This is a genomic window from Actinoplanes sp. NPDC021490 (genome assembly GCF_055562135.1).
This window is the reverse complement of sequence record NZ_JBVHFW010000027.1, coordinates 22495-136097: the sequence shown is the minus strand read 5'-3', so window position 1 is coordinate 136097 and position 113603 is coordinate 22495. Positions and strand designations below refer to the sequence as shown.

The 113603-nt window shown below is 69.3% G+C and carries 105 protein-coding genes and 1 pseudogene (1 of these 106 running past the window's edge); 46 read left to right on the top strand and 60 right to left on the bottom strand.

The window, feature by feature from the left end; genetic code table 11:
* Positions 1–331, bottom strand: partial view of an MMPL family transporter gene (locus ACZ3I4_RS45990; RefSeq protein WP_465388491.1) — the beginning only. 1745 nt of this gene lie to the left of the window's left edge; the window shows 331 of its 2076 coding nt (coding positions 1–331); it begins with the start codon at positions 329–331; the stop codon falls past the left edge of the window.
* A 927-nt stretch (positions 332–1258) separates the two neighbouring features.
* Positions 1259–2242 (bottom strand): aldo/keto reductase, encoded by a 984-nt coding sequence (locus ACZ3I4_RS45985; RefSeq protein WP_465388490.1) that lies wholly within the window; start codon positions 2240–2242, stop codon positions 1259–1261.
* 281 nt (positions 2243–2523) lie between these two features.
* Here ACZ3I4_RS45985 and ACZ3I4_RS45980 point away from each other — a divergent pair, with 281 nt between their 5' ends.
* From ACZ3I4_RS45980 to ACZ3I4_RS45970, 3 genes are read left to right on the top strand one after another with little or no spacing between them, the layout of a single operon-like run.
* On the top strand, positions 2524–3390 hold the full coding sequence (locus tag ACZ3I4_RS45980; protein ID WP_465388489.1) for an endo alpha-1,4 polygalactosaminidase: 867 nt from the start codon (positions 2524–2526) through the stop codon (positions 3388–3390).
* Positions 3387–3890, top strand: coding sequence for a SigE family RNA polymerase sigma factor (locus tag ACZ3I4_RS45975; RefSeq protein ID WP_465388488.1), 504 nt, complete (start codon positions 3387–3389; stop codon positions 3888–3890). Before ACZ3I4_RS45980 ends, ACZ3I4_RS45975 begins: the two co-directional genes overlap by 4 nt.
* A complete protein-coding gene (locus ACZ3I4_RS45970; RefSeq protein ID WP_465388487.1) occupies positions 3883–4836 on the top strand; it encodes a hypothetical protein in 954 nt (317 codons plus the stop codon). The genes ACZ3I4_RS45975 and ACZ3I4_RS45970 overlap by 8 nt, the downstream gene beginning before the upstream one ends.
* Positions 4837–4848: 12 nt before the next feature.
* Here the strand turns inward: ACZ3I4_RS45970 and ACZ3I4_RS45965 are convergent, their stop codons facing one another.
* The 6 genes from ACZ3I4_RS45965 to ACZ3I4_RS45940 are packed head-to-tail and all read right to left on the bottom strand — an operon-like array spanning position 4849 to position 10968.
* Positions 4849–5865: a LacI family DNA-binding transcriptional regulator gene (locus ACZ3I4_RS45965; protein ID WP_465388511.1), complete on the bottom strand. Its 1017-nt coding sequence runs from the start codon at positions 5863–5865 to the stop codon at positions 4849–4851.
* A gap of 15 nt (positions 5866–5880) precedes the next feature.
* Complete coding sequence (locus ACZ3I4_RS45960) at positions 5881–6834, bottom strand: ribokinase (RefSeq protein WP_465388486.1); 954 nt, start codon at positions 6832–6834, stop codon at positions 5881–5883.
* The gene (locus ACZ3I4_RS45955) at positions 6831–7730 is read right to left on the bottom strand and encodes a carbohydrate ABC transporter permease (RefSeq protein ID WP_465388485.1); all 900 of its coding nucleotides are present in this window, start codon (positions 7728–7730) and stop codon (positions 6831–6833) included. Before ACZ3I4_RS45955 ends, ACZ3I4_RS45960 begins: the two co-directional genes overlap by 4 nt.
* Positions 7727–8650 carry a carbohydrate ABC transporter permease gene (locus ACZ3I4_RS45950; RefSeq protein ID WP_465388484.1) on the bottom strand — a complete coding sequence of 308 codons (924 nt, stop codon included), beginning with the start codon at positions 8648–8650 and terminating at the stop codon, positions 7727–7729. Before ACZ3I4_RS45950 ends, ACZ3I4_RS45955 begins: the two co-directional genes overlap by 4 nt.
* Positions 8650–9993: an ABC transporter substrate-binding protein gene (locus ACZ3I4_RS45945; protein WP_465388483.1), complete on the bottom strand. Its 1344-nt coding sequence runs from the start codon at positions 9991–9993 to the stop codon at positions 8650–8652. Before ACZ3I4_RS45945 ends, ACZ3I4_RS45950 begins: the two co-directional genes overlap by 1 nt.
* Before the next feature lie 21 nt (positions 9994–10014).
* Complete coding sequence (locus ACZ3I4_RS45940; protein WP_465388482.1) at positions 10015–10968, bottom strand: nucleoside hydrolase; 954 nt, start codon at positions 10966–10968, stop codon at positions 10015–10017.
* A 233-nt stretch (positions 10969–11201) separates the two neighbouring features.
* Here ACZ3I4_RS45940 and ACZ3I4_RS45935 point away from each other — a divergent pair, with 233 nt between their 5' ends.
* Positions 11202–14612 carry an AMP-binding protein gene (locus ACZ3I4_RS45935; protein ID WP_465388481.1) on the top strand — a complete coding sequence of 1137 codons (3411 nt, stop codon included), beginning with the start codon at positions 11202–11204 and terminating at the stop codon, positions 14610–14612.
* Between the two features lie 89 nt (positions 14613–14701).
* Here the strand turns inward: ACZ3I4_RS45935 and ACZ3I4_RS45930 are convergent, their stop codons facing one another.
* The 3 genes from ACZ3I4_RS45930 to ACZ3I4_RS45920 form a co-directional block, all read right to left on the bottom strand.
* On the bottom strand, positions 14702–15439 hold the full coding sequence (locus ACZ3I4_RS45930; protein WP_465388480.1) for a DUF72 domain-containing protein: 738 nt from the start codon (positions 15437–15439) through the stop codon (positions 14702–14704).
* 103 nt (positions 15440–15542) lie between these two features.
* Positions 15543–17021, bottom strand: a complete 1479-nt coding sequence (locus ACZ3I4_RS45925) for a GGDEF domain-containing protein (protein WP_465388479.1) — start codon at positions 17019–17021, stop codon at positions 15543–15545.
* A 192-nt stretch (positions 17022–17213) separates the two neighbouring features.
* The gene (locus tag ACZ3I4_RS45920; protein ID WP_465388478.1) at positions 17214–18050 is read right to left on the bottom strand and encodes an SDR family oxidoreductase; all 837 of its coding nucleotides are present in this window, start codon (positions 18048–18050) and stop codon (positions 17214–17216) included.
* A gap of 78 nt (positions 18051–18128) precedes the next feature.
* Between ACZ3I4_RS45920 and ACZ3I4_RS45915 the strand changes: the two genes are divergently transcribed.
* Positions 18129–18923, top strand: coding sequence for a MerR family transcriptional regulator (locus ACZ3I4_RS45915; RefSeq protein WP_465388477.1), 795 nt, complete (start codon positions 18129–18131; stop codon positions 18921–18923).
* A 72-nt stretch (positions 18924–18995) separates the two neighbouring features.
* On the opposite strand, the gene ACZ3I4_RS45910 is transcribed toward ACZ3I4_RS45915, so the two are convergent.
* On the bottom strand, positions 18996–19514 hold the full coding sequence (locus ACZ3I4_RS45910; protein WP_465388476.1) for an SRPBCC family protein: 519 nt from the start codon (positions 19512–19514) through the stop codon (positions 18996–18998).
* Between the two features lie 181 nt (positions 19515–19695).
* Here ACZ3I4_RS45910 and ACZ3I4_RS45905 point away from each other — a divergent pair, with 181 nt between their 5' ends.
* Positions 19696–20124, top strand: a complete 429-nt coding sequence (locus ACZ3I4_RS45905; RefSeq protein ID WP_465388475.1) for a nuclear transport factor 2 family protein — start codon at positions 19696–19698, stop codon at positions 20122–20124.
* A gap of 23 nt (positions 20125–20147) precedes the next feature.
* On the opposite strand, the gene ACZ3I4_RS45900 is transcribed toward ACZ3I4_RS45905, so the two are convergent.
* Entirely contained in the window at positions 20148–21080 is a 933-nt protein-coding gene (locus tag ACZ3I4_RS45900) for an NADP-dependent oxidoreductase (protein WP_465388474.1), read from the bottom strand.
* Positions 21081–21251: 171 nt separating this feature from the next.
* On the opposite strand from ACZ3I4_RS45900, the gene ACZ3I4_RS45895 reads away from it, so the two are divergent.
* Positions 21252–22181, top strand: a complete 930-nt coding sequence (locus tag ACZ3I4_RS45895) for a cupin domain-containing protein (protein ID WP_465388473.1) — start codon at positions 21252–21254, stop codon at positions 22179–22181.
* On the opposite strand, the gene ACZ3I4_RS45890 is transcribed toward ACZ3I4_RS45895, so the two are convergent.
* Positions 22162–22917, bottom strand: a complete 756-nt coding sequence (locus tag ACZ3I4_RS45890) for a class I SAM-dependent methyltransferase (RefSeq protein ID WP_465388472.1) — start codon at positions 22915–22917, stop codon at positions 22162–22164. The two genes, ACZ3I4_RS45895 and ACZ3I4_RS45890, sit on opposite strands and share 20 nt — an antisense overlap.
* A 359-nt stretch (positions 22918–23276) precedes the next feature.
* On the opposite strand from ACZ3I4_RS45890, the gene ACZ3I4_RS45885 reads away from it, so the two are divergent.
* The 7 genes from ACZ3I4_RS45885 to ACZ3I4_RS45855 all read left to right on the top strand — a co-directional run bounded on the left by ACZ3I4_RS45885 (position 23277) and on the right by ACZ3I4_RS45855 (position 29599).
* Complete coding sequence (locus tag ACZ3I4_RS45885) at positions 23277–24116, top strand: helix-turn-helix transcriptional regulator (RefSeq protein ID WP_465388471.1); 840 nt, start codon at positions 23277–23279, stop codon at positions 24114–24116.
* Positions 24117–24191: 75 nt separating this feature from the next.
* A complete protein-coding gene (locus ACZ3I4_RS45880; protein WP_465388470.1) occupies positions 24192–24944 on the top strand; it encodes an SDR family oxidoreductase in 753 nt (250 codons plus the stop codon).
* Between the two features lie 52 nt (positions 24945–24996).
* Entirely contained in the window at positions 24997–26100 is a 1104-nt protein-coding gene (locus ACZ3I4_RS45875; RefSeq protein WP_465388469.1) for a PQQ-dependent sugar dehydrogenase, read from the top strand.
* Positions 26101–26114: 14 nt separating this feature from the next.
* Entirely contained in the window at positions 26115–26999 is an 885-nt protein-coding gene (locus ACZ3I4_RS45870) for an SDR family NAD(P)-dependent oxidoreductase (protein ID WP_465388468.1), read from the top strand.
* A 142-nt stretch (positions 27000–27141) separates the two neighbouring features.
* Positions 27142–27810 (top strand): AAA family ATPase, encoded by a 669-nt coding sequence (locus tag ACZ3I4_RS45865; protein ID WP_465388467.1) that lies wholly within the window; start codon positions 27142–27144, stop codon positions 27808–27810.
* Between the two features lie 380 nt (positions 27811–28190).
* A complete protein-coding gene (locus tag ACZ3I4_RS45860; protein ID WP_465388466.1) occupies positions 28191–29099 on the top strand; it encodes an alpha/beta fold hydrolase in 909 nt (302 codons plus the stop codon).
* A 110-nt stretch (positions 29100–29209) separates the two neighbouring features.
* Complete coding sequence (locus tag ACZ3I4_RS45855; RefSeq protein WP_465388465.1) at positions 29210–29599, top strand: response regulator transcription factor; 390 nt, start codon at positions 29210–29212, stop codon at positions 29597–29599.
* Here ACZ3I4_RS45855 and ACZ3I4_RS45850 read toward each other — a convergent pair.
* The 10 genes from ACZ3I4_RS45850 to ACZ3I4_RS45805 form a co-directional block, all read right to left on the bottom strand.
* Complete coding sequence (locus ACZ3I4_RS45850) at positions 29553–30410, bottom strand: helix-turn-helix transcriptional regulator (protein ID WP_465388464.1); 858 nt, start codon at positions 30408–30410, stop codon at positions 29553–29555. The two genes, ACZ3I4_RS45855 and ACZ3I4_RS45850, sit on opposite strands and share 47 nt — an antisense overlap.
* Positions 30411–30462: 52 nt before the next feature.
* On the bottom strand, positions 30463–31524 hold the full coding sequence (locus tag ACZ3I4_RS45845; protein ID WP_465388463.1) for a zinc-dependent alcohol dehydrogenase family protein: 1062 nt from the start codon (positions 31522–31524) through the stop codon (positions 30463–30465).
* A gap of 241 nt (positions 31525–31765) precedes the next feature.
* Positions 31766–35323 (bottom strand): tetratricopeptide repeat protein, encoded by a 3558-nt coding sequence (locus tag ACZ3I4_RS45840; protein WP_465388462.1) that lies wholly within the window; start codon positions 35321–35323, stop codon positions 31766–31768.
* Positions 35324–35653: 330 nt separating this feature from the next.
* Positions 35654–36130, bottom strand: coding sequence for a MauE/DoxX family redox-associated membrane protein (locus ACZ3I4_RS45835; RefSeq protein ID WP_465388461.1), 477 nt, complete (start codon positions 36128–36130; stop codon positions 35654–35656).
* A gap of 2 nt (positions 36131–36132) precedes the next feature.
* Positions 36133–36435, bottom strand: coding sequence for a S24/S26 family peptidase (locus ACZ3I4_RS45830; protein ID WP_465388460.1), 303 nt, complete (start codon positions 36433–36435; stop codon positions 36133–36135).
* The gene (locus ACZ3I4_RS45825; RefSeq protein WP_465388459.1) at positions 36432–38213 is read right to left on the bottom strand and encodes an ABC transporter ATP-binding protein; all 1782 of its coding nucleotides are present in this window, start codon (positions 38211–38213) and stop codon (positions 36432–36434) included. The genes ACZ3I4_RS45830 and ACZ3I4_RS45825 overlap by 4 nt, the downstream gene beginning before the upstream one ends.
* The gene (locus ACZ3I4_RS45820) at positions 38210–38701 is read right to left on the bottom strand and encodes a hypothetical protein (RefSeq protein ID WP_465388458.1); all 492 of its coding nucleotides are present in this window, start codon (positions 38699–38701) and stop codon (positions 38210–38212) included. Before ACZ3I4_RS45820 ends, ACZ3I4_RS45825 begins: the two co-directional genes overlap by 4 nt.
* 63 nt (positions 38702–38764) lie before the next feature.
* Positions 38765–39001 (bottom strand): hypothetical protein, encoded by a 237-nt coding sequence (locus ACZ3I4_RS45815; protein ID WP_465388457.1) that lies wholly within the window; start codon positions 38999–39001, stop codon positions 38765–38767.
* Between the two features lie 60 nt (positions 39002–39061).
* Positions 39062–42022: an AfsR/SARP family transcriptional regulator gene (locus ACZ3I4_RS45810; protein WP_465388456.1), complete on the bottom strand. Its 2961-nt coding sequence runs from the start codon at positions 42020–42022 to the stop codon at positions 39062–39064.
* 54 nt (positions 42023–42076) lie between these two features.
* On the bottom strand, positions 42077–42682 hold the full coding sequence (locus tag ACZ3I4_RS45805) for a TetR/AcrR family transcriptional regulator (protein ID WP_465388455.1): 606 nt from the start codon (positions 42680–42682) through the stop codon (positions 42077–42079).
* A 124-nt stretch (positions 42683–42806) separates the two neighbouring features.
* Between ACZ3I4_RS45805 and ACZ3I4_RS45800 the strand changes: the two genes are divergently transcribed.
* Together ACZ3I4_RS45800 and ACZ3I4_RS45795 are read left to right on the top strand one after the other, a co-directional pair.
* Positions 42807–43493 carry an SDR family NAD(P)-dependent oxidoreductase gene (locus ACZ3I4_RS45800; RefSeq protein WP_465388510.1) on the top strand — a complete coding sequence of 229 codons (687 nt, stop codon included), beginning with the start codon at positions 42807–42809 and terminating at the stop codon, positions 43491–43493.
* 270 nt (positions 43494–43763) lie between these two features.
* Positions 43764–44972, top strand: coding sequence for a pectate lyase (locus ACZ3I4_RS45795; RefSeq protein WP_465388454.1), 1209 nt, complete (start codon positions 43764–43766; stop codon positions 44970–44972).
* Between the two features lie 116 nt (positions 44973–45088).
* Here ACZ3I4_RS45795 and ACZ3I4_RS45790 read toward each other — a convergent pair whose 3' ends face one another.
* The 4 genes from ACZ3I4_RS45790 to ACZ3I4_RS45775 all read right to left on the bottom strand — a co-directional run bounded on the left by ACZ3I4_RS45790 (position 45089) and on the right by ACZ3I4_RS45775 (position 49622).
* On the bottom strand, positions 45089–46459 hold the full coding sequence (locus ACZ3I4_RS45790; protein WP_465388453.1) for a GH1 family beta-glucosidase: 1371 nt from the start codon (positions 46457–46459) through the stop codon (positions 45089–45091).
* Positions 46456–47352 carry a carbohydrate ABC transporter permease gene (locus ACZ3I4_RS45785; protein ID WP_465388452.1) on the bottom strand — a complete coding sequence of 299 codons (897 nt, stop codon included), beginning with the start codon at positions 47350–47352 and terminating at the stop codon, positions 46456–46458. The genes ACZ3I4_RS45790 and ACZ3I4_RS45785 overlap by 4 nt, the downstream gene beginning before the upstream one ends.
* Before the next feature lie 2 nt (positions 47353–47354).
* A complete protein-coding gene (locus ACZ3I4_RS45780; RefSeq protein ID WP_465388451.1) occupies positions 47355–48287 on the bottom strand; it encodes a carbohydrate ABC transporter permease in 933 nt (310 codons plus the stop codon).
* A 63-nt stretch (positions 48288–48350) separates the two neighbouring features.
* Positions 48351–49622, bottom strand: coding sequence for an ABC transporter substrate-binding protein (locus tag ACZ3I4_RS45775; RefSeq protein ID WP_465388450.1), 1272 nt, complete (start codon positions 49620–49622; stop codon positions 48351–48353).
* A 276-nt stretch (positions 49623–49898) separates the two neighbouring features.
* Between ACZ3I4_RS45775 and ACZ3I4_RS45770 the strand changes: the two genes are divergently transcribed.
* Complete coding sequence (locus ACZ3I4_RS45770) at positions 49899–50912, top strand: LacI family DNA-binding transcriptional regulator (protein WP_465388449.1); 1014 nt, start codon at positions 49899–49901, stop codon at positions 50910–50912.
* Positions 50913–50945: 33 nt separating this feature from the next.
* Here the strand turns inward: ACZ3I4_RS45770 and ACZ3I4_RS45765 are convergent, their stop codons facing one another.
* A complete protein-coding gene (locus ACZ3I4_RS45765; protein WP_465388448.1) occupies positions 50946–53183 on the bottom strand; it encodes an Hsp70 family protein in 2238 nt (745 codons plus the stop codon).
* 97 nt (positions 53184–53280) lie between these two features.
* Between ACZ3I4_RS45765 and ACZ3I4_RS45760 the strand changes: the two genes are divergently transcribed.
* From ACZ3I4_RS45760 to ACZ3I4_RS45745, 4 genes are read left to right on the top strand one after another with little or no spacing between them, the layout of a single operon-like run.
* Positions 53281–53829: a sensor histidine kinase gene (locus ACZ3I4_RS45760; RefSeq protein WP_465388447.1), complete on the top strand. Its 549-nt coding sequence runs from the start codon at positions 53281–53283 to the stop codon at positions 53827–53829.
* Complete coding sequence (locus ACZ3I4_RS45755) at positions 53820–54485, top strand: LuxR C-terminal-related transcriptional regulator (protein ID WP_465388446.1); 666 nt, start codon at positions 53820–53822, stop codon at positions 54483–54485. The genes ACZ3I4_RS45760 and ACZ3I4_RS45755 overlap by 10 nt, the downstream gene beginning before the upstream one ends.
* Entirely contained in the window at positions 54475–55656 is a 1182-nt protein-coding gene (locus ACZ3I4_RS45750) for a sensor histidine kinase (RefSeq protein ID WP_465388445.1), read from the top strand. Before ACZ3I4_RS45755 ends, ACZ3I4_RS45750 begins: the two co-directional genes overlap by 11 nt.
* Before the next feature lie 5 nt (positions 55657–55661).
* Positions 55662–57452, top strand: a complete 1791-nt coding sequence (locus tag ACZ3I4_RS45745) for a sensor histidine kinase (RefSeq protein ID WP_465388444.1) — start codon at positions 55662–55664, stop codon at positions 57450–57452.
* Here ACZ3I4_RS45745 and ACZ3I4_RS45740 read toward each other — a convergent pair.
* The 3 genes from ACZ3I4_RS45740 to ACZ3I4_RS45730 form a co-directional block, all read right to left on the bottom strand.
* Positions 57376–58431: a hypothetical protein gene (locus ACZ3I4_RS45740; protein ID WP_465388443.1), complete on the bottom strand. Its 1056-nt coding sequence runs from the start codon at positions 58429–58431 to the stop codon at positions 57376–57378. The genes ACZ3I4_RS45745 and ACZ3I4_RS45740 overlap by 77 nt on opposite strands.
* A gap of 12 nt (positions 58432–58443) precedes the next feature.
* Complete coding sequence (locus tag ACZ3I4_RS45735; protein WP_465388442.1) at positions 58444–58749, bottom strand: hypothetical protein; 306 nt, start codon at positions 58747–58749, stop codon at positions 58444–58446.
* A gap of 239 nt (positions 58750–58988) precedes the next feature.
* A complete protein-coding gene (locus ACZ3I4_RS45730) occupies positions 58989–59882 on the bottom strand; it encodes a hypothetical protein (protein WP_465388441.1) in 894 nt (297 codons plus the stop codon).
* 522 nt (positions 59883–60404) lie between these two features.
* On the opposite strand from ACZ3I4_RS45730, the gene ACZ3I4_RS45725 reads away from it, so the two are divergent.
* Positions 60405–61115 carry a SemiSWEET transporter gene (locus ACZ3I4_RS45725; protein WP_465388440.1) on the top strand — a complete coding sequence of 237 codons (711 nt, stop codon included), beginning with the start codon at positions 60405–60407 and terminating at the stop codon, positions 61113–61115.
* 37 nt (positions 61116–61152) lie between these two features.
* Here ACZ3I4_RS45725 and ACZ3I4_RS45720 read toward each other — a convergent pair whose 3' ends face one another.
* Positions 61153–61668 carry a hypothetical protein gene (locus ACZ3I4_RS45720; RefSeq protein ID WP_465388439.1) on the bottom strand — a complete coding sequence of 172 codons (516 nt, stop codon included), beginning with the start codon at positions 61666–61668 and terminating at the stop codon, positions 61153–61155.
* Between the two features lie 126 nt (positions 61669–61794).
* The gene (locus ACZ3I4_RS45715) at positions 61795–62580 is read right to left on the bottom strand and encodes a helix-turn-helix transcriptional regulator (RefSeq protein ID WP_465388438.1); all 786 of its coding nucleotides are present in this window, start codon (positions 62578–62580) and stop codon (positions 61795–61797) included.
* A 63-nt stretch (positions 62581–62643) separates the two neighbouring features.
* On the opposite strand from ACZ3I4_RS45715, the gene ACZ3I4_RS45710 reads away from it, so the two are divergent.
* The gene (locus ACZ3I4_RS45710) at positions 62644–63453 is read left to right on the top strand and encodes an SDR family NAD(P)-dependent oxidoreductase (RefSeq protein WP_465388437.1); all 810 of its coding nucleotides are present in this window, start codon (positions 62644–62646) and stop codon (positions 63451–63453) included.
* A complete protein-coding gene (locus ACZ3I4_RS45705; protein ID WP_465388436.1) occupies positions 63450–64121 on the top strand; it encodes an SDR family NAD(P)-dependent oxidoreductase in 672 nt (223 codons plus the stop codon). The genes ACZ3I4_RS45710 and ACZ3I4_RS45705 overlap by 4 nt, the downstream gene beginning before the upstream one ends.
* Positions 64122–64251: 130 nt before the next feature.
* Here the strand turns inward: ACZ3I4_RS45705 and ACZ3I4_RS45700 are convergent, their stop codons facing one another.
* Positions 64252–65133, bottom strand: coding sequence for a hypothetical protein (locus ACZ3I4_RS45700; RefSeq protein ID WP_465388435.1), 882 nt, complete (start codon positions 65131–65133; stop codon positions 64252–64254).
* A 362-nt stretch (positions 65134–65495) separates the two neighbouring features.
* On the opposite strand from ACZ3I4_RS45700, the gene ACZ3I4_RS45695 reads away from it, so the two are divergent.
* Positions 65496–66047, top strand: coding sequence for an RNA polymerase sigma factor (locus ACZ3I4_RS45695; RefSeq protein ID WP_465388434.1), 552 nt, complete (start codon positions 65496–65498; stop codon positions 66045–66047).
* The gene (locus ACZ3I4_RS45690; RefSeq protein ID WP_465388433.1) at positions 66044–66820 is read left to right on the top strand and encodes a hypothetical protein; all 777 of its coding nucleotides are present in this window, start codon (positions 66044–66046) and stop codon (positions 66818–66820) included. The genes ACZ3I4_RS45695 and ACZ3I4_RS45690 overlap by 4 nt, the downstream gene beginning before the upstream one ends.
* A 173-nt stretch (positions 66821–66993) precedes the next feature.
* Here ACZ3I4_RS45690 and ACZ3I4_RS45685 read toward each other — a convergent pair whose 3' ends face one another.
* From ACZ3I4_RS45685 to ACZ3I4_RS45675, 3 genes are all read right to left on the bottom strand, one after another.
* Positions 66994–67839 carry an alpha/beta hydrolase family protein gene (locus ACZ3I4_RS45685; RefSeq protein ID WP_465388509.1) on the bottom strand — a complete coding sequence of 282 codons (846 nt, stop codon included), beginning with the start codon at positions 67837–67839 and terminating at the stop codon, positions 66994–66996.
* Positions 67745–68380, bottom strand: coding sequence for a YybH family protein (locus tag ACZ3I4_RS45680; RefSeq protein WP_465388432.1), 636 nt, complete (start codon positions 68378–68380; stop codon positions 67745–67747). The genes ACZ3I4_RS45685 and ACZ3I4_RS45680 overlap by 95 nt, the downstream gene beginning before the upstream one ends.
* Before the next feature lie 70 nt (positions 68381–68450).
* Positions 68451–68807 (bottom strand): MmyB family transcriptional regulator, encoded by a 357-nt coding sequence (locus ACZ3I4_RS45675; RefSeq protein WP_465388431.1) that lies wholly within the window; start codon positions 68805–68807, stop codon positions 68451–68453.
* A 476-nt stretch (positions 68808–69283) separates the two neighbouring features.
* Between ACZ3I4_RS45675 and ACZ3I4_RS45670 the strand changes: the two genes are divergently transcribed.
* Positions 69284–70447 (top strand): amidohydrolase family protein, encoded by a 1164-nt coding sequence (locus ACZ3I4_RS45670; protein ID WP_465388430.1) that lies wholly within the window; start codon positions 69284–69286, stop codon positions 70445–70447.
* Positions 70448–70588: 141 nt separating this feature from the next.
* Here the strand turns inward: ACZ3I4_RS45670 and ACZ3I4_RS45665 are convergent, their stop codons facing one another.
* Both ACZ3I4_RS45665 and ACZ3I4_RS45660 read right to left on the bottom strand, forming a co-directional pair.
* A complete protein-coding gene (locus ACZ3I4_RS45665; RefSeq protein ID WP_465388429.1) occupies positions 70589–71677 on the bottom strand; it encodes a cellulose-binding domain-containing protein in 1089 nt (362 codons plus the stop codon).
* A 283-nt stretch (positions 71678–71960) separates the two neighbouring features.
* Positions 71961–73421 (bottom strand): hypothetical protein, encoded by a 1461-nt coding sequence (locus ACZ3I4_RS45660; protein ID WP_465388428.1) that lies wholly within the window; start codon positions 73419–73421, stop codon positions 71961–71963.
* A gap of 471 nt (positions 73422–73892) precedes the next feature.
* Here ACZ3I4_RS45660 and ACZ3I4_RS45655 point away from each other — a divergent pair, with 471 nt between their 5' ends.
* On the top strand, positions 73893–74069 hold the full coding sequence (locus tag ACZ3I4_RS45655; RefSeq protein WP_465388427.1) for a hypothetical protein: 177 nt from the start codon (positions 73893–73895) through the stop codon (positions 74067–74069).
* Between the two features lie 552 nt (positions 74070–74621).
* On the opposite strand, the gene ACZ3I4_RS45650 is transcribed toward ACZ3I4_RS45655, so the two are convergent.
* Positions 74622–74792: a hypothetical protein gene (locus ACZ3I4_RS45650; RefSeq protein ID WP_465388426.1), complete on the bottom strand. Its 171-nt coding sequence runs from the start codon at positions 74790–74792 to the stop codon at positions 74622–74624.
* Between ACZ3I4_RS45650 and ACZ3I4_RS45645 the strand changes: the two genes are divergently transcribed.
* Complete coding sequence (locus tag ACZ3I4_RS45645; RefSeq protein ID WP_465388508.1) at positions 74727–75383, top strand: RAD55 family ATPase; 657 nt, start codon at positions 74727–74729, stop codon at positions 75381–75383. The genes ACZ3I4_RS45650 and ACZ3I4_RS45645 overlap by 66 nt on opposite strands.
* Positions 75384–75666: 283 nt before the next feature.
* Here ACZ3I4_RS45645 and ACZ3I4_RS45640 read toward each other — a convergent pair whose 3' ends face one another.
* The 3 genes from ACZ3I4_RS45640 to ACZ3I4_RS45630 form a co-directional block, all read right to left on the bottom strand.
* A complete protein-coding gene (locus ACZ3I4_RS45640) occupies positions 75667–76482 on the bottom strand; it encodes a hypothetical protein (protein WP_465388425.1) in 816 nt (271 codons plus the stop codon).
* Between the two features lie 205 nt (positions 76483–76687).
* Positions 76688–77413, bottom strand: a complete 726-nt coding sequence (locus tag ACZ3I4_RS45635; RefSeq protein WP_465388424.1) for a response regulator — start codon at positions 77411–77413, stop codon at positions 76688–76690.
* A gap of 30 nt (positions 77414–77443) precedes the next feature.
* The gene (locus ACZ3I4_RS45630; protein ID WP_465388423.1) at positions 77444–78631 is read right to left on the bottom strand and encodes a histidine kinase; all 1188 of its coding nucleotides are present in this window, start codon (positions 78629–78631) and stop codon (positions 77444–77446) included.
* A 226-nt stretch (positions 78632–78857) separates the two neighbouring features.
* Between ACZ3I4_RS45630 and ACZ3I4_RS45625 the strand changes: the two genes are divergently transcribed.
* The 4 genes from ACZ3I4_RS45625 to ACZ3I4_RS45610 all read left to right on the top strand — a co-directional run bounded on the left by ACZ3I4_RS45625 (position 78858) and on the right by ACZ3I4_RS45610 (position 84131).
* Positions 78858–79631 (top strand): DUF4097 family beta strand repeat-containing protein, encoded by a 774-nt coding sequence (locus ACZ3I4_RS45625; RefSeq protein WP_465388422.1) that lies wholly within the window; start codon positions 78858–78860, stop codon positions 79629–79631.
* A complete protein-coding gene (locus tag ACZ3I4_RS45620; protein WP_465388421.1) occupies positions 79628–80533 on the top strand; it encodes an ABC transporter ATP-binding protein in 906 nt (301 codons plus the stop codon). The genes ACZ3I4_RS45625 and ACZ3I4_RS45620 overlap by 4 nt, the downstream gene beginning before the upstream one ends.
* Complete coding sequence (locus ACZ3I4_RS45615) at positions 80530–82197, top strand: hypothetical protein (protein ID WP_465388420.1); 1668 nt, start codon at positions 80530–80532, stop codon at positions 82195–82197. Before ACZ3I4_RS45620 ends, ACZ3I4_RS45615 begins: the two co-directional genes overlap by 4 nt.
* A 293-nt stretch (positions 82198–82490) precedes the next feature.
* On the top strand, positions 82491–84131 hold the full coding sequence (locus ACZ3I4_RS45610) for a protein kinase domain-containing protein (protein WP_465388419.1): 1641 nt from the start codon (positions 82491–82493) through the stop codon (positions 84129–84131).
* Positions 84132–84377: 246 nt separating this feature from the next.
* Here the strand turns inward: ACZ3I4_RS45610 and ACZ3I4_RS45605 are convergent, their stop codons facing one another.
* Positions 84378–84986, bottom strand: coding sequence for a TetR/AcrR family transcriptional regulator (locus ACZ3I4_RS45605; protein WP_465388418.1), 609 nt, complete (start codon positions 84984–84986; stop codon positions 84378–84380).
* Between the two features lie 80 nt (positions 84987–85066).
* On the opposite strand from ACZ3I4_RS45605, the gene ACZ3I4_RS45600 reads away from it, so the two are divergent.
* Positions 85067–85918, top strand: coding sequence for an oxidoreductase (locus tag ACZ3I4_RS45600; RefSeq protein ID WP_465388417.1), 852 nt, complete (start codon positions 85067–85069; stop codon positions 85916–85918).
* A 214-nt stretch (positions 85919–86132) separates the two neighbouring features.
* On the opposite strand, the gene ACZ3I4_RS45595 is transcribed toward ACZ3I4_RS45600, so the two are convergent.
* From ACZ3I4_RS45595 to ACZ3I4_RS45585, 3 genes are read right to left on the bottom strand one after another with little or no spacing between them, the layout of a single operon-like run.
* A complete protein-coding gene (locus ACZ3I4_RS45595; RefSeq protein WP_465388507.1) occupies positions 86133–86303 on the bottom strand; it encodes a S26 family signal peptidase in 171 nt (56 codons plus the stop codon).
* A gap of 44 nt (positions 86304–86347) precedes the next feature.
* Complete coding sequence (locus tag ACZ3I4_RS45590; RefSeq protein WP_465388416.1) at positions 86348–86626, bottom strand: S24/S26 family peptidase; 279 nt, start codon at positions 86624–86626, stop codon at positions 86348–86350.
* Positions 86623–86856, bottom strand: coding sequence for a hypothetical protein (locus ACZ3I4_RS45585; protein WP_465388512.1), 234 nt, complete (start codon positions 86854–86856; stop codon positions 86623–86625). The genes ACZ3I4_RS45590 and ACZ3I4_RS45585 overlap by 4 nt, the downstream gene beginning before the upstream one ends.
* On the opposite strand from ACZ3I4_RS45585, the gene ACZ3I4_RS45580 reads away from it, so the two are divergent.
* Positions 86771–87079, top strand: coding sequence for a diguanylate cyclase domain-containing protein (locus tag ACZ3I4_RS45580; protein ID WP_465388415.1), 309 nt, complete (start codon positions 86771–86773; stop codon positions 87077–87079). The genes ACZ3I4_RS45585 and ACZ3I4_RS45580 overlap by 86 nt on opposite strands.
* A 150-nt stretch (positions 87080–87229) precedes the next feature.
* Here the strand turns inward: ACZ3I4_RS45580 and ACZ3I4_RS45575 are convergent.
* The 3 genes and pseudogenes from ACZ3I4_RS45575 to ACZ3I4_RS45565 form a co-directional block, all read right to left on the bottom strand.
* Positions 87230–87492 (bottom strand): annotated as a pseudogene (locus ACZ3I4_RS45575) (methyl-accepting chemotaxis protein); the annotation flags it as partial.
* Between the two features lie 124 nt (positions 87493–87616).
* Positions 87617–88615: a hypothetical protein gene (locus tag ACZ3I4_RS45570; protein WP_465388414.1), complete on the bottom strand. Its 999-nt coding sequence runs from the start codon at positions 88613–88615 to the stop codon at positions 87617–87619.
* Positions 88612–89223, bottom strand: coding sequence for a SigE family RNA polymerase sigma factor (locus ACZ3I4_RS45565; RefSeq protein ID WP_465388413.1), 612 nt, complete (start codon positions 89221–89223; stop codon positions 88612–88614). The genes ACZ3I4_RS45570 and ACZ3I4_RS45565 overlap by 4 nt, the downstream gene beginning before the upstream one ends.
* A 400-nt stretch (positions 89224–89623) precedes the next feature.
* Here ACZ3I4_RS45565 and ACZ3I4_RS45560 point away from each other — a divergent pair, with 400 nt between their 5' ends.
* A complete protein-coding gene (locus ACZ3I4_RS45560; protein WP_465388412.1) occupies positions 89624–90070 on the top strand; it encodes a DUF4262 domain-containing protein in 447 nt (148 codons plus the stop codon).
* A 151-nt stretch (positions 90071–90221) separates the two neighbouring features.
* Here the strand turns inward: ACZ3I4_RS45560 and ACZ3I4_RS45555 are convergent, their stop codons facing one another.
* Positions 90222–90602: an esterase-like activity of phytase family protein gene (locus ACZ3I4_RS45555; protein ID WP_465388411.1), complete on the bottom strand. Its 381-nt coding sequence runs from the start codon at positions 90600–90602 to the stop codon at positions 90222–90224.
* Positions 90603–90810: 208 nt separating this feature from the next.
* A complete protein-coding gene (locus ACZ3I4_RS45550; RefSeq protein WP_465388410.1) occupies positions 90811–91749 on the bottom strand; it encodes a polysaccharide deacetylase family protein in 939 nt (312 codons plus the stop codon).
* 453 nt (positions 91750–92202) lie between these two features.
* Here ACZ3I4_RS45550 and ACZ3I4_RS45545 point away from each other — a divergent pair, with 453 nt between their 5' ends.
* From ACZ3I4_RS45545 to ACZ3I4_RS45530, 4 genes are all read left to right on the top strand, one after another.
* The gene (locus ACZ3I4_RS45545) at positions 92203–94221 is read left to right on the top strand and encodes a fibronectin type III domain-containing protein (protein ID WP_465388409.1); all 2019 of its coding nucleotides are present in this window, start codon (positions 92203–92205) and stop codon (positions 94219–94221) included.
* A 20-nt stretch (positions 94222–94241) separates the two neighbouring features.
* On the top strand, positions 94242–94772 hold the full coding sequence (locus ACZ3I4_RS45540; protein ID WP_465388408.1) for a hypothetical protein: 531 nt from the start codon (positions 94242–94244) through the stop codon (positions 94770–94772).
* Between the two features lie 334 nt (positions 94773–95106).
* Positions 95107–96765 carry a serine/threonine-protein kinase gene (locus ACZ3I4_RS45535; RefSeq protein WP_465388506.1) on the top strand — a complete coding sequence of 553 codons (1659 nt, stop codon included), beginning with the start codon at positions 95107–95109 and terminating at the stop codon, positions 96763–96765.
* Positions 96766–96818: 53 nt separating this feature from the next.
* On the top strand, positions 96819–97595 hold the full coding sequence (locus tag ACZ3I4_RS45530; protein WP_465388407.1) for a hypothetical protein: 777 nt from the start codon (positions 96819–96821) through the stop codon (positions 97593–97595).
* Positions 97596–97785: 190 nt separating this feature from the next.
* On the opposite strand, the gene ACZ3I4_RS45525 is transcribed toward ACZ3I4_RS45530, so the two are convergent.
* Positions 97786–98691, bottom strand: coding sequence for a hypothetical protein (locus ACZ3I4_RS45525; protein WP_465388406.1), 906 nt, complete (start codon positions 98689–98691; stop codon positions 97786–97788).
* Between the two features lie 647 nt (positions 98692–99338).
* On the opposite strand from ACZ3I4_RS45525, the gene ACZ3I4_RS45520 reads away from it, so the two are divergent.
* Positions 99339–99608, top strand: coding sequence for a hypothetical protein (locus ACZ3I4_RS45520; protein WP_465388405.1), 270 nt, complete (start codon positions 99339–99341; stop codon positions 99606–99608).
* Positions 99609–99810: 202 nt separating this feature from the next.
* Here the strand turns inward: ACZ3I4_RS45520 and ACZ3I4_RS45515 are convergent, their stop codons facing one another.
* Positions 99811–100209 carry a hypothetical protein gene (locus tag ACZ3I4_RS45515; RefSeq protein WP_465388404.1) on the bottom strand — a complete coding sequence of 133 codons (399 nt, stop codon included), beginning with the start codon at positions 100207–100209 and terminating at the stop codon, positions 99811–99813.
* Positions 100206–100397 (bottom strand): hypothetical protein, encoded by a 192-nt coding sequence (locus ACZ3I4_RS45510; protein ID WP_465388403.1) that lies wholly within the window; start codon positions 100395–100397, stop codon positions 100206–100208. Before ACZ3I4_RS45510 ends, ACZ3I4_RS45515 begins: the two co-directional genes overlap by 4 nt.
* Before the next feature lie 805 nt (positions 100398–101202).
* On the opposite strand from ACZ3I4_RS45510, the gene ACZ3I4_RS45505 reads away from it, so the two are divergent.
* A complete protein-coding gene (locus ACZ3I4_RS45505) occupies positions 101203–102060 on the top strand; it encodes an IS5 family transposase (protein ID WP_465388402.1) in 858 nt (285 codons plus the stop codon).
* 118 nt (positions 102061–102178) lie between these two features.
* Here the strand turns inward: ACZ3I4_RS45505 and ACZ3I4_RS45500 are convergent, their stop codons facing one another.
* A complete protein-coding gene (locus ACZ3I4_RS45500) occupies positions 102179–104680 on the bottom strand; it encodes a calcium-binding protein (protein WP_465388401.1) in 2502 nt (833 codons plus the stop codon).
* Between the two features lie 588 nt (positions 104681–105268).
* On the opposite strand from ACZ3I4_RS45500, the gene ACZ3I4_RS45495 reads away from it, so the two are divergent.
* Positions 105269–105406 (top strand): hypothetical protein, encoded by a 138-nt coding sequence (locus ACZ3I4_RS45495; protein WP_465388400.1) that lies wholly within the window; start codon positions 105269–105271, stop codon positions 105404–105406.
* Positions 105407–105476: 70 nt separating this feature from the next.
* Here ACZ3I4_RS45495 and ACZ3I4_RS45490 read toward each other — a convergent pair whose 3' ends face one another.
* Positions 105477–109844 carry an nSTAND1 domain-containing NTPase gene (locus ACZ3I4_RS45490; RefSeq protein WP_465388399.1) on the bottom strand — a complete coding sequence of 1456 codons (4368 nt, stop codon included), beginning with the start codon at positions 109842–109844 and terminating at the stop codon, positions 105477–105479.
* A gap of 488 nt (positions 109845–110332) precedes the next feature.
* On the opposite strand from ACZ3I4_RS45490, the gene ACZ3I4_RS45485 reads away from it, so the two are divergent.
* Positions 110333–110578, top strand: a complete 246-nt coding sequence (locus tag ACZ3I4_RS45485; RefSeq protein ID WP_465388398.1) for a hypothetical protein — start codon at positions 110333–110335, stop codon at positions 110576–110578.
* Between the two features lie 275 nt (positions 110579–110853).
* Here ACZ3I4_RS45485 and ACZ3I4_RS45480 read toward each other — a convergent pair whose 3' ends face one another.
* Positions 110854–111369 (bottom strand): hypothetical protein, encoded by a 516-nt coding sequence (locus ACZ3I4_RS45480; protein ID WP_465388397.1) that lies wholly within the window; start codon positions 111367–111369, stop codon positions 110854–110856.
* Positions 111370–111515: 146 nt separating this feature from the next.
* Positions 111516–111749: a hypothetical protein gene (locus ACZ3I4_RS45475; protein ID WP_465388396.1), complete on the bottom strand. Its 234-nt coding sequence runs from the start codon at positions 111747–111749 to the stop codon at positions 111516–111518.
* 193 nt (positions 111750–111942) lie between these two features.
* On the opposite strand from ACZ3I4_RS45475, the gene ACZ3I4_RS45470 reads away from it, so the two are divergent.
* Positions 111943–112566 carry a carbonic anhydrase gene (locus tag ACZ3I4_RS45470; RefSeq protein WP_465388395.1) on the top strand — a complete coding sequence of 208 codons (624 nt, stop codon included), beginning with the start codon at positions 111943–111945 and terminating at the stop codon, positions 112564–112566.
* Complete coding sequence (locus tag ACZ3I4_RS45465) at positions 112563–113366, top strand: hypothetical protein (protein ID WP_465388394.1); 804 nt, start codon at positions 112563–112565, stop codon at positions 113364–113366. Before ACZ3I4_RS45470 ends, ACZ3I4_RS45465 begins: the two co-directional genes overlap by 4 nt.
* The last annotated feature ends 237 nt before the right edge of the window (positions 113367–113603 follow it).

Sequence of the window (113603 nt, the reverse complement as noted above, 5' to 3'; positions counted from 1 at the left end):
TCATCGCCTTGCCGTCGGTGGAGGGCCTCGTCGCTGGGCCGTCGTCGTCCTCGCCGTCCGGGGTCACCGCCTTCGGCGGGTACCGCTTGGCAAGGGTGTTGTAGTGCCGCTCGACCGTCGCGCGGTCGGCGTCGGTCATGCCGCCGGCGCGCTGGTACACGAAGACGAACGTGTTGTCCTCCCCTCCGGGGAGACTGTCCTCGATCGCCGCCACTCTGGTGGACTCGGCATTGGCCGGCAGGGTGTCCACGGCTTTATCGGTGGTGACCGAGCTCAGCTTTCCGCTCAACGGCACCATGACCGCCGCCAGTGCCACCCACAAGGCAATCACCAGCCACGGCACCCACCGCCCTGCCCACCGACCGACCGGCGCTTCCCCGTGCGGTGCTGCGTTGACTGCCATCACTGGCCTCCTACATACGGTTCACATCGCTTATCTGACGCCGACTTCCTAGCGAGCGAATCTGAGACGATCATTAATACGGTGCTCAGACCGGTCGGCCGGACAGGCGCTCAGAGCACGCCTCAACGTGGTGGCGTGCAGCCGCGCCGTCGTCCGGCTCCCCTACGGCTTCGGCGAAGTCGGGCCGCTAGGCTCCGCGCATGCAGCATGCCGACGTTCCCCCGCAAAACGCACAGCGATCGGGGCGCTACTGCTGGTCTTGGCCGCAGCCGGCTGCGATTCCACTGTGGAGTCAACCTCCACTGCCGCGGCGTCGAGCCCTGACACCGCCGCCACCACGACCGCTTCCCGCGCTGCTTCCTCCCCCAGTCCCCGTGGCGCCGGGCCTTCCGCATCTTCCTCCCCCACCGTGGACCGGTCACGGAAGGCGAAGGCGGCACAGAAACCCGAGGCGACACGGAAGCCCAAGCCGCCGCGGGAGACGAGCGGGGGCGGCACCAAATACCCGGGGTGCGCCGACGGCGACTGCAAAGTGTCCTTCTCCGGTTCGGTCAAATTCGCGCTCGCCCGGTGGACGGTCTCGGCCTCCATGGAGAAAGGCGGTGTCAGGGTGCGACTGACCGACCCCCATGGCCGGGGTGGCGGTGGCGGCTTCCTGGCCGGGCCCGGGTGCGCTGTGGAGATACACGCCGACGGCGGCGGGCGAGTCGGATGCGACCAGCCCGGAGGCGAGCCCGAATCGGGAGGCTACCTCGTGGAGCTGCTGAAACTGGACGGGGGCGCCGCGGTCATCCGAGCGGCCCTGGGCTGACTTCGAGGCAGGCCGGTCTCCGCGGGGAGACCGGCCGGCTCGGTTCAGCGCTCGATCATCCGCATCTGCTCTTCGGTGTGGTGGCCGCCCTCGGCCACCGGCAGGGCGGTCAGCGTCGCGATCTGCTCGGGCGTCAGCGTGACGGCGTCCGCGGCGACGTTCTCCTCCACCCGGCTGACCCGCTTGGTGCCGGGAATCGGCACGACGTCGTCGCCCTGGGCCAGCAGCCAGGCCAGAGCCACCTGGGCCGGCGTGGCTCCGGCCTGGTCGGCGACCGCCTGCACCTGGTCGGCGAGCCGCAGGTTGCGCTGGAAGTTCTCGCCGGTGAAGCGCGGGTGGGTCTTGCGGAAGTCGCTGTCGTCCAGCTTCTCGACGTCGGCGGGGGTGCGCAGGGCGCCGGTGAGGAAGCCGCGGCCCAGCGGGGAGTACGCGACCAGACCGATGCCCAGCTCGCGCAGCACCGGCAGGATCTCCTCCTGGTCGCGGGTCCACAGGGAGTATTCCGACTGCAGCGCGGTCACCGGATGCACGGCATGCGCCCGGCGGATGGTGTCGGTCCAGGCCTCGGACAGGCCGACGTACCGGATCTTGCCGTCGGTGACGAGCTGCGCGAGGGCGCCCATGGTGTCCTCAATCGGCGTGTCCGGGTCGACGCGGTGCTGGTAGTAGAGGTCGATGTGGTCGGTGCCGAGCCGCTTGAGCGAGCCCTCCGCCGCCGTACGGATGCTGTCGGGGCTGCTGTCCGGTTTTCCCGCGCCACGTCCGGTGTGGGAGATGAGCCCGAACTTGGTGGCCAGCACCACCTCTTCCCGGCGGCCCTTCAGGGCGCGGCCGACCAGCTCCTCGTTGACGTACGGGCCGTAGACCTCGGCGGTGTCGATCAGGGTGACGCCGAGGTCGATGGCCCGGTGGATGGTGCGGATGGATTCGGCGTCGTCGCTGCCGGCGCCGCTGTAACCGTGCGACATCCCCATCGCGCCGAGGCCGATCCGGCCGGCCTCGAGTGCGCCGAGCTTCGCGGTACGCATGGTGTTGCCTCCGTGTCGTCGTACGTCAGAGAACCCCCGATGTTCCGGGCGGGACAGCGGGGCCGGGTGACTCAGGCCTCCGGCACGGCCGCCCCGTCCACCGAAGGACGTACCCAGCCTGGTACCAGCAAACATCGGCGTTCGCGGCGATGACGGAAGCGGCCTTACTGATGCGGTAAGACCGGGCCGGCGAAAATTTTGGGTGATCGGTGCAGCGGCTGGCTGGGTCCATCGCGTTGTTCGGGCAGAGTCACCCCCGCTCGCCCCCGAGGAGTTCACGCATGGCACAGAAAAAACGCAGTCGCACCAAGGTCCTGGTCGTGGTGGCCGCCGCGGTGGCGGTGGTCGCGGCCGGCATCGGGGTCGCGCACGCCGGCACCCGGCCGGGCCGGCCCGCGCCGGCGACGCCCAAGGCCGCCACGTGGGCGCCGCCGCCGGCCAACGCCGGGTTCGACTACCAGATCGGCCAGGCCTATCAGCCACCCACGGGCGTCAAGGTGGTCAGCCGTGACTACACCGCCGCCATCGCATCGGACCTCTACAACATCTGCTATGTCAACGCGTTCCAGACACAGGCCGACGCCGCGACGAAGCGCTGGTGGGAGACCAACCATCCGAACGTTCTGCTGCGCGACAGCACGGGCAAGCCGGTCGAGGACCCCGACTGGGACGAATACCTGCTCGACTTCTCGACGGCGGCCAAGCGGGCCGAACTGACCCAGGTCGTCGGCGGCTGGATCACCACGTGCGCGGCCAAGGGTTTCAAGGGCGTCGAGCCCGACAACCTGGACTCCTTCAGCCGCTCCGGTGGCCGCCTGAAGAAAGCTGATGCGCTGGCCTACGCCGCCTCGCTGTCGGCGTTCGCGCACGGCAAGGGCCTGGCCGTCGGCCAGAAGAACACGGCCGAGCTGACTGCCGCCCAATCCCGTACGGCTGGTTTCGACTTCGCCGTGGCCGAGGAGTGCGGTCAGTGGGACGAATGTGACGCCTACACCGGCACGTACGGCAACAATGTGGTGGTGATCGAATACACCCAGAGCGGGTTCACCAAGGCCTGCTCGCAGTTCGGCAGCCGCCTGTCGATCGTGCTGCGCGACGTCGACGTCACCGCTCCCGGCTCCGGCACGTACAAGTTCAAGTCCTGTTGACCGAGCCGGACAGCTTCGACGAATTCGTACAGGCCCGCGGCTGGGCACTGTTGCGTTTCGCGTACGTGCTGTCCGGCGACTCGCACCTCGCCGAGGACCTCGTGCAGGAGGTCCTGGCGAGGCTGCACCGGCGCTGGACCCGGATCGCCGCCATGCACAACGCGGAGGCGTACGTCCGCAAGGCGATCTTGAGGCAGTTCCTGTCCTGGCGGAGGCGCCGGTCGTCGCGCGAGACGATCGTGGCCGAGCTGCCCGAGCCGGCGACCGGTGACGAGCCGCAGACCCGGGTGGTGGCCCGCGACCACATGTGGCAGCTGCTCGCCGGCCTGCCCCGCGCGCAGCGGGCCGTGCTCGTCCTGCGCTTCTACTGCGACCTGCCCGACGCCGAGATCGCCGCCCTTCTCAACTGCGGCGAGTCCACCGTACGGTCGCAGTCCGCTCGTGCCCTGGCCAAAATGCGGACCGTGATAACCGAGAAGGGACTGGTCGGTGATGGATGACCTCGAACAGCGGCTGGCTCGCAGCCTGCACGACGCGGCCGCCGACGCCCCACCCGACTCGGATTTGCTCGACGAGGTGCACCGGCGTTCCGGCCGCCACCGCCGGCGCCGGCTCGCTGTGCAGCTCGCCGGGCTGGCCGTGGTGCTGACCGTCGCCGTACCGGTGGTGACCGTGCTCGGCAGCCGCTCGGGGCCGAGCACTCCCCCACCGGCCGCGATGCCCGTCACAGAGCCGGTGCAGCTGGTCCCGGGCTTTGCGAACCCGACCTTCCCGTACGCCCTTACGCCGGCCGACGGCATGCGCGCGCCCGTGGTGACGCTGAGGTCCGGACGGCTCTCCGCGCTCTACGAGGCCATCGACGTGCGCCGGGACTCCGACACCACCGTCACGCTGTCCACGGCGAAACCGTCGTTCACCACGGCCGCCGAGGAGACCACCGTCCAGGTCCGCGGGCGCGCGGGACGGCTACGCACCACCGACGTGCAACCGGCCAAGCAATATGCCCTGTACTGGCAGGAGAAGCCGGGGCAATGGCTGCAACTGGCCACCGACGACACCTACAGCAAGAGCCAGGTGGTCGCGCTGGCCGATTCTCTGACCGGCGGGGCAATCCCCGTGCAGCCCCCGTTCGCCCTCGAGTACTCGCCCGCCAGCCTGACTGCGGACACGATCGACGCCTCGACGATGAGCTTCCGCTCGCCCGAAGGCGGGCTGTTCACCGTCGTTCTGCGCAAGAAATACCAGCTCACCGCGCCGAACACGCGGGTGGCGACCTACGACGCGCGGCTCACCCGGGATGCCGACGGCGCCCGGCTCGAGATCGCCGTCACCGACTGGGACGCTGTCCTGCAGATCGCCGTCAGCCCCGCCCTGTCCATCTCCGACGAGAACCTGCTGCGGTTCGCCGCCGGTGTCCGCATCCAAAACCGCTCGGATCCGAAGTAGGCCCGAAGGTTCTCACGGGGAGCAGCCGCAGGTGTGGCCCACCACCAGGTTGCCGGTCAGCCGGACGCGGGCGGGCGGGGTGCCGGGGTGGCGGATGTCCTCGAGCAGGTGCGTGCAGGCGATGCGGGCCAGGTATTCGGTGTCCTGCCGCATCGTGGTCAGCGGCGGGATCGTGAAGCGGGCCGCCCGGGTCCCGCCCATCGACACCAGCGCCACATCGTCGGGCACCCTCAGTCCCAGCTCCCAGCAGGCGTGCAGCGCACCGAACGCCTGGACGTCGGACGCCACGAACAGCGCGGTCGGCCTGCGGCCGTAGACGGCCCAGGGCCGGCCATGTTCGCTCAGCAGCAGGCCGGCCGCCTGGTAGCCGCCCTCCTCCCCCGCGTCCGCGAGCGCGACCAGACCGTCCGAGGCGGGCCGGCCGGTACGGCGTTGCTGGCCGCGCCACCCGGCCAGACGTAGCCCGTCGGTGCTGACGTAGGGCGGGCCGACGATGCAGCCGATCAGGTGGTGCCCGTGCACCTGGAGGTGGTCGACCGCGCGGGCGGCGTCGCTCTCGTCGTCCGTGCTGACGGTGGACAGGGAGCTTTCGGGGCGTTCCTCGAGCACCAGCACCGACTGGTCGACGCCGGCGAGCACCGCACCCGACAGCGACACGCCGGATGTGATGATCAAGCCGTCGGTCTGGCGGTCGACGAACGTCTGGAGCAGGCGTTCCTCACTGGAGCGGTAGCCGTACGTGCTGGCGGTGAGGGTGAGGTAACCCTGCTCGGTGAGCGTCCGCTCGACCTCCTCGGCCAGCGACCCGTAGAACGGGTTGCTCCGGTTGGGTGTGAGCAACCCGATCGTCTGTGTGCTGCCTCCGCGCAGCGCACTCGCGATCGCGTTGGGCCGGTAGCCCAGCTGGTCGATCGCCGCCAGGACCCGTTCCCGGGTGCGGGCGGCGACCGGCCGGGGACCGTTGTTGAGGACGTAGCTGACCACGGCCGGGGAGACGCCGGCGGCGCGCGCCACATCCGAGCGTGTCACTGCCAAGTGGTGCTCCTAAGGGTGGATCTCGGCGGGCTCGAGTCCGAGATCCGCCGGCGAAGGATACGACGACTGGGCACCCGGGCTCTGCACCGCGAACGTCCCGGCGCGAACGCCCACGGTCACCGCGTCCCTCAGGTCGGCGCCGGAGGTGAGCCGGACCGCCAGCGCTCCGACGAAGGCGTCGCCGGCGCCCGTGGTGTCGACGACGGCTGTCGGCTTGGGCGCCGGGACGTGTCCGCTCTCCTGCGCGTCGGCCCAGCAGGCGCCCTCGGCGCCGACCGTGACGACCACTGAGCGGGTACGGGCCCGCAGTTCGGTGACCGCCCGCAGGGCCGCCTCGGCGCCGCGGACCTCCCAGCCCAGCAGGCCGCTGGCCTCGGCCTCGTTGAGCACCAGCGGATCGCAGTGGGCCAGCAGTTCCTCGGCCACCGGCTGGTAGGGCGCGAGGTTGAGGATCACCCGGGCTCCGGCCTCGGCCGCCGCGGTGATGGCGGCGGTGATGATCTCGGGCAGCACCTCGGCCTGCACGACCATGGTGCCGGCGCCGGTCTCGGCGGTGATCCGGCCGACCGTACGGTGGACCCGCTCGTTGGTCAGCGCGAAGTTGGTGCCGGGCACCACGGTGATCGAGTTTTCGCCCGAGTCGTACACGAGGACCAGGGCCAGACCCGTACGCCCCCGGCTGATGATTTCCACATTGGTGGTGTCGACGCCCTCGGAGCGTAGTTCCCGGATGAGTTGGGCGCCGTCGGCGTCGTCACCGACCGAGGCCACGAAGCTGACGTCGCCGCGCAGCCGGGCCATGGCCACGGCCTGGTTGGCGCCCTTGCCGCCGGGCTGGTTGAGCAGACCGGTGGCCAGCACGGTCTCACCCGGCCCCGGCGGTTCGGCCACCCGGACGATGTAGTCCTGGTTGGCGGATCCGACGACGATGATGCCCGCCGTACCGGGAAGGTAGGTACTCACTTCTCTCCACTTCCGATCGAGAGACGGCCGAAGAAGCGCTGGAGCACGAACATGCTGATCGCCGGCACGAGGGTGAGCACGATGGTGCCGGCGAAGTTCTGCCCGTAGTCGGCCGCGTGTTCGCCGAAGGTACCGGCCAGCGCGACCGGGGCGAGTTGCAGGTCGCTGTCGCTGACGATCAGCAGCGGCCACAGGAAAGCGGTCCACTGACCCAGGAAGATCAGCAGCGCCGAGTTCGTGAGCGCTGGTCCGCTCAGACGTGCGTACAGGGAAAAGAGGATTCTCGGCTCGGAGGCGCCGTCGAGCATCGCCGCTTCCCGGTAGGACTGGGGGATGCCCAGGAAATACTGCCGGAGGTTGAAGATGGCCAGACCGTTGGCGACACCGGGCAGGATCAGCCCGATCATCGTGTTGCCCAGTCCCCAGTCGGTGAACTGCTGCGCCAGCGGGATGGCGATGGCCTCGAACGGCACCATGAAGCTGATCACGATGACCGCGAAGATCAGGTTGCGGCCGGGGAACTCGTAGACGGCGAGGGCGTAGGCGGCCATCGCCGACATGGCCAGACCGATCGCGACCGACGCGATGCAGACGATGAACGAGTTGAGCAGCGCCCGGGCGAATCCCGAGTCGATCAGCAGGTGCACGTAGTTCTCGAGAGTGACCTCGGACGGGATGACCAGGTGCCAGCTCAGCGGGGACATCGTCGTGAGGATCTCGGCGTTCGGGCGGAACGAGCCGATGAGGATCCAGATCGCCGGGAGCACGAAACCCACGCCGACGACGACGGCCACGGCGGTCAGCACGACGGTGGAGGTCTTCACCCGGCGCTGGGCCCGTCCCGGCGGGGCGACCGGCTCGGTGCGACCGGGGCGGGCGAGTTCGGTGGTCGTCATCGCGGCGTCCTCTCCTCGCGCAGCAGCCGGAACTGCAGGAGCACGAAGAAGATCATGATGGTGGTGAGGATGACGACCTCGGCCGCTCCGAGGTTGCGGCTGCCGTAGCCGTACGTCGTCCGGTAGGCGTCGAACATCAGCAGCGTCGTGCTGTTCTGCGGGCCGCCCTGGGTCAGCAGCTGCACTGGCACGAACAGCACGAAGTTGGCGACGGTGTCGGCGACCAGCACGAACAGCAGCGGGCGCTTGAGCATCGGGATCGTGATGCTGAAGAACGTCCGGATCGCGCCGGCCCGGTCGATCTTCGCCGCGTCGTACAGCTCCTCCGGGATGGCTTGCAGACCGGAGATGAGGAACAGCATCCAGTAGCCGATGCCGATCCAGCTGGCCAGCATGATGATGCTGGCCAGGGCCTGGTCGGGTGAGGTGAGGAACGGCTGCGGGTTGCCGCCGACCGCGCTGATCAGCGCGTTGACCGGCCCGTCGGGATTCAGGGCGGCGCCCCAGGCGATGGAGGAGCCGACGATCGGCACGGTGATCGGGATGAAGACCAGCGTGCGCCACACCCCGACCGCGGGGATCCTCTGCACGAACAGCACCGCGAGCAGCAGAGCCAGCACGATCTGGACCGGGTTGATGATGGCGTTGAAGATCAGCGTACGGATGATCGTGTCGACGAAGTTGGGGTCGGAGAACAGCGACTCGTAGTTGCCCAGGCCGTGGAACGTGGCCGGGATGATGCCGCCGGGAAACGCCTTGTAGAGGCTCTGGACGACGGCGCCGACGGTCGGGACGACCCGCAGCACGACGAGGGCCGCGATCGCGGGCGACAGGAAGATCGCCGCCCAGATCAGTTCCTGCCGGCGGCCGGCCCGCCGCCGCTTGGCGGCGGGCTCGGACGTGACGGTGGACGAAGCCATTACTGATACTTCTTCCAGGCGGTGGTCAGCTGGGCCGAGGCGCTGTCCAGCGCTGTCTTCGCGTCGGCGCCGTTGCGGATGTCGGCGAAGGCCTGGTTGAGGATCGTCTCGAACTCGATGTAGCCGATGGTCGGGATCCGGTTGACCGCGGTGTTCGAGGTCTCGAAGTCGATGATCTTCGCGGCGTCCTTGCCCGCCGGGGAGGCGAACACCGACTTCTCGAAGTAGATCTTCTTGCCCTCCGGCGACGCGGCCAGCTCGGGGTCGGAGCGGTACTTGATGTAGCCGCCGCCCTCGTCGACCGCCATCCACTTCATGAAGACCGCGGCGGCCTCCTTCTGCTTGCTGAACGGGTTCATGGCGAGCGACCACGAGCCGGTCGGTGTGGCCGGCTTGCCGCCCTCGAAGACCGGTTGCGGCGCGACGCCCCAGTCCACCTTCGACGATCCGAGCTGCGGGATCAGCCAGGGGCCTTCCACGATGTACGCGGCCCGGCCCGCCACAAACGCGGGATCGGTCTCCTCGGATTTCATGCCCTTGGGTGCGACGCCCTGCTTGAACAGATCCCCGTACCAGGTGAAGGCCTTGACCCACTGCTCGGAGGTGAAGTCCGGGGTGAGGTTCTTGTCGCCGGTGGCGCCGGGCGATCCGCCGAGCTGGACCGGCAGCGGCTCCAGCTGGTAGTAGCGGTCGAACTGGCCGAACAGGAAACCGTGCTGGGCGCCGGCCGACTTCGCCTTGGCGGCGTCCTTGGTGAGCTGTTCCCACGTCATCCGCTGGGCCGGGTCGGCCGAGGGCTCGGACAGGCCGGCCTTCTTCAGCAGGTCCTTGTTGTAGTAGAGCAGCTGCGTGGAGTTCGCGATCGGCAGTCCCCACAGCTTGTCCTGGAACATCCCCGAGTCGTACGCGGTGGGGTCGAACGAACCCTTGAAACCCGCGAACGCCTTGGTCAGGTCCTCGGCCTCACCCCGCGCGGCGAGCGCGGAGATGCGCGGCTGGTCGGCCCAATAGACGTCGGGGTCGCCGCCCTTGTTGGCGATCCGCGCGTCCAGGGTGCTGTTCAGGCTGTCGAACGGCACCGACTGGTAGTCGACCTTGATCGTGGGGTGGGCCTTCTCGAAGGCGTCGATGACCTCCTGCATGTGGGCGGTCTTGAGGTCGAGAATGCTGAGCACCTTGATGGTGGCGGCCGGGTCGCTGCTCGGCAGCGACCAGCCCCCACCGGCGCTGCCGGTGTCGCTGTCGCCGCCGCCGGAGCAGCCGGTGAGGATTAGGGCCGAGGCGGCGGCCGAGGCCAGTCCGGCGAGCACCCGCCGCCGGCTGAGGGTGGCTATGAGAGACATATCTGGGGTGTCCCTTCTCGGTCAGAGACCGGTGATGAGTCCGAGGAAGTGTTCGGTGAAGGCATCGGCGTCGACGGAGACCGCGACGCGGGCGTTCGCGGCCGGCGGTTCGGCGCCCTCGCGACGGTCAGTGATCATCACGCCCCGGGCCTCGCCCTCACCGGTGATCACCGAGACCGTCACCTCACGGAACTCGCACAGGTCGGGCCGGGTGAGGACGGCGACGGCCAGCGGATCGTGCATGGCGCACGAGTCGGCCTCGAGGGGGTTGCCGGGGTAAAGCGCGTGGATGTGGTCGATCCAGGCGAGGGTGAACTCGCCGGCGAACGGGGCGAACGCCGTGCCCGCATCGATCATCCGCTGGGCGTGCTCGCGGTTGAGGCGGGCCTGCAGGGTGACGTCGAGACCCACCCACCGCTGCGGCGCGCCCGAGCGCAGCACGGCCTGCGCCGCCTCGGGGTCGACCCAGACGTTGAACTCTCCGGGCATGTCGCGGTTGGACATGGTGCCGAAGAACATTCCGCCCATGATGACGATTTCCTTGACCGCTTCGGCGATGCGCGGTTCGAGCAGCAGAGCGGCGGCCACGTTGGTCAGCGGGCCGATGGCGACCAAGGTGATCTCCCCCGGGTGGGCCATGATGTGCTCGGCGATCGCGACGGCCGCGTAGCCACCGGTGGGCGGCTGGGCCGAGTCACGCAACGCCAGCACGTTGTCGGCGGGCGTGCGTTTGATGTGAGGCCGGGTGTATGCGGCCGAGGCGCCGCGCACGATGGGGACGTCCTTGATGCCCAGCCGGTTCGCCAGCTCCCCCGTGAGGATCGTGGCGCTCTCGACGTCGGTGTTGCCGTTCACGGTGGTGATCAGATCGAGCTCGATGCCGGGATCGGCGTATGCGAGAGCCAGGGCGAACCCGTCGTCGATGTCAGACCCGGGAGCGCCCATGGCGAGGTCGGTGTCGAGGATGATGCGCATCGCTGCAAACCCCATTCAACTCGTGTTGATCGCAGTAAACACGAGTTGAATGTGACCGACAAGACATCCCCGAGATGTTTTCGAAACATCCGTAACGTGCCGGAAACAAGCCGACTGCGCCCCACGGCCCGATTTAGGTTGATCACAACGCGCAGTCCACAGCGGGACCGGCCCACTTCACGACGACGGGTGTAACGTCCGAACGAGTCGCTCCCCATCCATCGGAGTCCCGGATGTCCGCGAGCCTGCTGACCACCATGGCCGACCGCCTTGACGCCGCACCCGGGGCGCCCCTCTACACGTTTCTCGATCGCCACGGCAAGGAGATCGACACGGCCGACCGCCAGGAAATCGTGCGGCGGGCGGCCGGCACCGCCGACTTCCTGCAGGCGGCCGGGGTCGAGCCCGGCGACCGCGTGCTGCTCATCTTCCCGCCCGATGGTCTGGAGTTCGTCGCGAGCTTCTTCGGGTGCATGCTCCTCGGCGCGATCGCGGTCCCGGTGGCCAGCCCCGACCCGCGGCATCTCGATCGGGAGCTGCCCAAGCTCCGGCACATCGCCGAGGACAGTGGCGCACGCGTCGCCCTCACCCATGCGAAGTACCGGGCGCTGGCCACGCTGGCGTCGGTACGCGACGGCGTGGCGAGCCGCTGGCGTGGCCGTGAGACGTCGAGCTGGCCCGAACTCACCTGGCTGTTGTCCAATCGCGTCAGACGCGCCGATCCGGAGGCGGCCGCGGCCCGGCTGACCAGCGCGGCCGCCCGGTCCGGCCCGGACGACGTCGTGTACCTGCAGTACACCTCCGGCTCGACGTCGGCGCCCAGGGGCGTCGTCGTACGGCACCGGAATCTGACTCACAATCTCGAGCTGATCGCGCGCAACACCCGGGTCGACAGCGAGTCGGTGCTCGTCGGCTGGGTGCCGTTGTTCCACGACATGGGGCTGGCCGGCGGGATCCTCAACGCCATGTACACCGGGGCACGCTGCATCGCCTTCTCCTCGATGACCTTCCTGGCCGCCCCGCGTCTCTGGCTCGAGGCGATCGATCGCTACCGCGGCACGCACATCGCCGCGCCGAACTTCGGCTACGACTACGTGTTGCGCGGTCTGCGCGACGGCGACTCGTTCGACCTCTCGTCGGTCCGCTCCACCCTGCAGGGCGGTGAGCCGATGCTCGTCGCCACGATGGACCGCTTCGAAGCCGCGCTCAGCCGGATGGGCTTCAACCCGGCGTCGTTCGTCAACGTGTACGGCATGGCCGAGGCGGTGCTGTTCGTCTGCGGCCGGGCCGGCCGGAAGCCGACGCTTCTCCACGGGGATCGGGCCCTGCTGGATCGCGACGGCGTGATCGTCGCGCCGGCCCCGGGCGCGCCCGCGGTGACGCTCGTGGGCAGCGGCGTGCCGGACGAGGAATGGGGTGTTTCGGTGATCGCCGTCGACCCGGTGACCTGGCGGCCGCGGCCACCGTACGCCGTCGGTGAGCTGTGGATCTCCAGTCCCAGCGTGTCGAGCGGTTACTGGGGACGGACCGAGGAGGAGAACGCGGCCGTCTTCGCCGCGCGCCCGGCGACCGGGAACGACCCGGACGACGGGCGACGTTTCCTGCGTACCGGTGATCTCGGGGTGATCGGCGACGACGGCGAGGTGTTCCTCTGCGGCCGTCTGAAGGACCTCATCATCGTCGGAGGCCGCAACATTCATCCGCAGGATCTGGAAGCGGCGGTCGTGGCGGCCGATCCCATTTTGCGGCCGGGCAACGCGGTCGCCTTCGGGGTGCGGGTCGACGGCGTCGAGCGGGTCGTGGTGGCGGCCGAGCTGCGCAAGAAGGTCCTGCGCAACGGATCGCCGATCCCGCTGGACCGCGCGGCCTCGGCGATCCGGGCCGCGGTGACCTCGCACTGCGGGGTGCAGTGTCACGAGGTCCTGCTGATGAGGCCGGACAGCCTTCCCAAGACGACCAGCGGAAAGCTGCGGCGCACCCAGTCCAAGCACCAGTGGACGGCCGGCTCGCTGCGTTCGTCGGCGATCTCAGGACGACGCCGGCTGACGCGGAAGACGTTGCCGCGGGCGGGCCCGGCCGGCGAGCCGGAGTACGTGCTCCGGCTGCTGCAGACCGAAGTCGCGGAGGTGCTGCACCTGACCGACCCGAACGACGTATCGGTGGATCGGCCACTCGTCGACGTCGGCCTCGACTCGCTCGGGCTGATCGATCTGGCCCAGCGCGTCGAGGACCGGACCGGAGCGCGCATCCCACCGGCGATCTTGGGCAACGACTCCACCCTGCGGGCGATGGCGATCTCGCTGGTACGGCACTTCGAGTCGGCGCCCCCCGAGCTGGGCGAGGCTCCGGAAACCGGTGACGTCCCGTTCAGCGCCGCGCAGCGGCACGCCCTGGAGCTGGGGCAATGGGACGGGTCGACCCGCACGGTCATGCTCGGCGTCCATCGGCGGCTCACCCCGGACCGTCTCCGTCGAGCCGCGTCCCCGCTGGTCGCCCGGCACGAGGCGCTGCGCCTGCGGTTCCGTCGCGACGACGGCCGATTCGCGCAGCGCTACGGTGACATCGAGGGCAGTCTCGCCGTCGAGTCGGTGACGCTGGACCGGCCCGACGCGCTCCCGCCGCTCCTCAGCGAGCAGCATCGCCGACTCAGCGTCGAGCACGGCCCGCTGATGCGTCTGCTTCTGATCGAGACCGGCTCCCGGCAACGCCTGTTCATCGCGGTCAGCCACCTCGTCATGGACAGGGTCACGCTGCGCATCCTGCTGGATGACCTGGACCAGCTCTGCCGGCTGGACGAACAGGGCGACGCCCTGCAACTGGCCCGGACCTCGGCGCGCTTCGAGGTGTTCTCCGGCTGGATGAACGACTTCGCCCGCCGGGACGCGAAGGCGGATCTGATGTTCTGGCGTACTCAGCTCGCAGTGCCGCCACCGGCCACCTACGACCCGCTGGCGCATCCCGGCGTGCAGCCGGAAGACCTGGCCACCGCCCGCCACAGCCTGCCTCCCGAACAGACACGCGCGCTCCGCAACGTACGGAGGAACGGGCCGGGCGCAGGCCGCGCACCGCTCGCCACCGTCCTGCTCACGGCGCTGGTGCGGACGGCTCAGCGCCAGTGGAGCTGCGGGCGTCTCGTGGTCGAGCTCGCCGGTTCGGGGAGACAGACAGCGGTGCACGGCCTCGATCTCTCGCGGACGGTCGGCGATCTGCACTGCACCTTCCCGCTCGCCTTCGAGGACAGCCGGTCCCAGAGCCCGGCCGAGACGCTGACCGCGGTGGGCGAACGGCTGGCCGGCGTCCCGTCCGCGGGTCTGTCCTTCGAAGGTCTCAAGTATCTGAGCGACGACCCGGGCCTGCGACAGAGCATCGGCCAGGCCCCGGCTCCGACGCTACGGTTCAACTTCCAGGGCGAGATGCCGACGCGGAGCCGCAGCGGCCTGTTCTCCCTGAGCGCGGCCGCCATCGGTGACGTGTGGGATCCCGGGGCCGCCGTGCGGCAACCACCGCTCTACGTCGAATGCGCGGTCGTCGGCGGCACGACCCGCATCGTCTGGGAATACTCGCCCCGGCGGCTGTGGTGGACCGGAGCCGAGATCGATCAGTGGATGGCCCGGTTCCGGAACGAGCTGCACAACCTGGTTTGACAGGACACGGGCTTCCCGGTCCGTCAGACGTCCTTGTCGTCGGAAGCAATCGGCGAAGGCCGGATCAGATATTGCCGGTCATTCGAGGCCTACGCCGACCGGGCGGCGCGCACCTCCGGGTGCACCAGCTGATCGAACCGCCAGGCGTCGGTGGCGCGTGGCAGGTTGTTGAACATCACATAGGCGGGGCCGGCCTCGATGATCGCCGCCAGATGGGTCAGCTCATCGTCTGTGTACACGTGGCGGGCGCCGGTGATGCCGTGCAGCCGGTAGTAGGCCATCGGTGTCAGGCTGGGCCGCACGAACGGGTCGGCGGCATGGGTCAGGTCAAGTTCGTCGCACAGATCTCTGACCAGCTCGTCCGGCCAGGGGCCGCGCGGCTCCCACAACAGCCGGACGCCGGCGGGCCGGCGTGCCTTGGAGAGAAACTCGCGCATTCGCTCGACAGCGGGCTCGGTGGGGCCGAAGCTCGCCGGGCACTGCAGCAGGATCGCGGTCGATTCCAGGATCGCGGCGCACTTCAGCGTGGTCTCCCAGGCACGTTCGACGATGGGCGTCCACCGGAATCCGCCGACCTCGGTGCGTTCGACGTCGGTCAGCGGCGTGCGTAGCCGCCGGTACGTGGCACTTCTCGACTCGTGCGTGATCAACTGCCACGCCTTGACGGTGAACTCGAACGCCGGCGGCACGCCGGCGCGCCAGCGCCGCAACGTCGCCTCGCGGGGCGGTTCGTAGAACGTCTGCTGCACCTCCAGCACCCCGAAGCGCTGCGCATAGGAGGACAACGCCATGCCGGCTCCGCACAGGCCCACCTTGATCGACGTCATGGCCGCTGAATACCCGTCCGATCCGGGGGAAATCACGTCGTTCGCCGCGCACTGGACCCGGGACTCATCCGGCCGGGCCTTTACCCGAGCCAAGCGATCGCGTTCATGCCGCGAAAGGCGATGCGACGGTGGGATCGGTGAGGTCATCAGCGGGCCGCCCAACCGCCGTCCAGTCCTTCCCTGGACTATGTGAAGCTGCTGGAACGAGGGCGGATTCGAACCCTTCGGCCCGGGGTGTCTCGGCGCCGCCTCGGGCACTCCGGTGGACTTGCATCACAGGCGTTGCGGACGGCAGATTGCCCAGGGTGGCCCGGCGTTCCCGTTTGATCTGGAACATCGCGCTATCGGCGTGGGACATCAGATCGGCACCGTGCACGCAGCCGGCGCCGTTGGCCACGCCGATGCTGATCCCGACGTGCAGCTCCGCGCCGTCGTTGAGGATGGGCTCCGATGCCGTCCGGCGCAGCCGCTCGGCCAATTCGCCGGCACTGGCGGGGTTTCGGTCCTGGCACAGCACCGCGAATTCGTCGCCACCGAGGCGGGCGGCCAAGTCCTCGTCGCCGATCTCGTTCCGGATCCGTCTGGCCATTTCGACCAGCACGGCGTCACCCGCGGCGTGCCCGTACTCGTCGTTGACCGCCTTGAAGCCGTCGAGGTCGAGGTAGAGCAGGGCCAGGTCTTCGTTCGGGCGGAACTGCCGGGCCAGGCGTTCGTTGAGTACCCGGCGGTTGACCAGACCGGTCAGGCTGTCGTGGTCGGCGAGGTAGGTCAGGCGTTCCTGGGTCCGGCCTTGTTCCTGCACCGCGTGGGTGAAGCGGGCCAGGCAGAAACCGACAGTCACCGCAGTCGCAGTGAGCATCAGCAGCCGCTCCACTACCGGTCCGTTCTCCCGGCCGACTGCCAGGATCGGTCCGGTCAGCATGGCCAGCCCCAGGAATATCAGCCGAGCCGGGTGAATGCGCGGCTTGTCGACCAGCACCGGCTGGAGCAGCTCATCCCGGTCCCGGCGCAGTGCCGAAGCTACGACGAGCGCGTTCGCGATGAGCAACGCGCCGCTGAACCGGTCCCCGTTGGCGCCGGGCAGCACGTCCGAGAGCGCGGTGAGCAGGGTGTCCAGAACGAGGGAAAGCCCATTGCCGGCGATCAGCAGCAGGCTCGGCACGCCGTTGCGGCCGGGCGAGAGCGCGAGGTAGACGACGGCGGCGAACAGAATCAGATCACCGGTCGGGTAGAGCGCTCCCACAATCAACGGCAGTGTCGGGCCGCCGCTGTGCAGTTCCGGCTCGATGAAGAACTGCCAGGCGGCGAGTCCGGCCGCGATGGTCAGGGTCAAGCCGTCCTGCAGTGCCGCGCGGCTCTGCTTGGGTGCGCGCCGGCCCACCATGTCGATGATCGCCGCACCCATCAACGGATAGCCGGCCAGCCAGAAGACATCCTGCAGCCCGACCGTGGGGGAACGGCCGGACAACTGCAGAATCGCCGCCGTCAGGTCGCCGGCCAGCCATGCGGTGACGGCACAGGCGATGAGCGTCCATGGCCGGCGCGGCCCGGAGCGCCGGGCCGCCACCCACGCCGCGACCACGATGCCGGCGAAGCAGCTGAGATAAGCCGCCTGGCCCCAGACCGAGTCCGGGGTCAGCGCGGTGATCGCTGCTCCAGCCATCAAAAGGGTGATGCCGACCGAATTCCGCACTTCCAAGCTGTCGGTCGCTGCGACCCCGAGTTAAGGACTAGCTGATCTGAATGCCGAGCATGCGGGCGAGGATCGCTGGGCTCAGACGGTTGGGACTGTTCCGCCATCGATCACGTACTCGGCGCCCACGATGGCCGAGGCGCGGTCCGAGACCAGGAAGCCGACCAGGTCGGCGATCTCCTCGGTGTTGGCGAACCGTCCCAGGGGTACGCCTCCCAGGGAGTCATAAATGCTCTGCTTGGCTTGTTCGCGGCTGATCCCGTTGCCCTCGGCGATCCGGTCCACGAACCTTTCGTACGCCTCCGTCTCGATCCCGCCGGGGCTGATCGCGTTGACGCGGACGCCGCGCGGGGCGAGCTCGTTGGCGAGCCCCTTGCTGTAGGTGCGCAACGCGGCTTTCGCTGCCGCGTAGGCCAGGGACGCGTCGTACTGAGGAAGTTCACGCTGAATCGAGGTGAAGTGCAGCACGACCGCCGACCCGGACTCGATCATCGCCGGGAGGAGAGCCCGATCGAGCCGCACCGCTCCGAGGAGGTTCAGGTTCAGCTCGATCATCCACTGCTCGTCGGTGATGACCGCGAACCCGCCGGACGGCGTCGAGGCACCTCCGACGACGTGCACCAGGATGTCCAGTGCGCCGCCGGTCTCGGCGATCCGGTCGGCCACCGCCTTCGCGCCCTCGATCGTCGCGGTGTCGGCCTCGATGAACCGGTCGGGGTGCTCGTACCCCTCGGGCATCGTCCGGGCCGTCACGTAGACGTCGGCGCCCATCTCCCGCAGTCTCTCGACGACGGCCTTGCCCGAGCCCTTCGATCCGCCCGTGACCAGTGCACGGCGTCCATCGAGACGATCGCGATCTGAAGTAGTGGCCGCCGTCGCCGCGCGCGGATCGGGCCGGAGGTCGCTGTGGTGTGTCATGACCCCACCGTGTGGCCTCGCCGTACAGCAGGGTCAAGCGCTGGACTCTCCCCCTGGGGGAGCCTCCATACTGCGGGGGTGCTGACGATCGGGGAGTTCTCGCGCCTGACCCGCCTGAGCGTGCGGACCCTGCGGCGATATCACGAGGGCGCCCTGCTGGAGCCCGCCGTAGTGGACGAGTCCTCCGGCTACCGCTACTACGCCGTCGAGCAGATCCCGACCGCCCAGGTCATCCACCGGCTGCGCGAACTCGACGTCCCGTTGGGTGACGTGCAGCGGATCCTGCGGTCCCCGGACCCCGGTGTCCGCGCGACCTTGGTCGCCGACCACCTCCAACGCCTGGAGGCCGAGCTCGACCGCACCCGGGCCGCGGTCGCGTCGCTGCGCCGCCTGCTCCGGCCCGACCCCGCGCCGATCGAGGTGGAGCTCCGCGCCGAGCCCGCCTGCACGGTCGCGGCGGTGGCCGCCGTGGTCGACGAGGGCGAGGTCGACGCCTGGTTCGCGGGCGCCATGGCCGAGTTGGAGGTGGCTGTCGGCGACGCGGTGACCGGTCCCCCGGGTGGCACCTACGACAACTCCCTGTTCGAGCAGGGCCGCGGTCACGTGCTGGTCTACCTGCCGACGGCCGCTCCGCCTCGTACCGGGCGGGTGCACCCCGCGACCCTGCCCGCCGCGGAACTGGCAGTGGCCACCCACGTCGGCGAGCACGACGGCGTCGAGGTCACCTACGGCGAGCTCGGGACCTGGGTGGTGAAGAACGCGATGTCGGTGGCGGGACCCGTACGGGAGGTCTATCTCGTCGGGCCTCGGGACGTAAGCGATCCGGCGGCGTGGCGCACCGAGATCGGGTGGCCGGTGTTCCGAGTGACCTGAGTGGGCCGGCGGACAGGCTGGTCAGGTCCGTACGGCCGACAGCAGTTGAATCGTGGTGGGTCTTGTGAGCCTTCAGGCCACCGGCGTTTTTGCGGCCGCTTCGCTCCACTGGACCATCCGGTCGAGTGCGACGACCATGTAGCGGCGCCAGAGCGGGGCGAACGGGCCGGCGACGATCCAGCGCCGTCCCGGTAGCGGCTTGAACTCATAGGTCCATCGGATCAGCGTGCCGTCGCCGTCCGGGTTGAAGTTCCATTCCCCCCGTACGCCGGCGGCCAGCCGGGAGAGGACGTTGGTGAACCCGGTCAGCTGGTACGCGAAACTCATGCCGTCGACGCACTCGGTCAGCTGCTCGTCCGCCTGCGGTCCGTCCTCGAACTGCGGGTTGCGGGTAGGGCCGGCGTGGTCCCACGACTCGGCCTGATTGGCGACCGACCTGACTCCGGGGAAAGGCCAGACGCCGTTGAACACGGTCGGCAGGTCGATGGGCATGATCAGGCGGAAGGCGTCGGCCGGGGCCAGTGAGCTGCGCTGCTGGATGGTGATCGGGACGGTGTTGTCGGCGGCGCTGATGAGCAGGTTGATCGTCATGCCACTAGCGTGCGGCAGGACCGGAGACGGTGGCAGGCACAAACGATCCCTGGATACCGGGGCTGGTTGGCCGGCCGGTCCATCCGGGGATCAGTTAGGCCTGGATCGCGTCGGCGGGCCCGGACCAGACTCGGTCTCACCGATCGACGAAGGGACATTCGGTCCCGGACATGGAGCTGTCATGAGCAACAGTCAACTCGCGCCTCTCGACCTGGCCAAGACGTTCTTCGAGGCGCTGGAGAAGCAGGACATCTCGTTGATTGAAGGCCACCTGGCCGACGACGTCGTGGAAATCATTCCGTTCTCGAACACCGGCACGCCCGACCCGTTTTACGTGTTCACCGGCAAAGCGGAGGTACTCACCTACCTCAACACCATCGTGACAAGATTCTCGCGCGTGGTCCTCAACAACAAGCGGTATGCGGTCGACGCCGAGGCCGGCACGGTGTTCGTCCAGGCCGAGGGAGACCTCGTGCAGGCCGGCACCGACACCAAGTACCAGAACGTCTATGTCTTCAAATTCGAGATCCGCGACGGCCGCATCGTCCACATCGACGAATACGCCAACCCGGTCACCTACTCCCTGTTCGCCGGACTCCCCCTCGGCTGACTCCGGAAGCTGACCGGCAGAGCTCACGGGACCAGCACAATGCGTCCGCGGAGACCGCCGGCGGCGAGCCTCTCCTGCGCCTCGGCCACCTGGTCGAGCGGGTACGTGTGGGCCACGCGCAGCGAGATCACACCCGACGCCGCGTAGGCGGCCAGCTTGGCCAACCGGTCCGGATCGGTGTGCCAGGCCATGTTCGTCATCGTCACCTCGCGGCGCTGCATCGGCGCGGTGTTGAGCAGCGAGACGAAGGCGCCGCCGTGGGTAACGGCGTCGGCGGCCCCGGCCGCGAGGTTCGCCGCGTCGATCGCGCCGCCGACGCCGCCCGGCACCAGCCGGCGTACTGTGGGAACGAGGTCCTCGTCGCGGGTGACGAAGACCTCGGCACCCGCCTCGCGCAGCAGCAACTCGTCCTCGGCCTTCGCCTGAGCGACAACACGCAGGCCGCGCACCTTGGCGAGTTCGACGGCGTACAGCCCTACGCCTCCCGCGGCTCCGGTGACGAGCAGCCACTGGCCCCGATGCAGGCCCAGCGTGTCGAGGGCCTGATCGGCGGTTGTCGCGTTCAGCCCCAGGGTGGCGAGCTGAACAAGGTCGACGCCTGCAGGGGCGACCGCCAGCTCCCATGCCTCGAGAACGACATACTCCGCCTGGGTGCTCAGCGAACGATCCAACCGCTCCTGGGTACCGACGACGGCGTCACCTACGCGGAACTTGGTGACTCCGTTACCCACGGCGGCGACCGTGCCGGCGACGTCGGCACCGAGCCCGAACTGCTCGCGGGCGGCGGTCGCACCGTATTCGACGTTGATCCCGGTCCGGACAATGATGTCAGCGTTGTTGACGGAGGCGCCGGCCACCTTGACCAGCACCTCACCCGGACCGGGGACGGGGACCGGGACGTCGATCACCTCGAGAACCTCAGGCCCGCCGAACTTCCTGACCACTGCTGCACGCATTTTGTACCTTCCTGACCAAGGCTCGCTGCTCACACCCGCACTCGAGGCGTGTGTCAACAGTCTTCGATCAGAGGCCGGCGAGATAGGTACAGACTTACCTGGTTCTGTCAGGGCCAGTCACCGCTTAACCGCACGTACGCCGCCCGCATCGGCCGGCGGTAGCGTTACCGTATGGACGTTCTCGGCGAGGCACTGGCGAACGTCCGGATCGGGCGCGCGGAGGCGTGCTTGTTGCGGGCGTCGGGATCGTGGGGATGGCGGCATCCGGCTTTCGGCGGCAGCGGATTCCACCTGGTCCTGAACGGCGACGCCTGGCTCATCACCGCGGACGGACCACCCCGGCAGCTCGCACCCGGAGACGTCGTTCTCACGCCGTCGGGCGGCGAGCACGGCTTGAGCCACGCACCGTCCGCGCTACGGAGCCTGCCCCTGGCCGTCGCGAAGGAGGATCTGCCGGAGCCGGCCCGGCCCGATGTCGAGATCCTCTGCGGCGCGTACTGGCTGGATCACAGTCCGGTGCCGCACTACCTGCAGAGATTGCCGGACGTGATCGCGGTCTCCCCCGACCACGACCGCAACCCGCACCTGCGTCCGCTGCTGGATCTGGTGCGAGCAAACCTCGCCGACACCGGACCGGGCACCGGAGTCACCCGGCCGGCCCTGCTCGACCTGGTACTGACCCACCTGCTCAAACAATGGCTTGCGGACAACCGCGGGGCGGAGCTGGCGGAGACCACCGATCCGGCCATCGCCGAGGTGCTCGACCGGATCCACGCAGCCCCGCACCACCCATGGACCGTGCCCGACCTCAGCGCCATAGCCGGGCTGTCGAAAACGGCCTTCGTCAACCGCTTCACCGCCGTGGCCGGCCGGCCGCCGAAGCGGTACCTCACCGAGTGGCGGCTGTCCTTCGCCGCCCGCCTGCTGCGCGACACCGACGCCCCGCTCGCGGCGATCGCGCGCCGGGTCGGTTATGCCACCGAGTTCGCGCTGAGTCACGCCTTCCGTCGCCAGTACGGAGTTCCTCCGGGCCGCTTCCGCGTGGCCGGCGATCCGGACAACCCGCCGGATGCGGTGCTCCTCAGCGCCGGGCGGTCATGACGCGCGCGGTTGCCGGCAGGCGATACCCGCCGGACGCGGTCCGGTGCTCGGCCATCGTGTCCGCCATCACCTGGCGTGCCGCGGCGCGCTGGTGCTCGTCGAGCGAGGCGAACAAAGGCTTGAGCGGGCCGAAGCCCGTGTCGAACTCCCACCACGCCTCGAAGTCCGGATACTCCGTGTCCCACTCGAACCATGCGGCCTCGATGTCCCGGAAGCCCGCGTCCGTGAGGTAACCCTCGAACGCGCCGGGCCGCGCCGACTCGCTGAAGATGACGTCCATGTCCGGGACCGCGCCCTCGGGAAGGACTCGGCGCAGCACCGCGAGCCCGATCCGCGTGTAGGGGCTGCCGGCCAGGTCACTCCAGGTGCCGATGCTCAGCGATCCGCCCGGCCGCAGAACCCGGGCGGCCTCCCCCGCTGCCACGTCGAACGGAGCCGTTCCGGGCAGGAACATTCCCATCCGGGAGATCACCGCGTCGACGCTGCCGTCTGCGAAGTCGAGCCCGGCCATCGACATGGCCCGGAAATCGACGAGTAAGTTCTGCTCGGCCCCAGAGTCCCGCCCGGCGTCCAGCACCGTGGGGTCGATGTCGATCGCGGTGATCCGCAGATCGGGACGGCGGCGGGCCAGCGCGAGGCTCAGCTCGCCGGTGCCGCAGGCCAGCTGGACGACATGAGCCCCCTTCGGCAGACCGTCCAACGGAAAGAGCAGCCGATCGGCCAATCCAGTCAGCATCCTCATGACGTTGACGGAAGCGTCGTTCTCCGCAGAAACCATTAACAAAACTCCCAAGAAATGCACGAGCCAATCGGTACGACGTGTCCATACAACTGGCGACAGACCACAGGAGCCATGCTCCGGCGACCGGCGTCCATACGATTACGCCCACGAGTGGGCGAAAGGAAGATGCTCACGTCGCTTCTCGACCCGACCGGCGCCTCGCCCCTGTCCTGAGACCGCCCATGCTGTACGCCGCCACGATGATCCGGATCCAGGCGGTAGCCACGGTATGGGAACCCTAGGCTAAACGTGGCCTTCATATCCCGGTTCCTTCCGGCGATGCTGGATTCACACCGGCAAGAGGGGAGGTCGACATGGATGACAAAGCGCTCGGCGAGTTCCTTCGCCACCGGCGGGAGCGTTTACGGCCCGAGGACGTCGGTCTGCCCGCTGGTGGCCGGCGCCGCACGCCCGGGCTGCGCCGGGAAGAAGTGGCGAGTCTGGCGGCGCTGTCGCCGGACTACTATTCCCGGCTCGAGCAGGGCCGGGTACGCACCCCGTCGCCGGCGGCGCTGGCCAGTCTCGCCCGGGCCATCCGGCTCACCGGCGACGAGCAGGACTACCTGTTCCGCCTGGCCGGGCAGCAGCCGCCGGAGCCGCGCTCACCCCTGGCGCACGTCGACCCGGCGATGATGTACCTGCTGGATGTGCTCGAGCGCACCCCGGCCCAGGTGACCGACGATCTGCTGACGGTCGTCGCCCAGAACCGCGCCGCGGAGAACCTGCTGGGCGTCTGGACCGGGTTGCCCGGCTATCAGTCCAACGTCACGTGGCGCTGGTTCGCCGACCCGGCCTCACGCGACAGCAACGATCCGGCCGAGCACGAGCGCATCGGCCAGGCCTATGCGGCCGACCTGCGGGCCGGTGTCGCTCAGCGCCCGGCGGGTGACCGGTTCGCTCAGGGGCTGGTGGCCGACCTGCTCGAGCGCAGCGCCGAGTTCGGTGAGCTGTGGTCGCAGCAGCAGGTGGCGGCGCTCACCTCGGCACCCAAACTCATCCGGCACCCCGCGGTCGGCCAACTCGACCTGCAATGCGACGTCGTGCTGAGCCCGGCCACCGGTCATCGCCTCATCATCTTCAGGCCACGCCCCGGTTCCAACGCTCAGGAACAGATCGCGTTCCTCGACGTACTCGGGAATCAGAAGTTCGCCTGACCGCCACTTTTCCTTTCACCACCGCAGAAACGCGGGCACCTCCGCGTGCCCAAAATCGCCAACCGAAGGAATCCCATGAACATCACCGGAAACACTGTCTTCATCCCCGGCGCGACCTCCGGCATCGGCCTCGGCCTCGCCCTGCGGCTGCAGGCCAAGGGCAACACCGTCATCGTCGGCGGCCGGCGCACCGAACTACTGCGGCAGATCGCCGCGGAGCACCCCGGCCTCGGCACGGTCACCGTCGACACCACCGACCCGGCGTCGATCGCTGCCGCCCGCGACGAGCTCGCCACCCGCTACCCGGCGCTGGACACCCTGATCACCATGGCCGGCATCATGGAGCCCGAGGACCTGCGCGACCCGGCGTCGCTGGACGTCGCCGAACGCACCGTCGAGGTCAACCTGCTCGGCCCGATCCGGCTGATCCACGCGTTTCTGCCCGGCTTGCTCGCCCAGCCGTCCGCGACCGTCATGACCGTCAGCTCGGGCCTGGCCTACGTGCCGCTGCCGGCTACGCCGACCTACAACGCCACCAAGGCCGCGATCCACTCGTTCACCGAAAGCCTGCGGGTCCAGTTGCACAAGAGCGACGTGCAGGTGATCGAGCTGGTCCCGCCGGCGACCCGGACCACGCTGATGAACCAGCAGAACTCCGAGGTGGCGATGCCTCTGGAGGACTTCCTCGACGAGGTGATGAGCCTGCTCGAGGCCGACCCGAAGGCCGAGCAGATCCTGGTCGAGCGGGTCAAGTGGCAGCGCAACGCCGTGGCCGAGGACCGCTACGCCGACGTCCTGGGCGTGCTCAGCGGCCGCTACCGCTCCTGACCACCGGCGGCCGACGGGCCACACCCGAACGCCTCTGACCCGAAAGGCCACCATGCGACATTCGCCCCGCCGACCGCTGCTCGGCGCGAGCCTCGCCGCGGCGCTGAGCCTGACCGCCTGCTCGTCGGAGTCCTCGGCGGAGGACCCGGCCACCCAGGTCGTCCCGGGCGCCACGGCCACCCTCGGCAATCCTGCCGAGATCACCACCGGCCTGAGCGTCCCGTGGGGTCTGACCTTCCTGCCCGACGGTTCCGCGCTGGTTTCCGAGCGTGACTCGGCCCTGATCAAACGAGTACCGGCCGGTGGCGGCCCCGCACAGACCGTCGGCAAGGTTCCCGGCGTCGTCCCGAAGGCCGAGGGCGGTCTGATGGGCATCGTCGCCTCACCCAGCTTCGCCACCGACCGCACCCTCTACGCTTCGGTCACCGGCGCGGACGAGAACTCGATCGTCGCGCTGCACATCGCCGAGGACTACCGGTCGCTGCGCCGGGAACGGGTGCTGCTCGACGGCCTCCAGACCGCCGAACGTCACCACGGTGGCCGCCTCGCGATCGGCCCGGACGGCATGCTGTGGATCGGCACCGGAGACGCGTTCGAACCGTCGAACGCCGCCGACGACACCTCCCTCAACGGCAAAATCTTGCGCATCCGTACGGACGGCACCGTCCCCGACGGCAACAGTCCGATCTACTCCTCCGGACATCGCAACGTCCAAGGCATCGCCTTCGGCCCGGACGGCACCGCGTACGCCTCCGAACTGGGCCATCGCACCTGGGACGAGGTCAACGTGCTGCGACCCGGAGCGGACTACGGCTGGCCCGAGACCGAAGGCGTCGAAGGCAGCACCGGAACGGCGCCGATCTGGACCGTGCACCCGGATGACGCCTCCCCGTCGGGCATGGCCCACGCCGGCGGCTCCCTCTGGATCGGCGCCCTCGGCGGCCAACGACTGTGGCAACTGCCCGTCGACAACGGCCGTGCCACCGGTGGGGCGGTCGAGCACTACCGCGGCAGGTACGGCCGCATCCGCACCGTTGAAGTCGCCCCCGATGGCGCGCTGTGGCTGATCACCTCCAACACCGACGCCTCCACCTGGGGCGGCGTCGACCCGAAACCCGGCGACGACCGCATCCTGCGCGTCGAAGTCACCCAGTAGAACAGGACTCCCCGATGTCCGTCATCCTCATCACCGGCGCCTCCACCGGCATCGGCAACCTCACCGCCCGACGACTGGCCGACGCGGGTCACACCGTCTATGCCAGCATGCGCGACCCCGGCGGCCGCAACACCGGACCGGCCGCCCAGATGCGCGCATACGCCCGCGACACCGGCACCAACCTGCACGTCATCGCCCTCGACGTCACCTCACAGGCGTCCGCCGACGCCGCCGTGCAAACCGTGATGGACCGGCACGACGGACTCGATGTCGTGATCAACAACGCCGGTCACCTGTATGTGGGCTACGTCGAAGCCTTTACCGACGACGACATCACCCACCTCATCGACGTCAACGCCGTGGGCGCCCACCGGGTCAACCGCGCCGTACTGCCCCACTTCCGTCAGCGCCGGGCCGGGGTACTCATGTACGTCGGCAGCACCATCCCGGTGACCACGCCACCGTTCATGGGCCCGTACGTGGCGTCCAAGGCCGCGATGGACGCCCTCGCCGTGGTCACCGCCTACGAGGCCAACGCGTTCGGCATCGAGACGGTGATCGTCATGCCCGGCGCTATCACTGACGGCACCGACCACTTCCCGAACGCCAGCAGCGCCGGCGACACGCGGGTGGCAGCCGCCTACCGCGCCCTCGACCCCATGGTCGCGGACACCGAACGCGCCACCAACGCGCTGTTCACCCCACCGCTGAAAGGCGCGGCCGGCGTAGCCGAGGAGATCGTCCGCGTGCTCGACCTGCCCTTCGGCGAAAAGCCGTTCCGTACCGTCATTGATGACGCTCACGCCGGGGTCGAACAGGTCAACGCCGCCGCATATCGGGCCCGCGCGGAGTTCGTCCGCCGCATGGGCTTCGCCGCACTGCTGACCCCGTCCCGCTGACGTTGTTCCCCTGCCCCGGATCCCGGCCGGACTCTGCTGGAGCCCGTCTTCGAGGTGGCCCTGTCAGGGCCAGGCCAGCCGGACCCGGAGGTGCTTTCCTGTTCAGGAAAGGACGAAGGAGCGCGGTTGCCGAGCACTGGAGGTGCGTTTGCCCGATCACGAAGAGGGCGGCGGTCTGGTCAGCGACGTCGACTCATATTTGCGGCGGCTGGCCGCCGTGGTCGAGTCCGCCACCACTGCATCGGGTGCGGTCGGCATCGCGCCCGCCCTGGCCGAAGCGCAACGCGTCGCCGCATGGGGCCTGCGGTCGGCGGTGCGCCTGGGACGTGAGCGGGGTCTGAGCTGGCGGCAGCTCGCTGAGTTGCTCGACATCCCGGCCTCGACACTGCACCGCCAGTATCTCAGCGGCGCAGCCATCCTGACGGCCTCGGACTCCCCACCGGAACCGTTCGACCCGCCATCGGCCGCGGGTCAGCCTCCGGCGCCTTTCGACCTGTTCGTCGGCCGCGAACGCGAGCTCACCGACCTGGAGGTCCTGCTGCGCCGGAACCGGCTGCTCAGCGTCGTGGGCCCGGTCGGCGTGGGCAAGACGAGATTGGCCGCCGAGCTGGCTCAGCGGGTCAAGCCGTCCTTCCCCGGCGGTGTCACCTGGGTGGAATTGGCGTCGGTCAGCAAGCCGTGGCATGTCGCGTCCGCGGTCGGCGCCGCGGACCGCTACGCCGACGCCGGAGCGGCCCTGCTGGTGCTCGACAACTGCGAGCACCTTCTCCACGGCGTGGCCGACGTCGTCTCGCCACTGCTGTGGTTCTGAGCGCGAGTGAGGGGGTCCCGTTTGGTCGCGTGTTTTGGTCCCGCTTCACGTGCACCGGTTTCTGTGTGCGCGTCTTTAGGACCCACCCTGGCCAGCGTGCTCAACGGGAGGGTACTGGCGTGAGGGCAACCGGGACGTCGGGCCGTTCAGCAACAGCAAGGCTTTGCTCTTGAGCTGGTCGACGATCTTCCAGCAGTGGTGCAACTGTCGAACGTCGTGCTGGCCGTAGTGGGCTTGTGCTGGGTAGATGTCGTTGATCGGCCATGGTCGCGCGGGGCCCGCAGGCGCTCTCAGCCTCTCTCTATTATCTCATGAGCTTGATCTTCGGCTACAGCTGGTAGCGGGTCGTCGCTGATCCGGTAACCGCTACGGTGCCCGGCATGCTTACTGGTGACGAGAAGTTTGTTGGTTCTGGGCGGGTGCGGCTGTGGACGCAGCGTTTCGGCCGGCCTGCTGACCCCACTGTTCTGCTGGTCATGGGCACGTCTACTCAGGGCATCGGCTGGCCCAATGAGTTGGTGGAGGCGCTGGTGACCAGCGGTAGGCAGGTGATCCGGTTCGATCACCGCGACACGGGCCGTTCCGATTGCGTCGATTTCGCCGCGTATCCGTATGCGCTCGCCGACATGGCAGCCGACACGGTCGCCGTTCTGAACGGTTACGACGTGACCACCGCGCATCTCGTGGGGATATCCCTGGGCGGGGCGATCGGGCAGTGGCTTGCCGTGCACCAGGCAGCTCGGGTACAGGCGCTGACCTTGATGGCGTCGTCTCCGATGGGCAACAATCCCGGACCGGCGTGGGCACGAGCCATGGCGGGAAAGCCGGTTTTGGCCGGCGAGCTCCCGCCCCCGAATGCACGGTTCCTCGACCACGTGATGGCCTCGGCGAAGGCACCCCGGACGACGCCGGCGAAGCGCATGGAAGCCGACGTGCAGACCTGGCGAGTGCTCAACGGCGATGTCTTGCACTTCGATGAGCCCGCCGCACGGCGGTTCGTCGAGCAGTGTTACGCCCGGGCCAACAATATTGCTGCTGCCTCGAATCACGATCTCGCCGGGCGGCGATGGGACGACGACCGGCGGGCCTCCTTGTCCGCCGTCACCGCGCCGACCTTGGTCCTGCACGGCAGTGATGACCCGCTGTTCCCCCCGGCTCACGGCGAAGCGCTCGCGGCGCAGATCCCGGCGGCGCAGTTGGAGATCGTGCCTGGCATGGGCCACCATCCGTTTTTCTCGCCCGGACTCACCGAGCGGATCGCCGACGCGATCATCCGCCACACGAACTGACCTCGAGCCGGCCGGGCCCAGGTCGTCGCCGAGCACAAGCGGCAGCCGGCACGGCGCAACAGGCCATCGGCCCCGCAGCGGCCAGAACCGCGTCAGCCGAAGGCTCGTCGATGACCGTCACGCAGCTCATCGCACTGGCCCTCAACGGCGACACCCTGCTCGGCAACGACCCGACCGGTGTTCTGACCCGCCGGGAGCTTGCCGTCGCCCGGCTCGTCGCCGGCGGCCTCACGAACGGTCAGATCGCGAAGGAGCTCCACCTCAGCCCCCGCACAGTGGCCAGCCACCTCGCGAACATCCGCACCAAACTGGGAGTCCAGAACCGGGTCGAAGTCGCCTTGTGGGCCACCCGAACCAGCCCATCCCGCGCCGCAAGCCCGGCTGATCCGAGCACAGTCCAGGTCTGGGTAAATCGCACACAAGCGTCCCCGCTTGAGGAGACTGTGCCGGCCGTCAATGTGCTGCGGCCGGACCCTGCTGGGCCTGCGCAACCCAGCTGAGGAGCATTTGCAGCGCGTCCGCCGTTGCTGTGCTGGGACGCGGGAGATACACCAGCAGCGAGCGATCGGGCCGGGCCGGCACGGTGAGCACCTGGTAGTCGAATTCCAGCGGGCCGGCGACATGATGGTTCAGATGGACGACGCCGATCCGCTTCTCCAGTACGTCGCCTCTGGCCCAGAGCTGGCGGAACTCGTTGCTGCGGATGGCGAGCTCGCCGATGAGCGACGTCAGCCGCGCGTCGTCCGGCCATCGACCGGCCAGAAGCTGGAGGTGTGCGACGATTTCGGCGGCTGCGGCTTGCCAGTCCCCGTAGCGCGTCTTGGCGTCCGGGGTGAGAAACAGCTGCCGGGCCGAGTTGGGCGGTTGAGCCATGCCCGAGACCTCGAACACCGCCTCGGCGGCCGCATTGGCCGCCAGGATGTCCATGCGGGTGTCCACGAGCAATGCCGGCACGTCGACCATCGTGTCCAGGAGCCTGGCCAACGGCTCGTCCGTGGCAGTCACCGATCGTCGAGCGTGAGGCGACGAGGTCGCATCCGACGGCCGGACGAGGTTACGCAGGTGCTCGGTCTCCACGTCCGACAACGAGAGCGCACGCGCGACCGCGCAGAGCACCTGGTCGGAGACGCCTGCTGTGCGGCCCTGCTCGAGCCGCACGTAGTAGTCGGGACTGACTCCCGCCAGCAGGGCTACCTCTTCTCGCCGGAGCCCGGGCACGCGGCGGCGCGTGCCACCGACCGGCAACCCGACCTGATCAGGTGTGATCCGGTCGCGACGCGTACGCAGGAACGCCCCGATGTTGGTCTCCACACGCCAACATTAGGCGCGGCTGCGAGGGTGAAGGTGGCCCTGCTGGAACCAGTTAACTGGAGGCCGCTCGCGCCGATTCCATCTCGATGACGACCTTTCCGAAGGACTCCTTGGCGGAATGCCGTACGTAGGCAGCCGGCGCGTCGAAGAAGTCCACCACCTCATCGATCACCGGACGCACGCGCAACCGGTCAACGGTGGCCACCAGGTCGTCCTGGGCGGCGGAACTGCCCACCGCGACACCGCGGATGCTCGCGGCTTTGACCATCAACCCGAGCAGGTCCGGAGAAGTGCCGGCAAAGTCGAACAGGCCCACGTACGCGACATCACCGCCGAACGCGACAGCGGCGATGGACTGATCCATCGAGCGGCCACCGGCCGAGTTCACCACGATCCGCGCACCACCAGTGGCCGCGAAGACGTGCTCGCCCCAGGACTCCACCTCGGTGTAGTCGACAACACCGGCGATCCCCAGCGCGGCCAGCCGGTCCTGCTTGCTCGGGTCGCTGGTCGTCGCCCACACCTGAGCGCCGGCGGCCCGGGCGAGCTGGGCGGCGAACAGGGACACACCACCAGTGCCGAGAACCAGCACCGTGTCGTCGGCTCCGAGCGGCCGGACGCTGTATGGCCGATTCCCTCGCAGCGCCGTCCACGCCGTCAGACCCGCGCACGGCAGAGTCGCCGCCTCCGTCAAGCTCAAGCTGCCCGGAGCGGCGGTGACGCGGTCCGCCTGCAGGATCGCGTACTCCGCGAGCATGCCGTTCTCGTCACCTGAGCCCAGGCCGAGCCCCATGTCGGCGCCCGGCGCCCCGTCCGCCCATCCCCTGAGGTAGACACTGATGACCCGGTCGCCCGTCTTCCAGGACTCGACGCCTGCTCCAACCGCGTCGACGACCCCCGCGCCGTCGCTGAGCGGAACCAGCTCGGGTGCCGCAGCCACGCCGTATTGCCCGTCGAGGACAAGGAGATCCCGGTAGTTGATCGCTGCCGCATGAACCTTGACGCGGACCTCTCCCGGGCCGGGCTGCGGGATGGGTACCACCTGCAGCGTCAGCTCCTGTCCCCCGCCCGCCGTCGGCGTGAGCGCCCACCTGTTCATCGTGTCGGACTGCATCCGGGCACTCTCCCGTTCCGTGTGGTCAACGTCCGATGCCGGTCGTCGGCGCAGGCTTCCCCTGCCGCTCGAATGACGTTGCCGCACGCCGCCTGTTGCTGGGAGTGCCCGCTGTTACCTGGGTGTGGCAGAACCACCTTGAACGTCGGCGGTCCGGCGAGGCTTGCGCAAGCCTCGACTCGCCGACCACCGTTTGTGCGCCAGAGCCGCTTTCTTGACAGACCCAGCTCGGGGACTACTGCTAAGGCAGTCTTTTCAGACCGTCGAAGAACGCGGCGATGTTCAATGTGCCGCCGGTTCGGGAGTCGAGAGCGACCGCGTTACGCCGGACCGATGGGAAACCGGCCGGGAGGTGGCCGAAGTCTGCCCAGGCGAGGGCGGTCACCACGAAATCGCCAAGCCACCTAACAAGATCGTTCGAGGTTTCTCGCGGAGGGAGACCCCTGGCGAGAGTGCTTAGTCCCTGCCGGGTCTGTACGAATGTCCCGGTCATCATGGCGATCTTCATGGCTTCCAGCGGGACCAGCATCAGCGAGCTGTGGCCAACCGGGTCCACGGTGCCGCACAGCTTGATGATCTCCGCGGCGATTTCCCACAGTTCGCCGATTTTGCCGAGCTCGGCACAGATCCCGACAGCGGCAAGCTTCACCAGCTCGTACGGATTCCAGTACTCACCGCTCGCGTAGATGGCGGCCGCTGCGTCGCAATGCTCAAGCGCCTCTGCCACGGCGCCGGCTTCGACCAGAATCCCCGCAAGATCGCGATGGAAATCGGCCTGTTTCATCGGTTCGTCGAGCAGACGGGACTGATCGAGGCCCATGGTGGCGTAATGCCGCGCCAAGTCGAGATCACCGAGTGCAGCGTGGATGACCCCCAAGTGGCCGATCACGGTCATTTCGCGACGCTCGTCGTTGGCGCGGCGGGCCAGTCCCAGCGCCTCGGTGGCCGTGTCGATCGCCGCCCGGTGCTCGCCGGCAGCATGCAGTACGAGACTCTCGTCCAGCTTGAAGATCGATTGCTGGACTACGTTCTGCAGTTCGACGGCCCGCGCGAAACCATCCCGGGCGTACCGCAGCGCTCTGGTGTAGTCGCCCTGTCGCCGGTGGAGCTGCCCGAGCAGCCCGTCGATCTCCATCTGCCCTTGAACGCTCTGCGCTGTCACGAAGGCTTCCCGGGCCGACAACGCCAGTTGGAGGCATCTCGCGATGTCGTCGCCCGCCTTCGCCAACTCCGCCGAACGCTGAAGGAAAACACCCCGGCCGAAGACCGTCGCATAGCGGAGGCCGCGATCATAGAAAGCAAGAGCACCGCCGATGGTGCCGACTTTCTCAGTGATCCCTCCAGCGTGCCCGTACAGCAGGGTCCGCCGTTCGTCCTTGCCGGCATCCGGCAGGTCGATGCGGTCGAGCGTGGCCTCGACGGCGGGCAGAATGTCACCAAGCCGGTCCGGGTAAGCCCGCAACGGAGCCCGATGCGCGTCCAACACACGAAGCTCGTCGAGCAGGGCATCGAGATAGTCGACGGTGTCCTGGAGCGCGGTGGCGGCCACCAGGTCCAGATTCGCACGCGCGTTGCGGTACAAGAGCAGCGCCAATTGCTCACCGGTGTCGGGCTTCAGGGCGGCTCTCAACAGGACCCGGCCGGCGAACAAGACTTCCCGGCCGATGGTCGTCCGCCGGCCAGGCTGGTGCTCGAGCCGGCCGTTGGCGGTACCGGCATACACGTACGCCCGGGTTATCTGCTCAGGAAGACCGGTATCGACCAGAGCATCGGCCACCCTTTCTCCGCCTGTCGTGATTCGGTCGATAACCCTGCGACCGTAGTTGGCGGCCAGCCTCGCGGGAATGTTCCACAACGTGCCGAGGTACCCGCGCGCTCCCGTCAGCATGAACTCACGACCAACACCCGTCCACGACTGGCACGAGTTATTGAAGATGATCGGCCGATGCGGGAACCGCAGGAACTGAGTTATGAAGGTCCTATCCATCGGGATATCGCCCAGCAGGATCGCATCGTCGGATCCGTGGGTGTTGAAGAAGACGAACTCCGCGGGCAGCTCGTGAGCCAGCCGCATCAGATTCTGCGGACTCGCGTCGTCGCCGTCGAGAAGCACCGGTTGGGTGAGATGGGTGTCGACCGCACGCATGACGTCCGGAGTTTCCGAGTCATGGAAATAGCCGGGATCAAGGACCAGCCCGAAGGCCGTTGCCGCCCGGCGCATCGCACTGGCGTAAAGCTCACCTAGAACGACCAGGGCCGGTTCACCCACCACATGCCCGATCGGCTTTGTTGACCAACCGCGGCTTGCGCGCCGCACGAACGTGTACGGCAGCCCGCTCGTGAAGACCGTGACCCGCCGGTCGCCGACCTCCTCGAGCACCCGCTCCGGCACTTGGGCGGTGACAGCCCGCTCCACCGCGCCGAGGGAGGCCTGCCACGCCGCCGCTCCGGGAATGACGTTCTCCCGGTGGGCGTCGACCGCTCGCTGCACCTCGGTGAGATCAGGCTCAGGAATCACCACAAGGCGCGCACGGCGATGGTGGGCGTAGCACACGGCAAGAAGGTCACCCGCCACACCACGGTCCTCGATGAGCACCGCTTCGTCCGTTGCGGGCACGGCGCCGGGCGGCGCGGGCGGCGATCCCGGCTCGGGCCGCAACGGTCTGCCGGTGTCCAGCGCGACGGACAGTGCGACCAGCAAGTCTTCGGGACGGTTCGGATCCACTGCTATGAACGGCGGAGCAGGACTCAGGAGTCGCCGGACCTGGTCGGCGAAAATGCCGGGGTCCGGCCCGGGCAGAAGAAAGAGCCGCTCCTGACTTTCTACCATCTCTGTCTTCCCGGATTCGCCGTGGCCCTGGACCGCCCGGAACGATTCCCAATGGTCATGCAAGCTGGGATCGACAGTCTGGAGGTCGCCGGGCGCGGGCTCGAAGAGGAAAATCACCCGCGTGATCCGGACGGCCGACAGGATCTGATCGACCTGCGCGTTGTGCAACATCCATGACCGATATGGCGTCAACTCCTCCCGCAGTCGCCGGGTTCGGGCAGACAAGTCCAGCGCTTGGGCACGGAACTCGACATCGTCTGCGGTCGAGATCTCGCGGCGGGCCAGAGGCGTGCCGTTGAGGGCCTGCGACTGCTTGTGAGCGTCCTCGTACCGGCGATGGCACTGGATGTACTCGACGGCACTCATCGGCGGTTCGGGAACAGCGATTACCGGCGTGAACCGAGCAGCCGGCAGGCAGGAGAGGACAACGGCAGCCTCAAGCCGCTGATCGGGTCGGCAGACGATCACCGTGTCGCCGAACGCAAACCTCGGAACGCTCGTCACGGCGATTGCGATCTCACACTCGCCCGTCGGAAGGTTCAGGGCGACCCCAACCCCGCCGATCTGCGGCGACAGATCACCGCAATCGATAGTCACGGCGGTGTCCTCGTCGAGCCGGGAGGTGACCACACGCCCATCGACCGTTGCCGACGTCGTGAAAGCGAGACCCCACCGAGCCGGCGCCGCCAACCGGAACCTCAGCCGCAGCTGACCCACGACCTCGTCCCCCGTGGAGGTCTGCGTGAGTTCGATCCCTCGCTCACCGCAGCCGAGTCGCTGCTCCATCCGCAGCGTCGAGCTGTCCATGGCCGGATAGGGCGCGTCGGTCACCTCGACGGACGAGTCCAGCCACTCGCCGAGCAGGATCTCTTCCTTGAGGTGCACGTCAAGCCGGGCACATGTCAACAACCCGTCCTGGTATCCAAATTCGACATTGTTCGGGAAGCCGAACCACACCATGTCGCTCACGCGACACACCCGCCAAGCACCGGGTGTAATCCGAGGCTGTCGGAGGTAAGCAACGCCTCCGCGTACTGTTGGCGGGCCTCGGTCCACATCTCGTTCCGGTGATGGAGCTGTCGCGCATCCGCGTGGCGGCGGGCGCGTTTCAGAGTGCCGTCGGCCATGCCACCATCTTGGGAGCGGTCGCGCCGCCGCGGCATGATGCGATCGGCCCAACTGTTCCGGGAGCAGTCGGACGGAGTTCCGGAATGCCTGCAGCTCGACCCGGTTGAGCTGGGCAGTTGAGGCGGGCCACTGCACCGCCGTACACCCGCGGCCGGGTGTTGCCATGGCAGATCAGGCGAACAGGAAACGCAGGTCGTCGAGCATGACGATCAGCCCGCCGGCGACCAGCCCGGCGACGGCCGCCAGGACGCCGGCGGCCGGGCTGACCGGGCCGGGCGTGGCCAGCGTGCCCAGCGCCGCCACGGCGATCAGGAAGGCGTTGCGCCAGATGTGGTGCCGGCCCAGCGGCGCCGAGGACCGTCCGAAGCAACGGCAGGGCTTGGCTTGGCCGCGGCGCAATGCCCGGGCGACGGCTACCGCGAAGGCCAGCAGCAGCAGGATGGCGAGGGGGAAGCCGGCCGCCGGCCGGACCGCCACCAGGCCGGCGACGCCGATCTCGCCGGCCAGGACCAGCGCCGCGAGCGGCGCGGCAGGCCGGAATCCCAGGTCGCCGACCGAGGTCACGAAGGCCGGGTAATCGGTGGCTTTGCCGAGCACCGCGGCCACGAAGACCAGGCCGATCAGGAACTGGCAGGCTACGACGGTCACGCTCATCTTCTGCGCCTCACTACTCCGAGAATTGCCGTGCCGGGCACCGCGCCGAAGTGCCGCGAGTCCTGGCTGCGGGGGTTGTCGCCGCGTACCGTGACCGAGCCGTCCGGGGCTACCGCCGCCGCCCGTTTCACCATCCAGGTCACGTCGGCCCGCGGCACCACCTCGCGGGCGCGGAAGACGACGAGGTCGCCGGGGGCAGGCCGTTGTCCCACCCGTACGAGCAGCTTGTCGCCGTCCCGCAGGGTGGGTGTCATGCTCTCGCCCCGGACGAGGATCAGGCGCCACCATCGGCGGATCACGGCGTCGCCAACTGGTAGCCGCTGGCCTGCAGAGTGAACAGGCGAGAGTAGTCGCCGCCGGTCGTCATCAGCTCGTCGTGGCTGCCGGCCTCGGCGACCCGCCCGGCGGCCAGCACCAGGATCCGGTCGGCGTCGCGCAGGGTGCTGAGCCGGTGCGAGATCAGCAGTCCCGTGCGACCCTGGCGGACTCGCGCGAGGGAGGCGTTCACCCGGCTCTCCGCCTCGGCGTCCAGTCCCGAGCTGGGCTCGTCCAGGATCAGCAGGTCGGCGTCGGCGCGCATCAGGGACCGGGCCAGGGCCACCCGCTGCCACTGCCCGCCGGAGAGCGTCACACCGGTCTCGCCTTGCTCGTCGGTGAAGCTGCGGCTGAGCATCGTGCGGTAGCCGTTCGGCAGGCCGGCCAGCCGGTCGTGCACCTCCGCCTCGGTCGCCGCCTGCTGGACCGCCTCCGGCGAGTAGGGCAGCCGCCCGATCCCCACGTTCTCCTCGGCGGTCAGGTCGTAGCACATGAAATCCTGGAAGACCGCGCCCAGCCGGGCCCGCAGCGTCGCCACGTCGAACTCGCGCAGGTCGACGCCGTCCCAGGTGATTCGGCCGCGCTGCGGGTCGTAGAACCGGCAGAGCAGTTTGACCAGCGTGCTCTTCCCGGCGCCGTTGACGCCGACCAACCCGGTGGCGCGGCCCGCCGGGATGGTGAGGTCGAGGCCGCGCAGCGCCCACGGACCTTCCTCGTCGTAGCGGAACCACACGTCCTCGAAGCGGATCTCCGCGCGCAGCGGCGGCGCCACGAGCGTGCCGTCGGCCAGGTCGGCGGGGCCGTGCACGATGGCGGCGTAGTGCCGGAACAGCCGCAGGGAGCCGCCCACCTCGCCGAGCTGGGCGGCTATGCCGGACAGGCCGCTCTGCACGGCGCTGACCGCGGCCAGGAAGATGGTCAGGTCGCCGAGGGTGAGGCTGCCGCGAAGCACCGCGGCGACCACGGTCACGGTGCCGATCAGGGCCACGGCTGCGCTGGCCAGCGCCCAACCCGCCGATACGAGGGCGGCGTGCCGCTGCGCGCCCAGCTCGATCCGGCCGGCCCGGCGCAGCGCGCCGGTGAGCCGGCCGTGGAAGAACCCGCCCAGCTGGTACAGCCGCACCTCGCGGACCGCCCGCAGGTCGGTCAGCAGCCCTTGGTAGAGGAACCGGATCCGGTAGAGGTTGTTGGCCTCTTCGGTCGCGCGGGCGGAGCGCCGGGCCAGGGCGAGCTGGATGGCGAATTCCGGCCCGGCCACGGCCAGGACCAGCAGGCCGGCCGGTGGCCACAGGGTAAGCAGGACCCCGGCGAAACTGGCGATGGTGACCAGGCTCTGCGCGCTGCCGACGGCGAACATGACGACCGTGTACGGCGCCTGCTCGGCCGCCTGCTGCGCCAGCATGAGCCGGTCGCGGAAGGCCGGCTGCTCGAACGGGGCCAGCCCCAGGAAGGCGTTGACCCGAGCGTAGAGAGACACGTTTGCGGCAATGCCGACGGCGTTCTGCACCACAGTGGTCAGGTAGGAGACCAGACGATTGGCCGCCGTGGCCAGCGCGACCAGGGTGGCCGCGAGGACGGCGTATCGGATGGCCTGGCCGGTCTGCGCGCCGGGGCCCCGCCCGATCTCGTCGAGCAGCAGCTTGGTGCACCAGGCCGCGCCGACGGGTAGGGCCGCACTGCCCAGCATGAGAGCGATCAGGCAGCTCAAGGCGGTCGGATGCGCCCCGGCGCCCAGCCGCAGCGCGGCGCGCAGCGTCGTCACCGCCGGACCCGTACCCGGGCCGGAAGCTCGTGCCCCACCCGGGTGACCACCCCGTCCTCCAGGGACAGCACGGCCGGGAATCCCGTCACCTCGAACGCGGACTGCGCCAGGCCCTCGCCGACCGAGATGACCTGGTATCCGGGCAGCCGGGCCGCGATCGGGGCCAGCTCGTCGGGCTCGCCGACCACGCAGACCAGCCCGTCGCGGGCGTAGTCGTCCGCGCTGGACTCCAGCACGCCGAGCAGCTTCTGGCAGGGCGGGCAGGTCGGCGTGATCATGATGACCGTGCGCCGGCCGCGGGCCAGGTCGCCGGCCTGTGGCAGCGGCCCGACGGTGAAGCCGACCGCCGGCAGGATGCCCGGCGCGGTGGCCTCGACCGGCCCGGCCGCGACGTCGCGCAGCCGCCGGATCACGGCCAGGGTCAGGGCAAGATTGAGAATCGTGATCGCGCCGATCAGCGTCAGCGCACCCGCGGTGATGCCGGACATGGCGTCCTCTCCAAGGTAGGGAGGGGGCCGCGCCGGGCGGCGCGGCCCCGCGAGAGCGCTGGATCAGCAGGCGCCGGACTTCTTGGTGTAACAGACCGGGTCGGACGTCCTGGCCGAGCAGGTTCCGCTGCAGCTGTACGAGCTCCGCCGGTAGTACCAGAAGTAGTTGCCGCCGGAGCAGTAGCCGTTGGAAATGGCGCAACAGGACTGGCCGTGCTCCGGCACGCAGGCGCCGGCCTCCTCCTTGCCGAGCAGGGCGCCGAGCATCACGTCGCCGAACCGGGTCATCACCTTGGTCATGCCAAACCTCCGTGTCGGGGAACAACTTGCCCCGTCACTGTGCCGCCGGCCGCTGCGGATCTACTGCGGATCGGCTGCGGCCGCGTCCCGGTCCCAGGTACGCAGCAGTTCGCGCAGCTCGACCGCATCCTCGGCGGCGAACTGGTCGAAGATGGCCAGTGCCTCCCGGCCCAGCGCGACCGCAGCCGCGTGCTCGCCCAGGGCGGCCCGGGCCTGGGCCAGCAGGGCCAGCGACCGGGCCAGCGTGAACGGCTTCTGACAGGCTCGCAGGATGGCCACCGAGGACTCCAGCTCGACCGCCGCCCGGCCGGCCTCGCCCTCGCCGAGCAGCAGGTTGCCGAGCAGCCGCTGGGAGACACCCTGGCCCCAGACGTAGCGCATGTCCCGGAACGCGGCCGACACCCGGGCCAGCAACGCGCGGGCCGCCTCGGTGTCCCCGGTGGCGACGTGCACGGAGGCCAGCGCCTGTTCGGCGACCGTCATGGAGAGTTTGTCGCCGAGGCCGCGGTGCACGGCGACAGCCAGGCGCAAGTGGTGGGCGGCGAGCGGCCAGTTGCCGTCCTGGCGGTGCACGACTCCGGTGGTCTCGTGCACCAGGGCCTGACCCCAGCTGTCGCCGCAGCGCTCGAGGAACTCGTCGGCAGCCCGCAGAAGCCAGTGGTTGAAGGGGGTGTGCCGCTGGAACTGCCCGAAGTGCTGGCCCGCGACGAGCAGGCTGTAGCCGATGACCGGCTCGGCGACCTGCCGCCCGGCGCAGCGGCCGAAGGCGAGCCCCAGCGCCGCCTCGGCCCGGCGCATGTCGCCCAGATGCCGGCTGCACAGGGCGTACGTGAGCGCAGCCATGACCTGATGGTCCGGCAGCAGGCCGCGACCGTCCCGGTAGGCCGCGCGCAGCAGCGGCATCGCCTCGGCGATCCGGTCCGTCATCCGCGCGGCCGCCGCCAGCCCCAGCTGCACCGACACCCTGGTCGGTACGGTCAGGCCCGACGGCTCGGCCAGGATCGCCCGCAGCGTGTCCGCCCATTCGGGCAGGTGGCTCTCCCGCATCAGGGCGAAGCCGCCCATCGCGTAGGCCAGCCGGCCCGCCAGGTCGGCCTGCCCGAGCGCCAGCAGATCGGACGCGGCGGCGGTGAGGTTTTCCCGCTCGTCCTCGAACCAGGCCAGCGCGGCCGGCACCGTCAGGTCCGAGGTGACCGTACGCGTTGCGGGGAAGTGCCGGCAGGGCAGCGCCGCGCCGGCGCGCTCGGCCTGCCGGAGCAGACGCTCGTACCAGCGCACCAGCTCGTCGTCGTCCGGCTCGGCCCGTTCGCGCGCGTGCAGCCGCACCAGGTCGTGCATCCGGACCCGGCCGTCGCCGTACGCGGTCAGCATCTGCGCCCGGCAGAGCTGGTCCAGCAGGTGCTCGTCGTCCGGGTCGGCGGTGCTGAAGCTGCGTAACGACGTACGGCTCAGCACCCCGAGCAGCCGGGCCGCGGCCGGCCGCAGCCGTTCGAAACCGACCGTGAAGCTGCTCCGTACGTCCAGCTCGCCCATCGACAGCTCGTCGAGGCGGCGCCGCTCGACCCGCAGCCGGTCGCGCAGGTGGGCGATGGTCATCGTTTCCCGTTCGGCCAGCCGTACGCCCGCGATCCGCAGCGCCAGCGGCAGGCCGCCACAAAGCTCGACCACCTGCGCGGCCGCCCGGTTCTCGCGCCCGACACGCTCCGCGCTGGCCAGGTTGGCCAGCAAGGCCAGGCCGTCTGCCAGCGGCAGCACGTCGAGCGGCAGGGCGGTGGCCCCGGGCAGGGCGCTCAACCCGGCTGTGGTCGTGATGAGCGTCGTGTTGGGGCCGGGCGGCAGCAGCGGCCGCACCTGCGTGACGCTCGCGGCGCTGTCCAGCAGCACCAGGGTCCGCCGATCGGCGAGGACCGAGCGGTACAGCGCGGCCCGCTCGTCCAACTCCGCCGGGATGGCCTGGCTGGTCACCCCGAGGGCGCGCAGGAACGCGGCCAGAACGGCGGCCGGATCGGCTGGGCTCGTGGTGTTGCCGCGCAGGTCGGCGAAGAGGCTGCCGGCCGGGAACCGGTTACGGTGCTCGTGCGCCGCACGCAGCGCGAGGGTGGTCTTGCCCGTGCCGGCCAGCCCGGCCACGACGATCACCTGCGCGGCGCCGGCCACCTCCGGCGTGTACGCCAGCAGGGAACGCAGATGGTCCAGCTCCTTGTCGCGGCCGACGAAGTCGCCGATCACGGCCGGCAGCTGTTGCGGGCGGTACAGCCGGGCCGGCTGCGGCTCCGGCGCCCGGTCCTCGGCCAGAATCCGGTCGTGCAGGTGGCGCAGCTCCGGGCCGGGGTCGAGCCCGTGCTCGTCGGCCAGCAGGCGGGCGCCGGCCCGGTACACCGCCAGCGCCTCGGCCTCGCGGCCACCGCGCTGCAGGGCGACCATGAGCTGGCCCCGCAGGCGCTGCCGCAGCGGCCGGTCCTTGACGCTCTTCATCAGCTCGGGGACCAGCTCGCGGTGCAGGCCGAGGGAGAGCTGCGCCTCGAAACGTTCCTCCAGCGCGTGTTCCCGCAGCTCGTGCAGGCGGTCACGCTCGAAGTCGACCAGGGAGGCACGCACGTCCACGAAGGCGTCGTCGCGCCACCGGGCCAGGGCCTGGGTCAGCAGGTCGACGGCGAGCCGGGGGTTGGCCTCGGCGGTCTGCCGGCTGGCCAGCCGGACCTCGTCGGCGAATTCCCGGGAGTCGAGCACCGGCGCCGCCCCGAGCAGATATCCGGGCGGACGGGTGGTGATCAGGGCGTGCCCGGCGAGCTTGCGCAGCGACGCCACCAGCGCCTGGACCCGGTTGCGGGCCCCGGTCGGCGGGCGGCCGTCCCACAGCCCGTCGGCCAGCCGGTCCACGGCGACGATTCGTCCACTGTGCCCGGCCAGGACGGCCAGCAGCGTGCGCTCAAGCGGTGGCAGAGCCACCGCGGACCCGTCGACGATCAGCTCCACCGGACCGAGCACGCTGATCCGGACCGGCTCTCGGGTAGGTTGCACCGCGCAAAGCTAACGCGACCGGACAAGGACGCGAGGTCGCGCCGGGATCAGGGCCTACCGGGGCCAGCCATGTAGTGCCATGTCGGCCACCAGCTGGAGTTCGTCACGGCTGGATCCGCCGGCGGCCTGGACAGCGATCCCGTTGGCCACGGTCATGAGATATCGGGCGAGCAGGGCGGGATCGGCGCCGGCCGGCAGGTCACCGTCGTCGAGGGCGCGCTGGAATCGGTCCCGCAGGTGGGCGACGCCCTCCTGACGCCAGGCGGCGAGGGTGTCGCGGGCCGGGCGGCCGGCCTCGCCTGCGGCCAGTGAGCCCTGTACGCCCAGGCATCCGGCGGGGCAGTCGGGGCGCGTGGTGGAACGGACCGCACCGCCGAGGTAGGCCGTAGCCACTTCTCTGGCGGTCGCCTGCGTCAGAGCCCGGGCGAAGTAGGACGCCGGGCCCTCGGTGTAGCGCTCCAGCGCCTTGCGGAACAGGTCCTGCTTGTTGCCGAAGGCCCGGTACATGCTCGTGCGGTTGATGCCCATCGCGCCGGTCAGGTCGTCCAGGCTGGAGCCCTCGTAGCCCTGGGCCCAGAAGACCACCATCGCCCGTTCGAGAGCCTCGTCGGCGTCGAACCCTCGTGGTCTACCGATCGGTGTCGTTCGTTCACTGCCCACGAGCTCAGCCTATCTCTTCGGTACCGCTCGGTTCCGAAGTGCTATGGTGGCATTCGGCACCGATCGGTGCCGAAGTCTTTGGAGGTAGACGCATGGGGCAAGTAGTTCTCGTCACCGGAGGAACATCGGGCATCGGCCTGAGCCTCGCCGAGGCGTTGCTGGAAGAGGAGCCTCCGTGGTCGTGTGCGGCCGATCACAAGCAGCCCTCGATCGCTTCACCCAGGCTCACCCGCAGGCCCTGGCCGTCCAGGCCGATGTGACAGACGCGGAAGCGAGAGCCGCCATGCTCGATGCGATCGCCGAACGGTTCGGGCGGCTGGATGTGTTGATCAACAATGCCGGCACGTTCGTCGAGCGGGATTTCACCGCGGTCGACAACGCCACCGCGGCCCTCGACCAGGAGATCGACCTGAATCTGGCGGCACCCATCCACCTGACCGGCGAGGTGTTGCAGCGCTGGCCCGCCCTGGCCGCGATCGTCTTCGTCACCTCCGGCTTCGCTCTGGTCTCGCCGACCCGCGCACCGACCTACGGCGCCGTCAAAGCCGGGTTGCACGGCTTCGCCGACGGCCTGCGCCGACAGCTCGCACCGCAGGGCACCCATGTGCTCGAGGTCCTTCCACCGACCACGGAAACACCGATGACCGCCGCCGCCACGGGTCCGAAACTGCAACCCGCCGAGGTCGCAGCAGTCACGCTCAAAGCACTCCGGCAACGCCGGCCGATGGCACTGCCGGGCCAGACCAAACTGATGCCGGCGATGCTCCGGATTGCCCCGGGCGCCCTCGGACGCATGGTCGCAAGACTCTGACCGCCGAGAACCGGCCACGCGGCTGCCTGATCATTGGACCCACCGACACGTCGTCGACCCTTGCGGAACCCGAAAAGGATCGGGGCGGCAGAGCCCGCTCCCCCGCCGGCCGCTCGCGTCAGACGGACAAATCATGACGCCGGATCGGCACGCTGCAAATCCTGCAACTCCTTGTGTACGCATCGATGGTTATCTAATGTCCCCAGGTAAGCGCTTTCCTGAGTTAGGAGGCGGTGGGGGGCAGACCTCGATGATGAAAGTGAGACAGCGATGAAACGATCAATCGCCGGACGATGGATAGCCGGGGCGGCGACCGCGGTCGCGAGCGCCGCGATCATGATGGCGCTTCCGTCGGCCCAGGCAATGGCCGCCGACAACCTGAGCATCGGTGCCGGCGCTGACGGTTCCAGCAAGGCCGGCGGCACGAGCTATGGCAACGTCAAGGACGGCAGCCTCAGCACCTATTGGGCGCCCAACGGCTCAACGGGCTACGTGTCGGTCAAGTGGGGCAGCGCCACGACGGTGTCCTCGGCGGCCATCCGATATGCCTCCGGCGGCGGTTCGATCAGTGCCTGGCGAGTGCTCAATGGCGACAACGGCGCCGTCCTGACCAGTGGCAGCGGAGCCCCCGGCACCATCTCCTTCGCCTCGACCTCGCTGAAGAAGCTCACCTTCGACATCACCGCCGCATCCGGCGCACCGCGGATCGCCGAGTTCGAGACCTACGGCAGTGGCGGCTCGAACCCGACCACCGGCCCGACCACCGGCCCCACGACGACCCCGCCGACCAGCAACCCGGGCACTCCGACTGGTTCGTGGCCGTCCTCGACGGGCTCGGTGAGCATCTCCGGCACGGTCAACGTGACGGGCACCTTCGACGGCGGCATGAAGACGTACTGCTGCATCGGTGACGGCTCGCAGAACGAGTCCCAGGATCCGATGTTCAAGATCGCGAACGGTGGCACGCTGCAAAACGTCATCATCGGCTCGCCCGCCGGTGACGGTGTGCACTGCGAGGGCACCTGCACCATCCGGAACGTGTGGTGGAACGACATCGGCGAGGACGCCGCGACGTTCAAGGGCACCGGAAACGGCACCAGCTACGTCATCGGCGGCGGCGCCCGGTCCGGCAGCGACAAGACCTTCCAGCACAACGGCAACGGCACCGTGAGCATCTCGGGCTTCTACCTGAGCGGCTCCGGAAAGCTGTACCGCGGCTGCGGTAACTGCACCACCTCGTACGAGCGCCACGTCAAGATCGACAACGTGCTGCTGAACGACATCGACATGGTCGCCGGCATCAACAGCAACTGGGGCGACACCGCCACCATGACCCGCGTCACGATCAGCAACAGCTCCAGCGTCGTCGTCTGCGGCAAGTACAAGGGCGTCGCCAAGGGCAGCGAGCCGAGCTACCTCGGCGAGGGCTGGAACGACGCCAATTGCAAGGTCAACCGGAGTGACGTCACCATCCGTTAACTCGGCGAAAACCCGCAGCGGGGTGCTCACCGATGGGTGAGCACCCCGCCGGCGTAGAACAACTACTACGCAAGGCCGGCGGGTGACCGAGTGCTCGGCGCCCGCCGACCGCGTCGTCACACGGTGGTGGCCTGCTGCTGGGCCAGCTGGTCGCGCAGCCAGTGGTAGCTGGCCCGCGGTGTGCGGTTTCCGGTCGGATAGTCCACATGGGCCAGGCCGAAGCGTGGACCGTAGCCCCGGGCCCACTCGAAGTTGTCGATGAGCGACCAGTAGAAGTAGCCGCGAAGGTCCACGCCGGCCTCGGCGGCGGCGGCCACGTGCGTGGCGATGAATCGGATGCGGTCCGGGTCCGCGCCGGGATCCTCGCGCACCTCGGCGACACCGTTCTCGGTGACGTAGATCGGGGGCAGGCCCGGGAAGCGGCCGGCGAGACCGGTCAGCGTGTCAGTCAGGCCGCGCGGCTCGATCGGCCAGCCCAGGTCGGTGACCGGCACGCCCTCGCGCGCCACGGAGCGTACGCCGATGTCGCAGGCGGTGCGCAGCGCCGGATCGGTCTGCTCGTACGGCGCGGCGGCGGCGTGGATCCGGTAGTAGTAGTTCACGCCGAGGAAGTCCAGCGGGGCGCCGATGAGCTCGAGATCGCCGGTGCGCCGGAACGACAGGTCGCTCACCCCGGCGTACAGCCGGTCGAACCCGTCCGGGTAGGCGCCGCCCAGCACCGGATCGGTGAACTGCCGGTTGACCAGCAGGTCCATCCGCCGCGCGGCTTCCCGGTCCGCCTCGGTGTTCGTGGCCGGCACGGCCGGGGACAGGTTGAGCGTGATGCCCACCCGGGCGCCCGGGCAGGCGGCCCGGACCGCCGCGACCGCCAACCCGTGCCCGACCAGCAGGTGATGGGCGGCCGCGAGCGCGCCGTGGCCCTCGGCGGCGCCCGGGGCGTGCCGGCCCTCGGCATAGCCGACGATCGACGAGCAGTACGGCTCGTTCAGCGTGATCCAGTCGCCCACCCGGTCGCCGAGCCGCCCGGCGGCCACGGAGGCGTACTCGGCGAAGCGCTCCGCCGTGTCCCGCACGCGCCAGCCGCCCCGGTCCTCGAGCGCCTGCGGCAGGTCCCAGTGGTAGAGCGTGACGAACGGCCGGATGCCGCGCTCGCACAGGGCGTCGACGAGCCGGTCGTAGTAGTCCAGCCCCGGCTTGTTCACCTCGCTCTCGCCCGACGGCACGATCCGCGGCCAGGCGATCGAGAATCGGTAGGCGCCCGCGCCCAGGCCGTCGAGCAGGTCCACGTCGTCGCGCCAGCGGTGGTAGCTGTCGCAGGCCACCGCCCCCGAGGTGCCGTCGGCGACAGCGCCCGGCCGCCGGCTGAACGTGTCCCAGATCGAGTCGCCACGGCCGTCTTCGGCCACCGCCCCCTCGATCTGGTAAGCCGCGGTGGCGGCGCCCCAGAGGAAACCGGCCGGCATCCGCGGCAGTTCCGAGTCCGTCATCCTTTGATCGCTCCTTGCATGATGCCGCCGACGATCTGCCGGCCGAGAACCATGAAGATCACCAGGATCGGCACGGTGGCCAGCAGCGTGCCGGTGAGGGTGAGGGTGTAGTCGGTGGTGTAGCCGCTGGCCAGCGAGGAGAGCGCGACCTGGACCGTGGCGTTGTTCTGCAGCACGACCAGCGGCCAGAAGAAGTCGTTCCACGCCTGCATGAAGGTGAACAGGCCGAGCACCGCGGCCGCGGGACGCGCCGCGGGCAGGACGACGTGCCAGAACAGGCCGAACGTGCTGCAGCCGTCGATCCGGCCGGCCTCCAGCAGTTCGTCGGGCACCGCGCGCCCGAGGTACTGGGTCATGAAGAAGACGCCGAACGCGGTGACCAGGCCGGGGACGATCACGGCGGCGAGCCGGTCGGTCCAGCCGAACTCGGCCATCAGCAGGTAGAGCGGGATGATGCCGAGCTGCTGCGGCACCACCGACGTGCCGATGGCGACGACGAGCAGCACCTTGCGGCCGCGGAAGCGCAGCTTGGCGAACGCGAAACCGGCCAGCGTCGAGAAGAACACCACGGAGAGGGTGACCGAGCCGCTGACGATGAACGAGTTGAGCAGCGCCTTGCCGAAGTCGGTGGAGTCGAAGACCCGCGCGATGTTGTCGAACAGGTGCCCGCCCGGAATCAGGACCGGCGGCACCTGGGCGACGGCGTCGCTGGTCTGCGAGGACACGACCAGCGACCAGTAGAGCGGGAACACCGATCCGGCTACGACCGCGAGCAGGGCGCCGTAGGTCCAGACTGAGCCTCTGCGCGGATAGCCGAACCCGCGGCGGCGAGGCCGGCGTTGCGGCGCCGGTGTCTCGGCGCGGGTGGACGGTGGGTCGGCGAGAACGGTCACGGCTACTCCTCGTCGTTGGCTATGCGCCGGGTGAGCAGGTAGTTGGCGATCGCGAAGATGGCGATGACCAGGCAGAGCGTCCAGGCGATGGCGGAGGCGTAGCCGAACCGGAATTCGCGGAATCCCTGCTCGTACATGAACAGCGCGGCGGTCTGGAACTGCCGGTCGGAGCCGCCCGTGGGCGTCGAGCTGCCGGCGAACAACAGCGGCTCGGCCATGATCTGCAGGCCGCCGATCGTCGAGATCACCGCGGTGAAGATGATCGTCGGACGCAGCATGGGCACGGTGATCCGCCAGAACTGCTGTGCCGAGGACGCGCCGTCGAGCTCCGCGGCCTCGTACAGGTCATGCGGGATCGCCTGCATCGAGGCGAGATAGATGAGCGCGTTGTAGCCGGTCCAGCGCCAGGCCACGATGATCGAGATGGCCAGGTGGGAGCTCCACGTGTCCGCCTGCCAGTCGACCGGTCCGATACCCACGACCCCGAGCAGCCAGTTGACCATGCCGAAGTCGCGGCCGAACATCTGGGTGAAGACGATCGTCACCGCCACGATGGACGTGATGTTCGGCAGCAGCACGCCCATGCGCAGGCTCGTACGGGCCCGCAGCTTGTGATTGAGCAGGTGCGCGATCCAGAGTGCGGCCAGCAGCTGCGGCACCGTGGACAGCACCCAAATACTGAGCGTGTTGCCGAGCGCGTTCCAGAAGTACGGATCCTGCAGCAGCTCGCGGTAGTTCGCCAAGCCGACCCATTCGTGCGAGCCGGCATCGAGAAGGTTCCAGTCGTTGAACGAGACGTACCCGGTGTAGATCAGCGGGAAGAGCCCGAACGCGCCGAAGAGCAGGAAGAACGGAAGGACGTACAGGTAGGGCGAGCCCTTGGTGTCGAGCCGGTTCAGTTTGACCCGGCGGGTGGTCAGCGCAGGGATGGCCATCGTCGATCCTTCGTCGCCGGAGCGGCCGGCGGTCGCGATGACCGCCGGCCGTGCGGGGGTGGGCTATTTGGCGAGACGCTCGACGTCGCTGACCGTCTGCTGCCAGGACTGGTCGGAGCTCTGCTTGCCCTGCTCGATCCGGACCAGACCGTCGCGGATCGTGGTCTGGATGTCACCGGTGCGCGGGCCCTGGTACTGCGGCTTCAGTTCCTTCGCGGCGGTGGTGAAGATCTTTCCGACCGGCGCGTCGTTGAAGAACGGGTCCTTGTACTGCCCGATCTCGGGCTTGTCGTACAGCGCCGGAATGGAGGGCAGCAGCCCCTTGGAGGTGAAGACCTTGGCCTGCTGCTCGGGCGCGGTGAGCCAGGCGGCGAGCTTCTTCGCCTCCTCGACGTGCTTGCCCTGCTTGGGCACGGTCAGGTACGAGCCGCCCCAGTTGCCACCGCCGCCGGGTACGGCCGCCACGTCCCACTTGCCGGCCGCGTTCTTGGACTGGTCTTTGATCTTGGCCATCATCCAGGCGGGACAGGCGATGGTCGCGAACTGGCCCTTGGCGAAGCCGTTGTTCCACTCCGGGGAGCTCTCGAGCAGCTTGGCCGACAGGTTGCTCTGCACCGCCCGGACGACCAGGTCCCAGGCCTTGCGCACCTCGGGGTTGCTGGCGACGACGACGGTGTTGTCCTCGCTGTAGAAGCCCACCGGGGCCTGCCCGATGACGGCGTTGTACAGCGCGCCCGCGCCGTCGAAGAACGCGGTGCCGGCCGGCGCCTTCGCCGCGTACTTCTGCCCCTGCTCGATGTACTTGTCCCAGCCGCCCGCCCACGATGCGGAGACCTTGTCGCGGTCGGTGGGCAGGCCGGCCTTCTCGAACAGGTCGCGCCGGTAACAGATGGCCAGGCCGCCGACGTCGGTGCCGTACCCGATCTGCTGGCCGTCCTTGGTCAGCGATGCCTGCCACTTCCAGGGCAGGTACTCCGCCTGGCGCTCGGTGCCGAGGTCGGTGAACTGCTTGCCGACCTCGCGCATCTGCGCGATGAAGCCGGTGTCGACAGCCTCGATGTCGCCGGCGCCCGTCGCCGTGGCCAGGTGCGTGGCGAGATTGCGGTGGTGATCGTTGTAGGCGGCCGTGCTTTCCTTGATCTTGACGTTGGGGTTGGCCTTCTCGTACTCCTGGTACAGCTCCTCGTAGCCGAAGTTGCCGAACAGGTTGACGTTCAGCGTGACGTCGCCGCCGGCGCTGCCCCCACCGTCGTCGCCGCCGGAACCGCACGCGGTCAGCATCACCGCGGCGATCGTCGCTGCGGTCAGGGCCCGCACGGATCGAGACAAGAGCATGGCAGTTCTCCCCTTTTCGCCTGATGTAATCGGTTACATGAAACCGGTTACATCGCGTGGAACTGAAGTTTCGAACGAGCTGAGTCGATGGAGAGGCCGGCATGGATGCGGCCGGAGAATCGCTTCGAAGGGGTGGGTGTAGCCCCTTGAGCCAAGAGTTTGCATCGATCGGTGCCACTTCCGTCAAGTCACGAAAAGGTAACGTGATCCACTGTGTTGACCCGTGCGACTCGGCGCTGTTACGTTTTTGAAACCGGTTACATTAGGGTGATCGCCGTGTCCAGCATCAGAGAATTGGCACATCGGTGCGGCGTCTCCGTCGCCACCGTGTCCCGCGTCTTCAACTCTCCGGAGGTGGTCAGCCAGCAGACGCGCCAGCTCGTTCTCGGCATGGCCGCCGAGATCGGGTACCTGCCGAACGAGTCGGCCCGCACCCTCGCGACCAAGAAGTCGCACATGGTCGGCCTCGTGTGGGACACCGACCACCGCCGTCCCGGCTGGCGGCATCCGTTCCTGCAGGACATCCTGGTCGCGCTGAAAAGCGCGCTCAGTGCGCACGGCCTGCACCTGCTCATGCTCGCTCCCGACCCGGGCGCCGGCCCGGACGACCCGCGGCGTTTCCTGCGCGCCGTCCAGCGCCACAACGTCGACGGCGTGGTCATCATCGACAACGGCAGCCGGGACCCCGCGGTGCTGGCCCTGGTCGACGCCGAAGTGCCCTGTGTCGCCCTCGACCTGCTCTTCACCGGGCCGACCTGCACCTACATCACCTCCGACAACGCCGGGGGCGGCCGGCTGGCCGCGGCACACCTGATCGAACGCGGTCACCGGCACATCGCCACCATCACCGGCCCGGCCGGTAACTGGCCGGCCGCGCAACGCCTGGCCGGCTTCCGGGAGGCGCTCGCCGAGGCAGGAATGCCCCTGGCCGATGACGACGTCGTGGCCGGCGACTTCTATCTGGACAGCGGGCACGCCGCCATGACGGAGCTGCTGGCCCGCGACCCCCGCCCGACCGCCGTATTCGCCGCCGGCGACGAGATGGCGGTCGGCGCGATCAAGGCTATCCATGAGGCCGGCCTGCGGGTTCCCGACGACGTCGCCGTCATCGGCTTCGACGACATCGAGGTGGCGGCGCTGATTCCGCCCGGCCTGACCACCGTCACGCAGGACAAGACCGGCTTCGGCACAGCGGCCGCGGAGTCCCTCATGGCCATGCTCGCCGGCACGGCGACTCCACCGGAACCGACGACGCTGCCCACCACGCTGATCCTGCGCGGCTCGACCTGAGCGATCGGGTGCGCCGGGGTGGAGCCGCCGCGGTCATCGGGTCAGGTTGAGCACTGTCAGGGTCTTGGCCTTGCTGTTGCTGACGTAGCCGCGGGAACCGTCGGGCAGGACGGCGATCGACGTGGGGGCGTCACTGGTCGGCAGGGTTGCGGTGACCTGCAACGTGTCGGCCCGGATCACCGACACGTTGTCGCTGTGACTGTTGACCACGTAGGCGTAGCGCCCGTCCGCTGACCAGCGAACGGCCAGCGGCTGGGCGCCGACCTTGATGGTCCGGCGCACCGCGTGCCCGGTCGTGTCGATGACACAGACCGTGCCGTCGTCCCAGTTGACGTTCATCAGCAGTGGGCGGTGCGGGTTCTGCTCGACGGCGTGCGGCGAGCGGCCGACGCCGATGTTGGTGATTACCTGCCGGGTCGCGGTGTCGACGACGCTGATCGAGTTCGACTCGTGGTCGGCGACGTAGGCCCGGGCGCCGTTGACGGAGAACGACACGTAGTGCGGCTCGGGCGGGACGGTGATCTCGGCGACCGGGATCAGCCGCCTGTTGTCGACAACGGTGACCGTGTGACCGTCGTGGTTGGGCACGTACAGCCAGTTTCCGTCGGGCGTGACCGCGGCCAGGTAGGGCCGCGTCCGTACGGGAAAGGTCTTCTTGATGGTGTTGTCGTCGGTGTCGACGACGCTGACCGCGTGCACCTGGCCGCCGCGGTGGTCCCACAGGCTCACATAGGCGTATCGGCCGTCGGGAGAGAAGGACACGAAGCGGGCGGGCCCGGGCGTGGGGATCTCACTGGTCACCGTGCCGGTGGCCACGTCGAGCACGGAGACCGTCTGCTCGCCGGAGGCGATGTAGAGCCGGCGCCCGTCCGGTGCGGCGGCGACGTAGTCGGGCGTGTGCGTCAGCGTGACCGGGCGGCCGATCGAGGGCACCGCGACCGCGGAGGCGACAGCGACAGCGGCACTGGCGGTGGGGGCGGCTGTGGACGGCCCGGGGACGGGCGCGCCGGCGTTGGTCGGCCCGCCATTGTGGCGTCCGGCCAGGTGGACGCCCGCGCCGGCGAGCAACAGCACGGCGGCGACGATCGCCAGGAGGGCCGCGATCCGCCGGCCCCGGCGCGGAGGAAGCACGACCGGCGGATCGACCGTAGTGGGCTCGGCCACGGGTTCCGGTGGAGCCTCGACCAGTGGTGGCGGCATGGCCGAGGCGGGCTGCCGGCCGGCGAAGACCGCCGCGCCCAGCGCGACCGCGTACTTCGGGTGCGCGTCGGTGACCGTCGGCCGGCCGGTCTCCGTCGCGATCATGCGCTCGATCAGCGGGATCCGGGACGACCCACCGACCAGCAGCACCCCGGACAACTGCCCGACCTCCAGCCGGGCGGTGTGCACCGCTCTGATCAGGGTGCCGATGGTGGACTCGACCGAGGCCCGGATCAGCCCCTCGAACTCGGCCCGGGTTAGGCGGGCGAAGAACTGGCGATGCGGCAGCAGCACCGGGATGCTCGTCTCGATGTCGGCCGACAGCGCCTCCTTCGCGTGCACACACTCCTGGCGCAGGCGGGCCATGGCCGCGGCGGCCCCCGGCTGCGCCAGGTCGAGGTCGCTGAGCGCGCCGCCGTTCCGGTAGTCGATCCACTGCAGGATCGCCTCGTCGAAGTCGATGCCGCCGAGTCGCTCCATCCCGTCCGGGTTGCCCACGACCTCGACTGCGCCGCCGTGCTTGCGCAGCACAGTGGCGTCGAAGGTGCCGCCGCCGAGGTCGTAGACGGCCAGGGTGTCGCCCTCATTGAGCAGCCGGGAGGCGCCGTAGAACGCGGCTGCCGCTTCCGGTTCGGTCAGCGTCACATGATCATGCAGGCCGGCCAGCCGGGGAACCTCTTCGAACAGTTCCCGGCGGTACGGACCCCAGGTCGCCGGATAGGTCAGCGCGACCCGCTCCGGCGGCTCACCTTCGACCCGGGACACGGTGTCGAGCACGTCCCGCAGTTGGGCCGCCATCAGGGCGGTGACCGCGTGCGGCACGCCACCGAGCACGACCGGGGTCGGATCGCCGAGGCGCCGTTTGAACGCGCGCTCCACCCGGTCCGGCCGGCTCAGCGCCCGGCGCTCGGCGGCGTCACCGAACGCCAGCCGCGACTCCTCGGTGAAATAGACCACCGCCGGGCTGACCACGGTCTGGCTGCCCAAGGTGCACATCTCGGGGCGGCCGTCGCGAGCGATGGCGGCAGCCACGAACGTGGTGCCGAGATCGACGCCGAGGTTGTAGCCCACCCGTCCACTTTTACAGTCTTTGTGGGCATTTCCAAAAAAGACAACCCGTACGAGTGGGGTGAATGCTTCGGGCGGGCGGAAACCGCACAATGGGACCATGACGCCGGACGAGTACTGGAACCGGCGCCTCGATCTGGAACGGCAGCTGCACGACGGTCCGGCCCTGCGGATCGCGGCCCTGACCCTGCGGCTGGGCCTGCTCGGGGAGAAGGCCGCGAGCCTGCAGCCCGACATCGCCGGCCTGCAGCATGAACTGCACCTCGCCCTGCAGGAACTGCGCGTGATCGCCGACCAGATCTATCCGCCGTTGCTGCGCAAACAGGGGCTCGGCCCGGCCCTGCGGGAACTCACTGCCGGCCTGCCCACGCCGGTGCGGCTCGATGTCGGCGGTGACCGGTTCGAGGCCGCGGTCGAGGGCGTCGCCTACTACACCTTGTGTGAGGTTCTCGAGGGTGCGGGCGACGCCACTCGAACGGTGGACATCACCGTCCGCCGGGATGACCAGGGACTGGTCCTGCACCTGGCCGGTGTCGATACTGACCAGGTCGTAGCCGTGCGTGACCGCATCCAATGGCTGGGCGGAGCGGTTGAGATCGTCGGAGGTGCCGCGTTGGCCACGATCAGGGTCCGGATTCCGTGCGGGTAGCGCTGGCCGAGGACGGCGCGTTGTTCCGCGACGGCCTGGTGATGCTCCTGGAGGCGGCCGGGCATGAGATCGTCGGCTGCACCGCCGACGGTGACTCGCTGGTGCGCCTGCTCGCGAGCGAGCCGGCCGACGTCGCCATTCTCGACATCCGGATGCCGCCCGAACCCGACGGCGGCCTGGCCACCGCCGAAACGTTGCGGGCCGCCCACCCGACGCTCGGCCTGCTGTTTCTGTCTCACTACGCCGAGACGCACTATCTGATGCGGGTGCTGCGGATCGGCACCGAGGCGATCGGGTACCGGCTCAAGGAAAAGGTCGGCAGCGTCGAGGTCCTCAGTGACACGCTGACCAGGATCCGCGACGGCGAGATCGTAATCGAGCCCGTGCTGGCCCAACGTCTGGTCGAACGGCCCAGCAGCCAGCGCCGCGACGTGGTGGCCGGACTGTCGGCACGCGAACAACAGGTGCTGCGGCTCATGGCCGAGGGCCGCTCCAACACCGGCATCGCCGCGCAACTGGTGGTGATGCCCAAAGCCGTCGAGAAACACATCGCGAACATCTTCGCCAAATTAGGACTGCCGGCCGACGCCGCCGAACACCACCGCCGGGTGCTGGCCGTGCTGACCTATCTGAGGTCACAGCCGGATGTCGCCTAGAGCGATCCTGCTGGCCGGCGCCGCGTTCCTGCCACTTACCTTTGCCGGACGCGCCCTGGCGCTGCCGTTCGTGGTCTGCGCGGTGCTCGCCGCGCTGCTGCCCTGGCTGCGCCGCGGCACCGACGGACTCTTGGAACGGTTCACCGGGCGGCGGGCGGTCACCCCGTACACCGCGCTGGCCGACGCGACCCGGCACCTGCGGTCGGAGTCGATCCAGGAAGCGCTGCCCGAGCTCGAACGCGTCCTGGCCGACGGCACCGGCGCACGCCGCGCCGCGATCTGGCTGGCCGCCGGCGCCCGGCTGCAGACCGGCGCCGAAACCGTGGACAACCTGGCCGTGCTGCTCACCCGGCCCGGCATCGGCCACGTCGTGCCGGTGCTCGACGGCGCCGAACTGCGGGCCGTACTGACCATCGAGAAGCCGGATCTGCCGGTCACCCCCGGCGATCGGGAGCTGATGCGCGACATCGCCGGCGGGGCGGCGCTGCTGCTGCGCACGGTGGCCCTCAACGCCGAACTCGCCGACCGGGTCCGCCGCGCCGGGCACCTCGCGCAGGAACTGGCCGCCTCCCGGCAGCGGCTGGTGCAGGCGCGCGAGGTGGAACGGCGCCGGCTGCTGACGGAGCTGGCCCGGGCCACCTCCGGACGCCTGGCCGCGCTGCGCGAACACGTGACGGCGGCCCGGGCCGACCCGCGAGGACCTCAGTTGGCGTACGCCCGCGCCGAGGTCGACGACCTGCTCGACCGGTTCCGGGTGTTCGCCCGCGGCGTCTACCCGGCGGTCCTGCGCGGTCAGGGGCCGGAAGCGGCTATCGAGGAGCTGGCCGCCGACCTGCGCCGCGGCGTGCACCTCACCAGCAACCTCAGCGCCCGAGCCGGCTGGGAGATCGAATCGGCGATCTACCAGATTGTGGCGGCCGCGTTGGACATCCTGGCGGCTGAACCCGGCGCCACCATCCAGGTCGGCCTGACCACCCTGGACAACCGGATCCGGGCCCTCATCGAGGATCCGGCACCGCCGGCCACCGCGGACGACATCAGGGCCGCACTGGCCCACGACGCCGAACGGCTGGCCGCGCTCGGCGGCGGCCTGGAATGCGAGGACAAGCAGCCGGGACTGCGCCTGCTCGCCTGGCTGCCCGATCGACTCGACGCCGAGCCGTCCCTGTGACACCCATGTTCCGCCTGCTCAGCGTCATCCCGGTCGCGCTGCTGGGCGGCGCACTGTTCCTCCTGCTGCACACGATGGTCCCGGCGCCGCTCGCGGCAGCGGCCGTGGCGCTGCTTCTGAACCCTGCTCTCGTACGGGCTGAGCGTTACGCCGAGCGCATCCTGCACGGGCGCCGCCCCACCCCGTACACCGTGCTGGCCGGTCTGGGCGCCTTGTCCGGCACCGACCTGTCCCAGGTTCCCGAGATGGTCGGGCGTTCCCTGGGCGCGCGGCTGTGCCGGTTGACCGTGCACCGCACCGGGCTCCCCGACCGCACCTTCTGCTGGCCCGGCCCCGAGCCGGCCGACGCGGTGATCACTTTGCCGATCGTGCAGGGCGACGAGCGGCTCGGGTCAATCACTGTGGACCGGGCCAGCGCGGCCGAAGGCCCGGACGGTCACCGGCGCCGGCTCGTCCAGGACATCGCCGACGGGCTGGGCGCCGTGCTCGCCGCGAACCGGCTGGGCATCGAACTGGAAAGGCAGCTGCGGGCGGTACGGGCCCACGCCGCCGACATCGCCGGATCCCGGCGGCGGCTGGTGGCCGAGATGGACGCCGAACGCCGCCGCATCGAGCGCGACCTGCACGACGGGGCGCAGCATCACCTGGTCTCGCTCCGGCTCGCCCTCGGCCTGGCCGAGCATCAGGCCGGCGCCGGGCGCCTGGCCGAGGCCGTCACCGCGCTCGACCGGATCTGCGGGCGCATCGACGAGGCCGAGACCATCCTGGCCCGTACGGTCACCGGCATGACCTCCCCGCTGCTGGCCCAGCAGGGCCTGGCCGCCGCGCTGCGCGTGGAACTGGGGCCGGAGGTGCCCGTGGTCGTCACCGGAATGGACGACGGCCGCAGATTCGCCGCCGACCTGGAGTCAGCGGTCTGGTTCTGTTGCCTGGAGGCGGTCAACAATGCCCGCAAGCACGCACCCGGCGCGACGATCCGCGTCAGCCTGACCTCTACCGCGGACCGGCTGAGCTTCGGGATCCATGACGACGGGCCGGGCTTCGACACGACCGCGGACATCGGGTCACCCGGCCGTGGCATGCGCAACGTGATGGCCCGGGTGACGGCCGTCGGCGGGCTGGTGACGGTCCGGTCCGCGCCCGGCGAGGGCACCTGTGTCGACGGCTGGGTCGCGCTGGGTGACGCGCCGGCCGATGACGTGTCGCTGGCCGGCGCCGTTCGGGCCGCGATCCAGCAGGCCGCGACGGTCTACGGTGACGCCGAGGCGGTCGAACGCATCCGCCGGATCCGGGCCGGTCTCGATCAGCCGGGAACACGGCGCGACACCGTCCTGGCGGCGTGGTCGGCCCTGCAGGCACTCGACGAGCTGGTCCGCGACGATCCGCCCGCGACCTTAGCACCGCACCTGCGGCACCGGCTGGACCGCATCCGGGCCGACAGCCGGGAGGTCGCCGAGGTGACCACGATCGACGAGTTGCGCTCGGAGCCGGGCGATCTGAGCCCGGAGGACGTCGAGGCAGCCGCGCGACTGCTGGGCGACGGCGCGGCGGACAACTGCCACCGGCTCGGGCTCGAGCCGGACGCCGGCCCGGCGCAGATCATGCAGGCCGGGCAACAGGCGCTGACCCAGTGGCGGGCACGGGCCTCGCACCCGGGCACCACCCACAACGTCCGGCGGATCGCCGCGACGGTGGTGCGATCCTGTGAGCACCTGCTGCTCACCGTGTCGCCGCCAGCCGCGAAGCCCGCACCAGCAGATCATGGATCGACGCCAGATCCGAGTCGATGTCCCTGAGGGCCTGGCCCGTCGACTGCGCCTGCGCCTCCCGCTGGGACGCGCCGGCAACCGCCGCGAGCCGCCCGGTGTGCTCGGTGACCGCCGCGTCCACCGCAGCGTGGACCCGCTGCTCGATGGCGCGCACACCGTCACGGGCCTGTTTGGCCAGCACCAGCCGCAACGCGTCGGCGGTCGAGCGCAACCGGGTGAGCGCTTCCGCCCGTTCCCGGTCGGCCTGACGCCAGCGGTCACCGGCGAGCGCGGCGCCGCCCAGGGCGATCGCCCCGGTGATCGCGGCCGGGGCCAGCAACCCTCCCGGCACGTGATCCTTGAGCAGCACCGAGGACATGGCGATTCCGCTGTAGGCGGGCATCAGAATGCTGGTCAGCCGGGATGCCAGCGGCTGCCGGCCGGCCGGGGCGGGCCAGGGCGCGGCGACCACGGCCGGCGCCCCGAAAACCTCGGGCATCGGCGCGATCACGGCGCTCAGGCCGAGCGTGGCGCTCATCCGACCGGTGATCATCGTGGCCGCCGCCCGCAAGGCCCGATCGCCTTCGGTCACCTCGGCGGCGAGCCGGCCCTGCAGCCATCGGTCGAACTCGTCGCGCGGGACGCGGGACTCGATCAGCGCGGTGCCCTCGTCGATCAGGCACCGTACGCGGCGCTGGATCGCGTACCCCAGATCGGAATCGGCCGTGCCCACCGCCTCACTGAGCAGGCGAGGCCAGCGCGCACTGAGTTCACGGAACCGGCGAAGCCGGGTTTCGGCGTGCCGGGCCTCGGCGGCGATCCGGGCGCCGCGGCCCGGATCGCACATCCCGGCACGCCGGTTACGAAGATCGACCTGCAGCGACTGCAAGGACCGGATGACCTGGTCGGCGGTGAACGGCCCGGCCGACAACCGGGCGAGCAGGTCCGGCCGCCCGTTTGCCTGCGCGCCCAGCCGGACCAGCCGGTTCAATTCCCGTAGCTCATCATGGTCGACGGTGACGGTCATCGGGCCCTCAGCTCAGGCTTGGAACGCGGACGAGTCGACGTGGTGCTCGGAGTGGTAGTAAGTGAACTCCTGGGTCTGGTACTGCCCCCCGTAGTTGAAGCCCTCCGGCTGGAAGTCGTCGGACGGGAAGCCGCCCGGCTGCGCGTCCTGCTGCGGGAAATCGTTCTGCTCAGGAGCGGCGTCCATCTGAGGAGCGCCGTCCATCTGAGGAGCGCCGTTCTCGCACTGGCCCTGGAAGCCGGAGGAACCGCTGCTCTGGTAGCCGTATGCGAAGGTCTGGCTGTCGTCGTACGAGTAGGTGCTCTGCCACATGGTCATGGTCTCTGTCCTGTCTGTTCGGTTTCCCGTTGTCTTGCTGACAGGACTAATTCTGCTGGTCAGAGCCTTACGGCAGAATCGTGCAGACCCCCGGATCGCTTCCTGGCTTCTCGGGGGTTAACCCCCGGTCCCATGCGGCGTGCATACCTGGCCGACCATGCCGGTGCCGGCGGCGAGGAAGCCGCCTCTGTTCGTGACACCACTCACCGCATCGCAATGCTCCTGCGGTGCCACATGCATCAAGCCTTCCGGGACTGCCGCTGCAGCAGCCACAAGAAGTAGAACGGCCTCGACTTCGCCTTGGCCAGATCGCCTCCGAAACCGTTGACCGCGCCGGCCAGCGTGACCGCGCCGCCGCCGGCCCCGAGGAGAGCGGCCACCGGCGCGAGAGACGGCCCGCTGACCGCCACGAGACTCGCCGACGCGAACGCCAGAGTGGCCCCGGTGACCTGCACCGCGTTGCGCCGGGCAATCTGCTTGAGCTCTGCAGTGACCTCGCGCAGCCCGTCGTGCAGGTCGATGCCGAGAACAACGGACTTTCTCTCCAGGTCACGAGGGTCTTCTATCGCATCGAGCTCGATAAGCCTGCGGCGCAGGAAACCTCGGAAGATTGCATGGGCGTCCACCTCCTCGGTGAGGATCGAGGCGAGATCACGCAGATCCACATTTTCGAGTACCGGGATATCGACGTCCAGCAGCCGGATCATCGTCCTGCCACCCAGTCCGACCGAGTCCACCGCCTGCGTGAGCCGACCGTTGGCCAGCAAAAGCTCCCAGCCCAGCTTGCGGTCGATAGGCGTCAGCTCCGGCGGGCCGAACTCATACTTCCGCTGGACACGCGGCATGTAAGTGATGGCGCCGGAGTCGAGCAGTGGCACCACGTCCGAGAGCCATCGTCCGAGACGGACCATGTCGGGGCACTGGACGTAGTAAACGAGATCGTCGGTATGCCGCCTGGTCCCCAGGATGTGACGATCCACCCTGTGCGCCGGCGTCGATTCATCATGGGTGAGAACCAACTGAGACGCGATCAACGTGCCTTTGCGCGTGAGCCCGTCGAGGTCCGGGTCGGAACTCACCACAGAAACGTTGAAGTCACCCGGCATCCGCGGAGCCACGAACCGCTCGAACACGTTGGTACTGGAAAAGTCGATGGCATATTGAGCGGCTCTGTCCGCGTAAGACTCTGCTCCCCGCCGGTGGCTTCTCGGCCGGCGGAGGTAGTAGAAAGGTCCCTTCGCCACTTGGCTCCCCCATCCCGCGCTGCGAGCTCTTCCGACATCGAAGATAGTCACCTCCGGCCAAGGATGAGCTCATGCTCTGTCGTCACCGGCGGTACGCGGGCACCGCGTCGGCCTCGCGGCCCGCAACACCCTGGCAGCGGAAGTTTGCTTGGGCTTCGGCGCCGTGGTCAGGAATGCCGTTCCGGCCACCTCCTGCAGAGCATCCTAGGATGAACGTGTGAACGTCATGTCACCTCTGCGTGGGGCCATCACCGCAGGTATCCAGGGCAAACGCGAACGCGACGGTTGCAGCTCGGTGGCATAGGCCCGAACTCCGTCAGCACGCCCCGGGGGCGGGCGATGGGACTGGGGCGCCCGCGGATCACTTCGATCCGCACGGCGCGATTCCCTGAACCCGACCGGAAACGGATCATGCTTATCCACGCCCTCGGCTGCCTCGGCGCCGCGCTCTCCATGTCCCTGTCCTGGCCCCAGGTCTACAAGTCCTGCGTGCAGCGCCGTACGAACGGTCTCTCGCCGACCGCCACCGCGCTGGGTGTGGCCATGCCGCTCGGGTGGATCGCCTACGGCCTGCTGAGCGGCGAGCGGCTCCAGGTCATGACGAACGTGGTGACCGGCACGGCCGGGCTGGCGATCCTGACCGCGCTGGTGCTCACCCGGCCGGCGATCCGGTCCGGCCGGCAGCTGAAGACCAGCGCGGGCAGCGCCGCGGGTGTGGTCACCCTCGCACTGATCGCCATCGCCGCGGCGGCCCTCCCGGGCGTCTCCGGCGCCACGGTGGCGCCGCTGCTCGGCATGGTGCTGGCCGGCATCTCGCTGCTGTCGGCAATCCCGCAGCCGCTGTCCCTGCTGCGCGACCGCACGCAGGACCTGTCCGGTCTGTCCCCGCTGCGCTGGCGGATGGCGTTCCTGTCCGGCGCGTCCTGGTTCTGCTACGGGATGGCCACTGGGCAGACGGCCGTCTGGATGTCCGCCTCGATCGGCATCATCGCTTCCGGGATCGTCTGCACGGTGCTGCACCTGCGCCGCGAGCGGAAGCCGGTGGACGTCGAGGCGTACGCCGGGATCCGCTGCTGGCGTGACTCGGTGACCACCCGCAACCTGGCGATGGCCGGGGTCTGAGTACGCGCTGTCGCGCATGTCGCGCCCAGCGCACCGCTCAGACTGGGGCCGGCTCTCGGGATGGCAGAGCCAGCGGCAGGCAAGCCACCAGGATCATCGCCGCCGCGTACGGCAGCAGGTCCAGCCGTACGCTGATCGACACATAGCCGGCCAAGAACAGCACCGGGCTCCACAGCGGCACCCGCCCGGCCGCCGCGAGCAGGCCCAGCAGGGTCAGCAGGCCCAGCCCGAACAGCACCGGCCCGGTCGTCTCGAGCCATTCGGCCAGCGGCGGGAAGTCGCCGTACAGGTCGCCCACGATTACCCAGAGGAAGGAGGCCACGCCGAGAACCGCGGCCACGGCCGCCGCCGTGGCGACCCCGCGGCGCCGCGCCGGAACCACTCCGCGCAGCTGCACCGCCAGGATGCCGAACAGGGTCATGCCGATGAAGAAGGCGACGTGACCGACGTCCCACGCCGGCCCATTGTGCCGGTCGCCGTCCCAGCCGTCGATCCAGCGCGCGATGCCGTACGCCAGCAGGAAAAGGGGCGCGAGGAGAGCCGTCGGTCTCATTGCCGAAGCCTAGGAACGACGCCGCGCCGAGGAAATCGGGGAAAACCCGTAAGTCTCCAACTAGGACAATGACGCGTCGCGCGAGCACTTTCCTCCGTTGAAATCTGCTATCCGCAAGCGCCGGCCTCAGCGCAAACGGGTCAGCGCGTCCGCGGATGGTGTGCCCGGTTCGGCCTGGTAGGTGATGATCACTCGGTCTCTGCTACCCGCGATCGACAGCGCCTCGCGCCGTAGTGTCAGCGGCCCGACGATCGGGTGGTCGAATCGCTTGATCGCGTCGCGCACCGGCCGGACGTCGTGAGCCGACCACATGGCGCGAAAGTCGCTGTCGCCCAGCATCGACGAGATGAGCTCCGCCGTACGGGGATCGTGCGGGACGCCCTCAGCACGCAGGGCGGCAGCGGTCTGCGCGGCAACCTCAGTCCAGTCGGGGAACAGTGTGCGCACGGCCGGATCGAGGAACATGCCGCGGACCAGGTTTTCGCCGGGCGTGTAGAGCGTGGACAGCGCCATGGCGCTCTTGTTGGCCGCCAGCACGTCGAAGCGCCGGTTGCGGACGTACGCCGGGACGTTGGTCCACGCGTCGAGCAGTTGCTGCACGGCGTCGGATACCTCGTCGTGCCCGGTGACCTGTGGTGGCGGCGCGGCCAGCGCGTACAGGTGCGCCGTTTCGTCGTCATTCAACCGGAGCGCGGTGGCCAGCGCGCGCAACACCTGTGGCGAAGGGTTACGGTCCTGGCCCTGCTCAAGCCGGGTCAGGTAGCGCGAGCTCACTCCGGCGATGCGGGCGAGTTCCTCCCGGCGCAGCCCCGGCACACGCCTGCGCCCGGCCGGCGTCAGTCCCACCCGCTGCGGCGGGATCCGCCCGCGCCGCGCCCTGAGGAAATGACCGAACTCGTTGTCGCCGTGCACCTGATCGAGGCTACCCCTGCCAGGGGTCTGGTTACCGGTCATCCGATGGCGGACGGTCGAGTCATGAAGACATGGTTCATCACCGGTGCGTCCCGCGGCTTCGGACGGGTCTGGGCGCGAGCGGCGCTCGACCGCGGAGATCGGGTCGCCGGGACCGCACGAGACCCGCGCACGCTCGAAGACCTGACCCAGGCGCATGGCGACCGGTTCCTTGCTCTGCCCTTGGACGTCACCGACCGCCCGGCCGTCTTCGCGGCGGTGTCCCAGGCCATCGACACGTTCGGCCACCTGGACGTCGTGGTCAACAACGCCGGATACGGACTGTTCGGCATGGTCGAGGAGACCACCGAGGAACAGGCCCGCGCGCAGATGGAGACGAACTTCTTCGGCGCGCTGTGGGTGACCCAGGCGGTTCTGCCTTTGCTGCGTGCCCAGGCCCACGGTCACCTCCTGCAGGTTTCCAGCATCGGCGGCATCGGCGCCTTCCCGACCCTCGGTCTCTACAACGCGTCGAAGTGGGCGCTCGAAGGGCTCAGCGAGGCACTCGCCGCCGAGCTGGCCCCGTTCGGGCCCCGGGTGACGATCATCGAGCCCGGCCCGTACGGCACGGATTGGTCCGGCGGGTCTGCCGTGCACACCGACCCGATCAAGGCCTACGAGCCGGTACGCGAGGCACGCCGGGCCGGAGCGTCGGGGCGCACGCCGGCCGACCCCGCGGTGACCGCCCCGGTCATCCTGCAACTGGTCGATGCGGAACGTCCGCCCCTGCGGCTGTTCCTCGGCCCGTACCCGTACGCCGTCGCCGGGAAGCTCTACCGCGAAAGGCTCGCCACCTGGGACGAGTGGCGCCCGCTGGCGGAGCAAGCGGTATGACCGACTCCCCGCCGCGGCGCGAAACGGTGATCGTCATCGGGGCCGGTCCGGGGATCGGCCTGGCCACGGCTGTCCGTTTCGCTCGGGAAGGCCACCGAGTCGGGCTTGTCGCCCGCACCGAGGTCCGGCTCGTCGAGCATGTCCGGCATCTGCGAGCCGAGGGCGCCGAAGCCGCTTACGCCGTCGCCGACGTCCAGCAGGAACAAGCCCTGCGGTCGGCGATACGCCTTCTCACCGATCGACTCGGGCCGATCGGCGTAATGGCCTACGTGCCTCGGCCGGACGTGAGCACCATCAAGCCCGTGACGGACACCAGCGCGGATGACGTAGCTCGCGCGCTCGCTCTGGGCGTCACCGGAGCTGTCGCCGCTACCCAGGCGGTCCTGCCCGAGATGCGGGCACGACAACGCGGGACGCTGCTCTACACCACTGGCGGCGCGGCGGTGCACCCCAGCCCTGAACGGGCCACCAGCGCGCTGGCAAATGCCGCCGAGACAACGTATGTGCGGCTCCTGCATGGAGCACTCACTCCACTGGGCATTCGGATCGCCCAGCTGGTGATCATCGGAGCGGTCGGCCACGGACTCGAGCACGAGCCGACGACAGTGGCCGACCGCCTCTGGCAGCTGCACAGCACTCCCGGAGAGGCGGTGACAGTGCTGCCCTGACTGATCTGCCCACCAAAGCCGGGACGGCGCCGCCAGCCTGTACGCCGCGCTCTTCCGGCTTCCGGTCGCGGCGGCCGCTGCCCTTCGCCGCACTCAGTCCCGGGTCGTGGCGTCCGGTGCCGTCAGCTGATCAGACTCCGGCGAACACGGCCGCGTAGCGGATGCCGGCGCCGAGCCCGCCGCCCTGCACCGAGATCGGGTAGCGGCCCAGCGCGGCCTGCGCATCGAACTCGGCCTGGTACTGCGCCGGCGTCAGATTGTGCCGGGCAACCCAGGGACCAATGTGGTCGTTGGTGAAGATCGCCGCGTACTGCAGATCGTCGGACGCGTCAACCATCGTGGGCCGCATCCCCTGCGGCGTGTATTGGTCGAACCAGCTCTGATATTCGCCGGACGTACCCATCGCCTGCGCTCGCCACACGATGCGATCGGGGTTAGGTACGCAGGTGGCGGCATAGGCACGGTCGCCCGGCCCGCCGTAGATGGCCAGTGAGCTGGGGATACACCTGTTCCGGCGGGCCCAGGTCATCAGGTTGGCCAGGGTCCCGGGGGTGGTGGAGGCGCCGTCGACCAGGCCGTGCCGGGCCTGGTACGTGCCCGGCGGCCGCTTCTCGAAGACGGCCGCGAACACCGGGTTGGCCCGGCTGCCGGTGGCACTGACCCGCACCGCGACGTATCCGGCCGCGGAGAGTTCGTTGAACCTCGCCTGGTAGTCGGCGGCGCTGAGGCCGTGGACCGCCGCCCAGGCCGGTCCACCGCGCCGACCCCAGACCGCGGCGTAGAGCGGGTCGGACCGATTGCCGTACACGCTGATCGAGATCATCCGGTAGCCCTGCTGACTCAGGCTGTCGAAACGCTGCTGGTGCGTCGCGCCGGAAACGCCGTGATAGGCGGTGACCGCATCAGCCTTCGCCTGCGCCGGAGCGGAACTCAGCAGACCGGCACCGGCACCGGCGGTGAGCCCGGCTGCGGTGAGCAGAGCGCGGCGGGAGAGAGCGACGTCGAGTGTCATGGCGGTGCCTCCACGGACCGATCTCGCATCCCTCAGTTGGACGCGGCCGCAGCCATTGTCCCACAAATGCTCTCTTATCACTTTGAATCAGTAAAACTCTCGGTACGTGCGACCGCCAGCGGGCGTAGTCGGCTACCTCCCGCAAATGATCCGTACGGGTCTGCTCGCGCTCGCCGTATCTATTCGCGCAGCTCACCCATCGCGATCCTGAGCCACCGCGACAACCGGCCCACCAGGGCGTCCGGCACCAATGCCACCTCATCGGGCACAACCCGAGCCGGGGCAGCGCGGCGCCGTTGGCGGTCGGGAGATTCTGCGAATCGATGTGTGATCGTTGGAGGGGACCCGGACAGGTAGGGGGCATGACGGCAACGGCAAACGATGACCGGAAGGAACGCTTCCGGCAGGTGCATGCGCAGACGTACCCCGATCTGCTGCGGTTCGTGGAACGGCGGGTGCCGCCCGCGGAGGCGGAGGACATCGTCTCGACGGTGTTCCTCACGGCATGGCGGCGCTACGACGACATGCCCGACGATGCGCGGCCATGGCTGTTCGGGGTGGCCCGCAAGGTGATGGCCAACCAGACGCGGGGCTGGCTGCGGCGCAAGGCGCTGGACGTCCGGATGGTCGCTGAGGACCGCCCGGTGGATGACCACTCCGGTGCGACCGCCGGCCGGGTGGACCTGCGGCGCGCCTGGCAGGCGCAGCGGCCGGCCGACCGGGAGGCACTGGCTCTGGTGCTGTTCGACGGCCTGACCGTCACTCAGGCAGCCGAGGTGGTCGGTGTCCGTGTGTCGACCTTCGCCATGCGGCTCAGCCGAGCGCGCCAGCGCCTGCTGGACGCGTACGCCGGCACGCCCGCCGATTCAACTCTGTCCATCACCCGTCCGCAGGCCATCAGGGGGCAGTCATGACCACGAATCTTCACGATCTGCAGCAGTTCACCGCGCTCGACCCGGCCGCGGAGCGGGAACCGAGCCAAGCCGAGTGGAACCGGTCGCGCCTCGACCTGGAGCGGACGATGAACGACGCGACGCCGGCCCCTCGCGCCGCGGTGCTGAAGTCCCGCCGATTCGGCGTCGGCCTGGTCGCGGCGGCTGCCGTCGCGGTCACCGCGGCGCTGGGCGTGCCCGCGCTGTTCCCGAGCACCGCGGAGAAGGCGGTCGCCGACTGGATTCCGACCCCCGGCTCGTTGACCGGCGCTGATGTGCTGCCACAGGCGGAAGCGTGTGCCGATGGAGGTGTCGGGGGCTTCGATCCCAAGAGTGTGTCCCCTGATCAGGTAGTGCTGGCCGACCAGCGCGGTGTGACCACCCAGCTGATCTTGAAGCAGGGCGCGGTCGTTGTGGAGTGCCTGGTCGTCGACGCCGACCAGCCACTGGCTTGGATGACGATGGACGAATCACGCCCGGCCACCGCGACGAAGCCGATCACCATCGAAATGCTCAGCGCGCGAGGCGAGGGCGACGACGAGTACTCGTCGGTCACTGGCCGGATCGACCCGTCGGTCACCGGCGTCGACATCGTCCTCGGCGACGGCAAGGTGATTCGCACCAGCGCCAAGGCGACGTGGTGGGGTGCCTGGTGGCCAGGCCCGGCCGCCGGCGAGGGGGCGTTCACCGTACGGGTGCACACCGCGAAGGGAACTACCGACTACGACCCGTTCCAACTCACGCCGGGAAACTGAGACACCACGCCGACTGACCTCGTCGCCGTACCCGACAAGGTCAGGCGGCGAACTCCTTCAGAGCACGAGCAGTAGGGGCCCGCTCGTGACGAGGCAGGTGCAGCCACCGCTCGGTGCGACCATTCGGGAACCGGTTCAGTACGCCGTCCGGCCGGCAAATACGCGGTGTGCGATCAGCTTAGGTGTCGCTGCCACCAGTCGAGCATCGGCTCGGGGCGGCGCTGGAACTCCAGGTAGCCGTCCCAACGGGCCGTCGTGCCGCGTACCCAAGCAAGGTGTTTGTCTTTGACGTCCATGACGTCAAACGTCTGCTCGAGGTCTGCGGGCACGGTCAGGGTGTCGTCGTGCACCCCGTACAGGTAGGTCGGGATGCGCACGTGGCGCGCCCAGGCGGCGTCCGGGCGTTCACCGAAGCCGACGGAGGTGCCAATCTTGACGCGCCGGTCCAGGTCGTCGAGATGGTGTGCACCGACGCCGAGCAGGTCCAGCATGCGCCCCATGATGACGCGATCGGAGACGGGCTGACATGCCACCAGGGAGTGGACGTGCTCGAACGCTGCGGGATCCTGGCGCATCGCCGCGAAGGTGGAGTTCGCGCCGAGGCAGCGGCTGAACAGGCTCACGCGCATGGTCGCCGTGTCGCGTCGCTGTGCGGCATAGCGCAGGGAGCCGAGTACGTCGCGTGCCTCGTAGAGGCCGCTGGTCACTGCGCCACCATTGGCGGCCCCCCTGAGGCCCATGTTGCGCAGGTCGTAGGCCAGCACGTTGTAGCCGGCCTCGTGCAGGATGCGGCAGTCGGGGACGAAGTTGACCTCGATCCCGTTGCCGCTGGGTCCCCAGATCGACGCCCACGGCTGCAGCTGCGTGGGCAGGCCGGCGCGGTTGAAGCCCATCGGGTGGTTGGCGATGACCAGCCGGTCGGAGTCAGCCGGGATGAACCAGCCCTCCAGCGGCACGCCGTCGGCCGAGGGGAAGCTGACATCCTCGTACGCGAGGCCTTCCTCGGCCGGGTTGTGCAGGATCGGCGAGCGTGGCGGGCTGGTGAAGCCGTGTGAGAGCCGGTCGAGTGCGGCTTCGGTCGCCGGGTTCATCGGTGTGCTCATCCGAACGGCTTCTCGGGGTCAGGTGCATGAGCGCGCGGCCGGTGGCGAAGTCCACGGGCATCGACACGTGGTCGTGGAAGATCAGCCACTGGCCGTCGATGAGGCGGAAGCAGTTGGTCGTGCGGACCCACATGTCGGTGTCTTGGCCGTTCATGGTGCCGTCCAGGCGCACGAAAGCGCGGGCGACGGCAAGCTGGTCGCTGCTATGCACCTCGAGTCCGGCGAGTTCGAGGCGCAGCGGGCCGCCGAAGGCGGTGAAGAAGCTGACCCAGTTCTCGCGCCAGACGGCGCCGCCGCGGAACTCGATGGGCGGCATGAGATCGAAGGCGCTGAAGGCGTCGCCGCCGGCGTAGAAGGACATCATGGCGTCGACGTCCTTGGCCTCGAAGGCGTTCTTCCAGTCCTGCATCCGTTGCCGGATCTGCCGGTCGATATCGGTGGTGGGTGTGGTGGTCACTGTCGTTTCCTTCCCGGAGGGCTTGCACCACCGATGGTTGCCCGGGCCCGGAACGGTATCCATGCAGCGTTTATGCAGGTATGGCCCATACCCCTCTCAACGGTCGAGCAGCTGCCGCATGCGACGCGCGTCGTCGGTGTCGGGGGTGTAGAGCACCAGGCCGAGCCCGGGCGCATCGTCGACGGTGCACGACGGCGCTGCGGGCCCGCAATTCCTCGATGATTTCTTCCGCCCGTTCGGTGGCGCCCCAGCGCGTCAGCTCGCGCCGGAATGCCGACACGATCCTCCCGGCTTCCAGCTCCCATTCCGGCAGCTGCCCGCGCGTGACCGGGTCAAGGAACATGAGCTTGAGAATGTTGCGGTCCTCGGGAGCCATGGCTTGGTAGTCCGACAGGATCAGCCGCGCGGCCCGGTTCCACCCGATCACGTGCGACGGCGGGCGCGCGCCGGCAGGCCGACGTCGGAGGGATCGAGGCGTTCGCTGCGCGTCTACATGCGTGGCCGGGACGATCGACCACAGCGCTCAGCTCGGCGTGCGCCGCTTCGGTGAATGCCGGCCGGCCGTGAAGGGTGCGACTCAAGGCCTGGAGCAGCACATTAATGGTCGTCTCAGATTCGCTAGGTACGAAGTCGGCGTCAGATGAGCGAGGTAATCCGTCGGCAGGAGACTAGTGATGACAGTGGATGCAGCGTCGTCAGGGAAAGCGCCGCCCGGGCTGTCAAGGTTCGGGGCTTCCACCCTGGCTCCGGCGACGGCGTACCCGGACGCCGCCTGTGGGTCGCACCCCCACAACGATGCGGGCCCGCCGCGGCCGGCCCGCACAGTACGCACGCGTCTGAAGCATCTCGCAGACGGATGCCGTACGGATACCACACCCCACAAACAACTGAAGAGAGACTGACATGAAGCCCATGGGACGCCGCAGCTTCCTGGCCGCCGCCACGGCACTCGGCATCGGCGCCGGCGTGTCCTCGCATGCCATTGCCTCGGCAGCGAGCGACAACAAGAAGACTCCGGACCAGGCTCCGGACCAGAACGCCGACAAGACCGCGGAAATGTACCAGCGAGACCGGGACCTGCCCTTCATCGGCACGGAGGAGACATTTTCGACTCCCACGTTGTTGAAGCTGAACTCCATCAACGAGGATCACATAGCGTTCCTGAAGGAAATTGGTCTCGCCGATCTGGGCCAACGCCGCATCGGCGATATGGACGCGGGAGGACTCAACGTTCAAATCCTCTCTGCTCATACGCCGTCCGTGCAAAATATCCCGGGGAAAAGGGGCATCGACCTTGCCTATCGTCTTAACCGGCAACTTGTAGACGGGCCGATCGCCAAATATCCGGGCCGCTTCAAGGCTTTCGCCACCTTGCCCTTGCAGAGCCCGGAGGCGGCGGCGGACGAACTGGAACGCTCGGTTCGGGAAGATGGCTTCTTGGGCGCATTGACCAACGGGCACATCACGAAGAAGTATCTCGATCATCCCGATTTCGAGCCTGTGCTGGCACGTGCCGTTGCTCTCGATGTGCCGATCTACCTGCATCCCGGCTATCCAGCTGACGAGATCTTCAAGATTCTGTACAGCACCACACGGGCTCAATACACAAAAGAGTTCCAACCCTACATTTTCAGCGGGTCCGGATATGGCTGGCACCAGGAGGTGCTGACCCAATGCATTCGGATGATCACGTACGGGGTCTTCGACAGATTCCCCAAACTGAAGATCATCATCGGCCACATGGGTGAAGGTCTTCCCTTCTACTACGAGCGGATCATCAATGACATGGGCGAGCCGACCGAAAACTCGCTCAAGAAGCCCTTCGGGCAATACTTCCAGGACAACTTCTGGGTCACCACCAGCGCATTCCCCCAGACCGAACTGCTCGATCTCCTGCTGAAGCACATAAGCGTGGATCGAGTGATGTTCGCAACCGACTACCCGTTCGCGGACATCAAGGCGCAGACCGACTGGTTCCGCGGAGTCGATTTGCCACGCGCCGACAAGGAAAAGATTGCGTTCCGAAATGCAGAGAAACTGTTCAGAACGAAAGTGCCCGTGAAGTGAAGCGCCGGCGTCGGCAGCAGTAGTGACTCTCTCCTGAGATTCCCGGCGCGCCGGCCCGCCTGGTTGTCGACAGCGCGGGTTCGCGAGGGTCTGCTGCGGGGCACGCAGCAGACCCTCGCCCTCGTCCACGCTGACGTTTCGTCAGGACAGGAAACTGGCGAACGGACCGTTGAGGATGCCGTTCTTCTGGGTCTGACTGAAAGTGCAGTTGGGATAGTCGTAGAGCGAGGCCGACATGCAGGTGCCGTCGGTCGAGGTGGCGTCGGGCAGGCCGAAGGCGTGGCCCAGCTCGTGGACCATCCCGCCGTACCAGCGGTTGATCGGGCCGTTGACACCCGCGGCGCCGTCCGCGTCGTGGCCGCTGAGCAGCACCCAGCCGTTGCCGCCACCGCCGCCGGACTTGTTCGTCTCCTCGGCGCTGACCTCCTCGACGTTGATCCACCGGCGGTCGGCGCCGAACCGCTGCTGCAGCTCGCGCTGCCCGTTGTCGACGACGCACCAGTAGTGGTCGCTGCCGGTGCAGTTGTTGGTGATGTACCAGTTCGTGTCGTGCAGGCCGTTGACGACCTCGACGACCGGGTTGTTCAACGTGAACGTCTTGCCGAGCTGAGCTTTGAAGAACCGTTGCGCTTCCTTCATGACGGCGGTGATGCCGTCGGGATACCGCTGGTCGAACGCCTTGTCGGTGGGCTTGAGCCAGTAGACCCGGACGGTCCCGGCCGGCGGCGTTCCGTTCGGCGGCGCGGTGGTCGGGGCGGTTGTCGGCGTCGGGGTCGGGGCGGTCGTCGGAGGGGTCGTCGGGGGTGTCGTGGTAGCGCTGCCGGTGCAGGCGACGTTGTTCAGGGTGAAGCCGGTCGGCACCGGGTTCGACCCGGTCCAGGTTCCGTTGAAGCCGAACGACGCGCTTGCGCCGGTGGCCAGCGCCGCGTTGTAGCTCACGCCGGCCGCGGTGACCGCCGCCCCGGACTGGGTCACGGTCGCGTTCCACGCCTGGCCGACGGTCTGCCCGGCGCCGAACGACCAACGCAGCGTCCACCCGTTGATCGGGTCACCGAGGTTGGTCACCGCTACGGAGGCGCCGAAGCCGCCCTGCCATTGCGAACTGACCGTGTACGACACCCGGCAGCCGGCGGCGGCGGCATGCGCCGTCATCGTCATGACCGAGAGTGTCGCGCCCAGGCCGGCCGCGAGCGCGACTGCCAAAAGGCGCCGAGTACGTCTGAATGCCATCTCGTTTCCTTCCTGATCGAGGCGCGCCCTTGTCCCGGCCCAAGTGCAGGGCATGCCGAAATCGTTTTCGGGAGCATACAAAAATTGATTGGCGTCAATAGCCTGGCTGCAGGCCGGCTGGACAAACGGAACCTGGCGGGTCAGACGCTGCATCGATTGAATAGGGTGGAGTTCTGGCCGCTCGCCTGAAGAACCGTGCAACGGGCTGTCCCCGGCCGCAGTTACGGAATATGCGCCCGAGCCGGAGTCCGCGAATCCACCGCCTTTCGGTCGCCGGCGGGTGTCAGGCGTTGTACGCCCGCACCTCCAGGAGCCCGACGGAGGCGTTGTTGCTCTGCAGAACGGCCCGCAGCTGGGTTGTGGTCACCGCGGGGAAGGTGACTCTGTTGTATTGGTTGGCGGCCACGGGATAGCCACTGGGCTGCGGGACGTCCGCGAACGCGTTGCCGTTCCAGTACTGCAGCCGCCAGGAGGACGGCAGGCGCACGCCGGCGTTGTCGTCAAAGAAGTACACCTCGGCCGACGTTATCCGCTGGGACTGGGACCAGGTCAACCCGGCCCATTGCTCGCCTTGGTTCGGCCACGTGCCCCAGCGCGGGTTCGTGGTGTCGTTGGACGACGGCGGCTGCGCACCGTCGTTGATAGCGGCGGCACTCTCCCACGGGGAGGTGTACGACGCACCGGGTGTCGCCGAGGCCGCGAGGTTGCCGCCGGGCTGGGTGGTGCCCCCGCCGATCTGCGCGGTCCAGTCGTCGTTCGCGTGGACCATGGTGAAAGTCAGGGCAGGGCAGTCGAACTGCGAGCCGGGCGGCGGCGGATTGCCGTACGAGTAGGAGTTGGCGGGCGTGGCGGCGGACCAGGTCGAGTTCAGGTTGATCTGGATGCTGCTGGCCTCGAACCGCTTTCCGGCCATGCCGGCGCAGTACCATGCGGCGTTCGTGCCGGGGTCTCGCGTCGAGTAGATCTCGAACATGTCCCAGCCGAAGCTCTTGTCGCCCAGGTCGTAGGAGCCGGAGCTGGTGTAGAAGGCGTCCCACGCATGCGTCTGGTAGTTGTAGAGGTAGGACGACCAGGTGTTGCTACTCGCGTTGGTCTGGTGGATGTCGGTGCTGTAGGCCGCCTGGCCGTTCACGGTCGTGGTGTAGGTCGCGAGAAAGCCGGCGTCGATGTGGACGAGTTTCCCGACGCCGGCGTTGCCGGCGCACCAGTCCCAGGCCCACAACACCGGCCCGCCCGACGTGTAGGCCGTGGTCATCTCCATGCACGCACCGCCGGACGGAAGCGAGGTCGGCGCATACACGACGTCGCCGCCGTGGGTGACGGCCGCGGCGCCGGTGAACACGCTGTGCGTCGCCTTGAGGCCCTTGCCGGCCGGCTGCGAGAACGCGGTGCCCCACGCGGTGTGCAGATAGTCCTCGGCCCGTGCCGCGCGGCCGGCCCGATCGGTGTCCGTTCCGGCGGCGGCGCGCATCTGACGGCCACGGTCGGCAGTCATCGAGCGGAACCGTGTCGCGGCGGCACCGGCCGCGCGTTCGGCGGCCGCGCCGGTCAGGCCCGGAACCGTGCCGAGGACCGGAGCGTCGGCGCCGCGCTGCGCCGATCGGTCGTTGGCCGGGCGGGCGAGTGTCGTGCTGCCGTCGGCGGGGTTCGCGGCCACGGGCGTGACGGCGGCAACGCCGACGCCGGCGCCGAGGACCGCTGCCAGCGCCGCCGGCAGCAGCCTGCGCGATAGAGGTAGGCGCATGTCTCACTCTCCTGGAGGGAGCATCAGTGCGGGCCGCATGACTGCAGCCAGCCAGCCGGGCCGTCGTGGCGGCGACGCCGATTCATGCAAACTTCGGTTTAACCGAAAACGTTTTCGGGACCTTATCGCGTACCTCTTGCGTCCGTCAATAGACAGACATCGATAGCTTTACGATGCGCCGCCGGTTCCCTGGACGCTCTGAGCTGGCACGCCTGCTACGGAACTCTCTGGCGTGTGGTCAAGGAGCAGATCTACGACCTGTCCACACAACGGCGACTGCTTCGGAGTCCCGACCGCCGCAACCTGAACCGAAACGTTTCGGACCGCCTACGTAGCGGTGACGCAGCTCTAGTCTCGGGAAGCCGGGGAAACTCAGCTGTGTCGTGGTGATCGCCCGTGTCCCGCGATGTTCAGTAGCACCTCGGCCTCGGCCATCCACCTCAGGCCGGCGTGCCGCAGGTCCGTACTCGCGTGGGTGCCGTCGAATGGCTGTTGTTCGACTGGCCGGCCGCGTACCGGGAGTCGGCCGACAGCGCGGCCGTCGAGATTCGCAACGAATGCGTCGAGGGCGCGGCGGTGATCGTCGCGGCGGCTACGGCGGTGTTCCTCTGCACGTCACCGTCGATCCGGCAACCCTCAGCCACCTGACGTCGGTGAGTTCCTCCGATAACGTCCATGAGCGGCGCCGGCTCTCCGGCCGTGTGACTGTGGCGTCAACTCGATCAGCGTCGGATAGCCGCGGAGTCCGCAGGCAAGGCCCTCTTCGGGACCGTGGTATTGGCCGCCGCGCACCACAGGGTCGGTTGCGGCGCGCGGCGAGATCCCGATCGGCGTCCGGCCGGCCAGCGCGCCGACCGTCACCACGCGGGAGTCGTCCGGTCGGCAGCAGGATGCTGCGCCCGCCCTCGGCCAAGTAGCGAGCCGAGACATCCTGCTTCGGCGCAGCGACCGGCGGATAAATCTTCGAGTCGCCGTCCGCGCTGGAGCGACTACTGGCGATCGCTGGCCCTCGACTGGTTGGAGGCCGGTTGGCCCGCTCGATACCACGACCAACGATGCCCTGGCCCCGGCAAAAGACTCGCCCCAGTTCTCACAGACGACTCGTCACCGGGCGGCTGCGCTGCGGCGCTCCGCGACCGAGGCGTAGCACCGGACAGTGCGCCAGCGCCAATCGCGGTAAATCCGGATGCTCCGTCGACGCTAGGCCGGTTCCCTTACGCCACCCTCCTCACCGTCATCGGGCAGCGGCTCGACCGGGGCATCCGGCAGCTCATCCGGCGTATCCGGCAACAACTCGCCTGCGTCATCCGGCGCGGGCTCGCCAGGATCGATCGGTGGATACTCATCAGGGTCCAGATCCGGCAACGACATACGACCATCATCGGCCAAACAGCGGTCAACCGCTCCTCGGCACACCGCCAGAGGCCACCGGCGACTCAAGACGCCGCCGCCCACGCCGACGGGCTCTCTCGGCGGCAAAAGAGTCAACGGGGTACAGGTATTCCCCCGCGCGGAGACGCGTCATCTCACCTCGCGTCCGCCGGCGTCGACCGGCCGCATACAGATCGGTACCGCCGGACTCGACGATCTGATGGGCGGCGGTGTATCGGCCGGCGACGCCACCGTCGTAGCCGGCCCATCCGGCATCGGCAAATCCACCATGCCCTCGGCTTCATCACCAGCGGCCTGGAAAACGGCGAACACTGCCTCTACATCACATTCCAGGAAACTCCCGCGGAGATTCTGGCCCGCGCCCGCGACTTCGGCACAGATCTCGATGCCCCGTACGCCGCAGGCGAACTGCAGATCCTGTATGTCCCGATCGAGGAACTCGACCTGGACGCACTCGCGGTACCGGCCCGGGCCCGGTCGGCCCACGGGGTGGCGCCGAGCGCATCGAAGGGTGGCCGCGGCTTCCCGCAGTGCCGGCCGGCTCTGCGCGATCCGGTACGAGCGGCGTAGCGAACCCCGTAGGTCAGCTGCAGCCGGGCCCGGTCGAACGGCCACTCAGTCAGGTCTTCGGCCAGCGCCGGGGCATAGTCTCCGGTCAGCACCGCACGCGCGTAGCTGAGCCCCACTCGCAGCGCGGGCGACTGGCTCTGCTCAGCGACCGGCTCCAGAGCGGACACCACCGGGCGCAGCTCGTCCAGGTATCCCCCGAGCACAGCGGCCTCGGCCAGGTTCCCGACCAGGAACAATTGGTAGTTCGGGAAGTAGGCACTGTCCGCCGGGTCGAAGACCCGCATCAGCTGCCGGAACGCGTCGTCCGCGTGGCCCTCGGCAAGCGCGGCGACCCCCGCGCCCGCTGCACGAGCGCCAGCATCGGCAGGCGGCGAGCAGCATGGAGCACCTGCTCGGCCTGCTCGGCTCGTCGGCGGGCCGAAGCGACATCGCCGCGCAGCGCCTCGGCCAGGGCAAGGACCAGGATGCCGCCCAGCACCCACGTCGGCTGCCCGGTCTCCTCCGCCAGCACCACGCCCTCGGCGGCCAGCGGGAGCGCGGCCCGCGTGTCGCCGAGCGCCGCGGCTGCCGACGCCGCTGAGGTGACGGCCTGGGCCAGAACGCCGATCCGGCCCTGCGAGCGGAGGTCGGCCGCGCTGGACATCGCGAACGTCGTGGCCATCTTGAACGCGCCGATGGCAAAGGCAGCCTTGGCCAGTTCGCCCCGATGAAGCGGTGTGAGATCCACCTGATGGACAAAGTGCCGCAGCCAGGCCAGTCCGGCGGCGCCGTGCTCGATCGGTGCGACGTGCAGCAGGACCGCAGTGAGAGCCGGGTGGTCACCGGTCGGCCCGAGCGCGTGCGTGACATCGGTGAACCGATCCCGGACGAACGCCGGCGGACTGGAGTAGTAGATGCGCAACGTGAGATCGCAGAGCGCCCTGATCGCCAGGTCGGACTCGCCTTGGCGGCGCATGGTATCGACCAGGTCGGCATAGCTCAGCAGCCGTTCCGGCCCGGACCACGCGGTTTGGTAATACGCCTCTCGCAGCCAGGTCAGCCGGGCCCTGTCGGCCGTTCGCAGGGTGCTCTCATCGATTTCGCCGATGAGTCGTTGCACGGTGCGTGCATCGCCTTGATCGTAGGCAAGGTCGCAGGCCCAGAGTTGCCGGCGGCCTCGTTCGGCCGGGTCCTGGCTGAGCTGGACGCCCGGCTGACCGCAGCGAGCGCGAGCGCGACCGCGACCGCTTGACGCTCGGCTGCTCCGACGGCGGCGGCGGTGAGCTCCCGGGCCAGTGCCTCTTCCTGCGCTGAGCGCGTCCGGGTCAGCTGCCGTCGAGGCTCCGGCGGGGCGTGGAGAGCAGCCCGGCGTTGTGCACCATGATCGCCGCCTGCACCCGGTTGGCCACGCCGAGCCGGCCCAGGATGCGGTTCACCCGGCTCTTCACGTTGGACTCGCTCAAGCCGAGCTGGCTCGCAATGTCGGCGTTGGACATCCCCCGGCCGACCAGGATCAGCACTTCGAGCTCCCGTTCGGTCAATGCTCCCAGCGCCTCGGCCTCCCGGCTGACCGGGCCGGCTGCGTTTTCCGCCCACGTGCCGAGCAGGCCGGGCGGCAGCCCGGCGAAGGTCTGGATCAGCCGTTGGGTAATCGCCGGGGCCAGGATCGCCTCGCCCGCCGCGATCACTCGGATCGCCTCGGTGAGCTGATCGGGCATGGTGTTCTTGAGCAGGAAGCCGGAGGCGCCGTTGCGCAGCGCCGAGTAGACGTACTCGTCCAGGTCGAAGGTTGTCAGGACGAGGATCCGGGGCCGGGGGCCCTCGCCGGGCCAGTCGCGCAGGATCCGGCCGGTCGCCTCGACCCCGGTCATGACCGGCATCCGCACGTCCATCACCACGACGTCGGGCTCGTGCTCGAAGGCCTTGTCGATCGCATCGCGACCGTTGACCGCCTCGGCCACGACCCGGGTGTCGGGGTTGCGGTCGATCAGCAGGCGCAACGCCATGCGGATGATCTCTTGGTCGTCGACCAGCAGCACTCGTACGGTCATGTCACTCCACTAGAGATACGGCGGTCGCGGTCATCGATCGATCAGGGGCAGGAAGGCCGCCAGCGACCAGCCGCCGCCGTCCAGCCGGGCGGCCCGGACCGTGCCCCCGAACAGCGCGGCACGTTCGCGGAGCCCGATCAGTCCGAGCCCCGACCCGCCCATCGATTCGTGCGATGCAGCGGGCGGGCCGTTCTCGACCAGGATGGACAGCTGCTCGGTGGTGCGGCGCAGCTCGACCCGTACGCTTGTCGGGCCCGCATGCTTCATGACGTTGGTCAGCGCTTCCTGGATGATCCGGTAGGCCGAGCTCTCGACCGCGGCGGACAACCCGCGGGTCGTGCCCTGCCGTTCCATCACCACCTCGCAGCCGGACGCCTCCAGGGCCCGGGTGAGCTGGTCGATGTGCTCGAGCGAGGCCTCTGGGGCCAGGCCGGAGGGCGACGACTCGGTCTTGAGGATGCCGACCAGGCGGCGCATGTCGATCAGCGCGGTGTCGGCGGTCGTGCCGAGGATGCCGATGTTGGCCCGCACGCCGGCCGGGTCGTCGTCGAACAGGACCTCGGCCGTACGGGCCAGGACCGCGATCGCGCTGACGTGGTGCGCCACGACGTCGTGAAGGTCGTGAGCAATGCGGGCGCGCTCGGAGAGGACCGCGCGGCGGGCGTTGAGGTCCTGCTCCGCGCGCAGTTGCCCGGTGAGCCGGCGCAGTTGCTCGGCATCCTCCCAGAGCCGGCGCTGGCCCCAGCCGAGCAGCCAGACACAAATCGGGATGGCTAGCAGGAAGGCGAACAGCACACCGCTCAGCAGGAGCCGCTGCAGCGGCGGGCCGGATTCCTGACTCATCCCGTAGAGGTCGGGGAAGGCCAGCAGCACGGCCATCGCGCCGGCCGCGAGCAGGCTGCGCCGGGGTGGCGTGTAGCGGGCGGCCGAGTAGAGCGCGATGCCCACGAAGGCGATGGCAATTTGCCCGCGCATGTCGGGACCGGCCACCAGATACCACACGAAGTAGCCGGCGCCGACCGCCGCGAAGGTCACCAGCGGGCGGGTGCGACGCCAGTAGAGCGGCAGGGTCGGGGCGCACAGCGCCACCACGTTGACCCAGAGCGGATGGCGCGGGTCGGGCGCGGCCGAACTGACCCAGGCCAGGATGTGCCACAGGGAGGCACCGAGAGCGAGGGCCGCGTCGGCCTGCCGCTGATGGCGCCGAGGGTAGCTCACGACGGCATCCCGTCGGCGGCGCCACGCGCCGGTCGTTCGTGCCTGGTCGGTCAACGCGGCGGCCCTTCCGCTCGTTTCTCCCTGAGGTCTCCGAGGCTAGAGGGTGCGCCTCCGGAGATCACCGGCCTGTGGAACGAACTGGGGCGAACCTAAAGTTGCCCGGCCCCGCGCTCGAATCCGTCCGCAGGCCGATGAGGACATCCGCTGCGCTCCCTAGGGTCGGATCGTGCTCACCAATACGAGGAACGGCAGAAACCTCCGTTCGCTGGCGGCCATCGCGACGGCCGGTGGCGTCCTGTTGCTCGCCACGGCGTGCGACCCACTCAAAAGCGGGTCTTCCGAGACGGAGGATCGCACCGACTCCTACAGCGGTGTGTCGGCCCTCGTCATCGACCACGAGATCGGCAGCATCTCGATCAACTCCGGTGACAAGCTGACCGTGGACCGCGCCATCACCAAGACCGCCGACAGGGCCCCGTCCGAAGACATCAAGAAGGACGGTGACACCCTGCGGATCGGCTCTGAGTGCCCGCCTTCGTTCGGCGCCGACGACTGCTCCATCGACTACAAGATCACCGTCCCGAAGAAAGTGAAGGTCACGGTGAAGGCCGGGGCGAACCGCGTCACGGTCGACGGCCTCGGCGCGCCGTTCGACGTCACCACCGACAGCGGCGCCATCAAGCTCGACGACGTCGAGGCCGACGTCAAGGCCACCACGAAGGCCGGTACCGTCTCGATCAAGCAGGGCAGCTCCGGCAAGGTCGCGGTCAACAGCGACTCCGGATCGATGACGATCCGGCTCGGCGCCGGCCGCGAGCCGGTCACCGCGTCGGCCACCAGCGGCGACGTCGAGGTGACGGTCCCCAGCGGCGACAACGCCTACCATGTCACCACCAAGGCGAAGAGCGGCCGTACGCAGATCAGCGTCAAGCAGTCGACCTCCGGCGTCCCGATCGACGTGACCACCGACAGCGGCGACATCACCGTGGCCGCGGCATGAGCGCGGCGCTCCTCACCGCGCACGAGGTCACCAAGGTCTACGCCGGCAACAAGGTGGCCGTCGACCATTTCACCCTGGAGCTCGGTCCCGGCGTGCTCGGTCTGCTCGGGCCCAACGGCGCCGGCAAGTCCTCGCTGATGCGGATCCTCGCCACGATCACCCGGCCCACCTCCGGCCGGGTGACGTGGGAGGGGGACGACATCGCGTCCGACCCCGAGACGCTGCGCCGCACCCTGGGCTACCTGCCGCAGGACTTCGGCATCTATCCCCATCTGAGTGCGCGGGAGTTCCTCACCTACCTGGCGGCGGCGAAGGGGCTGAGTGCCCGCTCGGCCAAGGAACGCATCACGGAGCTGCTCGAACTGGTCAACCTGGCCGACGTGGGCCGGCGGCCGCTGGGCAAGTTCTCCGGCGGCATGCGGCAACGGGTCGGCATCGCCCAGGCAATGCTCAACGACCCGAAACTGCTCATCCTCGACGAGCCGACGGCCGGCCTCGACCCGGAGGAGCGGACCCGCTTCCGCAGCCTGCTCAGCGACCTCGGCCGCGACCGGATCGTGATCCTGTCGACCCACATCGTCTCGGACGTGGAAGCGGTCGCCGAGGACATCGCGATCGTCTCTGGCGGCCGTTTGCGACGGCGGGGCAACCCGACCGAGATGCTGGCCGCGGTCGACGGCTTCGTCTGGGAGTCGCTGGTCGACCCGACGGCCCTGCCCACCTTCCGGGAACGCCACCTGGTGGACCGGGCCGTCGTGACCCCGCGCGGCGTGCGAACCCGGGTGCTGGCGCAGGACCCGCCCACTCCGGACGCCACCCGCATGACGCCCGACCTTGAGGACGTCTATCTCGCGACGGTGCGCGGCTGGGGTCACGACTCGCCGACGGGAGCGGGCCTGTGAGCCCACGGCTGCTCGGCGCCCTGGTGGTCGCCGACTTCCGCGAGCGTTCCCGGCGCCCCGTGTACGCGGTGGTGGTGCTGGCCGCCGTCGCCCTCGGCTGTCTGGCCGTCCCGGCGCCCGACTCGAGCTGGCAGATCTTCCAGTTCGGTGACTACCGCGGCGAATACACCAGCGCCTACACGGGCACGGTGACGGCACTCGCGGGCGCGGTCTGGCTGTCGCTGGCCGGCTTCTACGTCGTGAAGAACGCGGTGGCCCGCGACGAGGCCACCGGTGTGGGGCAGATCCTGGCCACCACCACGCTGGGGCGCGCGCCGTACCTGGTCGGCAAGTTCATCAGCAACTTCGCCGTGCTGGCCTCGATGACCGGCGCGCTGGCCGTCACCGCTCTGGCCATGCAGCTCTGGCGGGGTGAGGATCGCAGCGTCGACCCGATCGCGCTGATCACCCCGTTCCTGCTGATCACGCTCCCGGTGCTGGCGGTCACCGCCGCCGCGGCGGTGCTGTTCGAGACCGTGGCGGGGCTCCGCGGCGGCATCGGCAACATCGTCTGGGTCTTCCTCTGGATGGCGAGCAGCGTCTTCCTGCAGTCCGGCGGCGGCAACGACGTCCTGGGCCTCAAGCTGGTGACGGACTCGATGCAGACCGACATCGCGCGGGAGTTCCCCGGGGCCAAAGCGGCGGAGTTCGGCGTGGGACTGGTCGAGCGGGAATCGCCGCTGGTCCCGTTCGCCTGGTCCGGCGCGGACTTCTGGGGCGCGTTCGCGGCGCAACGGCTCGTCGTGCTCGGCGTCGCGCTGGGGCTGGCCTTGCTGGGCAGCATCTGGTTCCACCGTTTCGACCCGGCCAGCGGTGGTCCGCGCCGGCGGGTCCGCGTCCCGGTGAAGACCGAGCCGTCGGTCGAGACGGTGACGCCGAAGGCGGTGCCGAGCCTCGAGGTGAGGCGGCCGGCAACACCGGCCGTTCCCGGCTCGGGTGTGCTGCGGCTGATCCGGGCCGAGACCCGCATTCTGCTCGGCGGCGTGAGCCGGTGGTGGTGGGCCGTCGCGGCCGGGCTCAGCGTGCTGGCCGCGGTGGTGGCCGGCGAGAACGTCGCTCCGGTCGCGCTCGCGCTGTGCTGGGTCTGGCCGACGCTGGTGTGGTCTCGCCTGGGCTCGCAGGAAAGTGAGCACGAGATGACCGGCATGCTCGCTGCCTACCCGAGCCGGCGCCGGCGGCTGCTGTCCTCGTGGGCCGCCGGCGTGCTGCTGGCCTCCCTGGTCGGCGCGGTGGCCTTGATCCGGCTGCTCATCGCCGCAGACCTGGCCGGTGTGGCCGCCTGGGTGGGTGGCGCACTGTTCATTCCAGCACTGGCGCTGCTCCTCGGCATGCTGTCGCGGTCGTCGCGGCCGTTCCAGGTGATCTACCTGCTGCTGTGGTCCTGTCAGGCGTGTGGCCTGGTCATCGACCGCGACCACAACGCCTCACTCAACCTGGCTGCCCTCGCGGCTCAGTTCGACACCGCCGGGAGTGGCCCGGTGGCAGCACGTGGAGCCGACCAGAAGACCCGCCTCCGCGGGCAGGTGGCCGTGAAGCGTGAACCCGGCACCGCATCAACGGGTCAGACCGGGACCGTCCCACCGCAAGGCAGGACTATCGATCATGTGCTTACTAAAACGCACTGAAAGATAACGGATCAGTGCATGCTGCCGAACGAACGTCAGTTCCAGCTGTTCTGCACCCGGAGGTGCGCGAAGCCGACGCGAAACCTACTGCTTCCGATTGTGGTCCCGGCCATGCGGTGCGGTCGACGGCGAGTAGCCATCGCGGTGACGCCGGCGGCGCCCCGGAATCCTGGCCGGTGTCCCGTCCTCGCCGTACGTCAATCTGGCCCGGGAAAGGCGCGGCGGTGGGGCGGGTATCGTTTCGTCCGTCGTGATCGACCGGACCGGGGAGCGGCGACCGGATGAGGAGTCCGTTGAGGCCGGCGGATCCCCGCCGGCTCGGGCAGTACCGGCTGGAGGCGCGCCTCGGGCAGGGCGGCATGGGCACGGTCTATCTGGGCCGCGGCCGCGACGGCCGCGCGGTCGCGATCAAGGCCATCAAAGCCGAGTTCGCGTACGACGAGGAGTTTCGCGCCCGGTTCCGCAGCGAGGTCAACCGGGCCCGCCAGGTGCCGCCGTTCTGTACGGCCGAAGTGCTCGACGCGGACGCCGACTATGAGATCCCCTACCTGGTCACCGAGTACGTCGACGGGCCCAGCCTGGCCGAGGTGGTGGCCGAGCAGGGCCCGCTGACCGGCGGGAACCTGCACAGCGTGGCGGTCGGGGTGGCGACCGCGCTGGCCGCCATCCACGGCGCCGGGGTCATCCATCGTGACCTGAAACCCCGTAACGTCCTGTTCGCACTCGGACACCCGAAGGTGATCGACTTCGGCATCGCGCGGGCGTTCGAGGCGACCAGCCATCACACCGCCACCGATCAGATGGTCGGGACGGTGGCGTACATGGCGCCGGAGCGGTTCGACACCGCCACCGACCGGGTCGCCGGGCCGGCCGCCGACGTCTTCGCCTGGGGCGTCATCGTGACCTACGCCGGCACCGGGCGTACCCCGTTCGCCGCCGACTCCCCGGTAGCAACCGCGGCCGGCATTCTCACCCAGCCGCCGGATCTCGGTGACCTGCCGACTCCCCTGCGCGACCTGGTCGCCGCCGCGCTGGCGAAGGACCCGGGCCGGCGACCGACCGCGGCGCAGCTCATCGACGCCCTCGTGGCCTATGGCGTGCCACCGGCACCGGCGCCGGTGATCAGACCGAGCCCGCCGACCCGGAGCCCCGCGGCCGCTGTCGCCACGGCGCACGGGCCTAGGCGCCGGAGCTGGGCGGTCCCCATGCTGGCCGCCGCGTCGGTCGCCACGGTCGCCGCCGGGATACTGGCCTTCGGCCTGGGACGCGACCTGGCTGCGGAAAGCCGTCCAGAAGCGGGTGATCTCGTCGCCCCGCCGCCCTCCAGCGGCGCTCCGTCCCCGACCGGCCCCGCCACACCGACGCGCTCAGCTACACCGACGCGCTCGGCCACGCCGGACGGCCCGCCCACACCGGCCCGCTCAGCCACAGCGAATCCGGCGGGCGCCGGGGTGACGGCCGAGCCATTGCCGTCCGGTAAGGCCCGGCTGTGCACCAACGCCGACATCGAGGTCTCGATCAGCGCCCAGAACGAGAACCCCACCGCGATCGGCACCCAGCGCGGGCTCATCTCGGTCGCCAACCGGTCCGGCACGCCGTGCCGGGTCGACGGCCGGGCCTTCGTGCGGCTCTACAACGCCGCCGACGAGCCGGTGACCGTGCCGACCACAACAGTCGACGAACCCGGCCCGGCCGTCGACATCCTCCTGAAGTCCGGCGGCGGGGCCTTCCAGGGGATGAAGTGGCGGGCCTGTGACCGGGACAGCAGCGACTGCCCGACCGGCAACACGCTGCGCGGCAGCCTGGTCCGGTCGTCGCCTGGAGTCGTGGCCGAACTGCTGGGCTTCCCCGACCCCAACCGCAGCCAGATCACCATCGCCTCGCTGCGGCTGGGCACCCTGCAGCCGAGCACCCAGGGCGTGGTGGCCTGGTGAGCGGCAACCAGGCGACGCCCCAAGGAGAAGCGATCCGGCCGGCCCTGTCCGATCTGGCCCGATAGGCGCAGGAAAACCTGTAGCAGGCACAGGACCGGACGGGTCGGAAACCCGCACCGCGATGGCGACCGAGTGACGGTCGCGCCGCGGCTCGCGGCCCACAACACGCCCGCGGCGAATCGTGGGGCAAGCAGTGCGAACCTATGTGGCAGGTGCCCACTCAGCGCAATGGCCGGTAGGCCGCGCCTACATCATTTTCTCGTCGACCAGGATGCCCGCGCCCAGCTCCGAGGAGAGCAGCGCGTCCGTCGCGTCGTCGACGAGCACTTCGCCCTGATCCCGCGTGATGCGCCGCGACGTGATGAGGGCGGCGGTCCCCTGCATGGCCGCGGCGAACAGCAGCTTGAACCGTTCCCGGGTCTGGCCGCCGGAACTGTCGCCCGAGGAGTCCGCCAGCGCCTCGTCGAGCAGGGTGAACAGGCGCACCGCGGCGTGGGTGACCGGCCCGGCGGCGTCGTTCGACTTGGCCGCGAACATCAGCTCCATCAGCGCCGCATCCTCCACGGCGAAGTCCACGTACGCCCGCCCGACGCGGCGGAACCGCTCGTGGACCGTGCCCGGAGCACGCAGCGCGGCCCCGATCTTCTCGGTCATCCGCTCGAAGCCGTGCACTACGAGCGCGTCCAGCAACGCCTGCCGGTCGATGAAGTGACTGCGGGGCGCGCCGTGACTGACCCCAGCCCGCCGGGCGAGTTCCCGCAGCGACAGCCCGTCGACGCCACCCTCGCGAATCATCGCCTCCGCCTGCTCGAGCAGGACCGCACGCAGATTGCCGTGATGGAAGGGCCGACTCATGCTCCCAGCATATCGTGTCGCTAGTCACTGTCTAGATCCTAGGCGTTGACTAGTTTCTAGACAGTGCCTAGCTTCAGGGCATGACCATTTTGCCTGACATGACCGGCCGCACCGTCGTCATCACCGGCGCATCCAGTGGCATCGGCCTGGCCACTGCGAAAGCCTTCGGCGCCGCTCACGCGCACGTCGTTCTCGCCGTCCGCGACACCGCGAAGGGAGCGGCCGCGGCGGCCTCGATCCCTGGCCACCCGGACGTGCGCCGTCTCGACCTGGCCGACCTCGACTCGGTACGCCGCTTCGCCGACGCCTGGGCGGGCCCGATCGACGTGCTGGTGAACAACGCCGGCGTCTCCTCGGCGACCCGGCAACTGACCCGGGACGGCTTCGAGCTGCAGTTCGGCACCAACCACCTCGGCCCGTACGCATTCACGAATCTGCTACTTCCGCACGTCACCGGCCGCGTGGTCGCGCTCTCCTCCCAGGCCGAACGGGCCGGGCGGATCAACTTCGACGACCTTAACTACGAGCGGACCCCGTACAAGGAGTCACGGGTCTACGCTGCGTCCAAGCTCGCGAACCTGCTCTTCATCACCGAACTGCAGCGCCGCCTGACCGAAGCCGGCTCCCCCGTCCTGGCCGCCGCCGCGCATCCGGGCCTCGTCACCACTCCCATGACCAGGGGAAGCGGCGGCACCTTGACCCAGCTCATCGTCCGCTACCTGGCACAGACCCCGGAGCAGGGCGCGCTCCCTGTCCTGTTCGCCGCGACCGCCGACATTCCGCCGGGCGCGTTCACCGGACCCGAGCACGCTATGCACATGCGCGGCGGCGCCGAGCTGATCGGCCGCTCCCGGCACTCGCAGGAGCCCGAAATCGCCCGCCGCTTGTGGCAGGCGTCCGAGGACATGACCGGCATCAAGTTCAGACTCTGACGACATGGCGACCATCCTGGTGTTCAGCGCCTCCGGCCAGACCGGCCGGCGCTTCGTCTCCCTCGCCCGGAACGAGGGACACCCGTCCCGTACTCGTCCCGGGAATCCTTCCCCCAGCTCGGCGAGCGCTCAGCCGGCCCGGCCCAGCCGGCGCTCTCGGTGATGTCCTGGCCCTTCCCGGGCGCCGCCCCGGTCGGCAGTCAACGTCGTGAAGTCAGCGCGCCCTGCTGGATGGTTGGCGTGACGATCCGCGTACAACTACGCCGAGGAGATACTCGGCGTGCGCGTAGCCGAACTCCCGCGAGTCGGTACTGGCGGACGCATTGTCGCCGATCAGCAGGAACTTGCCGTCTGGAACCGTTTCGTCGGGGACGACGGCTCGCATCGCTTCCGGCACAGGGTCGCCCGGCCCGGCCACGAGCCGCTTCACTACCCACGGCGCCAGCGTGGACGGGACGCCAGGCTCCGGCTCCGCGATGGTGAACGGGAACGGGCGGCCGGGTACGGGTTGCCCCATGCCGCCACAACGACATCTCCCGTCCGGGTCCGGTCTGGGCGGACACGGCGTACAAGGACGCGGTCTCCGTGCGAGAGCGTCGGAGCCATGCTTTCGCCGAGGACGGTCACCATGACGAACCGCCGCCGTGCCCACCAGGTCAGGCTGGCCAGAGCCAGAACGCTGACAGCGAGGCCCCTCGCGATCGTCACCGGTCGGCCCCGGCCCGGAGGTATCCGCTCGCCTGGAGGGTGAAGAGATGGGCGTACGTGCCCGCTGCGGCCATGAGCGCTGTGTCGTCCCCTTCCTCGGCTACGACGCCGTCGGCCAGGACCACGATCTTGTCGGCGTCGGCAATGGCCCCAAGACGGTGTGAGATCAGCAGGCTCGTCCGGCCGGCGCGGAAGTTCCGTACTTCGCGGTGCACCTCGTGCTCGGCCACGGCATCGAGGCCGGCGCTGCGCGTCCCGAACGGCGGCGGCGCGCTGGCCGAGGAACTGCTCGACCGCCTGCGCCCACTGACACCATCCGAGCAGACCTTCTCGGCGGGCGTCGCCGTCTGGGACGGCCAGGAGCATTCGGACGCGCTCTTCGCCCGCGCGGACGCGGCCCTCTACGAGGCCAAGAGAGGCGGACGCAACCGCGTGGCACTGGCCGCGGCCTGAAGCTCACGCGCCTGGGCCGCACGCACCTTGAGCATGGCGATCGACACCGTGCGCAAGCCTGGGCCGGGCTCGACCGAGGCGGCAGCTACCCCTGCGGCTCAGCAGCACACCGCTGTTCGCCGCGGCCTCTGTCACCGTGCGGCTCATCTACGCGGTCGTCGCCGTCTGCTCCTCGACGGCCGAGGCGATGGTCGTGGTGTAGTCGCCGATACGGATAGCGACCTGCGCGATCTGGCCGATCGCGGCGGCTGCGGCCGCGCTCGACGACTGGATCGCGCCGATCCGGGCCGTGATCTGCTCGGTGGCCTTGGCGGTCTCCTGCGCCAGGTCCTTGGCCTCGGAGCCACCACCGCGAAGTCCTTGCCCATCTCCCCCGCGCGAGCCGCCTCGATGGTCGCGGGCAGTGGAACCAGGCGTGGGACTACGCCGGCAACCGGCTCGCCATCAACACCGTCCGATCCGGCCGGGTCGCCGCTCTCAGCGGCGGCCCGGCTCGGCTTGCATGACCCACGTGGACGTTCTGGTACGCGCCGATGATCAGTCGTTGTCGCGGGCCAGCAGGTCGTAGGTCAGTTCGGTGGTCCTCTCAGCGCGCGGCGGGGCCTGCGGCGCCTCGACGCCGCCGTACTGGGTGACGGTGATGATCAGCGGCGCCTCCGGCCGGCTCTCCGGGGCCTGGGAGGCGAGCGTGTCCGGGAGGTTGAGCGTGAAGCTGGTCAACCGGCCTTGCTCGTCGAGCGTGGCCTGGTACCTCATCGATGTGGCCGACGGGCCGTAGTAGCTCGCCGGATCGTCGATGACCAGGCGCAGCTCGCTGTCGACCTTGGTGGCGTCCAGGGTGCCGGTGATGGCGTCACCGGTTCGTTCTGCGGTCGTCACCGCGCCGATCAGCGCGTCGGCACCGGTGATGTCCGGCTTGTCCGCGGTGGGGGCGGGCGCGATGTAGTCCAGGGAGCTCTGTTCCTCGACCTGGGCGGCCTTGGTGAGACGCCGCTGGTCCACGCGTAGCCAGCGGGTGCCGTCCAGTTGGGCGATGCTGGCCGCGTACCGGTCGACCTCGGCCTGCGGGAGCCCGGAGTCCTTGATCTGGTCCAGGACACCGGGCCCAGCATATGTGCCCGCGCCGGCCGGTTTCAGGTACGTCGCGTTTCCGGCCTGCATGAGAGACATTTTGGTGGCGTACTCGATCGCATAGCCGTCGGCTGCGTCGATCTGAGCGCGGACGATGTCGGTTCGCAGGTAGGCGCCGGTGCGGGTGAACACGTAGTTCCCCGAATTCAGGCCGTACAGCGAATTGTCGAGGTCCTGGATCGCCTGGCTGTCACTGACGACGACCGGGGCGTTGCCGCCGGGCCGCAGCCCGATGATCCCCCCGGTCACCGTGACCAGGGCGACGGCGGCACCGGCCGCGGCGGCGAGGCGCCGTCGGGTGCGGCGGCGCCGGCCGGACTGCAGGATCGGACCCGGATCGAGAGGGTCGGTGGTGCGGGCCAGGTCATTCATGGCCTGGCGCAGGTCGTCCGGGGTGGGAGTCATGACTGCTCCTTGGTGCCGTGGAAGGCGCGCGGGCTGGGAACCTCTTCGTCGAGCGCGATACGCATCTTGCGCAGCGCCGTGTGGCAGGTCGACTTGACCGTGCCGACGCTGATGCCGAGGTTCTTGGCCACGTCCCGCTCGGTGTGGTCGTCGAAGTAGCGCAGCACGACGATGGCGCGTTCACGATCGGTGAGAAGGTCGAGTGCCGACAGCAACGCCCGGCGATCTTCGAACACGTTGTCCTGGCCCCGCGGGACGTCGGGAACGACATCAACCGGGCGTTCGTGGCGCTGGTGTCCAGTACGCCACCAGTCGGTCACTGCGTTCGTGACGGATCGCTGGACGTAGCCGTAGGGATCGTCGTGTTCGATGTGCGACCACCGCAGGTACGCCCGGACGAGGACGGTTTGCACGATGTCCCGAGCCTGCTCGCGGTGCCCGCAGAGCAACTCGGCGTGCGCGATCAGCCGATGCGAGCGAGTCGCCACGAAGGCGCTGAAGGACTCGTCAGTATCCCGGCGTCGTCTGAACTTCATGATCTCCCAGACGTAACGAGCCACAGAAAGGTTGGGCTCTGAGTGCGAAAATAATCGGACGAGCGCGGCCACCGGCCGTCCACCTGCCGCCGGACGAGTTCGTCATTCGCGGCAGCACCGGGCCGACGGGCGACCGGCGCCACACCTGAGTGCTTCACTCTTTCCGACAGGCGCGTGCATGTGCGCCTTGGCGTAGCCGGACAGCGTGTAGAACGCCCGTCCCGAGTCCATGCTGCGCGCATCCAACACCGGCACGGCGGACCGCACCCCGATCCGCATACCGCAACGTAGCGGGAGATACGCCAGCCGGCCGGACCGCCGGGTGTGGCCGCGCCCCGACCGGGTATGCCCGCTTTGTGAAGCCATCGCGAACACCTGACGGCCCCGAGTGTGTGACAAGTGCGGTGCGTGCCGCGTACGGCGCCGCGGTACTACACCGGCGCCAGGTCCGAGCTTTGCGGCGAGCCCGCCGATGACGGCCGGGCAGCAAGATTCCGAACTGCGCGCCATCGGCGAGATCATCGACCGCGACGGCGTCCACCTGCAGTTGGTGCCGCAACCGACGCCCTTGGAAACATGCTGGTACACCGTCGGCCTCACCGGTCGGGGACACCCGGAACTGATCATGTTCGGGTTGCCACCGGAGATCGCCCGGCCCACCCTGCACCGGGTCGCCCGCGACATCATCGGGGGCCGACGGTTCACGCCCGGGGAACGCGCCGACGACGTGCTGGAAGGACATCCGGTCCAGTTCATCGCGATCACCGAACCGGACCGGCACCTGCCCGGGGCAGCCTTGTTCTACCCCGGCACAGAGATGCGGGCACTGCAGATCGTTTGGCCCGACCGATACGGCCGGTGGCCCTGGGAGAACAGTACGCGCGTGGCCGACATGCCGGTCCTGGGCCCGCACCCATGAAGCAATCCTCTTCGACGGCATTCCCGGCCTGATGCGCCCGCTGGCGGTGCGGCGTGTGCCCCGACGGCTGCAACGGGAACGAGAACAGCGGGCGACGCCGTACTGCTCGGGCGGGCCGGGGTGGACACGCCGGCCGGGTCGGCGATGCGCATCAGGTCGACGGCGGTGCGCCGCGGAAGGACCCCAGAGGCGTCAGCCTCGTCGAGGTCCGTGACGACCAGACGCTTGACCATTTCCCGTCCTGGCTGGTCGCCATCGCCTCGAAGCCGCGGCTGCCCGGCACGGTAGCGGTCTCCCCCGGCGCCAGGTCCGGCGACTGCGGCGACTTGCCGCCGTCCGGCAGCGGGATGGGTGCCTGCAGCACCCTGCCGGTGCGGTCGGTGCGGACCAGGTACGGCCCGGACTCCTCCCCCAGCCACAGGTCACCCCCGGTGGTCCAGGTGGCGGCCAGCGCCTCGAACGTCTGGTTGACCGCCGGATCGACGGCTCCCGCTCGGAACTGGCCAGCACGGCTCGCCGGACTGCCCGGCAACCACTTGCCCTCCGTACGGTCAGCGCCCCGGCCCGGCCCCGGCGTCACAGGAGGCGGGCGCCATACCGATCGTCCCGGCAATCGGTATGGCGCCCCACCCCAGGCCGTCCACGAGTCGACGGGGATGGCCGGCCCGCTCCCGCCGGCTCATTTCGAGCAAGAGAACCGGACCGACTCGTCACCGAGGGAGCACATCTGGAGCTGGCGCTCAAAGCGCCACGAACCGTAGACCGCGCGCTTTGAGGGCGGGGATGACGACGCTGAGCGCGTGGTAGGTCTGCGAACGGTCGCCGCCACCGTCATGGCAGAGGATGATCTGGCCCGGGCGGGCGGCCAGCATGCGGCGTTGTACCTTGTCGGCGCCGGGACGGGACCAGTCGCGTGGGTCGACGGTCCAGTCCAGAGGCAGGAGGCCGGCCCGAGTCACCTCGCGCAGCAGCTGAGGCGACCAGTCACCGCCGGGTGAGCGGAACAGTTTCGGGGTGTACCCGGTCGTGTTCCTGATTTTGACTTGAGCCTTGTGGATCTGTCGCTGTACCAGCGATCCCGGCTTGCCGGCCAGCTTCGTCGGATGGCTCCACGTATGGTTGGCCAGCTGGTGCCCGGCCCGGGTGACCATCTGCGCGACGGCCTCGTGGCCGAGCACCTGATTGCCGATCATGCAGAACATGGCCGGCACATGGTGCTTGTCCAGCAAGCGCAGGATCTTCGGCGTCCAGATCGGGTGCGGGCCGTCGTCGATGGTGAGCGCGATCGCGTCGGCGGGGAACGGGGCCGCCCCGGTCGCCTTGCGGTACTCCTCGAGGGTGGAGATCGCGCGGTGCTGAACCGGGGCCGAAGATGGGGTGACGGCCGCGGATCCCGGAGCGCGTGGCCGGGTGACCGCTCCGCCGGCGGGCGCCGACCGGGCGGGTCCCGCGGCGTCGGGCCCATCGGTCGCGGAGCGGATGGCGATCGCACCGGCCACCAGCACCGCGCCGGCCAGCCCGGAAGCCCCGATCAGCAGCTGCCGCCGGGTCAGGGCGATGCCGCCGGCCGTGACTCCGCCGGGCGGCGCGGTGATGGGCGGGGCCGTGATGGCGTCATCGATGGTGGCTGGCTGAGCCACGATGACCGTCGGCTCGCCCCTTGAGGCGGCGGAGGTCACAACGGTCACCTCAGCCGGGGCGACATTCGCGGTCACCTCTGCCGAACCGCCAGAGGCGGGCAGCGCCGTGGTCACTTCGTCCGAGCCGTGCTGGAGGGGCGGTCGGTAACCGCGCCAGTAGGGTCGTCGCGCATCGGGCACCTCCGCTCGACGGGCCCGACGTATCCATGGCGCCGACCGTCGATATAGATCATCTGGCCAGCGCGCGACGCTAGCACGCGCGCCCAAACCGGCCGAACACTCCGATACGCGCCGCACCAGGGGGCGCCGACGGCCCTTGCAGAGCTGGTGCTCTCGGCCTCTGTGACCACGGCTGGGCCCGGATCGGGCCGAGCGGTAAGCGGTGCAAGGTGGCGGCGTTAAGCCCTTCTTAGATTTTCCTAAATATCCGAACTTGTCGATACGTCGACCCGTACGGTGTGGCCGTCACCCCACCGGAAGGTCTCGCCTCGTATGTCCTCCTCACGCCGTCGACGGCCCGTACGCCGCATCGCGCTCATCGCGTCCGGTGCGCTCGCCCTCGGGCTCGTCGGCGTTCCTTCCGCTCTCGGCAGCGCCTGGCTGCTACCCGGCGCGGCGCATCGAGACACCAGCAAGGTCGCCGTGGCCGATCCCGAGCCCCTCGCGTCGGTCGCCGCCGACGAACCCGGTAAGGGCCTCGTCCACCGGGGTCTCAAGCCAGGCGCCAAGGGCTCGCCGTGCGCCGGTGAGTACGAGGTCGTCGGCACCGACCGTTGCTCGCACGGCCCGGACGAGGCTCCGCCCGGGCTGTCGGTGACCAAGCGGGTGGCCCCGGTCGCCGCCGCGCGGCCCGAGCCCGTGGTGCCGAAGCGGACGGCGCCGCTGCGCAGCGCTGACGGGTTCGCGCTGGCCGGGCCGGCCGGCACGACCACGCCCGCCGCCACGAACAGTGTGGTGTGCGACGGTGACGGGCAGACCGGCAAGCGGGTCCAGGTGCTGTATGTCCGGGCGGCGGGCACCGCGAGCCGCTTCGCCGCGTACGAGGCGTCGTTCCGCACCTGGGCGGCCGGGGTGGACACCATCTACGACGCCAGCGCGCAGGACACCGGCGGGCGACGTCATTTGCGGTACGTGACCACCGCGGACTGCCAGGTCGACGTGCGGGAGGTCGAGGTGCCGGCCGGGCAGCTGGACGACTTCAGCAAGACGATCAGCGCCCTCAGGACACTGGGCTTCAACCGGACCGACCGCAAGTACATGATCTTCGGCGAGTCGAATGTCTACTGCGGCATCGGCACGTTCGCCGGCGACGACCAGGCGTCCGCCCGCAACCGGAGCAACACCGGTCCGTCGTACGGCCGCAGCGACACCGGATGCTGGGCGGCGAGCGTGGCGGCCCACGAGCTCGGCCACAACCTGGGCGCGGTCAGCAACAGCGCGCCGAACTCCAGCAAGGTCGGTCACTGCGTCGACGACTACGACGTGATGTGCTACAAGGACGCGCCGGAGACAGTCGTGAAGATCGTCTGCACGAACCGGGCCCTGGAGAACCGGTTCGACTGCAACCACGACGACTACTACAGCACCGACCCGGAGCCGGGCAGCTATCTCGCCTCGCACTGGAACGTGGCGAACAACGAGTTCCTCATCGCCGGCGATCCCGGTGGTGCGACGCCGACGCCGTCACCCACGACGACCAGCAGCGCACCCACCGCCGTTCCGTCGCCGACGGTCAGTAGCGCCTCCCCCACCGCGGGCCCGTCGCCCACGACGACCGCGACCCCGACGGCCACCACGACGGCTTCGCCCGGCCCGACCCCGACGACGCCTGCTCCCGGTCCGACCGGCACGGTCACTCCGACCCCGACGAGCGGCGCCACCGCGAAGCTCACGGTCGTCGACGTGACCACCAGCTCGGTCCGGCTCAGCTGGCCGGCGGCGGCCCGCGGCAGCCAGTACGGCGTGGTCGTCGACGGCCGCACGGCCGGCACGGTCCGCTCCACCAGCGTCTCGCTCACCGGGCTCGCGCCCGGGCGAACGTACCGGATGAAGATCGTCGTCCGCGGTGCGGACCACACCGGCGAGGCGACGGTGACGACTCCGGCCGCGACCGTGCCCGCGGTCGAGACGTGGTTCTCGCTGACGAACGCGCTCACCGGCGAGTCGGCCGCCCTGTACGGGGCGCGCAGCGCGGTCCGTACCCCGCTGGTGACCTTCGGCGGCGACGGCGGAGCGAGCCAGGCGTGGCGGCTCGACGGTGGCAAGCTCGTCTCGAAGGCGACCGGCAAGTGTGTCGCTCCCCTGGGCCGTGCCGCGGGCAGCCCGCTCGTGCAGCAGGAGTGTGCCGGCGCGCCCGCATTCGAGCTGACCCGCACCGCGGCTGGTCTGTCCCTGACCAGCGGCGGCCTGGTCGTCGGCGTGGCGGACACCGCCTATGCCGGGCGACCGCTGCTGGCCCTGCAGAACCCGACCGGCGCCCGGCAGCAGGCATGGTCGGCCGACCCGCTGTGATCCGGCGCCTCGGGGCGGTCGTGCCGACGGCAGCCATCGTGCTGCTGCTCGGCACGGCCGCCGCGGCCCAGGCGCACGCCGGGCTGGTCCTGACTGTCAACGACGACGGACACGGTGCCGTGTCGGTGGACGTCGCCTGGGAGGACGGCCACCCGGTCACCGAGCCGGTGGCCGGAACGCTCGTGGCGGTCTCGTCCGCCGGCAATCAGGTGGGCCCCGCCGCGCTCCGCCGGACAACGAGCGGCTCCACCGTGGCGTACGAGGACGCACTGAAGCCCGGCACCTGGCAGGTCACCATCGATCTCGCGATGCCGGGCATCGGGCACTGCGTGGCCGAGGTGGTCGTGCCGGCGGCAACCGCCCCGGGGCGGTCCGGCACCCAGCGCTGCGGTGAGACGCTGCCTCCCATCGCCGTGCCACCCGCGACCGCCAAGCCGGCCTCGGGGACGGGCAACTCGGTCGTCCTGCTCTTCGCTGCGGCCGGGGTCATCGCGCTGGGCACCGCCGCGGCGATAGTGCTCCGCCGACGCCGTCCGGCGGGCCGCCGATGAACACGACCCGAGTATGGCGGGTCGGCCGGTTCGTCCCTGTGGTGCACGCTTACAAGGCGCGCGCCAGCCGATCACAGCTGGACGTCACCGCCGAGCTGCCGGTCACCGCCTGACCGGACGGCACAGCATCACGCGCTGGGGGATCGGCCTGCGCAACGCGGGGGTCCGCCTGCTGCGGCCGATTGCCCCGGTTCGGCGGGTTGAGCGGTCGGGGTGGCCCGTCCGGTCGACGAAGGTAGCCGTTGCGCGGATCCTCAGTGGTTCTTTCGCCAGGCCAGAATGGTCGGCGCGGCGGAGACAGACATCCGCCCCCAACAATGGTGGAGTGCCTCGAATGAGCGGCTGGCAGCTCTCCGGTTATACGCCTGTCCGGCCGCTCGGCGCCGGTGCGTCTGGCAGCGTCGTCCTCGCCATCCACGACGAGACCGGCATCCCGGTCGCCATCAAATATCTGGTACGCGGGCTCGGGGAAGACCCATCGTTCCGGGCGGCCTTCCGGCGGGAGGCGCGGCTGCTCGGGGAGATCGACGACCCGAACGTCTCCCGGCTTTATGAATACGTCGAATCCGCCGACGGCGCGGCGATCGTGATGGAGCTGGTCAACGGGGTGTCGCTGCGGCAGATGCTGCGCGAGCACGGCCCGACCACCCCCGAGGCGGCGCTCTGCCTGTTGAAGGGCTCCCTCGCCGGGCTGGGCGCGGCGCACGCCCACGGCGTTGTGCACCGCGACTACAAGCCCGAAAATGTGCTGGTCACTGGGGAGGGCCGGAGCAAGCTGGCCGACTTCGGCATCGCGGCCCCGGTCGGGCAGGGTTCCGACACCGTCGTCTCCGGCACGCCTCGCTACATGGCGCCCGAGCAGTGGACGGGCGTCCCGCCGACGCCGGCCTGCGACATCTACGCCGCCACCGCCACCTTCTTCGAGTGCCTGACCGGGAAGCCGCCGTACGATGGGCCGAGCCTGTTCGTCCTGTACGAGCAGCACGCCCACGCACCCATCCCTACCGTCCCGGCCCCGGCGCCGGTGCACGACCTGCTCCGGCTCGGTTTGGCCAAGCAGCCCGCCGACCGCCCCCCGCACGCCCGGGACTTCCTCGAGCGGTTGGAACAGGTGGCCGGCACCGCGTACGGGCCGGCCTGGGAAGATCGTGGGCTGCGCGAGCTGGCGCGCCGGGCCGCCCTGCTCGCCCTGCTGTGGCCGTTCCCCGACGGCAGCGAGGGTGCCACCAGTCTGGCCTCGACGACGGTCGGGACTGGGCCCGGTGGTTATCTGCGGGGCCGCAAGGGGGTCGCACTGGCGGGAAGTGCCGTTGTCGTGGCCCTGCTGATCGGCGGGGCGGGGTACCGCTACGCCGCCGCCGACTCCCCGGCCGGTGCGGAAGCCCGGGCGAACTCGGCCGTCTTCGAACCGGCCGGGGCCGGACCGTCCAGCGCGACTCCCCCGACCGCCTCGGCGGTCGCGGCGGTCTCGCCGACCCCGAGCGGCTCGGTGACGCCGACCGCGACGGCGCTGCCCGCCAGTCCGGGCGCCACGCCCAGTCCGTCCGCGACAGCCTCGCCGACCGGTGTGCCCGCGCCTCCTCCCACCCCCAGTGCCACGCCGACGCCGTCGACCAGCACCTCCGCGCCCCCGAGGGCCGACACGACCGCCCCCACGGTCGGCGCCGTACGCAGCAGCCGGTCGTCGCTGGAGGGCGAGAAGTGCCAGTACGGCGTCCGTACGAGCACGATCTCGGCCACCGTCACCGACGATCGGAGCGGCCCGTCCGCGCTGAAAGTCAGCTTCAGCTACACCCTCGGCGGCACCACCTCGACCGTGGCGATGAGATCGGCCGGGCGCAACGTCTTTCAGGGAACGCTCGGCCCCTTGCCGATGCAGAGGGTGGCCACCCGCACGACGATCGCCGTCGTGGCCCTCGACGCCGCCGGCAACACTGCCCGGTCGGCGTCACCGGCCACCGTGGCTCTCGACAACACGTGCACCCCCGGTTAGGAGCAAGTTGTGCTGGCTGCACAGAAGCGCAGGCCCACGCGGGGACGGCGAGCGTGACCCGGCCGGAGGAACCCGCCGGCGGCCGGGCGATGCCGCCGCCCGCCGACCCGTGGGCAACCATCGACCGTCCCGCCCCCACTGTGTACTTCGGCCACGATCCCGACGTGACCGCCGCCATCAGCGCGCAGAACCGGCCGGGATTGAACCCGACCGTGCACCTGCCGGGTACGCAACCGGCGGTGCACCGGCCCGGGTCGAACCCCGCTACGCAAGCCGGCCCGGCTGCTCAGGCCGTGCACCGGGACGCGCCGGCGCCGACCGTACGCGCCGATGGCGAGATGCGCTTCGGACCCGGCGTGCCGATTGCCCCGGTGGCCGCCCCCGGCTGGCCGGCTGCCACCCCCGTAGGCCGTCCGCGCCCGGTGTGGCGCCGGCTGGTGTCGGTTCTCTCCAGCCTGCTGACGCTCGTCCTGATCGGAGTCGCCGGCCTGTACATCTGGCAACGGCTCAGCCCCCTGGAGATAGAAGGCGTCACGGTGGCCGTGCCCCAGCCGGCCGGAAGCCGCTGTGACGTCACCATCGACGTGATCGCCACCGTTCGCACCAACGGCAGAAGTGGCGCGATCCGCTATCAGTGGTTCCGCTCGGACGCGCCGCCGGGAGCCGTCCTCACCGAGCAGGTCGGCCGGGGGCAGGGCGTCGCCACTCTCATCCTGAAATGGACGTTCAGCGGCGTCGGTTCGACCTCGGAGACCGCCACCGTCAACATCCTCGAACCGTCGCCGATCCAGTCCGGCACGCCCGTCACCTATCGTTGCCGACGCGGCTGACCGAGAGCCGGGACATCGGCGCAAATGTCTCGCGGAACCGGTCCGGTTCCGTCATCAAGTCTGGGCCGCCGGCCGCGCCCGGTGCGTCGTAGGGGGTCGGCCGGGCTGCGGCAGCCAGCAGAGATGCCGGGAAAGGGGCCTGCACGTCCAGGCAGCCTGCGCACTCCCGAGCCGGCGCATCGGAATCTTGTCAGCTACCCGGCTGACGGATTGCGGCGCCCGGATCTGTGCTCTGCTCGAGGGCCGTCCACCACTCCTCCAGCTCGTCGACCCGGCTCTGGAGTGCAGCGTTCGCCGCCCGGGCGGTCGCCAGTTCCTCGGTCAGCGCACCGATCGGCCCGGAGGCGGTCAGGGCGTCGAGCCAGCCCATGACCAGCCGATCCTCGGCGGCGACCCGGCGGAGCGCGGAGGCGACCACTTCCGGTGACAACTCAGCTACGAACTCTCTCGGGAGCGTGAGCAGCCGCGCGACCTCGCTGAGGCTCCGCGCGGCGGTCATCTGGCGCCGGAGGCGCTCGGCGGACGGCACCGCCGGTTCAGCCGGTGTCGCGGCCGCCGCGACCGGCTTGGCGGGCCCAGGAGCGGGCTTCGACGCAGGCGCGGGGGTAGCCCGCTCCGGTTCCGGCTCGGACTCGGCGTCCGACGGAAGATCGGGAAGGTCGTCGCCTACCCAGGCGTAGGCCAGGGTGTCGCCCTTCTGCCGTCGGACAACATTTGGCCACTTGGGCAGAACCGCCAGCGCGCGGGGCCAGTGCCGGGCCCACGTCTCGTTCCGGAGCCCGAGCTCGGCCAGACGCTCCCGGATCTCTCGCACTTTTAGCGGGACCGTCGACTCGGCCAGCAGGTGGAGAACCACCGCGAGGGGCTCTTGGGCGAAGACGGCGTGGAACAGCCGGGAGTCGGACAGCGCCAGGAAACGCAGCGAACCCCTCGTCGCGACGTGAACGTCGGCGGCTCGTGGGACGCGCTCTTCCTCATCGGTGTCATCCCATTTGACGTGATAGATCGTCCCGTCATCGGCGAGTATCGATCCGGTTCGGGCACGGCGTACGCCGAACGCATCGGACACCCGGACAAGACCCTGGTCTGCGCTCACGACTGCGACTGTAATGGTTGTCGTCGCGGCCGGGGGGCCGACCGAAGTCAACCCGTCCTGGCCAGATGCATCGGCCGTCCGTGCGCCCGGCGCCGGCTTGGCGAACAACTCGGCGAGGAAGTGGGCGTACCCGATCCACCACCCGAGACCAACCACGACTACACCGTGTTGTCACGCATCCATATCGCGCCGGACCTCGGTGCCCGGAACTCCGCGACCTCACTGCCAACGGCGTCGACCGGAAGCACGGCACCCTGCACGCATATGTCAGGCTCTCCCTGTTGACCGGTGCCCGCACTGAGGAGCTACGCGCTCTTACCTGAGCGCACGTTGACCTTGAAGAGCGATCGGACATTGATCCGCCGGTCCCGCCCTGGGCCCACCCGTCCGGTGTTCGCGCGTTGACCCGCTTGTCCCGGCCGCAGCGGCAGCACGGCTCCGGCCGCAGCGGCAGCACGGCTCCGCCTTCTTCGGCGCACACCTCTGAGACAGCGCCGTCCCGTCCGGTAGGCGTCGGCCGGGCCGCATGATCCGGCCGCAGTCCGCCCACAGCTCGCGCGCGTCCCGGCGCCGGCTTCCAGCTGGGCGCCGCCCCCGGGACCTGCACCGGATCGCCGATATGAGCGCTCCGCCGCCGTTCCCGCCGGGTGAAGCCGACCCCGCCGGCCCGGCGGCCAGAACCTTCACCGGTCCCACCTTTCTCGGCCGACGACGCCAACACGGCGAGCTGGCGCGGTACGGAGATCGGGGCGGCGAACGGCCACAGCAACGCCCGCGGCGTCGCCACGATCCTCTCGCCTCTGGCCCGGGACGGCAGAACCGGCACCGGCCGGCTTCTCCACGAGGGCACGGCGGCCTCGAATCTCGACGTCCGGACGGAGGGCGTCGACCTCGTCAACGGCCTGTTCGTTCGGTGAGGCCTGGGCTTCGCCGTCTCCGACCCGCGGACGTTGCCGTGGGTGCCGCCGGGCCGGATCGCCTACCGGGCTCTGTCCTGATCGGCCAACGGCGGGCCGGCCGACACGTCCGTCCGCGGTGCGCGCCTTGCCGGCCTCGGTCGCCGCGACCGGCCCGGACTGCACAGTCCCGGCCGGCCGTCGTATCGGCTTGACGGGGTCGTCAGCAGGCGGTGGTGGGCTCGCGGCGGACCTGAACCTGGTAGTCGTAGTTGAACGTGACGCGCTGCCAGGTGTGACCCGGAATGGCCTTCAAGAACGACCAGGCTCCACCGTTCCCGGCCGGCCGGCGGTAGAGGTTCGCGCAGTATCCGACGCCGATGTAGAACTTCTGCGAGTGGTCCCAGCCGAACTCGTCCCAGGTGTTGCTGTAGGCGGGCAGGACGGCGGGCCAGACGGACGTCGTGTCGTCGTCGTGCCAGACGCCGATGCCGACCGAACTGTTGTTGAAGATGTAGCTGTCCGGTCGGGCGGCGGCCTGGGCGGCTCCGGCCGGCGCGAGGGCGGCCGAGACCGCGACGACGAGCGCGGCGAGCAAAGCTGGAACGCGGCGACGGTTCATACCTGCAACTCCCTTGATCGAGTGACGAACGAGCTGAAGGGAGTCTCACCGCCGACTGTTGTGGAATCCCTGTGGCGGCTGTCGGCGAGAAGATCGACCACGATGTCCGGGTCGTTGAGATAACCGACGTCGGTCTCCTGCGCGCCGATGATCAGGACTCGCGGTCGTGAGCGTGCGTCCGGCTGCATGCCTCCCTCCGTCATGAGCCGCTGCTGCTGAATCGCCGGAGTCCTCGCCGCGGCGATGCCGCATGGCACGCCCACGGCATGACGTCGAGCACCGCGTACGGCGGCGCGCCGCGACGGCGCAGTCTGAGGTCGGTTACCGCGGTCGCGGCGACCATACCCAGCACAATGCATAGCGCATAGGCGCGCAGCGGCACCAGGCCAAGGTGCCACACCGCCCGCGCCGGGCTGGGCACCGCGGGCCGGCGGCGGCAGGGCCCGCACGACGGGCGTGAGTAACCGGATAATCGGCCGGGACCGGTGACGCGCGGGCGGGATCAGCGCCTCAACCGCGGGCTCGAGGCGGCCACGGGAATCCGACGGGACCACCCGTCCATACCCGTCACCATCGGCACTCGGGACAGGCCTCTGAGGCGACGGCCGAAAAGTCAGATCGGCTGGCAGGCCTGAACGCCGCAGTTACGGCGAGCGGGTGCCACCAAGGGGCCGCGTCCCGCCTGCGCCGAGCCTTGGTGGGATTCCACCAAGATCAGTGTCCGGAGGGGACTTGAGTCCCTTTTTATAGCATCCCGCACCAAAACGCCCTATAACTGGACGTTTCATTAGCATTGATGGCCTTATGACTGAGTCGAAGGCAGTGGTCGAGTAGCCCCAGCCTTGCGTCCAGTCGAATCGCGCCTTATCAACCGCTTCGCATTTGCCATGATCTGCGGGGTTTGGTAACTCGATCGTGTTTGATTGACTTTCGGCCCGTAATCGACGGACTCAGCGTCCTCAGGACAGCCTGGCATCACCATATGCCGGGAGAATGACCGACCGCCGCGCGTACCCGTCCGACCTGTCCGACGCCCGCTGGGCCTTGATCGCACCCCGGCTGACCGCCTGGCGCCAGGCCCGCACCGACGCCCGCACCAACATCGGCGTCAAGGGCCGCACCCCCACCCACGACCTGCGCGAGATCTTCAACGCGATTCTGTACGTCAACCGCACCGGTATCGCCTGGCGTTACCTGCCTCACGACTTCCCTCCACACGCGACGGTCTATGGCTATTTCGCGTTATGGAGCAAGGAAGGGATCTTCACCGAACTCAACTATCGACTCACCGGACTCGTCCGCGACCACCACGGCCGAACCGTCGAACCGACCGCATCGATCATGGACACACAGAGCGTGAAGACATCCACCAACGTGCCCGCCGAGACACAGGGCATCGACGCCGGCAAGAAGATCGTGGGCCGCAAACGCGGCATCATCACCGACACCCTCGGCCTGCTGCTCGCCGTGATCGTCACCGCCGCCAGCGTCAGCGACAACGCGATAGGCAACGACTTACTCGGCCAGGCCGCCACGATCCACCCGACCCTGGCCAAGACCTGGGTCGATGCTGGATTCAAGGTCAAAACTGTCGAACACGGCGCCACACTTGGCATCGACGTCGAAGTCGTCACCAAAGACTCCCAGGTCAAAGGGTTCAGCGTGGTCAAGCGTCGCTGGGTCGTCGAACGCACGATTGGTTGGCTCATGCAGCATCGCCGCCTCGCCCGCGACTACGAAACCCGGCCCGCCAACTCCGAAGCCATGATCACCATCGCCATGATCGACAACCTCGCCCGACGACTCACCGACGAAACCACACCAACCTGGCATGACCCCCAAAACACATAACACCACAAAATACGTTAATCAGACGTCCTCTAAGTCGCAGGCGTCGGTCTCGTCGAGGGGTAGTCGCAGTGTCGTCGATGTGGCTGGTCGACGGCACCTGATACACGACGCCCAGGGCTCATCCGCCGATCGGTGGGGTCGTAACGGTAAGTGGCCTCATCAACGGCTGCCCGGCGGTAGTCCCGTCCGCGGTGGTGTAGGACCCGTCGGGAAGCAAAGTGATCAACTGGGTGTGTCCGACCCCGTCGGTGAACCGCAGACCGCTCACCCACCATTGCCCGGGTGCCGCACCGGCGGGGAGCGTGCCGGTCAGGATCCAGCCGCTGCTGCGGAACCAGACCGGTTGCGGGGTAGTCCCAGGCAGCGAGATGGTCGCTCCGCCGGGACCGGTGAGGTAGCCGACTGCCTCAGCGACGCCGCTGTGCGCATCTCCGAGCTGCACCGATACCGTCACCGTCCGGTCCTGATCGTTGCTGACCGACTGGCCGTAGGACCATGACGTCGACAACGTGTTCAGGTTTGCCACGGGAAGCTCGCGGTCCGAGGTTCCCCGAATGATGCAGGTTGAATCGGAGCGCCCGAATGGGCAATCGTCGGTCATGATGTCATAGCCCGCGTCGGTGACGCGGAAGCTCGGCTGGGGCACCGTACCCGATGTCGCAGGAGAAGTGGCTGACCCATTCGTGGCGATCGAGTACTGGGTGGATAGGCCCACGCGGTCGGTCACTTGCAACTGCGCAAGTTGCCACGTGCCGCCGGCGGAGCTCTTTGGCAAAATGCCGGTGACTTCCCAAGCGCCGTCGTTGTCGCCGCCGGACAGCCGGCGCGCGCTCGTCAGTGCTACCAGAACGGTGAGGGTGCGGTCGGGGCTGCGCAACGCCGCGCGTACCGCAGCCACCCCCGTGCCGACGTCGGTGGCCCGCATTGTCATCGTCACCGTCTGGTCGGTGGTGTTACTGATGGTCAGTGGGCTCGTCCAGGCGACGGTGGGCATGTCGATGGCGGGTGGGGTCGTGTCGGCAGGCATCGGTGTGGCGGCGACCGGCCCGGATGCAAGGGATCGCTGCCCGAAGCCGTCCGCGGCCTCGACGGTGTAGGTATAGGCCGTGCCGTTGATCAGACCGGTGTCGGTGAACGCGGACAGGCTCGTGGTGGCGACCTGGATGCCGCCTCGGAACACTCGATGGGTTGTTGCGCCGGGCGATGCGCTCCAGGTCAAATCGACGGTGCCATCGCCGGCGGTGGCGGTCAGTGCAGTGGGGGCGGCGGGTGGCGCTGGGAGCGTTGGCTCCGGCGAGGGCTGGATCGCGGGTTCCGTGCTCGGCGTAGGCGCGATGCTTGGCGAGGGCTCGACGCTCGGTAAGGGCCCGATCGGGGGTTCCGTGCTCGGCGTATCCGCGATGCTTGGCGAGGGCTCGACGCTCGCTGAGGGCCCGATCGGGGGTTCCGTGCTCGGGGTGGGCACAACAACGGACGTAGGTGCCTGCGTCACGACGGGGATCGGGTGGACAGTCTGGCTAGACGTCGGTGCCGGAATTGGGGCGGGCTCGGTCGTGGGCGCCGGTACGTCTGTCGGCTGGCCCGCGGGTCCGCGGCTTGGCGTGGGCTGCACGGTCGGCGTTACTGCCGGGCTAGGTGTCACTGCCGGATCTAGAGCGGTGCATGCACCTGTCGGTGCAGCCTGCGCATCGTCACAGATGTCTTCCTCGTCTCCCCCGGTCACCGTGTCGGTGCCAGCACCCCCTACGAGGCGATCGTTGCCGATACCCCCGGCCAGCACGTCGTTCCCGGCGCCGCCGCTGAGGACATCGGCGCCAGCGCCGCCGGCGAGGACGTCGTTGCCGAGTCCGCCGGCAAGTTTGTCGTTGCCTTCGCCGCCAGCCAGTTTGTCGTTCCCCGCGCCACCGTCGGCCGCGTCGTCGCCAGCGCCGCCACTCAACGTATCGCCGCCGGCGCCGCCGCTGAGAGTGTCGTTGCCAGCTCCCCCGACGATGATGTTCACCGATACCGAGCCCAGCAGAATGTCACTACCGGCGCCGCCGACAAGGTTCTCAACACCAGCGCCGATCCGGTCGTTCTCACCCGTGCTGCCTGCGCCGGCCTTGCCGGACAAGGTCACGGTGACCGCGAGGGTGTGGTCGACGTATGAGACGGTGTCGGCGCCGGCCCCGCCACTGAGCTGGTCGCCGCCGGCCCCGCCGACCAGCACGTCATTGCCCGCACCTCCTGCCAGGGTGTCGTTACCGGAACCACCGATAAGCGTGTCCGCTCCCCCGGCTCCGATGAGCACGTCCACGCCCGAACCGCCGTCGAGCACGACGGTGCTGGTGGCACTGATGAGGGTGTCGTTGCCAGCGAGGCCGCAGACGACGTCCAGGGCGTGGGTGGCGCGGAGCCGGTCGTTGCCTCTGGTGCCGATGACGGTGCACGCCTTACCGTTGGAGGCTGCTGGAGTGGTCGCTGTGGCGGGTGCCGCCCACAGAGTTATGAGGCACAAGGCGAGTGCTATTGCTGCCCCGGATCGGCTCCGTCGAGCCCGGCGTTTCTGCTCGTCCGCGCTGAATGCCGCCATTGCGACATCGGGCTTCGGGTCGCTTTGTGGCCGCGTCGCCTGCCTCATATCGTCAGGGTGCGTCAGCTCGAGTGACAGGATCGCCGGTATCGGGAAAATGATCCGCCAGCCCCCTCAGCAGGCGACGGCCGGTCGTGGTGACGTTGCCCGGGGCCATACGAATGAAATGGACCACGGCATGATCGCCGATCAAAGAGAAGGAAGTACGCGAAACGCGGGTCGGTGAACGCAACCCGGACGAAGGCGCTGGCTACTGCTTCGTACGCTACGACTGGGAGGCGCACATGACCAACGCTAGTGCCGTGACCACGAACCTTTGAGGTATTGGGTCAAGCTGCGAGAAGTGGCGGGTTGGCCCCAATGTCATTGACGTTCGCTGCGGATGGGGAGCGATCAGCTCGACGCGATCGCAGACGCCTTCAACGATCTATTGCGCCTGCTCAGCGAAGCTGACCCCCGGGACCGGGCGGAACTCTACAGCCGGATCGGCCTGCGGCTGACCTACAAACCGGGCCCAGAAACACTGATCGCCGAGGTTCACACCCGGCGGATCTTCGTGTCTTTGATATGTGTCCGGAGTCCGACAGGCGGGAAGGACGAACGGCGCGCCGTACGACCGCCCTGGAAGCCGGCCGGGTGACCGCGCTGATCCGCGGCGTGACCGACGTCGACAACCAGCTCATATCCGACGTGGACGACACCGGCCCTCGGGCACTGCCGGCCACCCGTTCCGATGCCATTACCTGCCGCTGGACAACGATTGGCCGAGGCTGACCGCAGCGTCGTCACGCCCCCGGGGCGCGACGGCCACCCGGGACGACCCGGGTCGCTTCCTACCTGCGGCCTATTGGCACGCGGGCACGTACGGTTCGCCCTCCGCGTAGGTGTTCCACTCGCTGGGGGTGAGTTCACCGGTCTGTTCACACAGGCTGCGGACTGGATCGACGTACAGGGCCGGCTCCCACAGCCGCACCGTCCAGTCGGTGCCGGCGGTGGCGAGCAGTTTGCCGTCCGGGCTGAACGCCACCGCCCACACGTAGCCGGTGTGGCCGATCAGAGGTGCGCCGACCTGCCTGCGCGTGGTCAGGTCCCACAGGTGCACCGTCTCATCGCCGCCGATACTGGTGGCGAGGAGTTTGCCGTCCGGGCTGAAAGCCACCGCCGACACGGGGCCGCTGTGGCTGGTCAGAGGTGCACCCACCTGTCTGCGGGTGATCGGGTCCCACAGCTGGACCGTTCCGTCGTCCTCGCCACCTCTGGTGGTGGCGAGCAGTTTGCCGTCCGGGCTGAACGCCATCGCCAACCCCTGACTGATATGGCTGGTTAGACGTGCGCCTACCTGTCTGCCGGTGGTCGGGTCCCACACCTGTACCGTCGCGCCGTCGCTGTCGCCCTCGCTGGTGCCGCCGGCGGCGGTGGCGAGCAGTCTGCCGTCCGGGCTGAACGCCATCTCCCACACCCGGCCGGTATGACCTGCCAGGGGCGCGCCGACCTGTCTACGGGTTGTGGTGTCCCACAGCCGCACCGTCCGGTCGTCGCCGGCGGTGGCAAGCAGTCTGCTATCCGGACTGAACGCAACCGTCAACACCCGGCCGCTGTGGCCGGTCAAGGGCGCGCCGACCTGTCTGCGGGTCATGGTGTCCCACAAGCGAGCGGTCCCGTCAAAGTTGCCGGCGGTGGCGAGCAGTTTGCCGTCCGGGCTGAACGCTACCGCCGACACCGCGCTGGTGTGGCCGGTCAACGGCGCGCCCGTTCGTCTACGGGTGGTGGGATCCCACAGCGAAACTGCCCCGTAGTCGCCGGCGGCGGCGAGCAGTCTGCCGTCTGGGCTGAACGCTACCGCCGACACCGCGCTGGTGTGGCCGGTCAAGGGGCCGCCGATTGGTTCGCCGGTGGAGGGGTCCCACAGCCGCACCGTCCGGTCGTGGCCGGCGGTGGCGAGCAGTCTGCCGTCCGGGCTGAACGCCATCTCCCACACCCAGTCGGTGTGGCCGGTCAAGGGGGCGCCCACCAGTGTGCCCTTAGCGGGGTCCCACAGCCGCACCGTCTTGTCGTCGCCGCCGGCGGTAGCAAGCACTTCGCCGTCCGGGCTGAACGCCAAGGCCGATACCCGGCCGGTGTGGCCGGTCAAGGGCCCGCCGATCGGTTTGCCAGTGGCCTCCCACCGCCGCACCGTCCGATCGCCGGCGGTGGCGAGCATCTTGCCGTCCGGGCTGAACGCCAACGCCGACACCTGGCCGGTGTGGCCGGTCAAGGGCCCGCCGATTGGTTCGCCTGTGGAGGGGTTCCACAGTCGCACCGTCTTGTCGTCGCCGGCGGTGGCGAGCAGTTCGCCGTCCGGGCTGAACGCCAACGCCGACACCCGGCCGGTGTGGCCGGTCAGCGGCGCGCCCACCTGTGTACCGGTGGAGGGGTTCCACAGTCGCACCGTCTTGTCGTCGCCGGCGGTGGCGAGCAGTTCGCCGTCCGGGCTGAACGCCAACGCCGACACCGCCTCGGTGTGACCGGTCAGGAGCGGGACGACCAGTCTGCCGGTGGTGGCGTCCAACAAACTTACTGTCCCGTCGTAGTCGCCGGCTGTGGCGAGCATCTTGCCGTCCGGGCTAAACGCCAACGTCGAGACCCGGCCGGCGCGGTCGGCCAAGGGCGCGCCCACCGGTGTGCCGGTGAGAGGGTTCCACAGCTGCACCGTCTCGCCGTCGCCGGGGCGGGCGGTGGCAGCGGCGGTGGCGAGCAGCTTGCCGTCCGGGCTGAACGCCACTGACCACACCGAGCCGGCGTGGGGAAGTGTGCTGCGACGCTGAGTCATCAGCTCTGCTACTTGTTTGGCTGCCTCGTTGGTTCGAGCGACGTGGAAGGCAACCGCCGCCAGCTGTTGCCTTGTTGCTCGCCGGTCTCTGGGGAGGCCACGACTTTGCGCCGTGAGCTGGCGCGACAGTGCGAGCGCGTGTTGGTGATCAGCACTAGCAGCGTTCTGGTCGGCACGGTCGGCGTTCCTGACCGCTACAACCGCTGTGCCGATGGCAACCAGCAGTAACAGCGCCATGGTTGCCCCGACGGTTCGGGTAATGCGTCGCCTGCGGCGGTCACGGTGCTGGCTGGCGGCCAGGAAGGCGGCGGTCACCCCATCGACCTGAAGGTGCTGCTGCTGGTCCTGGGCCCACCGGTCAGCGGCATCCTGGACGGCGAGAAGTTGTCCGCCGCGGTACAGGTAGGAAGTGTCACGCTGATGCTCTTGCCATGCGTGGACATCGTCGATCAGTGCCCGGTGCAGCGCCTGGTCGGCGATGCTGGGCTGAAGCCAGTCGCGTAGCCGGTGCCAGGACTGCAGGATTCCTTCGTGCGCCAAGTCGACCACACCGTTGTCCGAACGGGTGATGAGCCGCTGCTCGGTGAAGTACTCCAGCACGGTGTCTAGGGCACCGTCGTCGCAGCCGGCCGCGGTCCGCAGCGCCGCCCAGGTAGCAGGACGGCGGGTAAGGCGCCCGTCTGCGGCGGCGGCCAGGTGCACGAACACCCGACGGGCCACGGCGCGATGATCATCGCTCAGAGCATGGTAGACGCGCTCGGCGCTGGTATGCACGATGGTCGCGACCCCGCCGGTGCGACGGTAGTGCTCGACCGTCAACCGGTGTGCCGGGTCGGCCTGCCACATGACGAAGAGCAGCTGCGACAGCAGCGGCAGCGTCCCGCTATCAAAACCCACCGGCAGGTTGCGATCCCGTAGGTCGTCGAGGATTGTCTGTACGAGTTCCGCCCGAACCTGCACGCCGACTGCGGCGGCCGGGCCCGTGATTACCTCTCTCAGGTCGGACTCGCTCATCGGGCCCACGGTGAACGGGCCGCCTTCGATCGCGCTGCTCACCGACGTGAACGTTGCCGCCTGATCGAGGAAGTCGCCGCGGATTCCCGCCACCACCAACGCTGCTGCCTGCCCCTGCCGCAGCGCCGGAGTAGAGGCCATAGCATGCAGCGCGGACAGGAAGACACTCTGCTGAACCGCGTTCTGGGCAAGGGTGAACAGTTCCTCGAGCTGATCGATGATCAGTACTAGCCGCGGACTTTCATCACCGTCACGTGACGATGAGTACCGGGTCAGGGCCTGCGCGGCGATCAAGTGAGCCTTCTCCGGGTAGCTGGTCAAGCTTTCGTGTACGCCGATCGCGTCCACACCCGCCAAGTCGGCCAGGTGGGTGGCCAGTTGCCGCACCGGATCCGAGCCAGGAGTCAGGATCCGCCGCGGCCACGTCCGGCACCCAGGCACGAGCCGGTCATCGGCCAGAGCCGCGACAAGCCCCGCCCGCAGCAACGATGACTTGCCCGCCCCGGATGGCCCCAGCACCAGTAGCAACCCGCCACTCGTAAGCTGTTCGCCCAGTCGTTCCAGCAACCGCGCCGTCGCCGCACGGCGACCGAAGAACACCGTGGCGTGGCGCTCCTCGAACGGCAACAAACCCAGGTAGGGGCAGCCATGCCAGCGCGGACGCGGACGCGGACCACTACCGTCATCGCTGCCCGCCATCGTCGGCACCGAGGACAGGTCGCGGAGCATGTCCACGAGCCGGCGGATGTCGGCCTCCGCTTCACGAGCTCGTTCCCGGTCGACGCTCTGGCGTGCCACCTCCAGCCGCAGGTCCTGATGCACACTTTGCAAGCTCAACCGCATCCCGGTCAGGACGAACGCGAACTCTCCGAACAGCACCGTCAACTCGGTGAAAGCGCCGACCATGGCAGGGACCAGATCCTTCCCCTCGACGCCGGCGGCGGCCTGTAACGCCGTCCCCGCGAGGTCAACTGCCTGAAACACGGCGACGACCTCACTGCGCAGATCTTGGTCAGCGGGGTTGTCGGCCCGGAACGCCGCCTCGATCCGCTGCGCGAGCGCGTCCTGCACTCTGTCCAGCGCCGGCGCACCCTTGTCCGCTGGCCGTAGCCGGGCAATGGCATTCCGGATGACCTCGGTCAGCACATTCGCTCCGACCGAGCCGAGCACACCGGCAACCAGTACCGGAGCCGCACCGGCCGCTGCCGGAGTTGCCCCGACCGCCGCAGCAATGACCGGACTCGACACGATCACCGGGGCCAACGCTGCAGCAGACAACATCCCCACCAACGCCGGAGGGGTCGCGGTCCGCAATCTGCTCGCCCCGCTGGTGACCAGATCAGCGACTGCCTCGCGCATCTTGACGACTAAAACGTCATCCAGCTCCATCAGATTTCCCACCAGCTGTCAGTCACCTGCAACGTCACGAACAGGCCCGATGCGACTGATCACCACCGTATCGACAGGGCAGGCATTCAGACCTCAACTTGGTCAACGCCCCGTTGTTCCAGCAGGCATGACACAGCAGTGCTCATCACGAACGGATGACATCCTTCCCAGCGCTTGCCATGTCACCGGGAACTGCACGTCTGTCTTGACATCGACCGCCGCGCAGCTCCGCGCGATCAGCTCTCCAAGAAATGGGGAGCCGAGGAACAGTTGGCGCCACGGTCAGCCGCAGTGGCCGGGGCGGTAGGTGCGGGAACCACCCGGTCGAACCGGGGTTACGGCGGATCAGCGGTGAACGGGATGGCCCGGGTACAGCGGAGGCGTCGACGGGTAGCCGACCATGCAACCGACCATCCGACCCAGCCAACACGGCCATCATCGAGGCAGTACGCGAGGTCGGCAGTCCCCGCTTGCGGGCGATTGATACCGTGCCCGCGTTCGGCGGCTATTCCGGCCACACGGTCGGGTGCGGCGACAAGGGCCGTCCGGATCCGTGGACCAACGACATCCAGATCAGTCCCCGCGCTCTGCCGAACCTGGCCAACGAAATCCGCAAAGACAACATCGCGAGCGTCCGGGCAGCCCTGGACCGCATCTATAAAGGCTCCTTGCACCCGCGGGCACAAGGTCACCGGGCGATGGCCGAGGCCGTACGAAAAGACCTCACCTGGTGACCGGCATCGCCCCACCGGTCTGATAAATCGCTTGCCTGCTCAACACCGACTCGCCGGTGCGGCTACTCGCGCGAAGTGCAGGTGGCCCCCGCGGTCGCAGCGACCAATCTGGTGGCACTGCTCGGCCTCTTGTCACACGTAACGAACGACGCTGGCTGGCTCACCGAGATGCCCTCAGCACCCCTGACGGTACGGTTATCGATCGAGGACCGGTCGCTAGAAGACGCAGCACAACACGCGACCGCCATGGTCAAGTCCCCGCCCAGCGCATCGCCTCACACTGGGGCCGGCTCTCGTGATGGCAGAGCCAGCGGCAGGCAGGCCACCAGGATCGTCGCCGCCGCATACGGCAGCAGGTCCAGCCGTACGCTGATCGACACATAGCCGGCCAGGAACAGCACCGGGCTCCACAGTGGCACCCGTCCGGCCGCCACGAGCAGGCCCAGCAATGACAGCAGGCCCAGCCCGAACAGCGCCGGCCCCGTCATCTCGAGCCATTCGGCCAGCGGCGGGAAGTCGCCGTACAGGTCGCCCGCGATCACCCAGAGGAAGGACGCTACGCCGATAATCGCTGCAATGGCCGCCGCCGTGGCGACCCCGCGGCGCCGCGCCGGCACAATTCCGCGCAGCTGCACCGCCAGGATGCCGAACAGGGCCATGCCGATGAAGAAGGCGACGTGGCCGACGTCCCACGCCGGCCCATTGTGCCGGTCGCCGTCCCAGCCGTCGATCCAGCGCGCGATGCCGTACGCCAGCAGAAACAGGGGCGCGAGGAGAGCCGTCGGTCTCATAGCCGAAGCCTAAAAACGACGCCGCGCCGAAGAATATCGGTGAATACCCGTAAGTCTCGGACCCGGAGGGTGTCGCGACGTGCGAGCACTTCCCTTTGCTGACAGCGCATCGGTCTGCGACGACTCCCTCGTGCCATGAGAGTCTGCTACCCGCTGAAGCTAAGACCTTCGCGGCGCTGAGCGCGGGACGGGCGGCCGGCCTGCTGCGGCGGGTGCTGCCCGGCGCGGCGCACGCGGTCTTCGAGCGTGACCACCACGCCGAATACGACTGCCCCCAGCACCAGCACCAGCACCAGCTCCTGCTGCGGCTGGTGCGTGGCCGGGCCGGTGCCGTGCTGTGGCCTGACGGTGACGCGTTCGGTGGTGGTCGCGAACCCCATGTGGCCGCGACCCGGCCCGGATCGTGCGCGGCGTCGACCCGCAGACCCAGAATCACACAGCGGCCCGTCCCGGTCACCGGCCCACCCTGCTGTGGGCGCAGGTGGTCACCGGCCGAGAAGACGATGGTCCCGGCTGTCGGGTCATGGCCATCCGCCGCGTGCCCGCGGACGCGCCGCCGGGTAGCTTGGCCGCGTGGCCAATCTCAGTCCGTCCTCCCCCGCCCACGCGTACACCGTGCTCCTCGAAGGCAACACCCGCTTCGTCCGCGGTGAACGATTGCACCCCAACCAGGACGCCGACCGCCGGGCGGAGTCAGCACCCGGACAGCGCCCGTTCGCGGTGCTCTTCGGCTGCTCCGACTCCCGTCTCGCCGCCGAAATCATCTTCGACCGGGGGCTGGGCGACCTGTTCGTCGTACGCACCGCCGGGCATGTGGCCGGCGCCGAAGTCCTCGGCAGCATCGAGTACGGGGTCACCGTGCTCGGCGCACCACTGGTCGTCGTCCTCGGTCACGACTCCTGTGGCGCTGTCACCGCCGCCAGTGACGCCGAACGGGGAGGCGTCGCCCCGCCCGGCTACATCGGAGACGTCGTCGAACGCGTGATGCCCAGCGTGCTCGCCGGGCGCTCGCAAGGACTCACCGAAGTCGACGACTTCGTCGACGAACACATCCGCCGCACCGTCGCAGCACTCGTCGGGCGCTCCGTCCTGCTCGCCGACGCGGTGTCCGCGGGCCGCTGTGCGGTCGTCGGTCTGTCCTACCGGCTGGCCGAGGGCACAGTGACTTGTGTCGCACAGCGAGGCCTGACGGCGTGAGGCAGGAAAGCCGGCGGCCTTCCCGGCGGATCCTGGTGGTCAGCGACGGCAGTCGCCTGCCCCGGGGATCCGAACTGAGCGCCGTGCTGGCCGTTCAAGCCCACCGGCTCGAGGATCTCGGATTCGACACGTCGACGGCGCAGCTCAACACCGGTGACCTCGTCGCGTCCGCCCATACTCTCGGCGCGGTACGCGGCGATGTGTCCGCCTTCTACCTCGTACACACCGAAGCCGACCAGGCCTGGCGAGTCCGTCAGGCCCTCGAACACACAGGGCACGTTGTCGTCACCGACGACGATCTCCGCGCCGTCGTGGCGGCAGCCCACCTCCTGACGGAATTGCATCGGAGGAAATGGGCGATTGATCGAAGCGCAGTGGTGGTCGCCGACAGCGACGAACTGCCCGCCATCGGCGCCCTGCTGACCGCCATCGGCATCCGCAACATGGTGTTCTGGCGACAAGCCGACGCGCCGGCTGTCCCCTTGGAGCAGGTGACCCAGGACGCCGCTGTCCTGCTCGATCTGCGCGCAGCACCAGCGCCGCACCCCCGATCCGAAGGCCACGACGGTCCCCTGGTCATCAGACTGCCGGCTCTCGCCGACGCCCTCCCTGTCCTACCGGGCCTGCTCATTGCTCTGAGCGAACGGTCCGCGCGTCTACAAACTGTCCTGGCCGCGACAGCTCACCTGCTCGCGACCACCGCAGTTCCCGGCATGCCGTTAGCCGCGCCCGGCGCAGCGCTGACCGACGAAATCGCCTGGGCAGCCCGGCAAGCCTTGTCGCATCCGCGAGGACTATGACTGCCGCTGCTCCCACCCTGGTGCCACCGGCCGCCGACCGAACCGTCCCTGCCGCCGCCGAGGCCGGACGTCGGCTTGGGCCCACGCCGGGCGTTCGTCGGGCCTGCCTCCGGGCATACGGCGTGTGCGGCGCGAGCAGCCCCCGGCGCCTGCGCGGCCAGGACCAGGGTGTGCGGCCAGGCGTCGGGCCGGCGGCCCCCCCCCCCCCCCCGCGGCGCCCCCCCCCCCCCCCCCCCC

Bases quoted from the DNA above. Each gene is read 5' to 3' on its own strand.
- ACZ3I4_RS45735 (WP_465388442.1), bottom strand. From the start codon at position 58,749: ATGACCATGTGGCAGAGCACCTACTCGTACGACGACAGCCAGACCTTC.
- ACZ3I4_RS45900 (WP_465388474.1), bottom strand. From the start codon at position 21,080: ATGCGTGCAGCAGTGGTCAGGAAGTTCGGCGGGCCTGAGGTTCTCGAG.
- ACZ3I4_RS45710 (WP_465388437.1), top strand. From the start codon at position 62,644: ATGAAGACATGGTTCATCACCGGTGCGTCCCGCGGCTTCGGACGGGTC.
- ACZ3I4_RS45475 (WP_465388396.1), bottom strand. From the start codon at position 111,749: ATGGGGTTCGCGACCACCACCGAACGCGTCACCGTCAGGCCACAGCAC.
- ACZ3I4_RS45750 (WP_465388445.1), top strand. From the start codon at position 54,475: ATGTCGCCTAGAGCGATCCTGCTGGCCGGCGCCGCGTTCCTGCCACTT.
- ACZ3I4_RS45500 (WP_465388401.1), bottom strand. From the start codon at position 104,680: ATGAGGCAGGCGACGCGGCCACAAAGCGACCCGAAGCCCGATGTCGCA.
- ACZ3I4_RS45945 (WP_465388483.1), bottom strand. From the start codon at position 9,993: ATGTCTCTCATAGCCACCCTCAGCCGGCGGCGGGTGCTCGCCGGACTG.
- ACZ3I4_RS45560 (WP_465388412.1), top strand. From the start codon at position 89,624: ATGACGGCCGGGCAGCAAGATTCCGAACTGCGCGCCATCGGCGAGATC.
- ACZ3I4_RS45490 (WP_465388399.1), bottom strand. From the start codon at position 109,844: ATGGAGCTGGATGACGTTTTAGTCGTCAAGATGCGCGAGGCAGTCGCT.
- ACZ3I4_RS45855 (WP_465388465.1), top strand. From the start codon at position 29,210: ATGACCGTCACGCAGCTCATCGCACTGGCCCTCAACGGCGACACCCTG.
- ACZ3I4_RS45930 (WP_465388480.1), bottom strand. From the start codon at position 15,439: ATGACGTCGATCAAGGTGGGCCTGTGCGGAGCCGGCATGGCGTTGTCC.
- ACZ3I4_RS45950 (WP_465388484.1), bottom strand. From the start codon at position 8,650: ATGGCTTCGTCCACCGTCACGTCCGAGCCCGCCGCCAAGCGGCGGCGG.
- ACZ3I4_RS45940 (WP_465388482.1), bottom strand. From the start codon at position 10,968: ATGCGCATCATCCTCGACACCGACCTCGCCATGGGCGCTCCCGGGTCT.
- ACZ3I4_RS45780 (WP_465388451.1), bottom strand. From the start codon at position 48,287: ATGGCCATCCCTGCGCTGACCACCCGCCGGGTCAAACTGAACCGGCTC.
- ACZ3I4_RS45605 (WP_465388418.1), bottom strand. From the start codon at position 84,986: ATGAGTCGGCCCTTCCATCACGGCAATCTGCGTGCGGTCCTGCTCGAG.
- ACZ3I4_RS45570 (WP_465388414.1), bottom strand. From the start codon at position 88,615: ATGACTCCCACCCCGGACGACCTGCGCCAGGCCATGAATGACCTGGCC.
- ACZ3I4_RS45870 (WP_465388468.1), top strand. From the start codon at position 26,115: ATGTCCGTCATCCTCATCACCGGCGCCTCCACCGGCATCGGCAACCTC.
- ACZ3I4_RS45845 (WP_465388463.1), bottom strand. From the start codon at position 31,524: ATGCAGTCCGACACGATGAACAGGTGGGCGCTCACGCCGACGGCGGGC.
- ACZ3I4_RS45480 (WP_465388397.1), bottom strand. From the start codon at position 111,369: ATGAGACCGACGGCTCTCCTCGCGCCCCTGTTTCTGCTGGCGTACGGC.
- ACZ3I4_RS45670 (WP_465388430.1), top strand. From the start codon at position 69,284: ATGAAGCCCATGGGACGCCGCAGCTTCCTGGCCGCCGCCACGGCACTC.
- ACZ3I4_RS45790 (WP_465388453.1), bottom strand. From the start codon at position 46,459: ATGACGGACTCGGAACTGCCGCGGATGCCGGCCGGTTTCCTCTGGGGC.
- ACZ3I4_RS45515 (WP_465388404.1), bottom strand. From the start codon at position 100,209: ATGAACCGTCGCCGCGTTCCAGCTTTGCTCGCCGCGCTCGTCGTCGCG.
- ACZ3I4_RS45705 (WP_465388436.1), top strand. From the start codon at position 63,450: ATGACCGACTCCCCGCCGCGGCGCGAAACGGTGATCGTCATCGGGGCC.
- ACZ3I4_RS45760 (WP_465388447.1), top strand. From the start codon at position 53,281: ATGACGCCGGACGAGTACTGGAACCGGCGCCTCGATCTGGAACGGCAG.
- ACZ3I4_RS45695 (WP_465388434.1), top strand. From the start codon at position 65,496: ATGACGGCAACGGCAAACGATGACCGGAAGGAACGCTTCCGGCAGGTG.
- ACZ3I4_RS45635 (WP_465388424.1), bottom strand. From the start codon at position 77,413: ATGACCGTACGAGTGCTGCTGGTCGACGACCAAGAGATCATCCGCATG.
- ACZ3I4_RS45955 (WP_465388485.1), bottom strand. From the start codon at position 7,730: ATGACGACCACCGAACTCGCCCGCCCCGGTCGCACCGAGCCGGTCGCC.
- ACZ3I4_RS45970 (WP_465388487.1), top strand. From the start codon at position 3,883: ATGGATGACCTCGAACAGCGGCTGGCTCGCAGCCTGCACGACGCGGCC.
- ACZ3I4_RS45510 (WP_465388403.1), bottom strand. From the start codon at position 100,397: ATGCAGCCGGACGCACGCTCACGACCGCGAGTCCTGATCATCGGCGCG.
- ACZ3I4_RS45880 (WP_465388470.1), top strand. From the start codon at position 24,192: ATGAACATCACCGGAAACACTGTCTTCATCCCCGGCGCGACCTCCGGC.
- ACZ3I4_RS45660 (WP_465388428.1), bottom strand. From the start codon at position 73,421: ATGCGCCTACCTCTATCGCGCAGGCTGCTGCCGGCGGCGCTGGCAGCG.
- ACZ3I4_RS45815 (WP_465388457.1), bottom strand. From the start codon at position 39,001: ATGACCAAGGTGATGACCCGGTTCGGCGACGTGATGCTCGGCGCCCTG.
- ACZ3I4_RS45505 (WP_465388402.1), top strand. From the start codon at position 101,203: ATGACCGACCGCCGCGCGTACCCGTCCGACCTGTCCGACGCCCGCTGG.
- ACZ3I4_RS45895 (WP_465388473.1), top strand. From the start codon at position 21,252: ATGGACGTTCTCGGCGAGGCACTGGCGAACGTCCGGATCGGGCGCGCG.
- ACZ3I4_RS45820 (WP_465388458.1), bottom strand. From the start codon at position 38,701: ATGTCCGGCATCACCGCGGGTGCGCTGACGCTGATCGGCGCGATCACG.
- ACZ3I4_RS45620 (WP_465388421.1), top strand. From the start codon at position 79,628: ATGAGCGCGGCGCTCCTCACCGCGCACGAGGTCACCAAGGTCTACGCC.
- ACZ3I4_RS45665 (WP_465388429.1), bottom strand. From the start codon at position 71,677: ATGGCATTCAGACGTACTCGGCGCCTTTTGGCAGTCGCGCTCGCGGCC.
- ACZ3I4_RS45535 (WP_465388506.1), top strand. From the start codon at position 95,107: ATGAGCGGCTGGCAGCTCTCCGGTTATACGCCTGTCCGGCCGCTCGGC.
- ACZ3I4_RS45580 (WP_465388415.1), top strand. From the start codon at position 86,771: ATGGCCCCAAGACGGTGTGAGATCAGCAGGCTCGTCCGGCCGGCGCGG.
- ACZ3I4_RS45725 (WP_465388440.1), top strand. From the start codon at position 60,405: ATGCTTATCCACGCCCTCGGCTGCCTCGGCGCCGCGCTCTCCATGTCC.
- ACZ3I4_RS45935 (WP_465388481.1), top strand. From the start codon at position 11,202: ATGTCCGCGAGCCTGCTGACCACCATGGCCGACCGCCTTGACGCCGCA.
- ACZ3I4_RS45545 (WP_465388409.1), top strand. From the start codon at position 92,203: ATGTCCTCCTCACGCCGTCGACGGCCCGTACGCCGCATCGCGCTCATC.
- ACZ3I4_RS45650 (WP_465388426.1), bottom strand. From the start codon at position 74,792: ATGTCGTTGCCGGATCTGGACCCTGATGAGTATCCACCGATCGATCCT.
- ACZ3I4_RS45795 (WP_465388454.1), top strand. From the start codon at position 43,764: ATGAAACGATCAATCGCCGGACGATGGATAGCCGGGGCGGCGACCGCG.
- ACZ3I4_RS45885 (WP_465388471.1), top strand. From the start codon at position 23,277: ATGGATGACAAAGCGCTCGGCGAGTTCCTTCGCCACCGGCGGGAGCGT.
- ACZ3I4_RS45775 (WP_465388450.1), bottom strand. From the start codon at position 49,622: ATGCTCTTGTCTCGATCCGTGCGGGCCCTGACCGCAGCGACGATCGCC.
- ACZ3I4_RS45740 (WP_465388443.1), bottom strand. From the start codon at position 58,431: ATGACCGTCACCGTCGACCATGATGAGCTACGGGAATTGAACCGGCTG.
- ACZ3I4_RS45910 (WP_465388476.1), bottom strand. From the start codon at position 19,514: ATGACGATCAACCTGCTCATCAGCGCCGCCGACAACACCGTCCCGATC.
- ACZ3I4_RS45905 (WP_465388475.1), top strand. From the start codon at position 19,696: ATGAGCAACAGTCAACTCGCGCCTCTCGACCTGGCCAAGACGTTCTTC.
- ACZ3I4_RS45745 (WP_465388444.1), top strand. From the start codon at position 55,662: ATGTTCCGCCTGCTCAGCGTCATCCCGGTCGCGCTGCTGGGCGGCGCA.
- ACZ3I4_RS45875 (WP_465388469.1), top strand. From the start codon at position 24,997: ATGCGACATTCGCCCCGCCGACCGCTGCTCGGCGCGAGCCTCGCCGCG.
- ACZ3I4_RS45860 (WP_465388466.1), top strand. From the start codon at position 28,191: ATGCTTACTGGTGACGAGAAGTTTGTTGGTTCTGGGCGGGTGCGGCTG.
- ACZ3I4_RS45920 (WP_465388478.1), bottom strand. From the start codon at position 18,050: ATGACACACCACAGCGACCTCCGGCCCGATCCGCGCGCGGCGACGGCG.
- ACZ3I4_RS45600 (WP_465388417.1), top strand. From the start codon at position 85,067: ATGACCATTTTGCCTGACATGACCGGCCGCACCGTCGTCATCACCGGC.
- ACZ3I4_RS45690 (WP_465388433.1), top strand. From the start codon at position 66,044: ATGACCACGAATCTTCACGATCTGCAGCAGTTCACCGCGCTCGACCCG.
- ACZ3I4_RS45980 (WP_465388489.1), top strand. From the start codon at position 2,524: ATGGCACAGAAAAAACGCAGTCGCACCAAGGTCCTGGTCGTGGTGGCC.
- ACZ3I4_RS45985 (WP_465388490.1), bottom strand. From the start codon at position 2,242: ATGCGTACCGCGAAGCTCGGCGCACTCGAGGCCGGCCGGATCGGCCTC.
- ACZ3I4_RS45720 (WP_465388439.1), bottom strand. From the start codon at position 61,668: ATGAGACCGACGGCTCTCCTCGCGCCCCTTTTCCTGCTGGCGTACGGC.
- ACZ3I4_RS45700 (WP_465388435.1), bottom strand. From the start codon at position 65,133: ATGACACTCGACGTCGCTCTCTCCCGCCGCGCTCTGCTCACCGCAGCC.
- ACZ3I4_RS45595 (WP_465388507.1), bottom strand. From the start codon at position 86,303: ATGCGAGCCGTCGTCCCCGACGAAACGGTTCCAGACGGCAAGTTCCTG.
- ACZ3I4_RS45890 (WP_465388472.1), bottom strand. From the start codon at position 22,917: ATGCTGACTGGATTGGCCGATCGGCTGCTCTTTCCGTTGGACGGTCTG.